The following is a 115,343-nucleotide window of genomic DNA, read 5'->3' as shown; positions in this document are numbered from 1 at the left end:
TCGATCGCGACCTCACAACGATTCGGACACGGTACCTTGCCGCCCGGTCAGGGCTTCTTCTTGTGACCGGGGGCGTTCCCGCTGTTGCCGGGCGCCGTCGGCTCCGGCGCAACCTCGGGCTCCGGCTCGGGGACGGGCGGATCGATGACCGGCGGTGCCGGGTCCGCTTCGGCCTCGGGCGGGGCATCGGCTTCTTCGACCGGCTCGATCGTCGGGGAGGGCGTCGGGGTCGGCGCCGGGGTGGAGGTCGTGGGGACCGGCGTGGGAAGGCGCTGCTCCGAGACCGGCGCGGGCTCGTCGGCCAGCACGTCGGGCCGCTGCGACATCGCGAAGATCGTGGTCACGACGACCAGCAGCGACAGCGCGAGCGCCCCGCACAGCGCGCCGAGGCCGAAGGTCTGGACGCGGCGCGACCGCGACAGCTCGCGCACGGTGTGCACGGCGGCGGCACGGCGGGTGGACGGCGCGAGGGGCTCCGACCCGCTCGACGGCGTCGACTCCATCACGCTCCTCGGCGGCGAACACGTGCGGGGGACACGCACGCGAGAGTTTACGGGACCGGCCCGCTGCGGGCACCCGGTTCGCGAGACCCTGGCCCGATGTCGGCGCAGGCGACCAAGATGGAAGGGTGGGTGACGTCCTCGAGCGATTCGGTCCTGCCACGCAGGACTGGTTCCGCGGCGCGTTCCACGCCCCCACCGAGGCGCAGAAGGGCGCCTGGCAGGCGATCTCTGCCGGCAAGCACGCGCTCGTGGTGGCGCCGACCGGCTCGGGCAAGACGCTGTCGGCCTTCCTCTGGGCGATCGATCGGGTGTTCCACGACAAGGCCGCGACGACGGCATCCACTCCCCCGTCGGGCAAGAGGAAGAGAGCGGATGCCGCACCTCAACCGGCCACGCGGATCCTCTACATCTCGCCGCTCAAGGCACTGGGTGTCGATGTCGAGCGCAACCTGAGGTCGCCCCTCGTGGGGATCGGGCAGTCGGCGCGGCGTCTGGGCCTGACGGTGCCCGACGTGACCGTGGGCGTGCGCTCGGGCGACACCCCGGCGGGCGACCGGCGCAAGCTGGTGCAGGCGCCGCCCGACATCCTCATCACGACCCCCGAGTCGCTCTACCTCATGCTCACGAGCCGCGCCGGCGAGACGCTGCGCGACGTGCACACCGTCATCGTCGACGAGGTGCACGCGGTCGCTGCGACCAAGCGCGGCGCGCACCTGGCCGTGAGCCTGGAGCGGCTCGACGCGCTGCGGCGCTCCTTCGCGCCCGACGCGCCGCCCGCTCAGCGCATCGGGCTGTCGGCGACGGTGCGTCCGATCGACGAGGTGGCGCGTTTCCTCGGCGGCGCCGAGCCGGTCGAGATCGTGGCGCCCAAGGCGAGCAAGGCGTTCGACATGAAGGTCGTCGTCCCCATCGGCGACATGCTCAATCCGCCCCCGCCGCCGAGTGCGTACATGTCACCCGACGGGGATGCCGCACCCGCCGCGGACGCGGACGACGAGACGGTCGACGAGGACTGGTTCGCCGACGGGTCCTCGGGCGCCCGGGCCTCGGGCGCGGGCGAGACCGAGATGACCGGATCCGTCTGGCCGCACGTCGAGGAGGCGATCGTCGACCGCATCCTGCAGCACCGGTCGACGATCGTGTTCTGCAACTCGCGGCGCCTGGCCGAACGACTCACGGGACGCCTCAACGAGATCTACTCGGAGCGGCTCGGACTGGACCTTCCTGACCCCGGCGTTCCCGCCGCCATGATGGCCCAGGCGGGCGCGACCGCCGGCGCGGATCCGGTGCTCGCGAAGGCGCACCACGGCTCGGTGTCGAAGGAGCAGCGCGCCCAGGTCGAAGAAGAGCTCAAGTCGGGCGTGCTGCGATGCGTCGTGGCGACCTCGAGCCTGGAGCTCGGCATCGACATGGGCGCCGTCGACCTCGTGATCCAGGTCGAGGCGCCGCCGAGTGCGGCATCCGGCCTGCAGCGCATCGGACGCGCGGGTCACCAGGTGGGCGAGGTCAGCCGCGCCGCGCTGTTCCCCAAGCACCGCAGCGACGTGCTGCACACCGCGATCGTGACCGAGCGGATGCTCGCGGGTCAGATCGAGGCCATCGCGATCCCGCAGAACCCGCTCGACATCCTCGCGCAGCACACCGTCGCCGCCGCGGCCGTCGGGCCGGTCGACGTCGAGGGCTGGTACGAGACCCTCAAGCGCAGCGCGCCGTTCCGCTCGCTCCCCCGCTCGGCGTACGAGGCGACGCTCGACCTCATCGCCGGCAAGTTCCCCTCCGATGAGTTCGCCGAACTGCGCCCACGCGTCGTGTGGGACCGCGACCTCGGTGTGCTCACCGGTCGCCCGGGCGCACAGCACATCGCGGTGACCAGTGGCGGGACGATCCCCGACCGCGGACTGTTCGGCGTGTTCGTGGCGGGCGAGTCGCAGAACGCGCGCGTCGGCGAGCTTGATGAAGAGATGGTCTACGAGTCTCGCGTCAACGACGTGTTCACGCTGGGGACGACCAGCTGGCGGATCGTCGAGATCACCCACGACCGCGTCAACGTCGTGCCCGCCTTCGGTCAGCCCGGCAAGGTGCCGTTCTGGCACGGCGACGGGATCGGCCGCCCCGCCGAGCTGGGCGAGGCGCTCGGCAGGTTCTCGCGCGAGGTCGCCACGGCGAAGCCCGACAAGGCCGAGGCGCGGCTGCGCGAGGCCGGGCTCGACGACTTCGCGCAGGACAACCTGCTCGCCTACCTGGCCGAGCAGCGCGAGGCCACCGGCACGCTCCCGACCGACCGTCAGCTGACCGTCGAACGCGGCCGCGACGAGGTCGGCGACTGGCGCGTGATCCTGCACTCGCCGTACGGCATGCAGGTGCACGCCCCGTGGGCGCTGGCCGTCAACGCGCGCATCCGCGAGCGGCTCGGCGTCGAGGGATCCGCGGTCGCGAGCGACGACGGCATCATCGCGAGGATCCCGGATGCGACCGCCGAGCCTCCGGGGGCGGACCTGTTCGTCTTCGACCCCGACGAGCTCGACCAGATCGTCACCGAAGAGGTCGGCGGCTCGGCGCTGTTCGCATCGCGGTTCCGCGAGTGCGCGGCGCGGGCGCTGCTCATGCCGCGCCGCAACCCCGGCAAGCGCACGCCGCTGTGGCAGCAGCGGCAGCGCTCGGCGCAGCTGCTGGAGGTCGCCCGGCGGTACCCGACGTTCCCGATCATCCTCGAGACGCTGCGCGAAGTGCTGCAGGACGTCTACGACGTCCCCTCGCTCCTGCGGCTCATGCGCGGCATCGGCGAGCGCCGCATCCGCCTCGTCGAGACGGAGCCCGCGCAGCCGTCGCCCTTCGCGCGCGACCTGCTGTTCGGCTACGTCGGCGCCTTCATGTACGAGGGCGACTCTCCCCTGGCCGAGCGCCGTGCCGCCGCCCTGTCGGTCGACCCCGCGCTCCTGTCAGAGCTGCTCGGCAAGGTCGAGATGCGCGAGCTGCTCGATCCCGACGTGATCGCCCAGTTCGAGCGCGAGGCGCAGCGCCTCGACCCCGAGCGCCGCGCGCGCGGCGTGGAGGGTGTGGCCGACCTGCTGCGCCAGCTCGGCCCGCTCGACGCCGCCGAGGTGGCAGCACGCCTGGAGCCGTCGGGTGATGCCGACGCGGCACCGCTCGCCGAGGCATCCGCTCATCTCGACGCCCTCATCACGGCGCGTCGTGCGATCCCGGTGACGATCGCCGGCGCGAACCGCGTGGCCGCCATCGAAGACGCGGGACGCCTGCGCGATGCGCTCGGGGTGGCGCTGCCGGTCGGCATCCCGACGGCGTTCCTCGAACCGGTGGCCGACCCCCTCGGCGACCTCGTCGCCCGCTACGCCCGCACACACGGTCCTTTCCGGGCGGATACCGCGGCCGACCGCTTCGGCGTCGGCGTCGCGGTCGCGCGGCTGACCCTGCAGCGTCTCGAATCGCAGGGTCGCGTCGCCTCGGGATACTTCCTGCCCGAGGCGTCGACCGGCTCAGGAACCACGAGCGCCACCGCTTCCGACGACGCGGAATGGTGCGACAGCGAGGTGCTGCGTCGCCTGCGGATGCGCTCGCTCGCGGCGATCCGCGGCACCGTCGAGCCGGTCTCTCAGCACGCGTACGGGCGGTTCCTGCCGGTGTGGCAGCACGTGACCCGCCCGCTGGAGGGAGTCGACGGCGTGGCCGCGGTCGTCGAGCAGCTCGCCGGCGTCCCGATCCCCGCGAGCGCCTGGGAGTCGCTGATCCTCCCGGCCCGGGTGTCGGACTACAGCCCGGCGATGCTCGACGAGCTGACGTCGACCGGCGAGGTCGTGTGGTCGGGTCACGGGAGCCTCCCCGGACGAGACGGGTGGGTCGCCCTCCATCCCGCCGACGCCGTCCCGCTGACCCTCGCCCTGCCCGACGACGCCGACGAGGTCGCACCAGGCTCGCTCGATGCCCAGCTGCTCGCGGCGCTAGAGGGCGGCGGTGCGTACTTCGCCGCGCAGCTGCGGCAGGCGACGGGGGCCGAGAACGAGCAGTCCGTGACCGAAGCGCTCTGGCGGCTGGCCTGGTCGGGCCGCGTCACGAACGACACGTTCGCGCCCGTCCGGTCGCTCGTGTCGGGCGGATCGCAGGCGCACCGTGTCACCCGGCGCACCCCCCGCGCCCGGCTCTACCGCGGCGCCCCGGGCAGCATGAGCGTGGCGGTGCGGGCGGTGTCGGCATCCCTCCCCGCGCGAGCGCCCTCGGCCGGAGGCCGCTGGTCGCTGCTGGCCGCACCCGAACCCGACGCCGCGCTGCGCGCCACGGCCAGCGCGAGCCTGCTGCTCGACCGCTACGGCGTCGTCACGCGCGGGGCCGTCCAGTCCGAAGGGGTCCCCGGCGGTTTCGCGCAGACGTACCGCGTGCTCGCCGGGTTCGAGGAGGCGGGGCACTGTCGCCGCGGGTACGTGATCGAGAAGCTCGGCGCAGCGCAGTTCGCGGCCTCGGCCACCGTCGACCGCCTGCGCGAGTTCGCGGGACTCACCGATCCCCCGCCGCTGCGGGCGGTGACGCTGGCCGCCACCGATCCGGCCAACCCGTACGGCGCGGCCCTCGCGTGGCCCGCCCTCGAAGGGGTCGGGCACCGGCCAGGACGCAAGGCGGGTGCGCTCGTCGTGCTGGTGGACGGCGCCCTGGCCCTGTACCTGGAGCGAGGAGGCAAGTCCGCGCTCGCCTTCACCGGCGACGAGGCGACGCTCGAAGCCGCCACGCGCGACCTGGCGGGAACGGCCCGTGCCCGGCGCCTCGACACCCTCACGATCGAGCAGGTCAACGGCGCGTTCGTCTACGGGACCTTCCCCACGCCCCCTCCAGGCGCCGCCGGCGCGTCGCCCGGAGCCTCCGGGCGCGTGGGCCCAGTCGGGCGCGCGCTGCGCGAGGCCGGATTCGTCGAGTCCCCTCGGGGGCTCACCCTCCGCCGGCTGACCGCGGGCGACGCCGTGCGCGGAGCCGCCCGTGCCTGAGGGCGACACCGTCTTCCAGGCCGCGCGGCGACTCGACCGCGCACTCGCGGGCGCGACCGTCACGCGGTTCGAGCTGCGGGTTCCGCAGGCGGCGACGGCGGACCTGCGCGGCGAAATCGTGCACGGCGTCGTGAGCCGCGGCAAGCACCTGCTGCATCGCATCGGCGACTGGACGCTGCACTCGCACCTCAAGATGGAGGGCGAGTGGCACGTGTACCGCCGTGGCGAGCGCTGGCACGCTCCGGGATTCCGAGCGCGTGCGGTGATCGGCGCGACGGCGCCCGACGGCACGGAGTGGGAGACTGTCGGCTTCGACCTCGCCGACATCAAGCTCGTGCCGACGGCGGCCGAGGACGAGCTCGTCGGCTACCTCGGCCCTGATCCGCTCTCGGACGCGTGGGACGCGGGCGAGGCGGCGCGACGGCTGCACGCCGACACCCGTGCCGTGCATGTCGCGCTGCAGGACCAGCGGAGCATCGCCGGCTTCGGCAACGAGTACGTGAACGAGATCCTGTTCGTGCGCGGCATCCTCCCCACGACGCCGGCGAACGAAGTGGATGCCGCCGCCGTCGTCGATCTCGGCGCCCGCATGATCCGCGCCAACCGCGACCGCGTCGATCGCACCTTCACCGGCGACGCGCGCCGCGGGCGCACGACGTGGGTCTACGGTCGCGACGGTCGACCGTGCCGTCGCTGCGGAACCCTCATCAGGCGCTCCGCGCTCGGCGCCGACCCGACGCGCGAACGCAACGTGTTCTGGTGCCCGACCTGCCAGCACTGACGCCCGCAGGTCACGATGGTGCAACGGACGGTTTGTCGTCCGACGGCGAGGCAGGAGGCATCCAGGATGCGACTTCTCGTCGAAACATCGCGGATTCCTCGGCTTCACACTGACCCGGACGATCTGTCGCACCGCGCGCACCCGTCGGCTCGGATCGTCCTGTTTCGTCGTGCGGCGGATTGCACCGGGGCACGCCCCGATATTGAATACCCCCACACCCGATAGGCCGCGCACCGTCGCACGGCCCGCGACACGAAGGACCTCACGAGTGACGACGTCCACAGGCACGGCGCCCGCCTCGGCGGCGATCCCGGCAGACCAGGTTCCCCCCGGCGGCGACGCGGCGCGCGGGGCGGTGCTGCTCTCGGGCATCACCAAGCACTACGGCGACCAGCTCGCCGTCGACGACCTGTCGCTGACCATCCAGCCCGGCGAGTTCATCTCGCTGCTCGGCCCGTCGGGCTGCGGCAAGACGACCACGCTCCGCATGATCGCCGGGTTCGAGCAGCCGGATGCCGGTGACATCCGCATCTCGGGCCAGTCGGTGCTCGGCGAGCCGCCGTACCGGCGCAACGTCAACACGGTCTTCCAGGCGTATGCGCTTTTCCCGCACATGACGGTGGCCGAGAACGTGGCGTACGGGCTGCAGCAGCGCAAGACGCCGAAGGCCGAGATCCGCACGCGCGTGTCAGAGGCCCTCGACCTCGTCCAGATGCGCCAGTTCGCCGACCGCAAGCCGACCCAGCTCTCGGGCGGACAGCAGCAGCGCATCGCGCTGTCGCGCGCGCTGGTCAACCGCCCCGCGGTGCTGCTGCTGGACGAGCCGCTCGGCGCGCTGGACCGGCAGCTGCGAGAAGAGATGCAACTGGAGCTGAAGCTCCTGCAGTCACGCCTGGGCATCACGTTCGTGTTCGTCACGCACGACCAGGGCGAGGCGCTCTCGATGAGCGACCGCATCGCCATCATGCGCCACGGCCGCATCGAGCAGATCGCCGACGCCGACACCGTGTACGCGCGCCCCGCATCCGCCTACGTCGCGGCGTTCGTGGGCCAGCAGAACTTCTTCACCGGCCCCGTCGCCGAGAGCGGCGCGGCCGTCGAGGCACCCGAGGGCCTGGTGCGGGGTGCGACGGCCGAGCTCACCGGCGTCGCGCGCGGCCAGGCGGCGGTGCGTCCCGAGTTCGTGCGCATCACCGCCGAGTCCACCGCCGATCCTGCCGGCGCGGCATCCCCCGTCAATTCCGTCCGCGGCACCCTCCTGGGCGTCGCACACCTCGGCGAGACCATGCAGTACCTCGTGCAGGTCAGTGACGACAAGAGCCTCATCGCGCGCCGCCCCACCCCCGAAGCGCCCTCGCTGTCGGTCGGCGACGCGGTGGTGTGCTCGTGGGATGCCGCGAACGTGCTGCTCTTCCCCGCCGACGACGCGGCGGCCGACGGCGGCTATGTCGCCCCGCCTGCCGTCTGAAACCGCCCTCGCACCCGCGAACCCCAGTGTCCGAGAACCAGGAGTCCTGAGATGCCCGAGTCCCCGATCCGCATCCTCGCCAGCGCCGAGGCCCTGCCCACCATCCGCCGCGAGCTGAGCCGCCGCGGCTTCCTCGGCATCGCCGCGGCCGCCGGCGCCGCGGCGATCCTCACCGCCTGCTCGCCGGGCGGAGGCACGTCGGCTGCGCCGCAGGCGACCGGCGGCGCACTGGAGGACAAGCTGTCGATCTACACGTGGGGCGACTACGACAGCCCCGACGTCATCGACGCCTTCACGAAGGAGCAGGGCCCGACCGTCGAGCTCACCTCGTTCAACTCCAACGAAGAGATGATCGCCAAGCTGACCGCGGCCAAGGGCACCGGCGGCTACGACATCGTGGTGCCGACCGGGGTCTACATCCAGCAGATGGTGCAGAACGGGCTGCTGCAGAAGCTCAACCTCGATCTGATCCCCAACTTCAAGAATCTCGACCCGGCGTTCGTCGGCCGGGCCTGGGACCCCGACAACGAGTACTCCATCTGCAAGGACTGGGGCACGACGGGCTACGTCTACGACAAGACCGTCATCACGCGCGAGCTGTCGACCTGGGCGGACTTCCTCGATGCCGCGCAGAACGAGGCCAGCGGCAAGACGTCGATGCTCGACGACGCGAGCGAGCTCACCGGCGCGTACTTCTGGGCCAACGGCATCCCGTGGACCACGACCGACGAGGCCGACCTCGACGCCGCCGAGGACTTCCTCGTGAACACGCTCGCGCCGCACATCGAGGCGTTCGACTCGTACCCCGGCGGCGGTGCGATCCAGCAGGCGTCGCACGTGCTGATGCAGGCGTACAACGGCGACGTGCGCCTCGCGCTGATGGAGAGCAGCGAGCCCGACCGCTGGCAGTGGGTGCTCGCCGGCCCGAAGACCGAGATCTGGATGGACAACTGGTCGATCCCCACGGGCGCCCCCCACCCGGAGGCCGCGCACGCGTTCATCGACTACGTGCTCGACCCTGAGGTCTCGCTGCAGGAGCTCGACTACATCGGCTACCACACGGGCGTCGCCGACATCGAGCAGGCCGCCGCGGACGCCGGCCTGGAGATGCTCGACATGGTGTTCTTCACGCCGGAGCAGCTGGCGACGATGGAGGAGGGCGAGGTCAACGACGCGCTCGCGCGCGCCGTCGACATCTACAACAAGGTGAAGGCGGCGGCGGGTGCGTAAGAAGGCGGGCATCGCCCTCGCGTTCCCCGCCTGGGCCTGGCTGCTGTTCTTCTTCGTCATCCCGGTCGGCTACGTCGTCTGGTTCAGCTTCGGGTACAAGCCGGGCATCTTCGGCACGCACGCCAATGACGTGCTGTCGTTCGACCGCTACCTCGAGGTGCTCACGCCGACGTTCTTCGCGACGTTCCAGAACACGCTGTGGATCGGCATCGCCGGCACGCTCGCGTGCCTGGCGATCGGCGCGCCGGTGGCGTACTGGATGGCGGTCAAGGCACCGCTGTCCAAGCGCGGGCTGCTCGTGGCGCTCGTGATGGTGCCGTTCTGGACGAACTTCCTGGTCCGCACGATCGGCTGGCAGATCATCCTCGCCCCCAACGGCTGGCTCTCGGGGGTCATGCAGGCGCTGGGGCTCGGGCCGCTGGAGATCCTGTACACGCGCCCCGCGGTGCTGCTCGGCGTGATCTACAACTACCTGCCGCTCATGATCCTGCCGCTGTTCGTCGCGTTCGACCGTGTCGGCCCCGCGTTGCGCGAGGCGTCCAAGGACCTCGGCGCCGGCCGGTGGACCACTTTCCTGCGGGTCACGCTCCCGATCTCGCGTCCCGGCGTGCTGGCCGGCGTGCTGCTCGTGTTCATCCCTCTCATGGGCGACTACATCACCGCCACGATCCTCGGCGGTGCGAAGGGCAACATGATCGGCCAGATGGTCGCGACGCAGTTCCAGACCGCGCAGAACTGGGCGCTGGGCTCGGCGATGGCCATCATGCTGATCCTCATCGTGCTGCTCACGACCGCCGTCGGGATCGGGCTGATGTGGCTCATCGGGCTTCCGATGCGCCTGCGCAACCGCGTGGTGCTCGAGCCCGTCCCGACGCCCGCCGCACCCGTGGCCGTCGCATCCGCCGGAGGTGCCGCATGACCGCCACCGACACGCGCACGATCCTGTCGGCGAAGAGCGCGGTGACCCCGCGCGCCAAGCGCAATCGCGGCGACCTCGGGTTCACGATCTGGGGCATCGCGGTGCTGGTGTTCCTGTTCCTGCCGATCGCCGTCGTGGTCGTGTACTCGTTCAACGTCGGGCGCCTGCTGACGTCGTTCACGCAGTTCGGCTTCGACTCGTTCGCCGCGATCGTCACCAACGAAGTCGTCCGCAACGCGGTGCTGATCTCGGTGCAGACCGGCTTCCTCGCGGCCGTGCTCGCCTCGGTTCTCGGTACGCTCGCCGGCATCGCGATGGCCCGCCACCCCGGCAAGTGGGTGTGGTGGTTCCTGGTGCTGCTGCTGCTCGTGTCGGTGACGCCCGAGATCGTCGACGCCGTCGCGCTGCTGCCGTGGCTCGTGACCCTCGGCCAGGACTGGGGCATCGCCTTCTTCAACAACGGCATCTTCCGGCTCGTGATCGGCCACTCGCTGTTCTCGATCGCCGTCGTGTCGTACCTGGTGCGCGCCCGCCTCATCGGACTCGACGCGCAGCTCGAAGAGGCCTCGGCCGACTTGTACGCACCGCCGCTGACGACGTTCCGCCGCGTGACGCTGCCGCTCGCGATGCCGGCGGTGCTCGCCGGATTCCTGCTGTCGTTCACGCTCAGCCTCGACAACACGGTCATCGCGGCGTTCGTCTCGGTGGCGGGCTCGACGCCCTGGCCGGTGTACATCCTGGGCGCGGTGCGCACGGGCCTGCGCCCCGAGATCGCCGCCGTGTCGACGATCATGCTGCTGCTCACCCTCATCGCCCTCGCCGTCGTGGCCATCGTGCTCAAGCGCGCCGGCGATTCCGCCGCCGACATCGCCCGCACCATGGCGGGCGGTTGATCGGGATGCCGGACCGCTAGGCCGACCGTCCGCTCGCCCGTCCGCACCCCCGCCATCTGATCCCGCGAGGGGTCATCCGACCGACGAGGGGCCGGTGCTCATGCATCCCCTCGTCCCTCAGCCGGCCCCTCGCGGACTGGGCCGGAACCACGACACGAAGGAGTCCCATGCCGTACGCCGACCTCGTCTTCACGGGCGGTCCTGTCTTCACCGCGAACACCGTGCGCTCGCGCAGCGATGCGGTGGCCGTCGCCGCCGGGCGCATCGTCGCTGTCGGCGGCGACGAGGTGCACGACCTCATCGGCCCGTCGACCGAGGTCGTCGACCTCGGGGGCAGGATGCTGCTCCCGGGGTTCCAGGACGCGCACGTCCACCCGGTGTGGGGCGGGCTCGACATGCTCCGCTGCGATCTGTCGGCGCTCGACTCCGCCGACGCCTACACCGACGCCATCGGCCGCTACGCGCTGGAGCATCCGGAGGACGCGTGGATCCTCGGCGGCGGCTGGGGCATGTCGGCGTTCCCGGGCGGCACGCCGACGGCATCCCTCCTCGACACGGTCACCGGCGACCGGCCCGCGTTCCTACCCAACCGCGACGGCCACGGCGCGTGGGTGAACTCGGCGGCGCTGCGCCTCGCCGGCATCGACCGCGACACCCCCGATCCGGCCGACGGACGCATCGAGCGCGACGAGGCGGGCAACCCGTCGGGCACACTGCACGAGGGCGCGATGACGCTCGTCAACCGCCTGCTTCCGGCGGAGCCGGCCGAGCGCATGGTCGACGCCCTGCTCACCGGTCAGCGCTACCTGCACTCGTTCGGCGTGACCGGCTGGCAGGACGCGATCGTCGGTTCCTACGGGGATGCCGGAGACCCAGGCCCCGCGTACCTCGCGGCGGCGGCCGACGGGCGCCTCACCGGCCGCGTGGTGGGCGCCCTGTGGTGGGACCGCACAGCCGGGCTGGAGCAGATCCCGTTCCTGCTCGAACGCCGCGAGCAGTACCGCGGCGGCCGTTTCGCCGCGACCAGCATCAAGGTGATGCAGGACGGCGTGGCCGAGAACTTCACCGGTTCGATGCTCGAGCCCTATCTCGACGGCCACGGGCATCCGACCGACAACTCGGGGATCTCGTTCGTCGCGCCCGACATCCTCAACGAGGCCGTGCCACTGCTGGATGCCGCCGGGTTCCAGGTGCACTTCCACGCCATCGGCGACCGCGCCGTGCGCGAGTGCCTGGATGCCGTCGAGCACGCGATCGCCCGCAACGGCCGGGGCGACAACCGCCACCACATCGCGCACATCCAGGTGGTGCACCCCGAAGACATCGCGCGCTTCCGCGAGCTCGGGGTGGCGGCGAACATGCAGTCGCTGTGGGCCACGTACGAGCCGCAGATGGTGGAGCTCACGCTGCCGTTCTTCGGCCCGGAACGTTCGGCGTGGCAGTACCCGTTCGGCGACCTGCTGCGCGCGGGCGCGGTGCTCGCCGCGGGCAGCGACTGGTCGGTCTCGACGCCGGATCCGATGGCCGCGATCCACACCGCCGTCAACCGCAAGGCCGCACCGGGGTACGAAGAGGGCGACTACGACCCCTTCTACCCCGAGCAGGCGATCGACCTGGCGACCTCGCTCACGGCCTACACCGCCGGGTCGGCGTGGGTGAACCACCTGGACGACGTGACCGGCACCGTCGAGGTCGGCAAGTACGCCGACCTCGTGGTGCTCGACCGCGACCCGTTCGCGGGCTCCGCCGACCAGATCGGCGCCACCCGCGTGCTGCAGACCTTCGTCGAGGGCGAGCGGGTGTACGCGGCACCTGACGCCTGAGCCCGCCGACGTTCCCGCGCGCACCGGTGCTCAGACCCGCGCCAGTTCCTGCAGCACGCCGACGTGCTCGGGCGTCCAGCCGAGCTCGCGCGCCTCGGCGCCGTCGGCCGCCTGGTCGAGCAGCAGCGCATCGGCGAACGCGGCGCCGAGGCGAGCGCGGGTTGCGTCGACGGACTCGGCCGCGACGGTCGCTCCCGTGGCCTCGGCGACCTCGCGCACGCGGACGGGCGCGCCGTCGCTCGCGATCAGCCGGCCGACCGGGACAGGGTTCGTCACCGCCAGCAGGTACAGGCGGGCGAGGTCGTCGACGTGAACCCACGTCCAGCGCTGCGAACCGTCGCCGACGAGGGTGAGCGCGCCGTCTGCCGTGCGCGGAGCATCGACGATCACCGACACGAGCCCCTTCCCCTGCCCGTACACGACCCCCGGCACGACGATCGTGGCGGCCACTCCCGAGGCGAGCAGACGCTCCTCGATCGGGACCCGCCACGCCACGAGGCCGGCCGGATCCGGCGTGTCTGAACTGTGGATGCCGGCGCCTGCGCCGTACTCCCAGATTCCGCTGGTCAGCACGAACCGCCGGTCCGTCCCGCGGTAGGCGCGCTCGGCGGCGTCGACCACTGCGACATTCAGGCGTTCGGCATCGCCCGACGCCGCGGTGTGGATCGCGGCATCCGTCCCCTCGAGCAGACTCGTCAGCCAGTCCGCGTCGTGCAGGTCGCCGACGACGGGCGTGGCGCCCTTCGCCGCGACGGTCGCCGCGGCCTCATCGCTGCGCACCGGCGCGAGCACGTCGTGGCCGGCGTCGAGGAGGGTGTCGAGGACGGCGGAGCCGATGTAGCCGGTCGCACCGGTCAGTAGGATCTTCATGCCGTTCACGGTAGGGCCGACCCCGTCGGTTACTTCAACGGAACTTCCCCGGAGGTGACCCCGTATGACGACCGTCGAGTGGGATGTGACCAGCCCCTCCTGCCCGAGCCGGGTGATCCTCTCGCGCATCGGGGAGCGCTGGACGATGTTCATCGTGCTCGCGCTGTCCGAGCGCACGATGCGGTTCTCCGAGCTCAAGGATCGTCTCGGCCGGGTCTCTCCGAAGGTGCTCACCGAGACGCTGCGCGCTCTCGAGGCCGACGGGCTGGTCGCGCGCCGGTCGTTCCCCGACTCGCCGCCGCGGGTCGAGTACGCGCTCACCGATCTCGGAAGGTCGCTGCTCGGGCCGATCGCCGCGATGCGGGCCTGGGCGGAGCAGCACGTGCCCGAGGTTCTGGAGTCCCGCCGACGGGCTCAGGGCGACTGAAACAGCGACCTATGCTGTATCGGTGACCCGACTGCTCCTGCTCATCGACATCCAGCGCGACTACTTCCCCGGCGGCCGTCACCCGCTGGTCGGATCGGATGCCGCCGCCGACGCGGCCGCGCGCCTGCTGGGCGCCTTCCGTGCCACGGGTGAGCGCGTGGTCCACGTGCAGCACATCTGGGACGGACCGGATGCCGCCTTCTTCGAGTCCGAGACGCCCGGGGTCGAGTTCGACGCGCGTGTGGCACCCGACGGTCAGGAGCATGTGATCGTCAAGCACGAACCCAACGCGTTCCTCGACACCGGCCTGGAGTCGCTGCTGCGCGCCGCCGAGGTCGACGAGATCGTCGTCGCCGGCATGATGACGAGCATGTGCGTCGACGCGACCGTGCGCGCGGCGTCGGATCTCGGCTTCATCCTCGCCGTCGCACAGGACGCGTGCGCCGCCCCCGACCTGATGCTCGGCGACGTGACGGTTCCGGGCGCGCAGGTGCACACCGCGTTCCTCGCTGCCCTGGCCGGCACGTACGCGCGCGTGGCCCCCGTCGACGCGCTGATCGGCGAGCTCAGCGTCGTCTGAGCAGCGCGACCGCATCCCGACAATCCGTCCGGATGCCTCAGATATCTCCGACACCGGCCCTCCCCTCCGCCGCCGCCCTCGGGTGAGGATGGGAGAAACCAACGCATCGGAGTTGATCACCGTGGGCACGACCGTCTTCGAACGACAGCGGCCGCAGGCATCCGTCATCCGCCATTCGCTCGCCGACACCAGACATTCCGTCTTCTGGCGCGACGACCTTCCCGAGTCGCTGACCCCCGACCGGCCTCAGCTGGTGGGCACGCACCGGGCCGACCTCGTGATCGTCGGCGGTGGATACACCGGCCTGTGGACCGCGCTGCTGGCGGGCGAGCGGATGCCGGGCGCGAAGATCGTCGTCGTCGAGGCGCAGCGCGTCGGCTGGGCGGCTTCGGGCCGCAACGGCGGATTCTGCGAGTCCAGCCTGACTCATGGCCACGAGAACGGCATGGCGCGCTGGCCGAACGAGATGCCGCTCATCGAGCGGCTCGGCCTCGAGAATCTCGATGCGATCCAGGAGTCCGAGTCGAGATACGGCATGGACTTCCAGTTCGAGCGCACCGGGCAGCTCGCACCCGCCGTAGAGCCGCACCAGGTGGAGTGGCTCAAGGAGTGGGCCGCCGAAGGCGAACAAGGCGTGGTCTACCTCGACGAGGACGAGGTGCGCGCCTCGGTGAACTCTCCCACGTACCTCGCGGGCGTGTGGGAGAAGGACGCGTGCGGCATGGTGCATCCCGCCCGCATGGCGGCAGAGCTCGCCCGCGTCTGCGAGGAGCGCGGTGTCGAGATCTTCGAGCGGTCTCACGTCACCGGGCTCGACACGTCGGGCCCCGGGGTCGTCGTGATCACGGAGCACGGCCGGGTCGAGGCATCCCGAGCCGCTCTCGGAACGAACGTCTTTCCGTCGCTGCTCAAGCGGAACCGCCTGATGACGGTGCCCGTGTACGACTACGTGCTCATGACCGAGCCGCTCTCGGACGAGCAGCTCACGTCGATCGGCTGGAACGACCGCCAGGGCATCGGCGATCTGGCGAACCAGTTCCACTACTACCGGATCACTCGCGACAACCGCATCCTGTTCGGCGGGTACGATGCCATCTACTACTACGGCCGGCGCGTGGAGCCGGGCCACGAGCACCGCCCCGAGACGTGGGAGAAGCTCGCCGGCCACTTCTTCACGACGTTCCCTCAGCTGGAGGGTCTGCGCTTCACCCACCAGTGGGCGGGTGCGATCGATTCGTCGACGCAGTTCACGGCCTTCTTCGGCACCGCACGCGAGCGCCGGGTCGCGTACGCTGCCGGGTTCACGGGTCTCGGCGTGGGGTCGACCCGCTTCGCCGGCGAGGTCATGCTCGACCTGCTCGACGGCGTCTCGAACGAGCGCACCGAGCTCGAGATGGTCCGCAAGCGCCCCATCCCCTTCCCGCCCGAACCGGCTGCGTCGCTCGCGGTGAACACGGTGCGCTGGTCGCTGGACCGCGCCGACCACAACTTCGGCAAGCGCAACCTGTTGCTGAAGACCCTCGACGCCCTCGGGCTGGGGTTCGACTCGTGATCCTGGCTCAGGATGCCGCGTCCCTCGCGATCCCGCTGGAGCCGCTGCCGTCCGGCCAGGTGCTGTCTGGTTCCCCGCTGGCGGGCTTCATCGAGCTGACCGAGACGACGGGCGTCTGGGAGCACACGCCCGGCACCTCGACGGACGTCGAGGCCGACGAGGTGTTCGTCGTCCTGTCTGGTTCGGCGACCCTGTCGTTCACCGACCCTCCGCTCGACCCGGTCGAGCTGCGCGCCGGTGCGGTGGTGCGGCTCACCGAGGGCATGCACACGGTGTGGACCGTGCGCGAGACGCTCCGGAAGGTCTACGTCGCCGGCTGATCGGGCCTGTTCGTCGGGAGAGAGACGAAGCCCCGGCGGCACGAGCAGCTCCGCGTCAAGGCGGCGCCGGTCGACGCTCTGCCGCCCCGCGCGACCGGATGGTAGCGTCGCGCCGTGCGCCTCCGATCCGAGCCTGCGACCGACCGCCCCTGGCGTCGCCGCGGCGCCGTCGCATCCGCCTGGATCCGCGTACGGCGGGCGGTTCGGCCTCCCGTCGTCGTGACGCCGTCGGGCCCCGACGTGCGCAAACTGCACGACGTCGAGATCCCGATGCGAGACGGGACGATCCTGCGTGCGAACGTTTACCTTCCCCGCGACGGCGGACCGCTCCCCGCGCTCCTGTGCGCCCACCCGTACGGGAAGGACGCACTGCCGCAGCGACGTGGACGCGGATACCGAATCAACCCGCAGTTCCGGATCCTGCGCCAGACGGGCACCGTCCGCATCTCGGACGAGACGAGCTGGGAGGCGCCGGATCCGTCGCAGTGGGTGCCGCGCGGCTACGCGGTCGTGAACCTCGACGTGCGAGGCGCCGGCCACTCCGACGGCGTCGGATCGCTGCTGAGCGACGCCGAGGCGCAGGATGTCTTCGACGCCATCGAGTGGATCGCCCAGCAGGATTGGTGCAGCGGCCCCGTGGCGATGCTCGGTGTGTCCTACCTCGCGATCTCGCAGTACAAGACCGCCGCGCTGCACCCGCCGCATCTGCGGGCGATCGTGCCGTGGGAGGGCTTCACGGACGCCTACCGCGACTTCTTCTACCCGGGCGGAGTCCGGGAGGTCGGCTTCTCGCGGCTGTGGACGACCGTCATGCGCCGGTCGACGCGGATGTCGCCCGACCTCGGCCGGGAGGCGGTGGCACGGCGTGACGACGACGCCTGGTGGCGATCGCTCGCTCCGGACCTCGAACGCATCCAGACGCCGATGCTGGTGTGCGGCAGCTTCTCGGATGCGAACCTGCACACCCGCGGCAGCTTCCGGGCCTTCGCCGAGGCGTCCTCCCACGAACGCCACCTGTACACCCACCGCACGGGCAAGTGGGCGGCGTTCTACAGCGACGGCGCCATGGCCGTGCAGCAGACGTTCCTCGACGCGCACCTCAAGTGCGTCCCCGCCGAATTGCCTCGGGTGCGACTCGAGGTGCGCGACCGCGGCGATCGCATCCACGAGGTGCGTGGCGAGGACGCGTGGCCTCCGCCGGGACGATCGCTGACGCTGCACCTGCAGGCGGACGGGCGGATGTCGCCCGCCCCGGCCGAGGCCGCGGCATCCCTCGCGTTCCCCTCTCGTCGCCGCGCTGCGCGGTTCTCCTGGACGTTCGACGAGGACGTCGAGGTGACCGGAGATGCCCGCGTGCGACTGCGGGTCAGCGCCGCATCGGAGGGGCCGCTGTCGCTGTTCGCCGGCCTGTCGAAGTGGACCGACGGCGAGTTCGTGCCGTTCGAGGGGTCGTACGGGTTCGGCCGCGACCTGGTCACGACCGGCTTCCAGCGCATGACCGCGAGCCGCGAACCGCGGGAGGTCGAGATCGCCTTCGCCCCGTCGGCGACCTTCTTCCGTGCCGGAGACGAGCTTCGGCTGCACGTCGCGGGCCGCCAGCTGTCACCGCGCAACCCGCTGTGGGGTGCATTCCCCGCGCTGTACCGCTCCAGCCGTCGCGTCATGATCCGGCTTCATTCCGGCCCCGAGCAGCCGCAGGTACTCGAACTGCCGATCGCCGCCGGCGGGCGGTGAACCCCGCCGCCGGTGCGACGATGGAGGCATGCGTGCTGTCGTCTACGACGCCTTCGGTGTCGCTCCGGAGGTTCGTGACGTGCCCCTGCCGACTGCTCCCCACGGGGGCGTCGTCGTCGAGGTGCGCGCGACCGGGCTGTGCCGCAGCGACTGGCACGGGTGGGCTGGGCACGACGACGACATCGCGCTCCCCCACGTGCCCGGACACGAGCTCGCCGGCGTCATCGCCGAGGTGGGCGCGGGAGTCGAGAACTGGCGGATCGGGGACCGCGTCACCGTGCCGTTCGTCTGCGGCTGCGGCCGCTGCGAATGGTGCATTCAGGGCGACGCGCAGGTGTGCCCCGAGCAGACGCAGCCCGGCTTCACGCACGACGGGTCGTTCGCGGAGTTCGTCGCGCTGCACGCTGCCGACGCGAACCTCGTGGCCATTCCCGAGTCGGTGAGCTTCGAAGCGGCGGCCGCTCTCGGCTGTCGGTTCGCCACCGCCTATCGCGGACTCGTCGGCCGCGCCCATCTCGCGGCGGACGAATGGGCCACGATCGTCGGCGCCGGCGGCGTCGGGCTGAGCGCCGTCGTGATCGCCAAGGCCCTCGGCGCCCGGGTGATCGTCGTCGATCGCCACCAGGCGGCGCTGGATGCGGCATCCCTTCTCGGCGCCGACCACACCGTTCTCGCCGACGGCCGCGATGTGCCCGCGCTCGTCCACGAGCTGAGCCTCGGCGGAACCCACGTGTCGGTGGATGCCGTCGGCAGCGAGCAGACCTGCACCGACGCGATCCACAGCCTGCGGCGGCGGGGACGCCACGTGCAGATCGGCCTGCTCCCGCCGGTCACGGGTCACCCGCGGGTGCCGATGTCGCGCGTGATCGGATGGGAGCTCGACCTGCTCGGCAGCCACGGCATGGCCGCCGTGGACTATCCCGGGATGCTGGCACTGATCGCGTCGGGCGCCCTGCACCCCGAGGCGCTCATCGAGCGCGTCGTGGGACTCTCGGAAGCGGCAGAGCTGCTGCCCGCGTTCGACCGGGCGACCCCGGCCGGCATGACGATGATCGACCCGAGGCGCGCGTGAGTCCTGCCGCAGCTCACCGCTTCAACAGGTCAACCGCCGTTTCGCAGGAGATCTGGCTCCGCAGCCTCCTGAATGAGTGCGGTTGACCTGTTGAAGGGCGCACGTCAGCGCCCGGCGGACCTCCGCACGAGCAGGGCGAGATGCAGGGCCGTCTGGGTCTCGCCGTCGTCGAGGTCGGAGCCGAGGAGCTCCTCGATGAGGGCGATGCGCTGGTAGAACACCGAGCGCGACAAGTGCGAAGCGGATGCCGCCGCCGTGCGGTTGCCGGGGTGCGCGAGCATCGCCTCCAGAACGTCGAGCAGGTCTCCTGACCGCTGCAGGTCGTGCGAGATCAGGGGTGCGAGCATGCGCTCACCGTGCTCGAGCACCCGATGGTCGTCGCGCAGCGCGGTCACGAGCTGCACGAGCGGCCGGTTCTCGGAGCGCCTCAGGTACGGGCCCCGACCCGAACGGCGGCGCCGGCCCCCGGCGAGGTCGACAGCCTCGTGCACCGATGCGAGCGCCTCCTCGATCCCCGACGCGGCACGGCCGACCGACACGACGACGCGCTCCACGTCGGCCGGTTCCACGAGACCGCGCACCAACGTCAGCACCGCCGCGTCGTCGAAGACCGCATCCGGCGGCAGCGAGACCAGCATCGTCGCGCCCACGCCCCCCGCCGGGGCCGAACCCGCAAGGGCACGTCCGCGCAAGGCACGGGTCGCGGCATCCGCTCGCTCCGTCGCGACGGCCGCGCCGGCGATCACCAGCCCGTACAGCCGCGCCCCGCGCAACGGCAGCCCGGCAGCCTCGAGACGTGCGGCCGCTCCTCCGACGCCCGCGAACCGGCCGGCCAGCAGTCCGTCGACCAGACGACGGCGGCCGATGCGCGCCCATTCGTCGGCGTCGCCGTCGGCCAGCCGGCCCACGGCGAGCGCGATCGCGCCCTGCTCGAGCACGGCGGTGCGCCCGGCGGCGTGTTCGGGCCCGGGAAGCGCGATGAGGTTGCCCCAGCGGATGCCTCGGGCTTCGACCGGGACGATGAGCCAGTCGTCGGCGTCCGGTGCGGCACCCCGTTCACGACGGGCGGCGAGGCGACGATGTGCGGTGCGGGACTGGAGCTCCCACTCCGTGAAGAGGTCCTCCTCGAGCGCGAGCGGCACCTCGGCGGCGACGACCTCGTAGCCGAGGTTCTCCAGGACGATCGGAGCGCCGAGCGTCTGCGCGAGCTGATGCACGATGAAGTCGGCGGGCGAGCCGCGCAGCACGAGGGCGGTGAAGCGTTCGCGCACCTCGTCACGGGCGCGCAGCGCGTCGGTCTGACCGGTGATGATGCGGCTGTGCACGGCCTCGGTCAGGGCTACGAACTTCACCTCGCGGTGCAGGACGACCAGGGCGAGCCCACGCTCCCGCGCCGCGTCGACGACCACGGCGGGGACGTAGTGGTAGTGCGTGCCCAGCTCCAACACGAGACCTGAGAGACCGGCATCCACGAGTTCGTCCACGAAGCGGCGGAGGTCCGCCGGCTCGGCCGGCCAGGAAGAGCCCGTCGACAGCAGCAGCTCGCCCCCGTCGAGCAGACGAGCGACACCCGCGCTGTCGGACACGTGGACCCAGCGCACGCGCGCGTCGAGGGCTTCGTCACCGACGAGCACCTCGGGGACCCCGTTGGCAACAGGGTCGAGCGCGATCACCTCGCGCACGGTCGGGAGGGTGTCGTTTGCGGATCGTTCGGCCGGACGATCCGTATGGATCGCTCGATCTTCGCGACGGTCGGGCACCGTGGCCGCCTCTTCTTCTCTGACAGGCTGGGACGCGTCAAGCCTAAGGGATCGTCACACGATCTGTCCGACGCCGAAGGAACTGCCCGATGACCACCGTCGAAACCACTGCCGCGCCCTCTCCCGAGACCGCCCCCGTCCGGGTGATCCCGCACTGGATCGACGGCGCCGAGCACCCGTCGACGAGCGGCCGCACGGCTCCGGTCTACAACCCCGCGACCGGGCAGGTGACCGCGCAGGTGGCGCTGGCGGACCAGGCCGAGCTCGACGCGGCGATCGCGTCGGCGCGTGCCGGTTTCGAGACCTGGAGCGGCTTCTCGATCGCGAAGCGGCAGGCGGTGATGTTCGCGTTCCGGGAGCTGCTGAACGCGCGCAAGCGCGAGCTGGCCGGGATCATCACGTCCGAGCATGGGAAGGTCGTCTCGGACGCGATGGGCGAGATCCTCCGCGGCCAGGAGGTCGTCGAGCTGGCGACAGGGTTCCCGCACCTCATCAAGGGCGCGTACTCCGAGAACGTGTCCACCGGCATCGACGTGTACTCCACCAAGCAGCCCCTGGGTGTGGTGGGCATCATCTCGCCGTTCAACTTCCCGGCGATGGTGCCGATGTGGTTCTTCCCGATCGCGATCGCGACCGGAAACGCGGTCGTGCTGAAGCCGTCGGAGAAGGACCCGTCAGCGGCTCTGTGGCTGGCTGCGCTGTGGAAGGAGGCCGGGCTTCCCGACGGCGTGTTCACGGTGCTGCAGGGCGACAAGCTCGCCGTCGACGGGCTGCTCGAAAGCCCCGTCGTGCAGTCCATCAGCTTCGTCGGCTCGACGCCGATCGCGCAGTACATCTACGAGACGGCCTCGAAGCACGGCAAGCGGGTGCAGGCGCTCGGCGGCGCGAAGAACCACATGCTGGTGCTCCCCGACGCCGACCTCGACCTGGTCGCCGACCAGGCCGTCAACGCCGGGTACGGCGCCGCCGGGGAACGCTGCATGGCGATCTCGGTGGTCCTCGCGGTCGAGCCCGTCGCGGACGAGCTGATCGGCAAGATCCAGGACCGCATCGCGAAGCTGCGGATCGGCAACGGTGCCGGCGTGGACGGCGTCGAACCCGACATGGGACCGCTGATCACCGGCATCCACCGCGCGAAGGTGTCCGAGTACGTCGACATCGCCGAGCAGGATGGCGCGAAGATCGTCGTCGACGGCCGGTTCCAGGTCGACGGCGCCGAGGACGGGTTCTTCTTCGGCCCCACCCTGATCGACGACATCCCCACCACCTCCCGCGCGTACACCGAGGAGATCTTCGGGCCCGTGCTGTCCGTCGTGCGTGTGCAGTCCTACGACGAAGGCCTGGACCTCATCAACTCGGGGCAGTTCGGCAACGGCACCGCGATCTTCACCAATGACGGCGGTGCTGCCCGCCGGTTCCAGAACGAGGTCCACGTCGGCATGATCGGCATCAACGTGCCCATCCCCGTCCCCGTCGCCTACCACTCGTTCGGCGGCTGGAAGAAGTCCCTGTTCGGCGACGCGAAGGCCTACGGCGTGCACGGCTTCGACTTCTTCACCCGCGAGAAGGCCATCACCAGCCGCTGGCTCGACCCCGCCAGCCACGGCGGCATCAACCTCGGCTTCCCCCAGAACAACTGACCGGGTAAAGGAAACCCCGATGACTGACACCCTTCTTGCCGACCTCGAGGCCGACGCGCGCGTGCGCGCGGACGACCGCGGCCACGTGTTCCACTCGTGGAGCGCGCAGGCGCTCATCGATCCGCTGCCCGTGGCGGGCGGCGAGGGCTCGACGTTCTGGGACTACGCGGGCAACGCCTACCTCGACTTCAGCTCGCAGCTGGTGAACCTGAACCTCGGGCACCAGCATCCCGATCTCGTCCGCGCGATCCAGGAGCAGGCGGGCCGTCTCGCGACGATCCAGCCCTCGATGGCCAACGATGTGCGCGGCGAACTCGCACGCCGCATCGCCGAGGTCGCCGGCGACGGGTTCGAGAAGGTGTTCTTCACCAACGGCGGAGCCGACGCCAACGAGAACGCGGTGCGCATGGCGCGCCTGTTCACCGGCCGCCGCAAGATCATGTCGATGTACCGCAGCTACCACGGCAACACGTCGACGGCGATCAGCCTGACCGGCGACCCGCGCCGCTGGCCGAATGAGCCCGCGGACGGCTCGATCGTGCACTTCCACGGCCCGTACCCGTACCGCTCGTCGTTCCACTCCGACAGCCCTGAGCAGGAGACCGAGCGCGCGCTGCAGCACCTCGAGCAGACGATCGTGCTGGAAGGCGCCTCGACGATCGCCGGCATCCTCATCGAGACGATCGTGGGCACCAACGGCGTGCTCGTCCCGCCGCCCGGCTACCTCGCCGGCGTGCGGGAGCTGTGCGACAAGTACGGCATCGTCTACATCGCCGACGAGGTGATGGTGGGCTTCGGGCGTGTGGGCGAGTGGTTCGCGTTCCAGGCGTTCGAGGTGCGGCCCGACCTCATCACCTTCGCGAAGGGTGTCAACTCGGGCTACGTGCCGCTCGGCGGGGTCGTCATCTCGGACCGCATCGCCGCCCACTTCGACACCCTGTCGTTCCCCGGCGGACTCACCTATTCGGGTCACCCGCTGGCGTGCGCGGCGGGCGTCGCGACGTTCGAGGTCTTCGAGCGCGACGGCATCCTCGAGCGCGTGCGCGACCTCGGCTCGCGGATCGTCGAGCCGCGCCTGCGCGAGATCGCCGCGCGCCACCCGTCCGTCGGCGAGGTGCGTGGCCTCGGACTGTTCTGGGCGATCGAACTGGTGCGCGACCGCGAGACGCGCGAGCAGCTCGTCCCGTTCAACGCGAGCGGAGCGGATGCCGCGCCCGTCGCCGCGGTGGCGGCGGCGTGCAAGCGCGACGGCGTGTGGCCGTTCACGCACTTCAACCGCGTGCACGTCGCGCCCCCGCTCGTCATCAGCGAGGACGACCTCGTCCGCGGCCTCGACGTGATCGACCGCGCGCTGTCGGCCGCCGACGAGTACGTCGCGCGCTGACGGCATCCCCTCCGCGAAGGCCCCGCATCTGCACGGATCCGGGGCCTTCGTCGTGCGTGGCCGAATCGATCCGATGCGCGGGAATAGATGAGCCTCACCTCAGGTTGTTCATGTATCCAGCACCATGTGGTGCCGCAGGAGGGGACTGTGGGTAAGAACTACATCGACATCGAGAACGACCAGGGCGAGACGCTGCGCTATCGCAAGCACGTCAATGGTCGTGGCCTCATCGCGCATGGAGCGAAGGTGCACCCGAGCGCCATCGTCGAAGCGGGGGCGTATGTCGAACCGGGCGTGCAGATCGCGGCCGGCGCGCACGTCGGCCGCGGCGTGTGGGTCGAGACGGATGCCGTCATCGGACCCAACGCCGTCATCGAGCCGCACGCGCACATCGGTCCGCGCGCGGCGATCGGCCCGAAGGCCAAGATCGGCGTGCGCACGCAGGTCGGGCACGATGCCCGCGTCGCGGGCGGCTCTCTGATCGGCGACGACGTGACGATCGCCGACAACGAGCGCGTCGCGACCGACAGGCGCGGGCTCCGTCTGGCCGCCTGACGCATCGCTCGACCGCCCCCTGAGCGTGGGGGTGGATGCCGCTAGCCTGGCGCGATGGCACGCACGGGGTCACGGCTCACCACAGTCGTGGTGACGGCCGCGATCCTCGCGATCGCTGCGGTCGCCGCGTGGGCGGCCGCAGACGTCGGGCGCGACGACACCCACGCCGCGGAGCCGGGCGGCAGGGCGACAGCCACGGCCGCCGGCATCCCTTCGCGTCCGGACGACGCCGTCGCGCTCACCGTGACATACGTGTTCGACGGCGACACGATCGAGGTCGCCGAGCCATCGGCGGGCGGGCGCATCCGGGTGCGGCTCATCGGCATCGACACGCCCGAAGGCACGCCGGCACCGGAATGCTGGGCCGACGAGGCCCGTGCGCACCTGGCCGAGCTGCTGCCGGAGGGTGCGACCGTGTGGTCTGCGCCCGATGCCGAGCCGAACGACCGGTACGGGCGGGCACTGCGGTACCTGTGGACCGACGACGGCCGCTTCGTGAATTACGAGCTCGTCGCCGCCGGTGATGCCGAGACGCTGCGCATCGCGCCCAACACCGCGCACGCCGATCTCTTCGCGGCCGCGCAGGTCGAGGCCGAGGCAGTCCGGGCAGGCCAGTGGGGCGCGTGCTGAGGGCTCAGGCGAACGGGAAGAGCACGAACGCGATGAGCGGCAGCATCCCCTGGATGAGCGCCGGCCGCACGTACTTCAGGCCCGTCGTCACCAGCACCAGTGCCGCGGCCACCATCGAGCCGAGCGCGAACAGCACGAGCGCGATGCCGCCTCCGGCGTAGAACAGCACGATGCCGATCACCACGCCGATCGCCAGGAACAGGTTGTAGAAGCCCTGGTTGTACGCCATCGGCTTCGTGATCTCGGCGGCGGCCTGGTCGGCGACGCCGAACCGCTTCCAGATCTTGGGCTGCGTCCACTGCACGCTCTCCATCACGAAGATGTACACGTGCAGCAGCGCCGCCAACGCCGCGAAGACCGTCGCGAGAATCCCCACCATGAGCGAACGATAGCGCCCCGGCTACGCTGAACGGTATGGCGAAGGGCGGGTCGGGCAAAGGGCGAGGGCGGGATGCCGCGTCCCGGCGCCCCGGCGGGCGCCCGGCGCCGTCGGGCAGGAGCAAGAGCGCACAGCCCCGCAAGCCCAAGCCCGCGCAGCCCCGGCCGCCGCAGCCGATTCCGTTCGAGCAGCCGATGCCGGCGACCTTCGCTCTCGGTGCGATCCCCGGGGCCACGCCCGGACGCTGGATCGACACGTGGAACGAGCGGATGCCGCACACCCGGCTCGACTTCGTGCCTCTGGCCGTCGCCGACCAGCGCCGCGCGCTCGTCGACGGCGAGGTCGACGCCGCCATCGTGCGGCTGCCGATCGACAAGGACGGCTTGCACGTCATCCCTCTGTACGACGAGGTGCCGGTCGTGGTGACATCGAAGGACTCGCACCTCCTCGCGGTCGACGAGCTCGACACCGCGGACCTGGTCGATGAGGTGCTGGTGGTTCCGCGCGACGACGTGCTCGGCATCCAGGTTCCCGGCACCGTGGAACCGCGCTTCGCTCCCCCGGCCGACACCGCGGAGGCGATCGCCACGGTCGCCGCCGGCGTGGGGATCGTCGTGGTGCCGATGTCGCTCGCGCGTCTTCATCACCGCAAGGACGTCGGCTATCGCCCGCTCCGCGGCGGGCCCACCTCGACCGTCGCCCTCGCGTGGGCCGCCGACCGCACGAACCCTGCCGTCGACGCATTCGTGGGCATCGTCCGAGGACGCACCGCGAACTCGTCCCGCGGCTGAACCCGGCGGGCGGATACGAGGGGTGCCGCCAGGTCCCCTGCGACACCCCTCGAGGAACCGGCACCGAAGACCCGCATCCCCAGGTGCGGCCCCAGACGTCTTCTGCTCGTGCGCCCGACCCCCCGGTAGGGCGGCACTGAGCGGTTCCGAAGAGCAGGAGCGCGCGGCATCCGCCCTGATACATCCGGTTCCGGGAATCCTCCGCGATTCTCAGAAGCCCGCGCCGTGCACCTGGAACGGCGCGACGATGCCCGTCCTCGTCGACGCCTCCGCGAGCGCGACGGAGGGCGGGATGCCGTCGGCCAGCCCCTCGTGCATCGCCGCGAGCAGCTCGCACGCGTCATCGTCGGCGACGACCACCGGCGCGGCGACGACGCAGCGGGCGCCGGCGTGCAGCCACACGCGCGTCATGCCGATGGCCTCCTCGCCCCAGCGCACCGACGAGCGGCCGACCTCACAGGCCGAGAGGATCACCGTGTCGGGCACGTTCTCGATGAGGTCGATGTCGTAGCCGAACAAGGTCCCGTCAGCGAGCTCCAGGCCCGAGAACAGCGGATGCTCATGCGAGTGGCGACCGTGTGCGGCGACGTGCAGCAGATCCGCCTGCTCGGCAGCTGCGGTCACCGCAGCCACGGACGCCCGCTCGTCGTTCAGGATCACTGCGTCGCGCCAGGCGGATGCCGCCTGCGCGACCTCTTCGTCCGCTCGGGCCACGCGAGGGCCTGCGGCGAACGCGGCGCGCTGCAGCGGAGTGCGATCACGTGAGGCAAGCCATTGCGACGCGGAGGTGGCGACCGCGAACGCGCGCCCCTGCAGCGCCGGGAGCAGAGCCCACGGCACGCCGTCGAGGATCCCCGGGACGGTCAGCACCAGCCGGCGGTCCTCGATCACGTCGCGGACCGGGTCCATCAGCGCCGCCGACAGCACGGCGACGCGCTCGTGCAGCGAACGCTGCACGAGCGCGGCCATCGGCCCCGTCCGCACCGCGGCGCTCACATCGACGTCCGCGCGCAGCGCCGCGACGGCGGCGCGCACCTGGGGCCACGCATCGATGCGCACCACGCGGGCGCGATCGCGGGTCGCGGCGACCGCCACCGCACCGGCACCGTCGAACACGAACGACACCGACGCGGTGTCGTCGTCGATCCTGTCCTGCAGCTCCTCCAGCGAGGCCCGCTCGCGCTTGCCCGCGGCGCCCGCCCCCGACCATTGCCGCTGCCGCAGGCGCTGCCCCAGTTCGCGGGCTCGGTCCGACTCGAACCAGTCCGTGCCGTTCAACCGCAGCGCCCGCAGCTCGGCGAGGTCTGCGGCGAAGTCCGGATCGGGCGGCGGTCGCAGAGGCACCACCTGCTGGCTCAGGAACCGCGCCCGTTCCGACCACTCGAAGACCGCCACCGGGTCCATCGACCGCGCCGCCGAGCGCAGCCCGGCGAAGATGAGCCCGTCGCCGTAGAGAGCCAGCGATGACGCGAAGTCGAGGCTTCCGAACGACGACTGCCAATCGCTGAGGGCATCCAGTCCCGCGCCGGCACGCGCGCGCGCCACGCCCTCGCGGCCGCGCGCGAGGGCCCGGGCGACCTGCACCTGTCTGGTGAGCAGGGTCAGCTGGATCGGGGCGTTGGAGCGCACCCGCACAGCCCGGGCGCCGGCACGATCCGGTGCGTCGCCGGACTCCGCTCGCCACAGCTCGACGGTGAGATCGGCCGCCTCGGCTTCGGCTTCGAGCCCGTACGTTCGCAGCTCAGCGATCACCCGCGCCGCTTCGGATGCGACGCTCGCGGCCTCGCGCACCGGACGACGCTCGTCGACCGCCCGCCCCGGCCGACGATCGGGCGGTCGAGCCGCCAGCAATGCCGCACGGACGCGGACACCGTCAGCCCGCACCGCCCACCATTCCGCGTGCACCCTGCGGAACCGTCGCGCAGCGGCCGCGGCGACCCTTTCGGCCTCGGCAGGGCGCCGGCTCGCGAGGAGCGTGCGCGCCAGCTGAAACTCGGCTTCCGCACGGGCCTGCGGCATCCGATGGGCGCCGAACGTCTGCGAGACCCGAAGGAGCGTGCCCTCTGCCTCATCGACCAGACCTGCGTCGCGCAGCACCTCGGCACGATCGAGATCGCAGATCGCCGCGTTCACCGCGGAAGCCGTGGCAAGCGCGTCACGCGCTGCGGCCATCGTCGCGAGTGCGGAGATCAGGTCGCCTTCGAGGAGTGAGACGTAGCCGGTGTTGTGGACGGCCATCGCCCGCTCGACGTCGTTCCCCGTGGCTTCGTAGTCCGGGACGGCACGTTCGAGGTCCGCACGCGCCGCGCCGAATCTGCCGGCCTGCGTGTGGGCGAGGCTGCGATTGAGCAGCATCGGCGCACGATGCTCGGCTTCGTCGCCGATTCCGTCGATGGCCTTGTCGAGCCAGCTCACGGCTTCGTCGAGCGATCCGCGTTCCAATGCCAGGAGCCCCAGTTGTCCGTGGAGCATCGCGGAAGTGTGCGCGGAGAGACCCGGGTAGGCAAGAGCCTCCTGGCAGATGAGCTCGGCCTTCGACGGGTCGCCCTGCCGGATCACCACCGCCGCCATCGAGCCCGCGATCCGCGCGCGCAGGTCCGTGTCGTCCGTGCGTGCGCCGGCTCGGGCCAGATCACGCCGCGCCGCGGCGTTCCTCCCCGCGTTCAGATGCGCCCGACCGCGGCGGTACAGCTCGGCGGCGGTGAGCGTCATCCTCACAGCATGGCGCGAACACGCACGGGTGTCGATTCCCCGCCAGGTCGCGCTGCCCACGGGCCCGCGCTCGATGAGCGCGGGCCTGTGGGCAGCGGTCACACGATGACGGAGGCGTCCTTCGCGTCGGCATCCGCGGAGACCGCGGCGGCCGCTGCCGACGCGGCCGTCACAGTGGGATTCGTCCCCGTCGTCGCGGCGCCGCCCGGTCGCGGTCCGACGAGCTTCGCGGCGATGCGACCGGCGACCAGGGGCGCGGCGAACGAGGTGCCGCTCCACACCGCGAAGCCTGAGCCGAAGTCGTCGATGTCGAGCGTGTTGCGGCGTCGACCGTACTCGTTGCTCGAGAGATCGGGCTGGATGCCGCCCTGGAAGCTCGTCGGGACGGTCGACAGCACCGACACCCCACGGACATAGGTCTTCACCCAGCTGCCGACGTTCGAGAACAGCGCGACCGACGTGAGGGACGGGTTGAGCGCTCCGACGGTCACCAGGGGCGCGATGTCCCCCTCGTCACCGATGCCGCAGTCGTCGCCGTCCCAGTGGTGCAGCGACGCCGGCGATGCGGGGCGGTCGGTCGCATCGTTCCCGGCCGAGCACACCACCACGGTGCCGGCCGCGCGCAGCCTGCGGAGCAGGTCGTAGAGCTCGCTGTCGACCGACTCCTGCTCCGGGGACTCGTGGTAGTAGCTGAAGGACAGGTTCACGACATCGATGCGGTGCTTGCCCTCCTCGACGATCGCGACGATGCGGCCGAGCGCGCCGATCAGGTCGCTCTCGCGGATCACGCCTTCGCCGTCGGCGACGCGGACCGGAAGGATCCGCGCCTCGGGACACACCTGCAGGACGATGCCGGCGATGAACGTCCCATGCCCGGCAGCACTGTCGACCACGCCATCGAGTGGCGACCCCGAAGAAGGGTGCGCATCCGGATCGGTCAACGGATCGACGACGCCGATCTCACCGCCGTAGACCGTCGCGACATCGGCGATCACCGCATCGTTCAGCCAGGGATGGTGACCGCACCCTGTGTCGAGGATGGCGACGACCGGGCGCTCGTCCAGCGGGTGCGACGGCACCGGAAGGTCGGGTCCCACGAACGCGACCGGCTGCCGTCCGCCGTATCCCGGGTACGCGTACCCCTCCATGCCCGCGGGGTTCCCCTTGAACGGGTTGCCCTTGAACGGGTTCCCTTTGAAGGGATTGCCTTTGAAAGGGTTGCCCTTGAACGGGTTCGAGCCGAGTTCGTCGATGGTGAGCAGATGGTTCAGCCCGAAGCCCCTGACTCCGGTCTTCTTCGCCTCGACGAGCAGACGCCAGGCGTCCGGCGGCACTTGAGGCGCGTCAGGGCGGGCATCAGGTGCGACCTCGATCCGGACCCGGCGCGTCTGGGCGACGCCCTCTCGCCGCCGTGCTGGTGCGGGTGCCGCAGAACGCGAGGCGCCCCGGCTCGCGGATCGCTCCGGGCCACGCTCGGGGTCTTCGAGATCCTCGCCTGCCAGCGTCCACCCCAGCTTCGTCGCGACACCCTGCAGTTCCTCGAGCGCCGCCGCGCGGGGGTCCGCCGAACCCAGGCCGCGCTGGGTCGAGGACTTCGCACCCTCCACCCTGGCCCACGGCGACATCAGCAGCACATCGGGCTCGTAGACGGTGGCGAAGGCCTCGCCCGCGGGAACGAGCCCCGGGTCGAGGATCGCCCCCCGGATCTCGCGGGCCTCACGCTGCCTCCAGGTCAGACGCGGACGAGACGGGCTGTTCGATGAGTCAGGCATGGTTCCCCTTCGTGAATGACTCGGCACTTCGCATGCGGGAGCAGATGCCTCCCAAAAGGCATCCGTCGATCTCAGACCTCGAACTGCGGGGTCTGGAAGTCGCGCAGCGCGCCGTCGGCGTCGCGCACGACCAGACGAAGTCGCGCCACCCCTGGCGTCACCTCGTCGAAAGCGAACCGTCCGTGTTCGCCGGGGTCTGCCGCCCATTCGCGGTCGGCCTGGATCAGCCGGATCGCGAGAGCTGCGGCATCCACCCATCCGTCCACGCGACGACCACCGCCCTCGGTGGCGGTCACGTGCACGAGCACGCTCGTCGTGCCGTCGCTGAACTGCAGCGTCGCGGTGTCGGCTTCGCCGCGCACGGCGGCCAGCGTCCCCTCGACGAGCGTCAGCAGGGCGTACTCGCGTGACAGATCCTCGACCGCGACGGCGGCGACCATGCGGTCGACGAGGTCCGCGGGCATCGGATCGACGTCCTCCCACATGCGGCGCATGCGTGCGAAGAGCGCGGCGTCGGCCGCGAAGTCCTCAGTCTCCATCGTGATCACCTCTCCATCCGTCGCCCTCGAGTACGGCGCGGAGCTTTGCGAGGCAGCGCTGGCGTGTCGGTCCGATGGACCCAACGGGCATCGCGAGGTCCTCGGCGATGCGGGCGTAGTCGGGACGGTCCTCGAACGCGACGATCCGCAGCAGGCGCTGGCATCGGTCGTTGAGCGTCGCGACCGCGTCCCACAGACGACGGGTCTCGTCGTCGTGCGCCGCGGTCTGCTCGGCGGATTCGTGGACCGGAAGGTGCGGTTCGAGCGACTCGGCCTCCGTCGCATCGGCGCGCCGATGCTGCTTGCCGACCCGCCAGGCCTCGCGGCGCGCGCACATCGTGAGCCACCCCGACACCGCGAGCGGGTCGTTGATGGTCTCGTGACGGCGCACGAGGGTCAGCCACGTCGTCTGCACGACGTCCTGCGCGAGCGCATGATCGAGCCCGTACGCCCTCACGACGTGCCACAGCGGCGGGGTCATGAGACGGACGAGCTCATCCATCGCGCGGCTGTCGCCCTCGCGCCAGCGCACGAACAGCGCAGCCGCGCGCTCCCAGCGCGCCGGCTCCACGGAGTCGACGGAGGCTTCGGCGCCCGGCTGCGTCATAGCGCCAATTCTGTCCACACCATGCCCGAGCGCGATAGAGGGACTTTGATACATCCCGGCTCGAGGATTTCGGTGGATGCCGCAACCCTCCCCGCGCGGCGGCCCGGCCACCTAGAATCCAGGGATGACGTCCGCCGCATTCCTCTATGTGTGCGTGCGCCCGCAGGTGGGCGCAGCCGCCGCGGAGTACGAGTCGTTCCGCACGGCGATGCACCTCGACGAGGGGGCGCTCGACCGGCACGATCTCGTGCGCGAGAGCCTGCCCGACGACGCGTTCGAGCGTTACGCCGGCTTCGTGATCGGCGGCAGTCCCTTCAACGTCGCAGACCCCGAATCCACCAAGACCGAGGCGCAGCGTCGCCTCGAAGCGGACCTCGCCCGCATCGCCGAGCGTGCCGCACCGGGCGACGGGCCGGCCGCCCTGTTCACCTGCTACGGCATCGGCATCGCGACGGGCACCCTCGGCGGCACCGTCAGCCGCGCGTTCCCCGAAGACACCGGGCCCGTCGGCATCGATCTGACGCCCGATGCCGCGTCCGACCCGCTGTTCGGGGGACTCGCGAACCGGTTCACGGCGCTCACCGCGCACAAGGAGGGCACCGAGGCCCTCCCTCCCGGCGCGGTGCTGCTGGCCACGAACACCGCCTGCCGCGTCCAGGCCTACCGCGTCGGCGATCGGCTGTACGCGACGCAGTTCCACCCGGAGCCGACCGCGAAGGCCTTCACGGAGCGGATGGCCGTGTACCGCGACGACGGCTACTTCGAGTCCAGCGACTACGACGCCATCGCGGGGCGCGTGCTGGCGGCATCCATCACGGAACCCGCCCGGCTGCTGCGCGCCTTCGCGACGCGCTTCACGCGCGCCTGATTCACTGACCGGCGTTGCGGACCTCCGCCGACATGCGCAGCGCGGTGCCCACCACGGCCGCTCCGAGGATCACCACGGCGACCACGATCGCCGTGATCCCGATCGCCGTGCTGGACGGCTCACCGGTGAGGCGAGCGACGGCGAGCCACGTGAGTCCCCAGGCCAGCGCGAGGGCAGGTGCGATGCGCCAGCCGCTGGCAGCCTCGATGCCGAGCCCGATGACGGCGACGGCGACCAGCACCACGACGCCCCACAGGTCCGCTGCCGCCTCCCAGTCCGGCGAGCCGATCGTGGTGAGCCATGCGGTGACGTTCGCGACGGTGGCGAGCGTCACCCAGCCGAGGTGCAGCCCGGTGACCCCGTCGACGAGCAGGCGGTCGGCCCATCCGTCGGCGGGCTCGACGACCGTGCGGTGGAAGGTGACGCCGAGCATCGCCAGCAGCACGATGATCGCCAGGACCGTGAGCGCGAGCGACCCGAACTGGGCGACGACCAGCCACAGGCCGTTCAGCACCATCGTGCCCGCGATGAGCCAGCCGAGCACGCGCTGCCGTTCGCTCGCCCGCTGGCGGGGCAGCGCCTGCCAGACGGTGTAGGCGAGCAGCCCGACGTAGATCGCCGTCCAGATCATGAACGCCGGCCGTGCGGGAGCGAGATAAGAGCTGTCGGCGTCGAGCGCGCCGCCCTGCAGGTCCTGCACCGAGGTGCCGCCGAAGAGGCCGGTGCCGACCATCGCGGCGACGATCATGAAGCAGAAAGCCGCGATCACCAGGATCTGTCGTGTGAGGTCCTTTGCGGTCATGCCGATCACGGTATTCGGCCCACCACCGGGCAGCGACCATGTTGACAGGGCCTCCGGCGCCCGATATGCCTATGTGCCCGCGGGCGGATCGATCAGCAGCGATACCCGCTCGGCGAGGTACGCGTCGAGCGGCATCAGGCCGCCGGCGGCGCTCCAGCGGATGCTCGGGATGCCGTCCTGCAGCGCGAGCGGCGCGTCCGGCGCGTCGGGCTGAAGCACGCGCCACCCGAGGTGCACCGTCTCGCCCTCGGCGAACCCGCCGCGGCGCGCCGCCGCCGCCAGCTCGGAGCGCTGCCGCTGCGATTCGGCGGTGTACCCGCGCCGCGCCTCCTGTCGCGCCCGCACGATCTCACCGGTCGCGAGGACCGCGTCATCGGTGAGGAGCAGAGCACCGAGGTGCCACGCCGACCCGCGGCGTTCGATGCGCGGGGCGCGGGCGAGCCCGAGGATCCGCCGCGGCGCGACGAGCTCGCCGAGCGCCTCACGGGGGGCGCCGGCCTCGGCGAGGCGGGCGCGGGCGTCGTCGAGCAGCTCGGGAACGCTCACGCCATGTCGTCCTGGAGGGTCTTCGATGCGGTGACCTTCTCGCCGCGGATGGACATGCCGATGAGCGGGAACAGCAGCACCGACAGCATGCCGCCTGCCACCAGCACGGTCTGCTGCGTCGTCGTGAGGATGCCCTCGTCGACGCCGATCGCCGTGACGGCCACGATGATCGGCAGGCCCGTCGCACCGAGCAGCGCGAGCGAGAACCGGTCGCGTCGTGACGACCCCTCGGGGGCGGCGAGCATCGACGGCAGACCGCGCACCAGCAGCAGCACCACGAGGACCACCGGGACCAGCAGGAACAGGACCGGCTGCTCGATGAGCGACTTCAGGTCGAACGTGATCCCGGTGTAGATGAAGAAGATCGGCACCAGGAACCCGAAGGCGACGCCCTCGATCTTGCTCTCGACGGCCCCGCGATCGGCTTCGGACGCGTCGCGCATGATGAGCCGCCAGATGATCCCGGCCGTGAACGCGCCGAGCAGCATGTCGAGGTCGAGCACGATGCTGAGCACGACGAGCGCGCAGAGGATGAGGAACACGACACGGACCGCGAACTGCCCCGAGGTGTGCAGGGTCGAGCTGACGAATTCGTGCATCGCCCCCTGCGGCAGCCGGTAGGCGAGCCAGATCGCGAGCCCGGCGACGACCGCGAACACTGCGAGGACGATCGTCGACAGCCCCGGCTGCCGGCCGCCGAGGAAGACCGAGATCGCGATCAGCGGACCGAACTCGCCCACCGCGCCCACCGCGGCGACAGCCTGGCCGAACGGGCTGCGCAGCTCGCCGGCATCCCGCAGGATGGGCAGCAGGGTGCCCAGCGCCGTGGAGCACAGCGCCACGCCGATCACGATCGCCGCCTCACCCGGTGCGAGCAGGAAGCCGGCCGCGATGCCGACGACGAGGCTGATGAGCCACCCGAGCGACGCGCGCTTGCCCAGCCGGCCGCGGAACGACGAGAACTGGATCTCGGTGCCCGCGACGAAGAACAGCATCGCCAGGCCGAACTCCGACAGCGTGTCGACGAACGCGTGGGGGACGGCCCATCCCAGCACGGCCGGTCCGACGAGGATGCCGAGCACGAGCTCGAACACCACCACCGGGATGCGCACCCAGCGGCCGAGTCCGCGCGCCAGCAGAGGCGCGAGCACGGCCAGCAGCGGGATGATCAGCAGAGTGAGCGGGTGCACGTCTTCCACGCGAACAGACTAGCGACGCCCGTCCTTGCCGCGCCCCGCGCTCGCGGTGCGGGTCAGGCCTCGAGCTGACGCGGCGGCGGGGTCAGCTCGGCGCGGTTGCGGTAGTGGCCGACGAGGGCCAGGACCACCCCGCCGACGAGCCAGCACCCGAGGACGGTCCACTGCATCGCGGTGGGGGCGTCGGGGAAGTACATCACCGACCGCAGCAGATTGGCCGATGCGCCCGGCACGAAGAACTGACCGACCTCTCCCCACGGCTCGGGAAGGAACTGCGGCGGCGTCGCGGCTCCGGCGATCGGGTTGGCGATGAACATGGTGATGACGGCACCGACGCCGATGCCGGGAGGGCCCATCAGTGCCGCGAGCCCGACGATCAGGGCAGACGTCGCCGTCACTCCGAGTCCCAGCACGGCGGCGTTCAGCAGCCAGTCCCCGGCCAGGATGCCGAACCACGTCTGCATCACGAGCGCGATGAGGGCGCCCGCGGCGATGCCGAACACGAGCAGCCCGACGAGCCGCCGCACGACGCCCTGCACGAGCAGGGTCAGCAGGATGCCGCCGAGCATGCCACCGAGCACCATCGGGAAGACGGATGCCGCCAGCCCTGCACCTGTCCTGTCGCCGTCGGCGAGCGGAACGAGGTCGGTGACCGTGACGGTCGGGATCTCGGGCGCCGCACCCTCGGTGGCCGCCTGCGGAAGCTGCGGCATCTGCCCGGTCTTCAGCGCGCCGACGATCGCCGTGAGCTGATCGGTGAGTGCCGTCTTGGCCGCCGTATCGATCTGCGACTGCAGCTGCGTGGCGACCCCGCGCAGCGCCTGCGCGGCGACGGGGCTCGCGGCGGTCGCGATCAGCACCTCGGGCTCGTCGCCCAGGAGGATCGCACCGTACAGCTCGCGCGACTGGATCCGCTGTACGGCGTCGTCGCGGTCGTCGACGGCCGACAGGTCGAACGGCGCCGGATCCTGCTCGGCAAGCTTGTCTTCCACGGCGCCGACGGCAGCCTCGGAGCCATCGATCCCGACGGGCAGGTTCTGAGCCTGCGACGTGGCGGCGGGCCACACGAACGCCATCACGACGATGGCGACGAGGACCGAGCCGATCAGACCGAACAGGGCGGCGACACCCCATCTGGTCGGGTGGATGCCGGAGTCCGGCGTGTCATCGCGACGCATGCTCATCGCACCTGCTCCTAAAAAGAATCGGCGTTCTGTTTACTCGGCGTCGAGCATAACAGAACCGCTATTCTTTTTTCATGCCTCGCGTGTCGAAGGAGTATCGAGAGGCCCGCCGTGACGAGATCGCGCGGGCCGCCGTCCGAGTGCTCGAGCGAAAAGGCGTGCGCGAGACGTCCATCGCCGACATCGTCGTCGAGTCCGGCCTGTCCACGGGGGCGATCTACTCGCACTTCACCAACAAGGCCGAACTCGCGCGCTACATCGTCGGGAGGTTCCTGTTCCCGCGCATCGACGAGCTCGAAGCCGGCGCGGCGCGGGGCGTGGCCCTGCCACCGGTCGAGGTGCTCCGGCGGATGCTGACGACGATCTCCGACACCGGGCTGTCGCCGGCGCTCGTCGTGCAGTTCTGGGGCGAGTCACTCGGCGATCCCGAGATGGGCGCGCAGCTGACCGAGACCGCCGGCCATCTGATGCGCGCCCTCGGCGCGGCGCTCACCCCGTGGGCACGCGCGCAGGCAGCCTCCGCCGACCAGGTCGCGGCACTCGCCGGGAGCACCGCACGCACCGTCGCCTCACTGGCGCAGGGCTACATCGCGAACACCGCGGTGTTCGGCCCCCGGACCGTCGACGAGTACCTCGCGAACATCGTCCACGCGCTGGAGCGCTGACGCGCGGCAGCGGGCGCACTCGCAGCGCGCTAGATGTACCCGGCTGGGACGTTGGTGACGTTCTTGTGGGGTGAGGAGACCTCCTGGCTTAGTGGAGCTGTCTAGTTCTTCGCTGCCAGGAGGTCTCGTGTCTCACGCTAATGCCCGGCTCAATGTCCGGGGCAGAGTTCTGCTCGTCGAGCGGGTGCTGATGCAGCATCGCCCAGTCGCTCACGTCGCCAAAGAGCTCGGAGTGTCGCGTCAATGCGCGCACCGCTGGGTCAACCGGTTCCGGGCTGAGGGTGTCGCCGGTCTCAGCGACCGCTCCTCGCGTCCGCATTCCATGCCGCGACGAACACCACTGGAGGTAGAACTGCGGGTGGTCGCGGTGCGCCGTCAGCTGCGGCAAGGCCCCGACCGCCTCGCCATGGTGACCGGTGTCCCCGCACGCACTGTCACCGCGATCTTGCGCCGACATCACGTGCCACGTCTGGTCGAGTGCGACCCGCTGACCGGGGCCGTCATCCGGGCGTCGAAGACCACCGCCGTCCGCTACGAACGCGCCCGAGCGGGCGAGCTGGTCCACATGGACGTGAAGAAGCTGGGCCGCATCCCCGACGGCGGCGGTTGGCGGGCGCACGGCAGATCAGCCGGCGACACCGCCGCGCACAAGAAAGCGCGGATCGGGTTCGACTACGTCCACTCGCTCGTCGACGATCACTCCCGACTGGCGTACTCCGAGATCCACCCGGACGAGAAGGGCGCCACCTGCGCCGCGTTCCTCGCACGGGCCGCCGCCTACTTCCGCGACCACGGCATCGCTCGCATCGAGCGGGTGATGACCGACAACCACTTCAGCTACCGGCTCTCCACCGACGTCCGCGATGTGCTCACCTCGCTGGGCGCCAAACATGTCCTCATCCGCCCGCACTGTCCGTGGCAGAACGGCAAGGTCGAACGACTCAACCGCACCCTGCAGACCGAATGGGCCTACCGGCAGGTCTTCACCTCGAACGACCAACGCGCGGCCGCCCTTGCGCCCTGGATCGAGCAGTACAACACTCAGCGATACCACTCAGCCATCGGCGGCACCCCGCTCAGCAGGGTGTCACCAACCTGACTGCCGGGTACAGCTAGACCGCGCGCACCTCGGGGTCGTCGTGGCCGGGGGCGGCGGCATCCGCATCCCCAGATGTCGTGATCTCGCGGACCGTCACCGCCGACGTCGGTGTGGCCGGGGCGGCGCCGCCAGCACGAATCTGACGGTGCAGACGCTCCATGCGGGCATCGAGTTCGGCTGCGGTGTCGGCGGCGTCCTTGAGGCTCTCCAGCAGCTCATCAGGCACGCGAGTGGCGTACTTGTAGTAGATCTTGTGCTCCAGGCTCGCCCAGAAGTCCATCGCGATGGTGCGGAACTGCACCTCGACGGGCACCTCGATGCGTCCCGTGGAGAGGAACACCGGCACCTCGAGGATCGCGTGCAGGCTCTTGTAGCCGTTGCTCTTCGGCGCCGCGATGTAGTCCTTCACCTGCAGGACGCGCACGTCGTCCTGCGCGGTCAGCAGGTCGAACAGCCGGTAGACGTCGGCCGTGAAGCTGCAGGTGACGCGGATTCCGGCGATGTCGGTGATGTTGCGGCGGATGGAGTCGAAGTCGCCGTCGATGCCCTTGCGCTGGACCTTTTCGACGAGGCTGTCCGGCGACTTGACGCGGCTCGACACGTGCTCGATCGGGTTGTAGTCGTGCGTGAGCAGGAACTCGTCGCGCAGGATGCCGATCTTCGTCTCGACCTCCTGCAGCCCGAAGCGGTACTCCATCATGAACCGCTGCAGCTCGTCGCGGAGCTCTCGCAGTTCGGCGGCCGAGACGGTGATCTCCCCCTCATCGGCCGTCGTCGCGGGCACCAGCGGAGCAGGAGTCGCCATGCTCTCCACCGTAGGGAGGGCGCCTACGAGAGTCCTGTGAAGTGTGGATGCGGTCCGGTCAGAGCTCGTCGAGGACGCGCGCGGCTCGCTCCGACTCCTGCGCGGCCGCTCGGGCCCGGGAGGCGGCATCCTTCCGCTCCGCCTCGACGGCGTCGAGCTTCTCTTCGACCGATGCGGCGTCGGCCTCGACGGCGGCGAGATCGCGGCGCAGGTCGTCGATGCGCTCACGCAGGTGATCCAGTCGCTCCTGCGTCTTGGCACGCCGGGCATCGACGCGTGCGAGCTCGCGCTCGGCCTCGTTCGCGAGGCGCTCCGCCTCGCGCGCCGCCTTCTCCGCGGCCTTGCGCGCGCGGCGGTCAGCCAGGTCGTCGCGCGGCGCGGGCTCGATCGCGCCCGGCAGCGTCCCGCCGACCGCGTCCGCCAGCGTGGCGGGGTCGATGTCGCCCGCTTCGAGCGTCGAGACGAGGCGCGCCGTGAGCACCGCGGCGGCGGCTGCGGCATCCATCACTGCGGCGTTGATAGTCTTCTCGGCGTCCTCGCGGGCGGCGGGGCTGAGGGTCACCCCCGCATCGGAGGCGAGCCCGACCGCCTGCTTCGCGAGCGCCGCGACCAGCTGGCGGCGCTGAGCGCCCAGGCGCGACAGCTCGGCCGCGTCGAGATCCTCCTGCGCCTCGCGCAGCGCCGACGACAGCTCCACCGCGTCGGCCAGCTGCCCGTCGCGCGCGAGCAGATTGACCGCCCACGCCGCGACGGTCGGCTTGCGCAGCGCCTTCACCCGCTTCGCGAGCGCCGGATCGGATGCCGCCGCCCGCGCATTGCGCGCCGCCGTGAACTCCGCGGGCGCCAGGGCGTACAGCTCGACCGCGATCTCGTCGAGTTCGGCGTCGGCCTCCATACCCGCATTCTCTCCTGATCCGTGTCTCAGGCTCAGCAGAATCGCGAGCGGCGGGACTCACTTCCGCGGAGTCCCGGGGGTCAGCGGGCCGGGACGACGCGACCCTCCGGTGCGGGTGATACGCCGCGCACGCGCCGATGCGGCGTAGAGCACCAGCATCAGCGCCATGGTGACGAGGTAGAACGCGTGCAGCACCCAGATCGGCCCGAACGGCAGGCTCACGACGTACACCGTGTACACGAGGTTGCCGACGTTGCCCATGACCAGGGCGCTCCCGCTGTACGAGCGGAGGTCATGAGACCGGACCGCCTTCACGAGCATCGGCAGATTGGCCGCGGCGAACAGCACGGTCGAGACCGTCCCGGCGAGCATCGCAGCATCCATACACAGAAGATGCGCGGGACCGGCCCCGCGATACATCCCCGACGCCCGGAGCGCGTCAGGCCGAGAGGACCTCCGCCGCCTGTCGCGCGGCGCCGAGCGCCACGTACTCCCCCGGTTCGGGCACCTCGACGGGCAGACCCAGCACGAGGGGTGCGACCCGGCGCACGGCTTCGGACTGGGCGCCGCCGCCGATGAGGAGCGCCCGTTCGAGCGGGACGCCCAGCCCGCGCAGCGCCTCCAGCCCGGCGGCGAGACCCGAGAGCATGCCTTCGACGGCGGCGCGCGCGAGGTTCTCGCGGGTCGTCGAGGCGAGCGTCATGCCCGTCAGCGACGCCGTCGCATCGGGGAGGTTCGGGGTGCGCTCGCCCTCGAAGTACGGCACCAGCGCGAGTCCGCCCGCGCCGGGTTCGGCGGCGAGCGCGAGGCGCGACAGCTCGGTGTGATCGACCCCGAGCACCCGCGCGATCGCGTCGAGCACGCGCGCGGCGTTGAGGGTCGCGACGAGCGGCAGGAACCTGCCGGTGCAGTCCGCGAAGCCCGCGACCGTGCCCGAGGCGTCGATGGTGCGCTGCTCGCTCACCGCGAAGACGGTGCCGGACGTGCCGATCGAGACGACGACGTCGCCCGGTCCGGCGCCGAGCCCGAGGGCCGCACCGGCATTGTCGCCCGCGCCGCCGCCGACACGTCGGCCGTCGGCGTCGGCGACCCACTCCTCGGGCCCGAGCACGCGCGGCAGCACGGCGTCGTGGCCGAGGGCGGCGGTCAGCAGCTCACGGTCGTACGAGCCGTCGGCGGGGTTCCAGTAGCCGGTGCCCGAGGCATCCGATCGGTCCGTGATGAGCTCGTCGAGCACGGGACCCCGCGGCGACTCGCCCGCCGGGCCGAAGCCGCGCAGGCGCCACGTGAGCCAGTCGTGCGGCAGCGCGACGGCGGCCACGCGAGCGGCGTTGCCGGGCTCGGCATCGCGCAGCCAGCGCAGCTTGGTGATGGTGAAGGATGCCACCGGCACGAGCCCCGTGCGCCGCGCGAGCTCCTCGGCGCCGAACTCTGCGATCAGGTCGGCGGCCGCCCCCGCCGAGCGGGTGTCGTTCCACAGCAGCGCATCGCGCACGACCCGGCCGTCGGCGTCCAGCGCCACCATGCCGTGCTGCTGCCCGCCGATCGCCCAGGCCCGTACGTCGTTCAGGCCTCCGGCATCCGCGATCGCCGACTGCAGCGCGGTCCACCACGCCTCGGGATCGACGACCGTGCCGTCAGGGTGCGAGGCACGCCCCTGCCGGACGATACGGCCGCTCGCGGCATCCACGATCACGACCTTGCACGACTGCGTCGACGAGTCGACGCCCATGACGAGGCTCACTGGTTCTCCTGGCTCAGAGTGTGACTTGCCCCATATGTACGACACGCCCGGCGTGTCGCGTACATATGGGGCAAGTCAACGGGGGTTGGTGTCGGCGCGGACGGCTCAGCGTGCGCCGAGCAGGTGCTCGGTGGCCAGCTGCTGCAGGCGGACGAAGCCGAAGCCCTTGCCGCCGAGGTACGCGTCGGCGTCGAAGTCCTCGAACGCCGAGCGGTCGGCGCGGAGGTCCTCGATCGTCTCGCCCTCGTTCAGCGTGGGCACCGACAGCTCGGGAACGCGGGCGGCGGCGAGCGCCTCCTGCACCTCGGGGTCGGCGCGGAAGGCCCCGGCGCGCTCCTTGAGCAGCAGGTACGTGCGCATGTTGGCGGCGGCGGAGTCCCACACGCCGGTCTCGTCCTCGGTGCGCGAGGGCTTGTAGTCGAAGTGGCGCGGGCCGTCGTACGCCGGCACGCCGCCGGGGCCGCCGTTCTCGAGCAGGTCGACGAGCGCGAACGCGTTGTGCAGGTCGCCGTGGCCGAACACGAGGTCCTGGTCGTACTTGATGCCGCGCTGGCCGTTGAGGTCGATGTGGAAGAGCTTGCCGTGGTACAGCGCCTGAGCGATGCCCGCCGCGAAGTTGAGGCCCGCCATCTGCTCGTGCCCGACCTCGGGGTTCAGGCCCACCAGCTCGGGGCGCTCGAGCGAGTCGATGAACGCGATCGCGTGGCCGAGCGTCGGCAGCAGGATGTCGCCGCGGGGCTCGTTGGGCTTGGGCTCGATCGCGAAGCGGATGTCGTAGCCCTTGTCGACGACGTAGTCGCCGAGCAGGTTGACGGCCTCGCGGTAGCGCTCGAGCGCCGCACGGATGTCCTTGGCCGAGTCGTACTCGGCGCCCTCGCGGCCACCCCACATGACGAACGTCTTGGCGCCGAGCTCGGCACCGAGGTCGAGCTGGCGGAGGACCTTGCGCAGGGCGAAACGGCGCACGTCGCGATCGTTGGACGTGAAGCCGCCGTCCTTGAAGACGGGGGCCGAGAACAGGTTGGTGGTGACCATCGGCACGATGAGGCCGGTGTCGGCCAGCGCGCCCTTGAGGCGATCGATCTGCTTCTGGCGCTCGGCGTCGGTCGAGCCGAAGGCGAACAGGTCGTCGTCGTGGAAGGTCAGACCGTAGGCGCCGAGCTCGGCGAGCTTCTCGACGGCGTGCACGACGTCGAGGGCGGGACGGGTCGGGCCGCCGAAGGGATCGGTGCCGTTGTAGCCGATCGTCCAGAGTCCGAACGAGAACTTGTCGGCGCGGGTGGGGGTGGGCATGACGCTCCTTTGCGGCGGGCAGCCGCGGTCGTGCGGCGGGTGGTAAATGTTGCTGACGACAACCTATACCAGATGGGATGCCGCGTCCAGCCGCGGTGCGTGCATCGCTTCCCCCGACTCACCCGACGCCGGGCGCCGCGGTCGAAGCGCGCACGGCGAGCCGCGGCACGATCGAGCGGGTACCGCCCTCTCCCCCCGCAGCGGGCCCGTCGATCGCGTCGATCAGCAGCTCGACCGCAGCGTCGCCGAGCTCGCGCAGATCGACGCCGACGCTCGTCAGCGGCGGGGTGACAAGTCCGGTGACGTACGTGTCGTCGAACCCGACGAGGCTGACGTCGCCGGGAACGCGCACGCCGGTCTCGGTCCACTGCGCCAGCAGCCCCAGCGCGATGAGGTCGTTGTAGGCGACGACCGCGGTCGCGCCCGTGGCGAGCACCTCCCGCGCGACCGCGCGGCCGCCGTCCGAGGTGGGGACGCAGCCCGCGAGCTGCACGACCTCCAGTCCGGGGAGGGATCGGGCCGCCCCGGCCATCGCCGCCGACCGCCGCGCCTGCGACCACGAGCGCTCGGGTCCGCCGACGTAGGCCAGGCGGCGGTGCCCGAGACCGTAGAGGTGGTCGACGGCGGCGCGCGCCGCCGCCTCCTCGTCGATGGTGACGGACGGCGTGGCCGCCGCGGCCCCCGTGAGCCGGCGGTTGACGAGCACGCAGGGCGTGGCATCCGCGATCTCTGCGAGTCGTTCGTCGGGCAGACGCGACGACGCGAGGATCAGCCCGTCCGTCTGGGACCGCAGGGCGCGCACCTCTTCGTCCTCGATGTCGGCGCGCTCGGTGGTGTCGACGACCACGAGACCGTAGCCGCGGGCGCGGCACATCACCTGCGCACCCTTGGTCATCGAGGCGAAGTACGGGTTCTCGATGTCGGGCACGATGAGCGCGATGATGCCGGTGCGCCCCTGGCGCAGGCTGCGCGCGGCGCGGTTGGGGCGGTACCCGAGTTCGTCGACGGCCGCGAGCACGCGCACACGCGTGTCTTCCGAGACCCGGTGCGGCTCACGGAGCGTCCGCGACACGGTCGCGATCGACACCCCCGAGCGCGCTGCCACATCATGCACGGTCACCATCGTGGACCCCCATCTCCCCTGGTGAATACTAGGGTAATAACGTTTACATCGGTCAACGACGACACGGAGAGCCCGGCATGACGGCATCCCCCATCCGATCGGTGGAGGTGCTCATCGCGAGCCCCTCCCGCAACTTCGTCACGCTGCGCATCACGACCGAGGACGGCGTGACCGGGCTCGGCGACGCGACCCTCAACGGCCGCGAGCTCGCGGTCGCCTCGTATCTGCGCGACCACGTCGCCCCGCTGCTCATCGGCACCGATGCGCAGCGTATCGAAGACACGTGGCAGTTCCTGTACCGGTCGGCGTACTGGCGCCGTGGCCCCGTCACGATGACCGCGATCGCCGCGGTGGACGTCGCCCTGTGGGACATCAAGGGCAAGCTCGCCGGAATGCCCGTCTACCAGCTGCTGGGCGGTGCCGCGCGCGAGAGCGCCCTGGTGTACGCGCACGCGTCCGGGGCGGACCTCGACGACCTCGGCGACTCGGTGCGCGCACGCCTCGCAGAAGGGTACCGGGCTATCCGCCTGCAGATCGCGATCCCCGGCATGGAAGGCGGCTACGGCATCTCGTCCGGGCGCGCCAACGGCGGCCGGTACATGTACGAGCCTGCCCAGCGCGCGGGACTCACGGTCGAACACGGCTGGGACACGCGCCGCTACCTCTCGCATCTGCCGAGCGTGTTCGAGTGGGCGCGCGCCGAGTTCGGGCCCGAGGTGATGCTGCTGCACGACGCGCATCACCGGCTCACGCCGATCGAGGCGGCGCGACTGGGCAAGAGCCTCGAGCCGTTTGACCTGTTCTGGCTCGAAGACGTCACCCCTGTCGACAACCCCGAGGCGCTGCGCCTCGTCCGCCGGCACACGACCACTCCGCTTGCGATCGGAGAGGTGCTCAACAGCGTGTGGGACTTCCGCCCGCTGATCCAGGAGCAGCTCATCGACTACGTGCGGGCGTCCGTCACGCACACGGGCGGGATCACGCACCTCAAGCGCATCTTCGAGTTCGCGGCGCTGTACCAGGTGCGTTCGGGCAGCCACGGACCGACCGACATCTCCCCCGTCGGCATGGCGGCCGCGCTGCATCTCGACCTCGCGATCCACAACTTCGGCATCCAGGAACACATGGCGCACGCGCCGCTCGCCGGCGAGGTGTTCCGCACGTCCTACCGCTTCGAGGCGGGAGCGATGCACCCCGGTGACGCCCCGGGCCTCGGCGTCGAGTACGACGACGACGCCGCCGCCCGCTTCGCCTACGAGCCCGCCTACCTCCCCGTCGCACGCCTGCTCGACGGCACGATCCACGATTGGTGAACCCCATGACCTTCGAGCACCCGATGTGGCTGCCTGACCGCGCCCTGTCGTTCCTGACGGGGCTGCCCGTGCACGTCGCCGCCGGTGACGAGCCGCTGCTCGACACCGTGCGCCGTGAGGCCGAGCGGGCCGGTGCGGTCCTCGTGGACGACCCGATTCCTGCCGGTGGCCTGACCGTCGTCCCCGCCGACGCGGCCGCCGGACTGGGGCCCGAGGGGTTCGAGCTCTCGTCCGCCGGGGAGCGTACGACGGTCTCGTACGGCGGGGCCCACGGCGCGCTGTACGGGTGGTTCCAGGTGCTCCGCGACCTCGCGCGGGGCGTGCGGCACGACGCGCCTGCCCGGTTCGAACCGGCGCAGCGACTGCGCGTGCTCGACCACTGGGACAACATCGCCGTGCACCCCGTGATGGGCCAGGTCGAGCGCGGGTACTCCGGCGGCTCGATCTTCTACGCCGACGGCGCACTGCGCGACGACCTGTCGCGCGTGGAGCGGTACGCCCGCCTGCTCGCGTCGATCGGCATCAACGCGGTGACGGTCAACAACGTCAATGTGGGCCGCCGCGAGGCACGGCTGCTGTCCGACGATCTCGGCACGGTCGAGCGGCTCGCGGCGGTGTTCCGGCCATGGGGCATCCGGGTGCATCTCTCGATCGACTTCGCCGCGCCGCTGAACCTCGGCGACCTCGACACGTCTGATCCGCTCGACGGCCGGGTCGCGCAGTGGTGGGCGGATGCCACGACCCGCGTGTGCACCCGCATCCCCGACTTCGGCGGGTACCTCGTGAAGGCCGACTCCGAGGGTCAGCCCGGACCGCACGCGTACGGACGCGACCACGCCGACGGCGCGAACATGCTCGCGCGGGCGCTCGCGCCACACGGCGCCGTGGTGCGCTGGCGCGCCTTCGTCTACAACCACCGGCAGGACTGGCGCGATCGGTCGACCGATCGCGCCCGCGCCGCGTACGACACGTTCGTGCCGCTGGACGGGCGGTTCGACGACAACGTCGTACTGCAGGTCAAGTACGGCCCGCTCGACTTCCAGACCCGCGAGCCGTTGTCGCCCGTCATCCCCGCGATGGCACAGACGAACGTGGCGCTGGAGCTGCAGGTCACGCAGGAGTACACCGGCCAGCAGCGCCACGCCGTCTACCTCGCGCCGCAGTGGAGCGAGATCCTCGGCTTCCGCCCGTTCGGCGAAGACCGCCCGGCGCTGGCCGAGCTGGTGCGGGGCGGCATCGCGGCGGTGGCGAACGTCGGCGACGACGGGTTCTGGACGGGGCATCCGCTGGCGCAGGCGAACCTGTACGGCTACGGACGCCTGGCGTGGGATCCGACGCTCGACCCGTCGGCCCTGCTCGACGAGTGGATCGCGCTGACCTTCGGCGACGACGCCGCCGTGGCCGCCGGCATCCACGCGATCCTCGACGACTCATGGCGCACCTACGAGTCGTACACCGCACCGCTCGGCGTGGGGTTCATGGTGACGCCGGGCTCGCATTACGGCCCCGCGGTCGACGGGTACGAGTATTCGCCGTGGGGCACGTACCACTTCGCCGACCGCGACGGGATCGGCGTGGACCGCACCGTCGCGACCGGGACGGGCTACGCCGGGCAGTACCCCGAGCCGTGGGCGTCCCGGTTCGAGTCGGTCGACACGGTCCCCGACGAGGTGCTGCTGTTCTTCCACCATGTGCCGTACACGCACCGTCTGCACAGCGGGCGCACGGTGATCCAGCACATCTACGACACCCACTTCGCGGGGGCCGCGCGAGCGGCCGGGATGGCCGCGGAATGGGACGCCTTGCGCGGGCGCGTCGACGACGACGTGTGGATGCCGGCGGCCGAGCGGTTCGCCGAACAGGTGCGCTCGGCGACCGAGTGGCGCGATCAGGTCAACACGTACTTCTGGCGCACGTCGGGCATCGCCGACGAGCGCGGCCGCACGATCTACTGAGCGCTCACGAACCGGGCGCGCAGGTCGCGGTCCAGGGGACGGGCATTCACCACGGCGACGGCGGCGAAGAACACCGCCGTCAGGGCGAGCACCCAGTCCGAGGTGAACGCGACGAGAGCCGCGGCGAGCACGAGGTACGACAGGGCGCCGAGGCTCACGAGCGGTCGTGCCGCCACGTAGTACAGCGCGAGGCGCGCGACATCGCGTGCGCGGAACGAGAAGAACGACGCGATGACGAGGGCGTGCGACGCCCACACCGCCAGCACGACCAGGAGGACGACCGCCACGACGACGAAGAACGTCTGGATCCCGGCGGAGCCCGCGAACGCGACCGTCGTGCCCAGCACCGTCGCGGCGACGAGCGCGGGCACCCACACCCAGAGCACGTCGACGACGTTGCGCGCGTATGAGCGCCAGAATCGGGGCCACACCGAGAGCTCGTCGGAGCGCGCCGCGATCGCCGACATCGCCGCCGAGAACGCCGGGCCGAGCGGCACGAGGCACAGCGCGTACAGCGGCAGGTTGCTCGCGTCCCGCTCCAGCAGAAGGATGCCGACGAGTCCCGGCGAGGCCGCCAGCAGGAAGCACAGTTCCACCAGCACGAACCAGTAGATCGCGCCGGTCACCCGCCCCAGGGCTCCCGTGCGGCGGGGCGTCGACTCGTTCATCGTGTCCATCCTGCCCTCACACCTCGATCACCACGACACCGGCGACCGCCAGCCGCAGCGGGTCGCCGGACGTGAGCTCCCGGCCGGTGAGGACGTCCGTCCCCGCGAAGGGCGACGGCACCTCCACGTCGCTCGCACCGTGGTTCAGCACGAACTCGTACCTGCGACCGTCGACGACGCGGGCGGTGTGCTCGAGATCGGGCACATCTGCGAATGGGCCGAGCAGGTCGTGCTCGGCCAGGACGCGGCGCACGACCCAGTCGACGCCGGCCTGATCGAGCACGGTGCCGACGTACCAGGCGGAGCCCTCGCCGAACGCGTGGCGCGTCACGGCCGCCGTTCCGGCGTAGAACTCGCGGCCGTAGACGCCGACGGTGGTCGCGCCCTGCGGGATCACGAGGTCGAAGACGTGCCGCGCGTCGACGTGCACCGGATCCTCGCCCGGCATGCCGAGCGCGATCGTGTTCGCCACGGTGGGCGGCAGCGAGTCGGTCTCGTCGACGCGGATGCCGCACAGCGCGCCGAGCGGCCCGGGCACGTCGGCGAGGAAGGCATTGTCGTCCTCGTCCACCAGCCCCGACATGACCGTGGTCACCACGGTGCCGCCGCGGCGGGCGACGTCTTCGAGCCGCTCGGCGATCGAGCCCTTCACCATGTGCAGCAGTGGCGCGATCACGACGTCATAGTCCGCGAGGTCCGCGGTCGCGGGCACCACATCGACGAGGGCACCCGCCTGCCACAGAGCCTCGTGGTACGCCACGAGCTGCTGCTCGTAGCCGACCGCGCGACTGTGACCGTCGGTCATCTCCAGCGCCCACCATGAGTCCCAGTCGAACAGCAGCGCGACGCGCGCCGGCGTCCGGCCGCCCAGCAGCCGATCGCCCACCCGCTCCAGCTCGGCGCCGAGCGCCGCGACCTCGCCGAACGCACGGGTGTCGGTGCGGCCCGCGTGGTTGAGCACGGCGCCGTGGTACTTCTCGGACGCGCCCCGGCTCTGACGCAACTGGAAGAACAGCACGGAGTCCGCGCCATGCGCGACGGCCTGCCACGACCACAGCCGCATCACGCCGGGCCGCTTGACGGGGTTGAAATCGCGGGTTGCGGTCATGGTCGGCGTCTGCTCCATGAGCCAGAAGGGCTGACCGTCCTTGAGCCCCCGCATGAGGCCGTGCGAGAGCGCCATGCGCGAGACCGGCGAGCCGTCCGTCGGATAGTTGTCCCACGAGGCGAAGTCGAGGTGCGGCGCCCACCGGTGGTAGTCGAGGTGGCGGTAGATGCCCATCATGTTCGTCGTCACCGGAAGCGTCGAGAACTGCCGGATCGCCTGCTTCTCGTCCCGGAAGGACCGCAGCAGGTTGTCGCTGTTGAACCGCAGGTAGTCGAGCGTGATGCCTTGGAACGCGGTGTGGTTCGGTCCGCGCCAGTGCTCAGACAGCATGTTCGGCGGCACGACCTGATCCCAGTCCGTGAACCGGTGCGACCAGAAGTCCGCATTCCAGGCGTCGTTCAGGCGGTCGAGCGTGGCGTAGCGCTCGCGCAGCCACACCCGGAACTCGCCCGCGCACAGGTCGCAGTAGCACTGTCCGCCGTACTCGTTGTTGACATGCCATGCGACGACGGCGGGATGATCGCCGAATCGCTCGGCGATGCGTCCCGCGACCGCGGCCGACATCCGCCGGTACGTCGGCGACGACGCGCACGCGTTGTGCCGCCCGCCGTACATGTGCCGCCGGCCCTCGAAGTCGGTGCGGCACACGTCCGGATGCCGGTGGGCGAGCCACGGCGGGACCGCCCCCGTGCCGGTCGCGAGGCACACCTTGCGGCCCTCCGCGTGCGCACGGTCGATGATCCGTTCCAGCGTCGAGAGGTCGTAGGTGTCCTCGTCGGGCTGGGTGAGCGCCCACGAGAACACCCCCACGGTGACGAGGTCGATGTGCGCGAGGTCGAACGCGCGGTAGTCCGCCTCCCACACCTCCTCGCCCCACTGCTCGGGGTTGTAGTCGCCGCCGTAAGGGATCTTGGACAGTGCGGGAAGGGTCACGATGCGAAGAGTCTCCAGAGAGGTGGATGCCACGACCACGGCGCTCCGGGGAGCCCGCGGTCGCGGCATCCGATCAGTCCAGCAGGTCAGCCGTTGGCCTCGACGTAGCGCTTCTGCGCCTCGTTGACGATGTCGATGTACTGCGTCATGTTCATGCCCTCGAGCTCGGACACATACGTGTCCCACTCGTCCATCGAGCGCTGGCCGAGGATGAAGGCCGCCGTGTTCTGCCACACATGGTCCTTCAGCGCCGACTGGTACAGCGACACCTGCTCGCGTTCGACCTCGTTCAGCGGAGCGGGCGGCGGGAGGTCGAGCACCTTCTTGGTCGACATCGCCTCGACGAAGTCGAGCGCCTCTTCGGGCAGCATCGAGCGGTCGAGGTCGACCGACGAGCCGTGGACCAGTGTCCAGACGCCGTTCGAGAACCCGTAGTCCGTCTGGAGGTTCTTCGGCGCACCCGCGTTGAGGCCCATTGCGGTGATCCCCGGATCGAGCACCCGCTTGCCGTCGGCGTCCTTGGTGTAGGTCTCTCCTTCGACGCCCCACTTCGCGAACTCGAGTCCCTCGTCGGAGTAGTAGAGCCAGTCGAGGAACTGCAGCAGTGCCTTGAAGTGCTCGGACTCCTGCACCTCGGACGACAGCATGAAGCCGCTCACCAGACGCTGACCGGCCTGGAAATTGTCGCCGGCGGGGCCGGCGGGCACGCGGATCATCGCGAGGTCGCCGTCGGTGCCGAGGTCCTTGAGCGTCTGGCGGTAGCCGATGATCTCCTGGTTGTTCGTCCCGACCGACAGAGCCTGGCCCGACGCCACCTTCTGCTTGGCCTGATCGTCGTCCTGGGTGACGGCCTCGGGGTCGAGCAGCCCGTCCTCGACCAGCCCGGCGTAGAACTCCACGAGGTCCTTGTACTCGTCGGTCGCGCCGGTGTAGACGAACTCGTCGCCGTTCCACGTCAGGCCCTGGCCGAAACCCCACCCGGCCTGGGTGCCGAAGTTCGGCGATACGAACCCGAGTGTGCCTTCGAGCGGGCCGTTGGCCGACCAGCGATCGGTCATGGGGTACACGTCGGGGTACGCCTTCTTCACGGCACGCAGATCGTCGGCGAACTCGTCGAAGGTCGCGGGCTCCAAGCTCAGCCCGAGCTCCTCCCAGACGTCGGACCGGACGGCGAACGTATACTCCGGCCGCGGCTCCTCGCGGAAGCCGGGGAACAGGTAGTACTTGCCGTCCTCCTGACGCAGCTGGTCGAGGTCGGGCTCGAGCTGCCACTTCTCGACCTTGTCCATGTAGTTGGGCATGTACTGCACGAAGTCGCTCGCCGCGAGGATCGCGCCGCCGGCGACGAAGGGCACCTCCTGGCCGGGATAGGTGACCGAGATGATCTCAGGGGCGTCGCCCGCGCCGATCACGAGCGACTTGCGCTGGTCCCACTCGTTCAGCGGTGCCGAGGTGATGTCGAACGTGACCTTCTGGTTCTTCTCCAGCTCGGTGAGGAACAGCCAGTCCTTGTTGTACGGATAGTTCGGGTGGTCGCGGTAGAACAGGCCGAACTCGAGCGGTTCGGTCGCCGTGAACGTGTCGCCGACGCCGTAGTCCTCCATCGCGCCGACGTCCTTGCCGGTGAAGTCGAACTCCGCCGCGGCCTTGTCGTCGCCGTCGGCGCCGGTGCCGCCGGAGTCGCAACCGCTGAGGACGAGCGCGCCCGCGGCGAGCACGGCGCCCGCGAGCAGCACGCTCCGTCGCATGTGCTGTGTCATGGGATTTCCTTTCGTGGGGGGGGTTACTGCTTCACCGAGCCGAGCATCACGCCCGACACGAAGTACTTCTGGATGAACGGGTAGAGGCAGACGATCGGCAGCACCGTCAGGAGCATCGTGACGGCCTTGACGTTCGCCGCGACCTGCGTCGCGTCGCCGCTGGCGGCCCCCGCCCCGAGCGACTCGGTGCTCGACGCGGCGGCGAGCAGATTGCGCAGGTAGACGGTGACGGGATACAGCTCGGCCTTGTCCATGTACAGGAAGGCGGCGAACCACGAGTTCCAGAACGACACCGCGTAGAAGAGCACCATCGTGGCGATGACCGCCTTGCTCAGCGGCAGCACGATCTTCCACAGGATGCCGTAGGTCGTCAGGCCGTCGATCGCGGCGGCCTCTTCGAGATCTTCGGGGAAGCCCTCGAAGAACGACTTCATGACGAGCAGGTTGAAGACGCTGATCGCATTGGGGATCACGATGGCCCACAGCGTGTTCTTGAAGCCGAGCTCGTTGATCAGGATGTAGTTCGGGATCAGCCCACCGTTGAAGAACATCGTGAACACCGCGATGCCGATGAAGAACGCGCGCCCCTTCAGGTGCTTCTTCGACAGCGCGTAGGCGAACGAGGTCGTGAGCACCATGGCGATCGCGGTGGCGACGACCGTGTAGAGCACCGTGTTGCCGTAGTTCCGCCAGAACATCGGGTCACCCATGACATAGCCGAAAGTCGTGACGTTGAAGCCCTTGGGGATGAGGTTCACCTGCCCCGAGTTGATGTACGCCTCGGAGCTGAACGCCTGCGCGACCACGTTGAGGAACGGGTAGAGGGTCAGGAAGCACAGCGCGACGATGAGCACGCCGTTGACGATGCGGAACACCGTGTAGCTGCGCGAATCCTTGATGCCGGACTGCTTGGCCGGGCGGAAGATCCGGTCGGACATGCGCCGCGGGGCGGTGCGGAGGCTTTCGGTCACCACAGGCTCGTCCCCACGGTTCGACGCGAGATCGCGTTGGCGGTCAGGATCAGCGCCAGCCCGATGAGCGACTCGAACAGGCCGATGGCCGTGGCGTACGAGAAGTTGCTCGAGATGATGCCGACCCGGTACAGGTACGTCGAGATGACGTCGGCGGTCGGGTACAGCAGCGGGTTGTACAGCAGCAGGATCTTCTCGAAGCCGACGGCCATGAACGTGCCGATGTTCAGGATGAGCAGCACGATCATCGTGGGCCGGATGCCGGGCAGCGTCACATGCCAGATCTGCTGCCAGCGGTTGGCTCCGTCGATGCGCGCCGCCTCGTACAGCTGCGGGTCGATCGTGGTGAGCGCGGCGAGGTAGAGGATCGTCCCCCATCCGACGGTCTGCCAGATCTCGGAGCCCACGTAGATCGTCGGGAACCACTGAGGCAGCTGCATGAACGGGATGGCTTCGCCGCCGAAGAACTCGATCGTCTGGTTGATGGAGCCCTTCAGCGCGGTGAGCTGCAGCACCATGCCGGCGACGATGACGATCGACATGAAGTGCGGCAGGTAAGAGATCGACTGGGCCACCCGCTTGAACCGGTGCGAACGCAGTTCGTTGAACATGAGCGCCAGCACGATCGGCAGCGGGAACACGATGAGAAGCGTGAGGCCGCCGAGGATCAGCGTGTTCCAGAAGGCACGCCAGAACGTCGGGTCGTTGATGAACAGCTCGACGTAGCGCAGACCGACCCACTCGTCGCCGAACATCGAGCCGCCGGGCCGGAAGCGGCGGAAGGCGATCACGTTGCCCGCCATCGGGATGTAACGGAAGATCAGCAGGAAGACGACGGGCAGGACGAGCAGGGTGTAGAGCCGCCAGTCCTTCTTGAGCGCTTTGCGCCAGGTGGTGCGCGCCGACGCCCTGCGACGGCGCTGCGTGGGCCGGCGCCGCGACGGCTGCGGGGACTCATCGACCTCTGAGCGCAGTTCCACCGCCTCTGCGACGACGACGTTGCTGTTGACCGACATGCGCTCCCTCGCGACTGTCCGGAGGCGACTCGTCCGCCTCGAGCGTTGCGAAAGTTTCGTCTTCCGCTTCGATACACGATGACGGTAGTGTGGCTCCGCACTCGATGTCAACGTTTTCATTCGACATTTCGTCGGCGACGACAACGTTTTCATCACGACCCGCGAAGGAGCAGTCGCCCGATGGCCAGATTCGACCTCTCCGAGCCCGAGCTCGCTTCCTATCGGCCCGAAGTCGCCGAGCCCGACGACTTCGACGCCTTCTGGGGCGAGACGCTCGCGAGCTCACGGGCCGTGGATGCCGCCATCCGGCGCGTTCCCGTCGACTCGGGCCTCACCCTCGTCGATGTCGACGACGTGGTGTTCCCCGGCTACGCCGGCGACCCCATCAGCGCGTGGCTCGTGCTCCCCCGCGGCGCCGACGGCCCGCTTCCCGCGGTCGTCGAGTTCGTCGGCTACGGTCGCGGCCGCGGCCTGCCGTTCGAACGCCTGCACTGGCCCGCGGCCGGATTCGCACAGCTCATCGTCGATACGCGCGGCCAGGGCGCGACCTGGGGCACGGGCGGAAGCACGCCTGACCCGCACGGAGCCGGGCCCGCGGCATCCGGATACCTCACCCGCGGCATCGAAGACCCGGCCGCGCACTATTACCGACGCGTCTTCGCCGACGCGGCGCGAGCGGTCGACGCCGTGCGCACGATGCCCGAGATCGACCCGGCGCGCGTCGCGGTGACGGGCAACAGCCAGGGCGGGGCGATCGCGATCGCCGCGGCGGGGCTCTCGGACGGTCTCGTCGGGGCGCTGCCCACGGCCCCGATCCTCTCGCACGTGCGCCGCACGGTGGGATTGACCGACGCGGATCCGCACGCGGAGATCGCCCGGTACCTTTCGGTGCACCGCGGCGCCGACGAGCAGGTGTTCCGCACGCTGTCGTATCTCGACGGCGTCAACTTCGCCCGTCGCGCCACGGCGCCCGCACTCTTCGGCGCAGGGCTCATGGACACGATCGCGCCGCCGTCGGGCGTCTACGCCGCCGCGAACCATTGGCGCGGCGGAGCCGACGTGATCGCGTACGCGTGGAACGGGCACGAGGGCGGCGAGGGCGTGCATTGGCAGCGTCAGCTCGCGTGGCTGCGCGCGAGACTGGATGCCGCAGGCCCCGCGGCCGGCGGGAGAAACTTTCGGACTACGATCACACCATGACCGCCTCGCAGCGCGTGACACTCGCCGAGATCGCGGCCGAGGCGGGCGTGTCGCTGGCCACCATGTCGAAGGTGCTCAACGGCCGCACGGACGTCGCTCCCGCCACCCGCGCCCGGCTCGAAGAGCACCTGGCCCGGCACGGCTACACCCGACGGACGGCCGCCCAGCGCAGCGAGTTCGTCGAGCTCGTCTTCCACGAGCTCGAGGCCAGCTGGTCGATGGAGGTCATCGAGGGCGTCGAAGACGTCGCGCACTCCGCCGGCCTCTCGGTCGTGCTCACCGTGAGCGGCGACCGCCACGCGCCGGGCCCCGAGTGGATCGACGGCGTACTGCGCCGGCGGCCCGCGGGGGTGATCCTCGTCTTCAGCGACATCGCCTCCGAATACCGCGAGAAGCTGCGCTCGCGCGGCATCCCGTTCGTGATCATCGACCCCGCCGGGGATCCGTCGCCCGACGTGCCTTCGGTGGGATCGGCCAACTGGTCGGGCGGGCTCATGGCGACCCGTCACCTCATCGAGCTCGGGCATCGCCGCATCGCCGCGATCACCGGGCCCGAGGACATGATGTGCTCACTGGCGCGCGTCGACGGCTACCGGTCCGCGATGAACGCCGCGGGTGTCCCCATCGACCCCGAGCTGATCCGCTTCGGCGACTTCCATCCCGACGGCGGAGAGACCGCCGCCCGCGAGCTGCTCGCTCTGGCCGACCCGCCCACGGCGTTCTTCGCCGGCAGCGATCTGCAGGCGCTCGGCGTGATCGCCGCGGGCTCTGCCGCCGGGTTGCGCGTACCCGACGACCTGTCGGTGGTCGGATACGACGACATCGCGCTGTCGCGCTGGGTCAGCCCCCAGCTGACCACCGTCCATCAGCCGCTGCGCCGCATGGGCGAAGAGGCCACGCGCCTCGCGCTGCGGCTGGCCGACGGCGTCACGCCCGATACGCTCCGCATGGACCTCGCGACGCACCTCGTCGTGCGCGGCAGCACGGCCGCGCCGTCCGGCCGAGCGCGCCCTCTAGGGTGAGGGTATGAACGAGTCCGTGGGCAGCCGTCAAGCGAACCTGTCCCGGATCCTGCGGCTCGCCCACCTCGACGGCCCGCTCTCGCGTGCCACGCTGACGAGCGCGACGGGGCTCAACCGCTCGACGGTAGCCGATCTGGTCGGCGATCTGACCGCGCTCGGACTGGTCGAGGAGCGCGCACCGGACCCGAGCCGCCGCGTGGGCCGCCCCTCCCCCCTCGTCTCAGCCGATCCTCGCGTCGTCGCGGTCGCCGCCAACCCCGAGGTGGACGCGCTCACCCTCGCGGTCGTGGGCCTCGACCGCAGTGTGCGACGCCGCGAGCGCCTCGAGATGACGACGCTGCTCACCCCCGAGCACACCGCGCAGCTCATCAGCGAGCGCATCGCGGCGTGGCGCGAGGACGACCTCGCCGGCGCCACGATCGCAGGGATCGGCATCGCCGTGCCCGGACTGGTGCGCGCCTCGGACGGACTCGTGCGAGACGCCCCGCACCTCGGCTGGACCGACATCGCGCTGCGCGAGCTGGTCGAGACGGCGACCGGCCTGCCCACGACCGTCGGCAACGACGCCGCCCTCGGCCTCGTCGCGGAGCATCTGTTCGGCGCGGCACGCGGCGTCGACGACGTCGTCTACCTCAACGGCGGCGCGAGCGGCATCGGCGGCGGGCTGGTCGTGCAGGGGATGCCGGTGGGCGGCGCATCAGGGTACTCGGGCGAGTTCGGCCAGAACCGCCCCGGCATCGCCGCCGTCGACGACCGCCGCGCCCAGGACGGGGTGCTCGAGGACGAGGTGAGCCGCGCCCGCCTCCTCGACGCGCTCGGTCAGGGCAATCTCGACGAGCCCGAGCTCGCACGCCTGCTGCGCGGGGCGGACGCCCCGGAGGTGCTCGATGAGATCGCCCGGCAGCGCCGCATCCTCGCCACGGCCCTGGCGAACGCCGTCAACGTGCTCAACCCCGCCGTGGTGGTGCTCGGCGGGTTCCTCGCGATGCTCGCGGCCGACGACACGGACGGGCTCGCCGCGGCGGTCGCCGCGCAGACGATGCCGGCGAACGGCGAGGACTTCGAGATCCGGCCGGCTGCGCTCGCCGAGGATCGCCTCCTCTTCGGGGCGGCCGAGGCGGCGTTCAGCGAGCTGCTGCACGACCCCGCGGGATTCGGCGCGGACTGACCCCACGCGCACCCGTCACGTGAGTCGGGCCGTCGTCTCGCGCGGGATGAGCTTCGTCGCGAGCGTGACGTGGGTGGCCGGCGGCGCCTCGCCGCGCATCAGCGTCAGCAGCAGGCGTGCGGCCTCCGCCCCGAGCTGCTGCATCGGCTGGCGGACGGTCGACAGCGCCGGGGCGGCCTTCGAGGCTTCGGGGACGTCGTCGAACCCGATGACCGACAGGTCCCGCGGAACGCGCAGCCCCAGCTCCTCGGCGACGCGGATGATCTCCAGGGCGGAGATGTCGTTGGCGGCGAAGATGGCCGTGGGCCGGTCGGTGCGCCGCAGCATGTCGAGGGCGGCGACGCGCACGGCGTCCTGCCGATAGCTCCCCGAGCCCACCAGCGCCGGATCGACCAGGATGCCGGCATCCGTCAGCGCGCGGCGGTAGCCGGCGTCGCGGGCGATCGACGATCTGAGATCCCGGCGACCGGCGATGAACCCGATGCGGGAATGCCCGAGCTCGATGAGGTGACGCGTCGCCTGCAGTGCGCCGCCGTAGCTGTCGCATTCGACCGTCGGCAGATCGGCCGGGCCGGTGTGAGGATCGATGGCGACGACGGGCACCTCGGCGCCGACGTTCACCACGGTGGGCGTCACCATGATCGCCCCGTCTATGAGCGTGCCGCTCAGCCTCGACAGCGACCGCCGCTCCCAGCCCTCGGCGGTGCCGTGCGATCCGGAGTACGAGAGCAGGTCGTAGCGGGTGTCGCGCAGCGCCTCGCCGACGCCCTTCAGGATCTCTGCGCTGAACGGCTCGAAATCGGCGACGAGCACGCCGATCACCCCGGTGGTGCGCGAGCGCATGCTGCTGGCGATGAGGCTCGACTCGTATCCCAGTTCGGCGACGACGGCCAGTACGCGATCGACGGTCTCACTGGCCACGCCGTAGCGCCCGTTGACGGCTTTCGACACGGTCGCGACCGATACGCCGGCCGCCTTGGCGACGTCGGTGATGGTGGGTCGACGGGACATGTTTCGAAAGCATAACGCCATCGAAACCGTTATTGAAAACGTTTGACAAGATATTTGTTGCGGCCGCAGACTTTTTTCGCTCGGTCGCACGCCGAGCGATGCGCGACCCGATCGCGCGGACTACCGGCACCCCGAAGCGGCGGTGCTCTCCTCGAAGAAGAGAACGGGAATCACATGAAAGCCAACAGGATCCTCGCGGGTTCGGCTGCACTGGTCGTCGGCGCCCTCGCGCTCGTCGGCTGCAGTGCGGGCGGCTCCGACGGGAGCAGTGACGGCAACGTCGAGATGACGCTGTGGCAGAACTCCACGACCGGCCCCGGCCAGCAGTTCTGGAAGGACGCGATCGCCGCGTTCGAAGACGAGAACCCCGGCGTCACGATCAAGATGCAGTCCATCCAGAACGAGGACATGGACGGCAAGCTGCAGACCTCGCTGAACGCGGGCGACCCGCCGGACATCTTCCTCCAGCGCGGCGGCGGCAAGATGACCGCAATGGTCCAGGCCGGCCAGCTGATGGACCTCACCGGCAAGATCGAGGGCGACGCGAAGGAGAACATCTCCGAGGGCTCGTTCAAGGCCGAGACCTACCAGGACAAGGTGTGGGCCATGCCGCTGTCGGTGCTGCCCGGCGGCATCTTCTACAGCCAGGACCTCTACACCGCGGCGGGCATCACTGAGAACCCGACCACGATCGATGAGCTCGTCGCCGCGAACGACAAGCTCAAGGCCACCGGCGTCGCCCCGCTCGCGCTCGGCGCGAAGGATGCCTGGCCCGCCGCGCACTGGTTCTACTGGTTCGCGCTGCGCGAGTGCGCGCCCAAGACGGTGGAAGAGACGGGCGACTCGAAGGACTTCAGCGACCCGTGCTGGCTGAAGGCCGCGCAGGACCTCGAGGACTTCGCCGCGACCGAGCCGTTCAACGAGGGCTTCCTCACGACGTCCGCCCAGCAGGGCGCCGGCAGCTCGGCGGGTCTCGTGGCGAACCACCAGGCCGGTGGCGAGCTGATGGGCGCGTGGGACCCGGGTGTGATCGCATCCCTCACCCCCGACGAGAAGCCGCTTCCGGACCTGGCGTGGTACCCCTTCCCCGAGGTGTCGGGCGGCAAGGGTGAGCCCGGTTCGATGATGGGTGGCGTCGACGGCTACTCGTGCTCGGCGAAGGCTCCGAAGGAGTGCGTCGACTTCCTCAACTTCATCGCGTCGGACGAGCAGCAGACGGCCTACTACAAGGCCTTCAACTCGCCGCCCGTCAACCAGGCCGCGCAGGCCGAGGTCACCGAGCCGTACCTGCAGCAGATCCTCGAGGCCTACAACGCGGCGCCGTTCGTGTCGCAGTGGCTCGACACGGTGCTCGGCCAGAACGTCGGCAACGCTCTGAACGTGGCCGTGGTCGACATGCTCTCGGGGCAGAGCTCGCCCGAAGAGATGATCGCGGCAGCCAACTCGGCCGGCGCGAAGGGATAAGGAACTCTCCGCATGCACAACAGCGCGACACCGAGTACGGACGATCGCCCGGAGACGGATCTCGCGCAGCGGACCGGGGGCGGCGGCGACACGCCGCCGCCCCCGGCATCGCCGCGCCGCCGACGCCGCGGGATCGGATGGTCGGGCCGGCTGGAGATCGCGGTGCTGGTCGGGCCCGCACTGATCTTCTTCGTCGGGTTCGTCATCTTCCCGGTGATCATGGCGGCCTACTACGGCTTCTTCAACTGGCACGGGTACGGACCGGCCGTCGACTTCATCGGCCTCAAGAACTACGTCACGATCCTGACCGACCCCGACTTCCAGGAAGCGCTGGGGCACAACGCCTTCATCGTCGTGATGTCGCTCCTGCTGCAGGGCCCCGTCGCGCTGCTGCTGGCGCTCCTGCTGAACCGCAAGATGCGCGGGCAGTCCCTCATCCGCGTCCTCATCTTCGTGCCGTACGTGATCGCCGAGGTCGTCGTCGGCACCGGCTTCAGCCTCATGCTCGCGACCAACGGCGCACTCAACGGCCTGCTCGAGAACCTGGGTCTGGAGCAGCTGACCCGCGACTGGCTGGCCGACCCCAGCATCGCCATCTGGACGCTCATGGCGATCCTGACGTGGAAGTACGTCGGCTTCGCCGTCATCCTCTTCCTCGCCGGTCTGCAGGGCATCCCCGAAGAGCTCTACGAGGCCGCGGCGATCGACGGCGCCGGCTACTGGCAGATCCAGTGGCGCATCACGATCCCCCTGCTCGGCCCGACGCTGCGCATCTGGGCGTTCCTGTCGATCATCGGAGCGCTCCAGCTGTTCGATCTCGTGTACATCATCTGGGGTCAGTACGTGGCGCCGGTGGCCGGAACGTCGACGATGGCGACCTACATGGTGGCCAACGGGCGCAACGCCGGCAACTTCGGCTACGGCAACGCCGTCGCCGTCGTCATCTTCCTCATCTCCCTCATCGTGGCGCTCGTCTACCAGCGCTTCGTGCTGCGTCGCGACACGGCGGGGGCACTCACCGAAAGGAGCGACGGATGACCGCCACCTCTGTCGCCATCTCGGCGGTCGGCACCTCGAAGCCGGCGGGCCGATCCCGCGGGCGCGCGCGAGCCGGCACGCCCGCCGTGTACTTCGTCGCGCTCGTCGTCATCGCGCTGATGCTCGGCCCGGTGATCTACATCATCCTGGGCGGGTTCCGCACCAACTCGCAGATCACCACGAACCCCGCGGGCCTCCCCGACCCGTGGGTGTTCACGAACTACTTCGACGTGCTCACCGAGGGCACGTTCTGGACGCTCGTGCTGAACTCCACGATCGTCGCGGTCGCCACGACGATCGGTGTCATCGCGCTGGGCCTGATGGCCAGCTACGTGCTCGCCCGTTACCACTTCCGCGGGCGCGGTGCGCTGTATGCGCTGTTCGCGGCGGGGCTGATGTTCCCGATCACGGTGGCGATCACGCCGCTGTACATCGTGGTGCGCGACATCGGTCTCATCAACTCCCTGGCCGGCGTCATCCTGCCTCAGATCGCCTTCGCCCTGCCGACCACGATCATCATCCTGGTGCCGTTCCTGCGCGCCATCCCCGACGAGATCCAGGAGGCGGCGTTCATCGACGGATGCAGCCGCCTGGGCTTCTTCTGGCGCATGGTGATCCCGCTCGCGGTGCCCGGCGTCATCACCGTCGGCATCCTCGCGTTCATCGCGAGCTGGAACAGCTACCTGCTGCCCCTGTACCTGCTGAACGACAACGCCAACTTCACGCTGCCCCTCGGTGTGCAGGCCTTCTCGTCGCAGTACTCGGTCGACACGGCGAAGGTCCTCGCCTTCACGTCGCTGTCGATGATCCCGGCGCTGGCGTTCTTCAGCCTGTTCGAGCGACGCATCGTCGGCGGTCTCACCGGGGCGGTCAAGGGATGAGCGGCGTGAACCTGCCCGCCGTCTCGGAGCGGGTGCAGTCGCTGCACGCGCAGATGACGCTGGATGAGAAGCTCGCGCAGCTCGTCGGCTACTGGGTCGACCAGGGCGACGAGGTCGTCGCACCCATGGCGGGCGAGATGGTCACCTCCACGAGTTACGACGACGCCACCGCGCACGGCATCGGCCACCTCACCCGCGTCTACGGCACGCGGCCGGTGGATCCGGTCGAGCGGGCCCAGTGGCTGTGGAGCGAGCAGCGCCGTCTGCGCGAGCAGTCCCGGCTGGGCATCGGAGCCATCGTGCACGAGGAGTGCCTCACCGGCCTGGCGGCCTGGAAGGCCGCGACCCTTCCCACGCCGCTGGCGTGGGGCGCCGCCTTCGACCCCCAGCTGACCGAGCAGGTCGGTGCCGCGATCGGCCGTTCCATGCAGGCCCTCGGCATCCACCAGGGTCTCGCCCCGGTGCTCGACGTCGTGACCGATCCCCGGTGGGGCCGTGTCGACGAGTGCATCGCCGAGGATCCGTACGTCGTCGGGACGATCGGGACCTCGTACGTGCGCGGGCTGCAGTCGGCGGGGGTGCACGCCACGCTGAAGCATTTCGCCGGGTACTCGGCCTCGCAGGCCGGCCGCAACCACGCGCCGGTGCACATGGGGCGCCGGCGGCTGCAGGATCTCGTGCTGCCGCCGTTCGAGATGGCCGTGCGCGACGGTGGCGTTCGGTCGGTGATGAACTCGTACGCCGAGATCGACGGCGTGCCGGTGGCATCCAATCCCGAGCTGCTCACCGAGCTGCTGCGTGAGGAGTGGGGCTTCGACGGCACCGTCGTGGCCGACTACTTCGCGGTCGCCTTCCTGCACGCGCTGCACGGCGTCGCGTCCGACCTCGGCGAGGCGGCGGCTCTCGCGCTGCGCGCGGGGATCGACGTGGAGCTGCCCACCGGCGACGCGTTCGTCGCTCCCCTGCGCGAGCGGCTCGCCTCCCATCCGGAGGAGCTCGCCGACGTCGACCGGGCGGTGCTGCGCGTCCTCTCGCAGAAGGAGGAGCTCGGCCTGCTCGACGAGGACCTCTCGTCGCCCCCGACGAGCATCGACCTCGACACGGCCGAGCTCCGCGAGCTCGCGCGGCGCGCGGCGGAGGAGTCGCTCGTCCTGCTCAGCAACGACGGGATGCTGCCCCTCCAGGCGCCCGCCCGCATCGCGGTCCTCGGTCCGAACGCCGACGCGGCAGAGGCGCTCATGGGCTGCTACTCGTTCGCCAATCACGTGCTCGCACACCACCCCGGCGTGCCGCTCGGATTCGACATCCCGACCATCGCGGAGTCTCTGCGGAGCGCGTTCCCGCAGGCGACGATCACGGTCGAGCGCGGATGCGACGTCGAGGACCCCGACACGGCGGGCATCGAAGCGGCCGTCGCCGCCGCCGCCGCGTCCGAGGTCGCCGTACTGGTCGTCGGCGACCGCGCGGGCCTCTTCGGCCGCGGCACGGTCGGCGAGGGGAACGACGTCGACGACCTCGAGCTGCCCGGCGTGCAGCGCCGGCTCGTCGAGGCCGTCGTCGCCACCGGGACGCCGACCGTGGTGGTCGTCGTCTCAGGCCGCCCGTACGCGATCGGCTGGATGCTGGACGGCCCTTCCGCCGCCGGCGCCGTGGTGCAGGCGTTCTTCCCCGGAGAAGAGGGCGGCTCCGCGATCGCACGGGTCATCGCCGGCGCATCCGCCCCGTCGGGACGCCTTCCGGTCTCGCTGCCGCGCTCGGCGGGTGCCCAGCCGTACACGTACCTGCACCCGGTGCTCGGCGGTCCGACCGAGATCACCAGCGCCGACAACAGCCCGGTGCGTCCGTTCGGCTTCGGCCTCACCTACACGACCTTCGAGCACGCCGAGCTGACGGTGTCGGACGCCGGGACCGACGGCACGATCACGGCCGCGGTGCGCGTCTCGAACACGGGCGACCGGACCGGCACCGACGTGGTGCAGCTCTACGCACGCGACCTCGTCGCCTCGGTGACGCGGCCCGTGGCGCAGCTGGTCGCCTACCAGCGCGTGACCGTCGAGCCCGGAGAGTCGGTGACCGTCACGTTTCAGGTGCCATCGTCGCGGCTCGCCTTCACCGGCCGCGACGGCCGCCGCATCGTCGAGCCCGGCGCCGTGGAGCTCTGGGTGGGCCCGTCGTGCGCGCAGCGCGACACCGAGGCCCGGATCGAGCTGACCGGTGCCGTGCACGCGCTGACGGTCGACAGCCCGCGGATGGCGACCGCGACGGTCGCGCACCTCGTGAGCGAGCCCCGCTGAGACAGCGAAGAGCCCCGGGAACGGATACCGCTCCCGGGGCTCTTCTCGTGCGCCGGCCGGGGCCGATGGTCAGGCCAGGTCGAGCTCCACCGTGGCGAACGCGTGCGGCGGCAGCGTGACCGACAGCACCCCGGCCTCCAGCGAGGTCTCCAGCGCAACGGGGGCCACGGCATCCGGCGTCTCGGGGGTGTTGTGCGCGGCGGCATCCTCCCCCGTCAGCACACGCGCGCGACGCACCGACGCGCCGCGTCCGCGCAGGTCGATCCGCACCTCGAGCGGCTCGTCGACCGAGAGGTTCGACAGCGACACCAGCGCGGCGTCATCGCGCGTCGAGGCCGACACCGACAGGCCGGGCACGTCGCCCCCGACGACCGGGGCCGACTGGACGTGGGCGGCCAGCGCCGTGGCGTCGTGGTGACCGCGGTTCATCTCGAAGACGTGATACGTCGGGGTGAGCACCATGGCGCCGGAGTCGTCGGTGAGGATCATCGCCTGCAGCACGTTGAGGGTCTGCGCGATGTTCGCCATCTTGAGGCGCCCCGCGTGCCGGTGGAACGCGTCGAAGTGGACCGAGGCGACGAGGGCGTCGCGGACGGTGTTCTGCTGGAAGAGGAACCCGGGGTTCGTGCCGGGCTCGACGTTCCACCACGTGCCCCACTCGTCGAGGATGAGCCCGACCTTGCGGTCGGGGTCGTACGAGTCCATCACGGCCTCGTGGCGGCGGATCACGCGCTCGACGTCCAGAGCCTTGCGCATCGTCCCGTAGAACTCCTCCTCGCTGAACGAGGTGGCCGACTCCGTGTTGATGCCCCCGCCGGCGTGCGAGTAGTAGTGGAACGACACGCCCTGGAACACCGGCGTCGGGTTCGACCCGCAGGTGAGGCATCCCAGCGACTCCATGAGCGCGCGCGTCCACGCGACGTCGTCGTCCGACGCGCCGGCCGCGATCCGGTACAGCTCGTTGCCGCCGTGGTTGCGGCAGTACGTGCCGTAGCGGCGCGCCTCGAGCGCGTACTGCTGGGCAGTCATGTTGCCGCCGCATCCCCACGCCTCGTTGCCGATGCCCCAGAACGGCACCCTCCACGGCTCGTCGCGGCCGTTCTCGCGGCGCAGGCGTGCCATCGGCGAATCCCCGTCGCGCGTGAGGTACTCGACCCATTCGCTCATCTCGCGCACCGTGCCGCTGCCGACGTTGCCGTTGACGTAGGCGTCGGCGTCGAGCAGGTCGCACAGGTCCATGAACTCGTGCGTGCCGAAGTGGTTGTTCTCGACGACGTCGCCCCAGTGCGTGTTCACCATGGTCGGGCGGCTCTCGCGCGGGCCGATGCCGTCGCGCCAGTGGTAGTCGTCGGCGAAGCACCCGCCCGGCCAGCGCAGGTTGGGGATGCCCAGGGCCCGCAGCGCCTCGACGACGTCGGAGCGGATGCCGCGGACGTTCGGGATGGGCGAGTCCTCGCCCACCCAGAAACCGCCGTAGATGCAGCGTCCGAGGTGCTCGGCGAAGTGCCCGTACAGGTGGCGGCTGATGACGTCGCCGGGGACGTCGAGGTCGATGACGGCGCGGGCCGCCGTGGTTGCTTCGTGCGCCGTCACAGGCTTCTCCAGTTCGCTGCGGGGGTGAGGGGGACGAGGGCGGGACGCTCCACGCTGGTGCGGAGCGGTTCGCGGACGCCGGAGGCCGCAGACGCGGTGAGCGCCGTCATGATCTCCAGCACGTGCAGGGCCATGGCGCCGCTCGCGCGGCCGTCGGCTGCGTCGGACGTCGCGCGGACGAGGTCGACAAGCCCGATGCCGCGGCCGGCGTCGACATAGCCCGCCCAGGGCTCGAGGGTCTGCCACTCGCCGCCTCGCTCATGCAGGCGCACGTCCCCGGCGAACCCGTTGGGGTCGGGCACGATGAGCGAGCCGTCGACGCCGTGCACCTCGATCGGCTCGGCGGTCGAGCGCACGCCGTCGAAGCTCATCGTCACGGTCGAGATCGCGCCCGACCCGTGGTGGAGGATGCCGGTCAGGTGCGTGTCGACCTCGACCGGGATCCGCTCGCCGGCGCGAGGCCCCGAGCCGATCACACGTTCGTCGCGCGAACGGGAGCCGGCGCCCGAGACCGCGGTGACGGGGCCGAGCAGCTGCACGAGCGAGGTCACGTAGTACGGCCCCATGTCCAGCAGCGGACCGCCGCCTTCGCGGTAGTAGAAGTCCGGCTGCGGGTGCCACGACTCGTGGCCCGCCGAGACCCACATCGCCGCGGCCGACACCGGCTGCCCGATGCGTCCGTCGTCGATCGCCGCACGCGCGGTCTGCACGCCGGTGCCGAGCACGGTGTCGGGGGCTCCGCCGACGCGCACGCCGGCGGCGGTGGCGGCATCCATCACGCGCTCGGCGTCGGCGAAGGTCGCCGCCAGCGGCTTCTCGCCGTACACGTCCTTGCCGTGGGCGATCGCCGCGAGCGCGACGTCGGCGTGGGCGGCGGGGATCGTGAGGTTCAGGACCGTGCGGATGCCGTCGTCGGCGAGCAGCTCGTCGGTCGAGAGCGCCCGGCACCCGGGCAGCTTCTCGGCGGCCGCCCGCGCACGGTCGGCGTCGAGGTCGGCGACCGCGGCGATGCGGATGCCGGACGCGTCGGCGAGCGTGGCGAGGTACTGGCCCGAGATGACGCCGAGGCCGACGATGCCGACGGCGGTCGGCTCCGCCCCGCTCATCGGGCTGCCCACAGCAGACCGCGCTGGATGATCGTGCGGACGTTGTCGTCCTGCAGCACGTCGAGGCTGTGGCCGGGAGTCGAGACGAAGATGCGGCCGGCGCCCCACTCGCGCGTCCACACCGCCGGCGACACGATGGGCCGGTGCCACGGGTGGTACGGCTGCACCGGGTGGGTCGTGGTCGCGAGCACGTCGATGAGGTCGTCGTGCAGCACCCAGTACTGCTCGGTCGTGAGCGTGAAGTCGTCCAGGCCCGCCATGATCTCGTGGCCGCGGCCGAGGTCGGTGAGCTCGACCGTGTACGGCAGGTAGTTGTCGCTCTGGTCGCCGTGCACCTCGTCGGGGTGCTTGGACGGGTGCGTGGCGAACTGGCCGCCCACGAGCTGCAGGTAGTCCGAGCTCGAGCGGAACGAGTCGGCGATGCCGCCGTGCCAGCCCGCGAGCCCGGTGCCCGCGGCGACCGCGTCGCGCAGGCCCTTGACGGCCTCGTTCGAGGCCTGCGACATGGTGACGGACTGCAGCACGAGGTCGGTCGCGGCCATGCGGTCGGCGTCGGCGTAGACCTGGGGGTCGTCCTCGATCGTCACGTCGAAGCCGTTCTCGCGCAGGAAGGGGATGTACAGGTCGGTGGCCTCTCTGGGGTGATGGCCGTCCCATCCGCCGCGGACGACGAGGGCGGTGCGGGTCATGCGGGGTTCCCTTCGGTTTCGCCGGCGACGGTCGCCACCGGGGTGAGGATGCTGTCGTGCTCGGCGCTCTGCTCGACGGCGGCGAGCACGCGCTGCACCTGGGCGGCGTCGGCGAAGGTCGGCGAGACCGGGACCTCTCCCGCCACGGCGCGCACGAAGTCGACGGCCTGGTGCGTGAACAGGTGCTCGTAGCCCAGGCCGTGGCCGGCGGGCCACCACGCACCGGCGTAGGGGTGGCGTGCCTCGGTGACCTGCACGCGGCGGAAGCCCTGTGCGACGTCGGCCGCGGCGTCGTACACCTCGAGCTCGTTCATGCGCTCGAAGTCGAACGCGATCGCCCCGCGGTCGCCCGAGATCTCGATGCGGTTGGCGTTGCGTCGCCCCGTCGCCATGCGGGTGGCCTCGAACACGCCGAGCGCGCCGCCGTCGAAGCGGGCCGTGAACGCGGCCGCGTCGTCGACGGTGACCGGCAGCCGGTCGGTGGGGTCGGCCGCGACGCCGCCCAGGCCCTCGACCGCGCCACGGCGCGGCCTGCTCGTGACGAACGTGCGCATCGCCGCCGACACCGCCTCGATGTTCTGGCCGGCGAGCCACTGCGCGGTGTCGATCGAGTGGGCGCCGATGTCGCCGAGCGCGCCGGAGCCCGCACGGTCGCGGTCCATGCGCCACGTGTGCGGGGCGTCGGGGTCGCTCAGCCAGTCCTGCAGGTACTGGGCGCGGACGTGGCGGATCTCGCCCACGCGCCCGTCGGCGATGAGCTCCCGGGCGAGGGCGAGCGCCGGCGTGCGGCGGTAGCTGAAGCCGCACATCGCGATGCCGGCGGCACGGGTCGCGGCATCCACCATCGCGTCAGCCTCGGCGACCGTGTTGGCCAGCGGCTTCTCGCACAGCACGTGCTTGCCGGCGGCGAGGGCGGCCAGCGCGATCTCGGCGTGCGTGTCGCCGGGCGTGCAGATGTCGATCACGTCGATGTCGTCGCGCTCGACGGCTTCGCGCCAGTCGGCGGAGTGCTCGGGCCACTCCAGCCGGGCGGCGACCTCGGCCGTCGCCTCGGGGCGGCGGCCGATCAGCAGCGCCGGCACGGGCCGGTAGGGGAGGTCGAAGAAGCGCGGTGCGGTGCGCCAGGCCTGCGTGTGCATCCGGCCCATGAAGCCGGTGCCGATCAGCGCGATCCGCAGCGGCGATGTCGTCGTCGTCATCGTGGGAGTGCCCTTTCCAGGCACCGACGATGCCACCGCGGTCGGACCCTGGCGAGAATCTTGCGCAAAACCCTCGGCGTGCGCGAGGGTGGTCGGGTGCCCGATCGCGTGACCCTCGCCGACCTCGCCGCGCACGCCGGCGTGAGCGTCGGCACGGTGTCGCGCGCGCTGTCGGGTCGCGGCGACCTCGCTCCCGCCACGCGCCGCCGCGTGCTCACCGCGGCGCGTGCGCTCGGGTACGCGCGCGACCCTGCGGCCGGGGGCCGGCCACCCGGCTCGGCACGGCTCGTCGACCTCGTGCTGGGCGGGTACCACAACGCGTACTCCGACGAGGTGACGGCGGGCGCCCGGAGTGCCGCGGCCGCGGCCGGGTACGACCTCGTCCTCACCGAGGAGCGCGACACCCCCGACGACGACTGGCCCATGCGCGTGCGGCGGCGCGGCTCGGCGGGCGTCATGCTCGGCCTGATCTCGCCCACGGCGTCCCAGCTGGCAGCGCTGACGGATGCCGACATCCCCGTCGTGCTGATGGATCCACAGGCCGAGACGTCGCGCGGGCTCACGAGCGTGCGCACGACCGATCGCGCCGGCGCACGCACGGCCGCGCTGCATCTGGCCGATCGCGGCGCGACCCGGTTCGCGATCGTCGTGGGCTCACCGCCGTACCGGTACGGCCGTGCACGGCACGAGGGTTTCGTCGAAGGTCTGCGCGAGGTGCGACCGGGCTCCGAGCCGGTCGTGCTCGAGGCCGACTGGGGCGCCGTCGCTGCACGTGAGGCCGCGGTGCCCGTGCTGCGCCGCCTCCATCCGGGTGAGCGGCTCGGCGTGTTCGCGTGCTCGGACGAGATGGCGGCGGGCGTCTACGCCGCGGCCTCGGCGACCGGCCGCAGCATCCCGCACGACGTGCTCATCGTGGGCTTCGACGATCTGCGCAGCGCCCGCTGGCTCACCCCGCCGCTCACGACCGTGCGGCAGCCGATCCGCGAGATGGCGGCCGCCGGTGTCACCGCGCTCACCGACGCCGCCGCCGGCGCGACGCTCAGTCCCGCCCCGATCTTCCTCCCCACGCGCCTCATCCCCCGCGGCTCCACCTGAGCCCGTTCCCCGCCGTCCGGCGATGCCGCAGCCGCGCCGCCGGACGGACCGGCGGGACCGGCATCCACTCAGCACAGAACGACCTACCGGAGCGGCGAATCGCACGGGTAGCGTGAGGGCACGTCCGACGGAAGGCACCGCATGTCGCTCTCGACCGAACGAACCGCCCGCCCTGCGCGGAGCGAATCCGAGCTGCAGCAGATGGCGAAGGACCACCTGTGGATGCACTTCGCCCGTCAGTCCGTCATGACGGACGGCCCCGGTGTGCCCATCATCGTCAAGGGCGAGGGCCACCACATCTGGGACTCGCAGGGGCGCAAGTACATCGACGGCCTCGCGGGGCTCTTCGTCGTCGCCGCAGGCCACGGTCGCCGGCGGCTCGCCGAGGCCGCCGGCAGGCAGGCCGAAGAATTGGCGTTCTTCCCGCTCTGGTCGTACGCGCATCCCGCGGCGATCGAGCTCGCCGACCGCATCGCCTCGTACGCGCCGGGCGATCTCAACCGGGTGTTCTTCTCGACGGGCGGCGGCGAGGCCGTCGAGACCGCGTTCAAGCTCGCGAAGTACTACTGGAAGATCCAGGGGCGGCCGTCCAAGCACAAGGTGATCTCGCGCTCGGTGGCCTACCACGGCACCCCGCAGGGGGCGCTCGCGATCACCGGCATCCCCGCCATGAAGGAGATGTTCGAGCCGGTGACACCCGGCGGCTTCCGCGTTCCCAACACCAACTTCTACCGCGCCGCCGACATGGGCGCGCCGACGGGCAGCCTCGAGGAGTTCGGCGCGTGGGCCGCCGACCGCATCGAAGAGATGATCCTGTTCGAGGGCCCCGAGACCGTGGCCGCAGTGTTCCTCGAGCCGGTGCAGAACTCGGGCGGCTGCTTCCCGCCGCCGCCCGGCTACTTCCAGCGCGTGCGCCAGATCTGCGACAAGTACGACGTGCTGCTCGTGTCGGACGAGGTGATCTGCGCGTTCGGCCGCATCGGCCACATGTTCGCGTGCGACGCGTACGGCTACCAGCCCGACATGATCACGTTCGCGAAGGCGGTCACCAGCGGCTATGCGCCGCTGGGCGGCACCGTCGTCAGCGACCGCATCTACGAGCCCTTCGCGCACGGCGACCGGTCCTTCCCCCACGGCTACACCTTCGGCGGGCACCCGGTGTCGGCTGCCGTCGCACTGGAGAACCTCGACATCTTCGAAGAGGAGGGGCTCGCCGAGCGGGTGCGCGAGAATTCGCCGGTGTTCCGCTCGACGCTCGAGAAGCTGACCGACCTGCCGATCGTCGGCGACGTCCGCGGCGACGGCTACTTCTTCGGCATCGAGCTCGTGAAGGACAAGACGACCAGAGAGACCTTCGACGACGACGAGTCCGAGCGTCTGCTCCGCGGCTTCCTGTCGAAGGCGCTGTTCGAGGCGGGGCTGTACTGCCGCGCCGACGACCGCGGCGATCCTGTCATCCAGCTCGCCCCACCGCTCACGATCGGCCCCGCCGAGTTCGACGAGATCGAGCAGATCCTGCGCGGCGTGCTGACGGAGGCCTGGACCCGGCTCTGATCGGCGGATGCCGCCAGCAGCGGCTCAGCGCGGCGCGAACGCCGCCTGGAACAGCCGTCGGGCGCGGACCGACGCGGCCGGCCGGGCTGCGGCATCCGTCCGCGCGAGCTCGGTCGCGAGCATCCCGGTCGCCATCGTGACGTCGTCGATCTCGACGTGGGCGCCGATACGGCCCGCGGCGTGATCACGCTCCACCAGACGCTCGACGACCGCGTGGAACCGCTCGCCCAGGGTCGCCACGCGGGGATCGGTCAGGTCGGCCGTCACGAGCTGGATGAACGCCGTCGACACCACGGCCTGGTCGACCACGCGGTCGAGCAGATCCTGGATCGTGCGGTCGGGCGCGGCGGTGTACTCCTCGAGGTCGCGCACGTTGTCTTCGAAGACGGCCACGGCGAGCGCGGTGCGGTCGGGGAAGTGGCGGTAGAGGCTGCCCTGCCCGACGCCGGCGCGCTTGGCCACGGCGCTGAACGGGGCGGCGAGGCCCCCTTCGGCGTAGACCTCGCGGGCAGCGGCGATGAGGGCGCGGCGGTTGTCGGCGGCGGCGGCGGGGCCGCGGTTCTGGCGGGTTTCCGCACGGGGGGATGCGGTGCTGTGCACGGGTGTAGCCTAGTACCGGACATAGTTGTCCGGTAGGAGCCGCCCCGAAGGATCCTCGTCCCCCGGACCCGCAGCCCCGATGCACTGCCAGACGAAAGGGAAGACAGATGAGCACCACCCCCGCTCCGCTCACCGGAGCCTCCACCATCCAGACGTGGCTCGACGACCCGGCGGGCGGCGACGTCCTGCGCGGTCTCCTCGCCCAAGGCGGCCAGAGCGCCGAAGCCCTCGCGCCGATCGCCGGACTCCCGCTGCAGAACCTCGTCGCCATGAGCGGCGGCGCGTTCCCGCAGGAGGCCCTCGACGCCCTCGTCGCACAGGTGAACCCCGACTACGTCCCCGCGGCGACTGCCGAGACCCCCAAGGGTCAGTGGGCCGAGAAGATCACCGCCGGCCGCTTCACCGGCCAGACCGTCATCGTGACGGGTGCGGGTTCGGGCATCGGCCGTGCCACCGCCTCGCGCGTCGCGCGTGAGGGAGGCCGTGTGATCGCCGTAGACGTCAGCCAGGAGCGCCTCGACGAGTTCGTCGCCGCGCACGAGGGCGCCGACGTCGTGGCGCTGACCGCCGACATCACCGATGACGAGGGCGTCGCCCGCATCATCGAGGCCGCCGGCGACCGCATCGACGGCCTGGCCAACATCGCCGGGATCATGGACGACATGACCCCGGTCGGCGACGTCACCGACGCCGTGTGGGACCGCGTGTTCCGCGTGAACGTCACGGGGACCATGAAGCTCATGCGCGCCGTCATCCCCGCGATGCTCGCGCAGGGCGGCGGCTCGATCGTGAACACGTCGTCCGAGGCGTCGCTGCGCGGCTCGGCCGCCGGTGCCGCCTACACGGCGTCGAAGCACGCCGTCGTCGGCCTCACCAAGTCGAGCGCGTACATGTACGGCCCGAGCGGCATCCGCGTCAACGCCGTGGCCCCGGGCGCCGTCATCACCAACATCGAGGCGAAGTTCAACTCGCCGCTGGGCGCCGAGCGCGTGCAGGCCGGCATGGCGGTCATGGTGCCGCCGGTGACCGCCGACCGTCTCGCCGCGTCGATCACGTTCCTGCTGTCGGACGACGGCGTGAACGTCAACGGCCAGAACCTCGCGAGCGACGGCGGCTGGTCGGCCGCCTGACCCGCGCACACAGACCGCGACGCCCCGGCCGACCCGAGGGCCGGGGCGTCGCCATTCGTCCAGGTCGGGTGGATGCCGCGCCCGGCCGTCCCTGCGGGTTCGCAGCGAGTCGCGCCGCCGGCATCCAGCCCGCCGATTATGGCGAATCGCCACGAACGCCGCGCGCGCCGGAGGATTCCTGGCGAGTCGCCATCATCGCGCGCGACCACCGACGATGATGGATGCCGCCACCCGGCCCTTCCCGCGTCGCCGAGGTCAGAACGGCCAGAGGAGCGGCACGTAGTACACGGCCATCAGCAGGAAGAAGATCACGAGCGGCAGCCCGAGCTTCCAGTAGTCGCCGAACCGGTAGCCCGCCGGGTCCATGACCATGAGGTTCGCCGGCGTCGCGATGGGCGTCAGGAAGGACGCCGCGCCGGCGACGGTGAGCGCCATCATGAACGGCTGCACCGAGACGTCCATCGCCTGCGAGACCGAGATCGCGATCGGCGCCACGATGAGCACGGTCGCCATGTTGCTGATGAGCTGGCCCAGCAGCACGGTCAGGCCGCACAGGGCGAGCAGAGCGACCTGGGGGCCGGCGTCGCCGAGGGCTGACAGCATCCATCCCGCGATCATGTCGGCGGTGCCGGTCGAGATGAACGCGGTCGACAGCGGGATCATGCCGGCGATCAGCACGATCGTGGTCCACGAGATGGAGTGGAACGCCTGCGTGGCGGTGACGGTGCGCGTGAGCACGAGCGCGCACGCGGCCAGCAGCGCGGCGACCGCCGGCGGCACGAGCCCGGTCGCCAGCAGCACGACCATCGCGACGAGGATCACGGCGGCACGCTTGGCGCCGCGCCCGAGCGGCACCGACCGCCGCAGCAGCGAGGGGTCGTCGACGGCCAGCACCCCCGGCTCGCTGGCGCCGCGCGCGAGGTCGTCCCACGCGCCCTGCAGCAGCAGCGCGTCGCCGGCCTGCACGACGAACTCGGCGCCCTTGAGGTGCTCGTCGCCGCGACGGGCGGCGAGCACGACGAGATCGCCCTTCTTGGTGGACATGCCGGCACACAGGGTCTTGCCGATGAGCGGCGAGCGCGGCGCGACGACGACCTCGGTCACGCCGTTGACGGGCCCGAGGAGCGTGCCCGTGTCGACCGACAGCGAGTACTGGCTGCGCAGCAGGCGGGCGTGGCGCATGAGGTCTTTCGGCATGAGCGCCCCGCGCCGCTCGGGCAGCAGCCGGTCGCCCAGCAGCAGGATCGCCACGGTGCCGACGAGGATCGGGATGCCGACGAGCGCGAACTCGAAGAACCCGAACTCGCGTCCACCGGCACCGGCGGCGAACTCCGACACGATGATGTTCACGGGCGTGCCGGTCAGCAGCAGGAGCGATCCCGCCGAGGCGGCGAACGCCAGCGGCATCAGCAGCTTCGACGACGCGATCCCGGCGCGCGCCGCGACCACCACCACGAGCGGAAGCAGGGCGGCGACCGCGCCGTTGATGCTGATGAGCGCGGTGAGGCCGGCGACCAGCAGGGCGATCACGACGATGAGCGTGTTGCGCTTGGTGCCCGCCCGCCCGATCACCTTCTGCCCGGCCCAGGCCGTGATGCCGGTGGCGTCGAGCGCCTCGCTCACGACGAACAGCGCCGCGATGAACAGCGTCGTCGGATCGCCGAACCCCGCCAGCGCCTCGGGCAGCGTCAGCACGCCCGTGAAGAACAGGGCCAGCGCCACGCCGATCGCGACCACGCCGATCGGCACGCGGTTGCTCACGAACGCGATGACCGCGAGGACCAGGATGACGAGCGTTGCGGCGACGGGGTCCACGCGCCCAGCGTAGCCACCGCGCCCGCGCGGGGACGGCGGCGGCCGCGCACGTGCGCAGAATCGGATCCGCACGTGCGGACCTCCCGCGCGACGCGCCGGGTCGCCGGCACCGGTGCACGGCGTGTCGCGTCGTCCGTCCGCTTACGCGGATCCGCGTGAGCGGATCGTGGATGCCGCCACCTGCGGCCGCGGCCGCCACCTGCGCCCGTGGGCCGCCACCTGTGCCCGCGGACGCCACCTGTGCCCGCGCCGCCACCTGTGCCCGCGGACGCCACCTGTGCCCGCGCCGCCACCTGTGCCCGCGCCGCCACCTGCACCCGCACCGCGGATGCCGCGGCCATCAGCCGCGCAGCACGGCCAGCCCCGCGACGTCGTACGCGAGCTCGACGGCTTCGAAGATCGCGGCGTCGATCGTGCGGGGTGCGAAGGTGTCGCCGATCGTGACGGCGAGAGTATGCGCGAAGGGGCATAGACCGCACGAGGACCGTCCGGGCCGTCGGCCTGTGCCTGCGCGCCGTGGTGGTTGAGCTGCACGAAGACCTTCGCGCCGGCCTCGTGCACGGCATCCGTCATCCGCTTCGACGCGGCCACCCCCTCGGGACGGTACGCGTCCTCGAAGCCTCTGATCGACCCCGTCGGGTGCACGAAGTGGTTGCCCGCGACGAACAGCCCGCAGCCGCCGCGCGCCCGCCGCACGTAGTACGCCGTCTCGCGATCGGACTCGACGCGGTCGGAGTACTGCTTCGAGTGGGCCGTCTGCATGAGGCGGTTCGGCACCGTGACGGCACCGATGCGCAGCGGCTGCGCCAGCAGAGAGGGAGTGCTCGCGGTCATGCCCCGAGCCTATGTTTCCCCTCCGCGGCGCGTTCGGCTCAGCGTCGCGCGAGCGCCTGGTCGAGGTCGGCGAGCAGGTCGGCGATGGACTCGACGCCCACCGACAGGCGCACCACCTCCGGGGGCACGGCGAGCTCGGTGCCGCGCACCGAGGCGTGCGTCATCTCGTCGGGGTAGTTCATGAGCGACTCGACCCCGCCCAGCGACTCGGCGAGCTGGAACAGCCGCGTGGACTCCGCGAAGCGGCGTGCCGACGCGGCGTCGGCGAGCGCCACCGAGACGATTCCCCCGAAGCCGCTCATCTGCCGCGCCGCGAGCTCATGGCCGGGATGCGCCGGCAGCCCCGGGTAGTACACGTGCGCGACCGAACCGTGAGAGGACAGGAAGGATGCCACCTCCTGCGCGTTCTCGCTGTGCCGCTGCATACGCAGGGCCAGCGTCTTGATGCCGCGCGTCGTGAGCCACGCGTCGAGCGGGCCCGACACGGCGCCGACCGCGAACTGCAGGAACTTCGCCTCGCCGTACAGCGCGTCGTCGTTCAGCACGAGGGCTCCGCCCACGACGTCGGAGTGACCTCCCAGGTACTTGGTCGTGGAGTGCACGACGACGTCGGCGCCGAGCGCCAACGGCTGCTGCAGCGCGGGCGACGCGAAGGTGTTGTCGACCACGACGAGCGCGCCCGCATCGTGGCCGAGGCGTGCGAGACCGGCGATGTCGGTGATGCGCAGCAGGGGGTTGCTGGGGGTCTCGACCCACACGATGCGCGCGGGTCGCTCTTCGAGCGCTGCGCGCACGGCGTCGAGGTCGCTCATGTCGACCACTCGCACGCTGACGCCCCACGCGCCGAGCACGCGCGCGATGAGCCGGTACGTGCCGCCGTACACGTCGTTGCCGAGCAGCACCTCGTCGCCGGGCTTCAGCGCCGCGCGCAGCAGGGCATCCTCGGCGGCGAGGCCCGAGGCGAACGACAGGGCGTGGGCGCCTCCTTCGAGTGCGGCCAGCTGGGTCTCGAGCGCGGTGCGGGTCGGATTGCCGCTGCGTCCGTACTCGTACCCCTCGCGCAGTCCGCCGATGCCGTCCTGGGCATACGTGGTCGAGAAGTGGACGGGCGGGATCACCGCGCCGGTCGTGGAGTCGAACGCCTGCCCGGCATGCACAGCGCGGGTCTCGAAGCCGGAGTCGGCGGTGGGCTCGGTCATGCGGGTGCTCCTTCGTGGGTGGATGCCTCGGGGCCGGCGACGTCGAAACCGTGGTCGCGCAGCCAGTCGTCGTCGTAGAACCGGCTCAGGTACCCCCGGCCGTGGTCGGGCAGCAGCACGACGACGACGGCAGACGCGGGGAGGTCGCGCGCGGCGCGCAGCGCGGCGACGACGGCCATGCCGCTGGAGCCGCCGACGAGCAGCCCTTCCTCGCGGGCGAGCCGCCGCGTCATGGCGAACGACTCGGCATCGGGGATGCGGTGGATCTCGTCAGGGACCGAGGGGTCGTAGCTGTCGGGCAGGAAGTCCTCGCCCACGCCTTCGACGAGGTAGCCGTGCAGCGGGCCGCCCGAGTAGATCGAGCCCTCCGGGTCGGCGCCGACGACACGGACGACGCCGTCCGACACGTCGTGCAGGTACCTGCCGGTGCCGCTGATCGTCCCGCCGGTGCCGATGCCCGCGACGAAGTGCGTCACGCGCCCGTCGGTGTCGCGCCAGATCTCGGGACCGGTCGTCTCGTAATGGCTGCGGGGCCCGTTCGGATTCGCGAACTGGTTCGGCATGAACGCCCCAGGGATCTCGCGCACCAGCCGGTCGGCGACGCTGTAGTAGGACCGCGGGTCCTCCGGCGGCACGCTCGTGGGGGTCTCGACCACCTCGGCGCCGTAGGCCTTGAGCACGTCGACCTTGGCGCCGGCGAACTTGTCAGGCACGACGAACACCATCCGGTAGCCCCGCTGGATGGCGACCAGCGCGAGCCCGACGCCGGTGTTGCCGCTCGTCGGCTCGACGATGGTCCCACCCGGCCGCAGCAGGCCGTCGCGCTCGGCGGCGTCGATGATCCGGGCGGCGATGCGGTCCTTCGCAGATCCGCCGGGGTTGAAGTACTCGACCTTGGCGAGCACCGTGGCCGCGATGCCGTCGGTGACGCGGGTGAGCTGGACGAGGGGGGTGTTGCCGACGAGGTCGGCGACGCTCTGGGCGTAACGCACGTGAGGATCCTCAGGTGTCGCCGCGCGCACGCGCGCGGAGGTTGTCAGGGGTCGCGAAGGTCTGCGTGAAGCGGAGGCTTCAACAGCAGGGGCGACAACACCGACAGGTCAACACGTGCGTCAGTCTAGACAGAGACCGTGGCGAGGTACAGAGGCCGGTCGCAATCCGGCGTCACGCGGCGCCGCGCACGCCGTGGGCCACCGCGTCGGCCACGCACGGGGTGCAGGCGTTGCGGGCGCCCTGCAGCGTGCGCTCGAGCACGGCGATCGTGGTGCCGCCGCCGCGGCCCGAGAACGACGGCATCCGCAGGACGTCGGCCAGCAGCGTGCGCCGCACGCCGAAGAACCGCTCCAGGTCGTCCGCGGTGAGGAACGCCGGCAGGCTGCGGGTGAGTTCGCGGATGACGGCGGGCCCGGCATCCTCCCGCACCATCCATGCGCGCCGGCGCAGCTGCCGGCGGAACTCCGCCTCAGGCACGAACCAGCGCCGCCCGAACCGGTAGCCGGGAAGGTCGCCGTTCGCGAGCCGACGGGTGAGGGTGGCCGGCGTCAGCCCGGCGAGCCTGGCGGCCGCGGCCGCAGAGAGGAACGGCGAGCCGCCGGTGCCGCGGCGGGCGGGGGTGACATCGAAGCTCACACCAGGCAAGACGCCCACGGCGCCATTTCATGACGGACCCCCGCCGTTCTTCCGCCGCCCCCACTCTCCGTGACTTGGCGTATGTGCACGCGACACGCGGGCGTGTCTGTACGTATACGCCAAGTCACCGGAGGGGCACGGGATCACCGGAGGGAGGTGCACGAGACCACCCGGCCTCACCAGGTCGCGACGTACTCCGAACGGCGCACGAGCGCCGCCTGCTCGACGAGGGGCAGCGACCGGTCGACGGCCTGCACGACGCGGCGGGCCACCTCGGGCGAGCTCAGGCCGTAGTCGGTGAAGTCGCTGTTGGACGCGTAGACGCCGATCGGCAGCGTCAGGGCCTGGAAGAAGCCGAACAGCGGCCGCAGCTGGTGCTCGATGATCAGCGCGTGCCGCTCGCCTCCGCCCGTCGCCGCGAGGAGCACCGGCGTGCCGACGAGGTCGTACTGGCCCACGAAGTCGAACAGGTGCTTGAACAGCCCGGTGAACGACGCGCGGTAGACGGGGCTCGCGACGACCAGCAGGTCGGCGGACTCGATCGCGCGCAGCGCCCGCTCGACCTCGGGCGCGACGTCCTCGCGGCGCAGCGCGCCCGCGAACCCGGGGCCGAGGGCGGCGACCTCGACCAGCTCGGTCTCGGCGGCGACGCGTTCGGCGACAGCGGCGAGGATCGTCCGCACCAGCGCCGTCGTGCGGCTCGGCTCCTGCAGCGAGCCCGATACCCCGACTACCCGCAGCGGCCGCGGCGCGCCGGTGCCAGAGGTGGATGCCGCGCCGCGCGTCGCGGCGACGCCCGCGGCCGTGGCGGCGGCGAGCTCGACGGCGCTCACGACGCGTCCTCCGGGGGCGCGACCGGTCGCCCGATCGAGAGCATCAGGCGGTTCGCCCAGTTGAAGAACGCGGCACCGTGGACGACGTCCGCGATCTCGAGGTCGTCGAGGCCCACCGCACGCAGCCGCGCGACGTGGGTCTCGTCGAACGCGAGCGGCGTCGCGGTGAGGGCCGCCGCGGCCGCCACGATGGCGTTCCACCGCTCGCCGAGGTCGGCGTCGATGCCCTCGTCGAGCAGGCGGTCGACGAGTTCCGGCGTCTTCGAGAAGTGCGCGGCGAACCGCGCGTGCACGGACGCGCAGAAGACGCATCCGTTGACCCGCGATGCGGCGGCGGCAGCGAGCTCGCGCTCTGCCCGCGGCAGCCCCTCTGAGGTGTTGTAGAAGATGTCCTTGTCGACGAGCGTGCGCGCCCGCAGGATCTCGGGGTCGCGCACGAGCAGGCGGAAGTAGTCGCTCGAGGCGCGGGCCCGGTCGACCAGTCCTTCGTAGTGCCGCTCGGTGAGGTCGTCGACAGGGAGCGGCTCGAGCCACGGGAGCCAGCCCACGTCGGCGCGCGTGAACGCGTGCGGGTGCCGGGCGTCGTGGCTCAGGACGACGTCTTCGGTCGTGGTGCCGGTCATGCCGGGACCTCCTCGATCTTTGCGGACGTCTCGGCGGGCTCGACGGCCGGTGGGTGGGCGGTGACGGACGCGCCGAGCGCGCGCAGCCCCGCCGCCACGCGCTGCTGGAAGGCGAGGAACGACACCAGCTGAGACAGCGTCACGATGCCGTCGGCGCTCCACCCGGCCTCGACGAGGCGACGCTGGGCGGCGGCATCCGCCTCCCTCGGCCGGAAGGTGAGCAGGTGCGCGTGCGCGAGCGCCGCGGTGAGCCGCTCGCCGAGCGCGTCGCGGGCGGCGATGCCGGGCTCGTACCGGCGGCCGTCGGCGCTCTCTGCGACGAGGCCGTCTTCGCGGTACGCGCCGAACGGCCCCGCCGTGGCGGAGGTGGATGCCTCGGCCAGGACGATCTCGGTGCGGCGGGCATCCGCACGCGCGGCCGTGTCGGCGTAGTACGCGGCGGTGGCGTCGTCGGCGGTCGAGCGCGTCGCGAACGCGGCGACGAGCGCCCGCTCGTCGAGGGGGAACGCGGCGTCGTCGAGCGGGGAGAACAGCGCGTCGTAGCTCGCCTGCAGCTGGTCGCGCGTCACCGGACGCCGGCGCCGCAGGGCGTCGAGCGGGTCGCCGGCGCGAACGCCGACGAGCTCGTCGACGACATCGACGGCCTCGCTGAGCTGAGGGGTGGTCATGAGGTCTCCTTTCCGAGACGGCTGAGAGGTTCGAGGGGCCGGTCGCTCCAGCCGAGGCGCGGAGCGACCTCGGTCGCGAACAGCTCGATCGAGCGCAGCACGAAGTCGTGCGGCGCGTCGACGGAGTGCACCTGGAACGCCACCTCGGTCGCGCGCGACAGCGTCGAGTCCGCGGCGAGCGACGCGGCGACCTCGTCCGGGGTGCCGAGGTGGGTGTCGGTCGCGACGATCAGGTCGTCGAGCGCATCGTCCGGAAGGTGGTGTCCCGAGCGGCGCAGACCCTCGGCCGCACGGCGGAGTCCGACCTCGGCGAACCGCAGCGCGTCGGCGCGGTCGTCGGCGACGAAGACGGTCCGGGATGCGGTCACCCTCGGCGCCACGCCGTCGGGCAGCGCCTCGAGGTACCGGTCGATGATCGGGTGCTGCAGGTCCGCGAGGCTCGCCCCGAGGGCGTCGGCCGGACGCGGCTGGGTGCGCGAGAGCAGCAGGCCGTGTCCGTGGATGCCGGCACGCGTGCCGCCCGCCGGCGAGAAGGTCGCCTGCCACACGCGGTCCGCGAGCGCCGCGGCCGCCGGGTACAGCGTGTTGCCGCCGCCGATCTCGCGGCCGGCGAGCGCGTCGAGCAGCAGCGCGAGCTTCTCGTCGTACACCGCAGCCTTGGCGGCGACGTCTTGGCCGAACGGCACGAACGACGACGGCGTGCCGCCGCTGCCGAGGCCGAGGTCGACGCGGCCGCCCGACAGCAGGTCCGCGACGACGGCGTCCTCGGCGACCCGCACCGGGTCCTCCAGCGGCAGCGTCACGACTCCCGTGCCGAGGCGGATCTCGCTCGTGGCCGCCGCGACATGCGCGAGGAACACGAAGGGCGCCGGCAGCCCGCCCTCGGCGGCGCGGAAGTGATGCTGCGCGACCCACGCCCGGCCGATGCCGAACCGCTCGGCGTGGCGGATCTGGTCGGTCGCCAGACGGTAGCGCTCGGCAGCCGGCGCATCGTCGATCAGACGGGGCGAAGAGGCACTGTCGAGCAGCCGGGTGAAGAAGGCAAGAGACGGCGCGGTCATGCCGCGACCTCCGATCGTCCGGGCACGGCTGCCAGCAGCTCGCGCGTGTACTCGTGGGTGGGGGCCGAGAAGAGGTCCTCGGTGCTGCCCGTCTCGACGACGCGGCCGCGCCGCATCACCGACACCGTGTGGCTGATGCGGCGGACCACCGCGAGGTCGTGCGAGATGAACAGGTACGTGAGCCCGAGCTCCTGCTGCAGCGACTCGAGCAGCTCGAGGATGCGCGCCTGGACGGTCACGTCGAGCGCCGAGACCGCCTCGTCGAGCACGACGACCTCGGGGCGGATGGCGAGCGCCCGGGCGATGGCGACCCGCTGCCGCTGGCCGCCCGAGAGCTCGCGCGGCGAGCGCTGCAGCACGTCGGCGGGCAGCTTGACGCGGTCGATCAGCTCGGCGGCGCGCGCGGAGCGCTCGCCCCGTGTCCCCTCGCGGAAGTTGTGCAGCGGCTCGGCGACGATCTGCGCGACGCTCTGGCGCGGATCGAGCGACGAGAACGGGTTCTGGTACACGAGCTGGATGCGCCGACGCAGTTGCCGCAGCGCCTCGCCCCGCAGCCCGGCGATGTCGGCCAGCCGTCCGGTGTCGTCCGCGAGCTCGATGCGCCCCGCATCGGGCTGAAGGAAGCGTGTGACCAGGCGCGCCGTCGTGGTCTTGCCTGAGCCCGACTCCCCCACGAGCGCGTGCGTGGTTCCGCGGCGCACGTGGAACGACACGTCGTCGACCGCCCGGAAGGCCGTTCGTCCCCGCACCCCGAATTCCTTCACGAGCCCCTCGGCCACGATGGCGTGGGGGTTCTCGGCGGCGGCGGCCGCGGCATCCCGGATGAACAGCGGCGGCTCCGGCCGGCGGAAGTCCTCGGTCGCGAGGGCGGGCGCGTCGGCCAGCAGCTGTCGCGTGTAGGGATCCGATGGGGAGGAGAGGATGCCGGCACTCGGCCCCTGCTCGACGACGATGCCCTGGTTCAGCACGACGAGGCGCTGCGCGCGGTCGGCGGCCACGCCGAGGTCGTGGGTGACCAGCAGCACCGACGTGCCCTCTTCTCGGCGGAGGTCGTCGATGAGGTCGAGGATGCGGCGCTGCACGGTGGCGTCGAGCGCGCTCGTCGGCTCGTCGGCGATGATCAGCCGCGGCCGCAGCGCGATCGCCGTGGCGATCAGCACGCGCTGACGCATGCCGCCCGACAGCTCGTGCGGGTACTGCCGCGACCGCAGCGCAGGATCGTCGAGTCCCACCCGCTCGAGGAGTTCGAGGACGCGGCCGCGACGGGCGGTGGCGTCCCTGACGCCGTGGACCCGGAGGATCTCGCCGACCTGCACGCCGATGGGGCGCACCGGATCGAGCGACGACACCGGATCCTGCGGCACGAGCCCCACCTGAGCGCCGCGCACACTGCGCAGTCGCTGGGGGCTCCAGCCGGTGATGTCGACGCCGCCGAGACCGATCGATCCCCCATCCACCCGGCCACCCTCGGGCAGCAGGCCGATGAGCGCGTGCGCGGTCGTGGACTTGCCCGAGCCCGATTCGCCGACCAGGGCGACGACCTCGCCTTCGCCGACCGACACGTCGACGCCGTGGACGACCTCGCGGCGTCCGGTGCGGGTCTGATACGACACCCGCAGGTCGTGCACGTCGAGCACGCTCATCGCGTCCCCCTTCCGATCGACTGGCTGATGCGGTTGGCGCTCAGCACCACCACGAGCACCACGAGGCCGGGCAGCGTCGTCAGCCACCACGCCGTCGCGACGTAGTTGCGCCCCTCGGCGATGAGCAGACCCCATTCCGGGGTCGGCGGCGGTGCGCCGTAGCCGAGGAAGCCCAGGGTCGAGATCGCGAGGATGGCCGAGCCGAACTGCAGCGCCGCAAGGCCGACCACCGCCGAGAGCGAGTTCGGCAGCACGTGCCGGCGCAGCACCGCCGCGAACGAGCCGCCGCTGCCGAAGGCCGCCTCGACGTAGTCCGTGCGGCGCACGCGCACGACCTCGGACCGCGACAGCCGCGCGAAGGACGCGACGCTGACGACGCCGACCGCGATCGCCGCGTTCACCGTGCCGAAGCCCAGCAGGATGATCACCGACAGCATCAGCAGCAGTCCCGGGATCGACAGCAGCACGTCGACGAGGCGCATCAGCACGTCGTCGAGCCAGCCGCCGACGGAGCCCGCGACCACGCCGATCAGGGTGCCGGCGGCGAGACCGACCGTCACGGCGATGAGCGCGCCCGACAGCGAGTGGATGGCGCCGTGGACCACCCGCGCGTACAGGTCGCGGCCGATCGCATCGGTGCCGAACCAGTGCTCGGGGCTCGGTGGCAGGAGTTTCTGCGCGGGCACGCCGTCGATCGGGTCGTAGGACGTGAACAGCCACGGCACGACCGCCCACAGCACGGCGACGACGATCACCGCGACGGCGAGGACGAGCGTCCACGAGGGGCGCCGACCGCTGGCGAACAGCCGCGCCACGTTCGAGCGCCGCTCGGGCTGTCCGCCGGGGGCGCCCGCGTCCCGCGCGACCGGGTCGAGGACCGTTCCGGATGCTTCGTCCCGCGCGACCTCGGCGGTCGAGGTCGCAGGGTCGGCGGCATCCACCGGCTCGTCCTGGAGAACGGGTCCGTGCGTCTGTCGAAGGGTCATGCGGATGCCTCCTGGAGGACGGGGGCGGGCGACGTCCGCGGAGTGCCGGCACCCCGGCGCAGGCGCGGATCGAGCACGGGGTAGAGCAGGTCGACCACGAGGTTGACGACGACGAAGGTCAGCGCCGCCAGCACGACGATGCCCTGGAGCACCGGGATGTCCTGACTCGAGACGGCCTGCTCGGTGATGCGGCCGATGCCGGTGCGGCCGTACACCGTCTCGGTCACGACCGCACCGCCGATGAGCTCGCCGAACAGGACGCCGGCGATCGTCAGCGCGGGCAGCAGCGCGTTGCGGGCCACCGAGCGCCACAGCACCCACGGGGGCGAGGCACCTTTGGCGCGTACGACGGTGACGAACGGCTGCAGCTGCACGTCGTCGATGCTGCGCACCAGGATCTGCGCGAGAGGGGCCGAGATCGGCACCGCCAGTGTGATCACGGGGAGGATCAGGCCCACGGCGGGATCGGCCGCGACGATCGGCACCCAGCCCAGCCCGAACGAGAAGACCTGGATGAGGAGGATGCCGAGCCAGAAGACCGGCACGGCCACGAACACCCCGGGCAGTGCCTGAAGTCCTCGCCGCAGCCATCCGAACGGCGACAGCGTCGAGAGGAACGCGATCGCGAACGCGATCACCGCGGCCAGCAGGAAGCCGAGGCCGGCCAGCAGCGCCGTCGCCGGGAGCGCCTCGCCGATGAGCTGCAGGACGGGCGTGCCGTACTGCGTCGAGTAGCCGAAATCGCCGTGCGCGTAGCCGGTCAGGGTGGCCCAGTACTGCTCCCACCACGTCGAGTCGGCGCCGTAGGCGATGCGGATCTGCTCGATCTGCTCGGAGCTCAGCCCCAGCGACGGGTCCTGATACTTGATCAGGATCGCGTCGCCCGGCAGCAGCTGCAGCAGGATGAAGGTGGCCGTGAAGGCCGCGATCAGAACGATCGCGGCCTGCCCGGCGCGTCTCAGCGCGTAGCTCATCGATTCGGCCTCCGGCGCCTTACTGCTTCTTGTCGAGCCACACGTCGTAGAACAGCGGACGCGCGACCGACTCGAACTCGATGCCCTGCACGTACGGCGCGGCGCCGTACACCTGGGGCTCCTCGAACAGCGGGATGACGTAGGCCTGCTCGGCGAGGTAGTCCTGCACCGCCTGCGAGGCCGCGATGCGGGCATCCGGGTCGGCCGTCGAGGCGACGGCCTCGAGCAGCTCGTCGAGCTTCGCGTCGTCCGACAGCAGCGTGTTGCGGTTCTTCGTGTAGTACTGGCTCTTGATGACGTCGAGGTCCGCGCGGCCGACCATCGAGTGGTAGAGCGGGGTCTTGAGCGGGTCGGTGATGTCTTCCGCGTAGCTGCCGGCGTCGGCGGACTTCACGTTGAGCTCGACGCCGATCTTCTTGAGCTGCTGCGACACGAGCTCGAGCGTCTGCTTCGACAGGGGCTGAGCCTTGGCCTCGTAGACGTCGAGCGACAGTCGCTGCCCGTCCTTCTGGCGGATGCCGTCGGATCCCTCTTCCCAGCCGGCCTCGTCGAGCAGCTCCTCGGCCTTCTTCGGGTCGTACGCGTAGTACTCCGATTCGTCCTTGTAGCCGAGGGCGGTCGAGCTCAGCGCCGACGTGGCACGGGGGTAGTTCTCGGTGAAGACGGTGTCGACGACCTCCTGGCTGTCGACACCGGCGACGAGCGCCTGACGCACCTTGATGTCGCTGAGGATCGGGTTCGTGAACCGCAGGCTCAGCGCGTTGTTCACACCGCGGGTCTGCGGGGCGTACAGGTCGAAGCCGCCGGACTCGACGCGCGCCTCGTCGAAGGCCTGCACGTAGCGGATGTAGTCGGCCTGGCCCGACAGCAGCGAGCCGATGCGCACGCTGTCTTCGGGGGTGACGATGAGGTGGATCGTGTCGAGGTACGCGCGACCCTGGTGCTCCGAGCTCGGCGGCGCCCAGTCGTAGTCGTCGCGGGCCTGCAGCGTCAGCTCGGTGCCGAGCTTCTCGTCGGTGATCGTGAACGGACCGGTCCCGATGATGTCGGCTGCGTTGCCGGCGCCGAACTCCTCGAGCGTGCGATCGAGCGTGGCCGGTGAGAGCAGGCCCGAGTTGATGGTCGAGGTCGCCTGCAGGAAACCCGGGGCGGGCGCGCTGAAGCGGAACGTCACGGTGTCGGCGTCCACGACCTCGCTCGCCGCGTAGTTGTTGATCGCCTCGGACACGGTGAGACCGAGGTCGGGGTTGCCGAGCCCGTAGGTGTCGAAGTTCTTCGCCACCGCCGCGGCGTCCAGCGGCGTGCCGTCCGAGAAGGTGACGTCGTCGCGCAGGTCGAAGGTGTACTCGGTGGCATCGTCGTTCACGGTCCAGTCGGTCGCGACCCACGGCTCGATCTCGAGCGTCTCGGGGTTCTGCCACGTCAGGCGCGCCGTGATGTTGTTGACGAGTCCGCCGTTCGGGTAGAAGCCGGCCTGCGGCGGGTAGAGGTTCGTGTACGTCTGGTACTCGAGGTAGGTCAGCTCCCCGCCGGTGACCGGCTCGCCGGCCGCTCCCCCGTCGGAGGTGGCGGGCTGCTGCGAGGCGCAGGCCGTGAGGGATGCCGCGGCGACGAGCACCGCGACGGCACCGGCGACGATTCGCGATGCGGGACGGGACATGTTCACTCCTGGGGTTCGGGAAGGGCTGTGCAAGGTGTGTCGGCAACGCTAGGGAGCGGCATCCCGTCCCCGTTCTTCGTGACGTCACGGCCGTTCACCGGCCGCAAGCGGAGGTCACCGGGGTTCATGCGGCGTAACAGTCGCCCGGGTCCTCTCAACGAGCGGAGGTCACGACGTCGGGCGTGTGTGCGAGGCGCGGCGCGCCCAGTGACAGGCGCTCGCGCAGCGTGCTCCCCTGCCGTCCGATCAGCCCGCGCCGGCGCAGCTCGGGCACGGCGAGCGCCGTGAACGCCTCGAACTGGGCGGGCTGGAACGCCGACAGCACGTTGAACCCGTCCGCAGCGCCGGTGTCCCGCCAGTGCTCGAAGTGGTCGGCGATCACCGCGGGGCCGCCGACGACGAAGTTCGCCGGCACCGCGTGCGCGGCGATGAGGTGTCGCCATGTCACCGGATTCTCACCCCCGAGGTCGCGGCCGGTGCGCGCTCGCACGATGTCGAGGGTGCGGGCGGCCGCCTCGGCGAAGGCCGCCGCCGTCGCAGCAGGCACCGGGTCGTCGACCGAGGCCGCGCGCACCGCGTCGTCCGGCTCGACGCCCGCGACGTCGAGGAACGATGCGAGCGACCGGTTCGCCGGGAATCCCGGCCGGCCGGCATGCCCCGACACCCCGTCGTCCAGCGGCACGAGCAGCAGCAGCCGGTCGACGATCGCGCGGGCGGCGGCATCCGTCTCGGCCACGACCGGCAGCACCGGCACGATCACCTTGAGCTCTTCGGGATCACGACCGGATGCCGCGGCCAGCGCACGCAGCTCGGCTCGGGTGGCGGCGGCCACGGCGGGGTCACCGGCGGCGATCAGCGCGAGATCCGCCTCGGTGGCGGCGAGCGCGCGCGACCGTGGAGACGTGCCCGCGTGCACGATCGGCGGGTGCGTCTGCGGCGGGCGCGCGACGTTGAGCGGACCCTCGACGCGCACCTGCGTGCCCCGCAGTGCGGCGGTCCGGACCCGCTCGGCGTCGATCAGCACGCCGCTGCCGGGGTCGGCGATCCATGCGCCCTCGTCCCATGACTCCCACAGCAGCCGCAGCGCCCGCACGAACTCCTCGGCGCGGTCGTAGCGCGTCTCGTTGTCGGCGTGGGCGTCGCGCCCGTGATTCGCGGCGGCGCGCGGCTCGGCGCCCGTCACGAGGTTCACGCCGGCACGGCCGCCGGTGAGCAGATCCAGGGACGCCGTCGCCCGCGCCGTGGCGTACGGGTCGGCGTAGGTCGAGTTCACGGTGGCGATGAGCCCGATGCGCTCGGTGATCCCCGCGAGGAACAGCACCGCGCTCACCGGATCGATGCGCGCGAGCAGGTACGGGTCGCGGAACTCCAGGTCGGGCCCGGTGGCCAGCCAGTCGCCGAAGAACAGGTAGTCGAGGTTGGCGTCCTCCGCGAGCTCCGCGACGCGGCGCAGCACCGCGGCGTCCGTCCGCGGGTCGGCGTGCGCGCCGGGATGACGCCAGCCCGAGGGGTACGCGCCGAGGGTGCGCACCATGGCGCCGACGATGAGCGGCCCGGTGGCGGCATCCGTCGTCATACCGGCACCACATCCAGCGACGGTGCCGGGCCGACAGCAGCCAGCCGCCCGCGCGAGCGCGACCACTGGCTCCACGAACCCGGATACACCACGACGTCGATGCCGGCGAGCGCTCCCGCCAGCGCGGTGTGGGTCGCCGCGATGCCCGAGCCGCAGTACGCGGCGACCGCGACGCCCTCCGACACCCCGGCGGCGGCGAACTCCGCGCGGATCTCGTCCGCTGTGCGGAACCTGCCCGCGGTCAGATGCACGGTCGTCGGCAGGTTGACCGCGCCGGGGATGTGTCCGCCGACCGGATCATGCGGCTCGGAGTCGCCGCGATAGCGGTCGGGCGCCCGCACGTCCAGCAGCAGGCCGTGGTCGGGCCACTCCTCGACGCCGTCGATGTCGGCGACGCCCTCGGTGATCTCGTCGAGCACGACGTCGCCCGGCGGCCGGGGCAGCACGTCGCCGGTGTCGAGCGGCAGTCGCTCGGCCAGCCACCCGCGCAGCCCGCCGTCGAGCACACGCACGTCGGCGACGCCCGACCGCGTCAGCACCCACCACGCGCGCGCCGCGGCGACCGAGTGCACGTCGTCGTACGCGACGACGGTGTCGCCTTCGCGGATGCCCCACCGCCGTGCCGCGGCCTGCAGCTGGTCCCGTGAAGGGAGCGGATGCCGCCCCTCGCGCGGATCGCCGCGGCGCGCCAGTTCATGGTCGAGATCGACGTAGACGGCTCCGGGCAGATGCCCGTCGAGGTACGCCGGGCGCCCTTCGGGCTGATCGAGGCGCCAGCGCACGTCGAGGATCCGAGGGGGCGTGCCGCCGCGGATCAGATCGGCGAGCTCGGTCGGCGAGATGAGTGGGGAAGGCATGGGGTCATGTTCGTCCCGCCCGCCGCGCTCGCGAGCGGTGTGACGACACACACCGCGACCCGGCGTCATATGCCGCGATACGGCGTCACGCGGCGTCACATGCGTTCACCCACATCGAGTGACGCGGACCGCCGTCCGGCGCTCGTACGATCCGGTGAGAACGTCAGGAGGAGTGGATGCCGCACACCCGGGAGCCCCGTCGGACGCAGCCGCGCCAGCCGCGCGCACGCCGAGCGCTGGCGGCCCTCGCCGTCGCCGCGACCCTCGCACTGCTCACCGGCTGCGGCAGCGGTGTCTTCCCGCTCCCGACGAACCTGCCGACGTCGCTCCCGACCTCACTGCCGACGGATCTGCCCACGGTGCGGCCGACCGACCTCTTCCCGACACGCAGTCCTTCGCCGACGGCGACCCCCACTCCCGAGCCGGCACCGACCCCGACGCGCACGGGGATCCTCCCGCTGCCCACGCCGACCGTCGCACCCGAGCCGGAGCCGACGGTCGAGCCGGCACCCGAGCCGGAGCCGACGGTGGCGCCCGAGCCGACGGTCGCACCCGAGCCGACCGTCGCCCCCGTGCCGACGCCCACCCCGACGGCGACGCCCACCCCGACGGCGACGCCCACACCGACACCGACCGCTACGCCGACTCCGAGCCCGACGGCCGCACCGACGCCGACGCCCACGGCGGACGCGTCCGATACGGAAGCCGCGTCCACGAGCTGGATCCCGTGGGTCGTGCTGCTGGTGGTATTGGTCGGCGGAGCCGTCACGTACTTGATCGTGCGCCGACCGCGGCGGGGCGGGCCGACGCCGCCCGCGTAGGCGTCTCACCCCGCGACGCGGCCGTCCGGTCAGCCGCGAAGGGCGAGAACGAACGGCAGGACGGCCGAGGCTCCGGCGCGACGAAGCTCTCGCGCGGCCACCGTGAGCGTCCAGCCGCTGTCGACGCGGTCATCGACGAGCAGCACCGGACCGGCCGGCACGTCGAGTCCGCCGGCTGAGAACCGGTTCCACACGCCCGCGACGCGGAAGGCGCTGTTGCCACCGGGCTGGCCGGTCGGTCCGCCGTCCACGAGGTCGAGGGGGCCGAGGTAGGGCAGACGGCCGATGTCGGCGATCCCCCGCGCGAGCGAGTCCACGAGCTGCGGCTTGCTGCGCGACGGCACCGCGACGACGGCGACCGGCCGGTTCTCCCATGTCCAGTCGGCGAGCACCCGCACGCACGCGGCGAGCACGTTCTGCGGCACCGGCTGGTCGTCGGCGCCGGCGGCGAACAGGTCGCGCATCGCACCGCCCCAGCCGAGGTCGGTGAGGCGAGCGAGGGCGCGGCCCTCGCTCGCCTGCTCGTCGGCGGGGATGCGCCCCTTGACGGCGACGCCGAGCCGGTCGGCGCCGGTGGGCCACTGCCGGCGCGGCTCGATCGGAACGCCGACGCGGTCGAGCGCGGCGGTGGCCGCGTCCTCCGCGGTAGCGGCGATCTCGGTGGGGAACCACGGGCCGGCGCAGTTGTCGCAGCGCCCGCAGGGCGCCGCGGTGTCATCGTCGAGCGACCGCTGCAAGAACTCCATGCGACAGCGGTCGGTCTCTTCGTACTCGATCATGTGCTGCTGCTCGGCCACCCGCTCGGCGGCGATGCGCCGGTAGCGCTCCTCGTCGTATGTCCACGGCCGGCCGGACGCGATCCATCCGCCGCGCACCCGATCGACGGCGCCGTCCACGTCGAGCACCTTGAGCAGCAGTTCCAGCGGCGTGCGCCGGATGTCGACGATCGCCTCCAGTGCGGGCGTCGACAGCGGGCCGCCAGCCTGCGACAGCGCCGACAGCACGCGCTCGGCGCGATCGCGGTCGGGCATCGACGCGGTGGCGAAGTAGTGCCAGATGTCGCGATCCTCGGCGCCGGGAAGAAGCAGCACGTCGGCGGATTCGGTGGCACGGCCGGCGCGGCCCACCTGCTGGTAGTACGAGACGGGAGACGAGGGCGCGCCCAGGTGCACGACGAAGCCGAGGTCGGGTTTGTCGAACCCCATTCCCAGTGCGCTGGTCGCGACGAGCGCCTTGACCCGGTTGTCCTTGAGCAGCGCCTCGGACTCCTCCCGCTCGTCCGTATCGGTCTGGCCGGTGTAGGCGCGCACGTCGTGCCCCCGCTCGCGCAGCAGGCGGGCGGTGTCGTTCGCCGCGGCGACCGTGAGCGCGTAGATGATGCCCGACCCCGGCAGGTCACCGAGATGACTGATCAGCCATGCGAGCCGGCTGGGCGAGTTCGGCAGGCGCAGCACGCCGAGCCGCAGCGACGCCCGCGCGAGCGGGCCCCGGATGGTGAGCACGCCGGGGCTGCCGGCATCCACTCCCTCGCCCGAGGCGCTGCCGGCGTCGAGCTGCTCGGCGACGTCGGCGACCACGCGGCTGTTCGCGGTCGCGGTCGTGGCGAGCACCGGCACGCCGTCGGGCATGCGCGCGATGAGGTCGCGCAGCCGCCGGTAGTCGGGGCGGAAGTCGTGGCCCCAGTCGCTGATGCAGTGCGCCTCGTCGACCACGAGCAGTCCGATGCGGGCGACCAGCTGGGGCAGCTGCTCGTCGCGGAACGCCGGGTTGTTCAGCCGCTCGGGTGACACCAGCAGCACGTCGACCTCGTCGGCGTCGAGCTGGGCGAGCACGTCGTTCCATTCGTGCGCGTTGGTCGAGTCGATCTTGACCGCCCTCACCCCTGCGCGCGCGGCTGCGACGATCTGGTCGCGCATGAGGGCGAGCAGCGGCGACACGAGCACCGTCGGCCCGGCGCCGCGGCGGCGCAGCAGCAGCGTCGACACGAAGTAGACGGCGGACTTGCCCCACCCGGTGCGCTGCACGACGAGCGCGCGCCGACGATCGTCGACTAGCGCCTGGACGGCCTCGAACTGCCCGTCGTGGAAGTCGGCGTCGTCGCGCCCGACGAGCGCGCGCAGCACCTCGAGGGCTTCGGAGCGGGTGTCGGTCGTCGCGGTCACGCGTTCCACCCTGCCTCATGGTCCTGACATCCGCCGCCCCGCGCCCGCACCGGTGTGCACCGCTCCGTCGGCCCGCCGACATCGCCGGGCTGGGGAGGAGGGGTGCGCGTGCTACCGTGTCGGCGACGGAGGGAGGACCCGTGTTCGACGCCATCGGCATCACGCTGCGCGCCCTCTTCGAGCTGCTGGCCTCCGCGATGCGCCCCGCGTCCGAGCTCATCGCCGCCCTCGCCCGTCCGCTCACCGACGCGACGCCGCTCACGGCCGACACCGGGGCGCTCGTGCTCGCCGTCACGCTCGTCGCGGCCCTCGCGGTGCTCGCCGTCGCGATCGCGCTGTTCCGCACGCCGGCGCGCGCCGTGGCGGCGGGAGCTCATCCGCAGCGTGCGATCGCCGACGCGACGCGGTTGACCGCGTCCCACCCCGACGCGCCGGGCCACTCCCGCCCGCGCGCACCCGGTCTGACGGCTTCGGCCGCGTAGCCCACCGCATCTCCCGCCGGGCGGGAGTCCGTCGGTGCCCTCGTGGCCGCACGCCACGAAACCGCACCGGACGAACGGACACCCCTTTGGACCTCTACGCCTTCCCACCCATCGCCGCGATCCTCGACGGGGCGTATGCCCTGCTGATGCAGCTCATCGCCCTGCTCGAGCCCGTCGCCGGCACAGCCGCTGCTGCGGCATCCGTCATCCTCCTCACGCTGCTGGTGCGCGCTGCGCTCATCCCGGTCGGCATCTCGCAGGCCAAGGCCGAGCGGACCCGCAGCCGGCTCGCGCCGAAGCTGCGTGAACTGCAGAAGCGCCACAAGCGCGACCCCGAGCGCCTGCAGCGCGAGACCATGAAGCTGTATGCCGACGAGAAGGCGTCGCCGTTCGCCGGCTGCCTGCCCATGCTCGCGCAGGCGCCGGTCGTCGCGATCGTGTACGCCCTGTTCCTGCACCCCGCGATCGCCGGTCATGCCAACTCGCTGCTCACCGAGCAGCTGTGGGGCGTTCCGCTGGGCCTCAGTGCGATCGGCGCGGCGACCTCCGGCACAGCGACCCTCGTGACGGCCGGGGTGTTCGCGGGCGTGATCGCGGTGATCGTCGTGGTCGCCGAACTCACGCGGCGCGCCTTCCGCCCGCAGATCGACGGATCGGATGCGTCGCCGCTCGCCGGCGCCGGCATGGCGCGTGTCGCCGGGATCCTGCAGTTCACGACAGCCGTGTTCGCACTGTTCGTGCCGCTGGCCGCCGCGCTGTACCTCGCGACGACGGTCGCGTGGACCCTCGTGCAGCGGATCGTGCTGCGCCGCCGGCATCCGCTCGCGACCGCGTGAGGTGCGGCATCCACCCCTCTTGAAAGCGCCTGGTCAGGCCCATATCCTGGCGCCACGTGGTCGGGGAGGCCATCGCCCTGGGGAAGCACGAAGGTCATCTGACAGAAAGGGCAGTCATGATCCTCTCCCCACAGCCGACCGCGCCCGCGGCCGGCCGACGCTCGGACCGGCGGCGCATGCTGCTGGCCATACTGGCCGGCGGCGTGGTGCTCGGCGTCGGCACCGCCGTCACACTGGCCGTCTGGAACGACTCGGAGTTCGCCACCGGGACGTTCTCGTCAGGACAATTCGACCTGGAGGGCAGCATCGACGGTGACACGTTCGACAGCTCGCCCGACAGCCCCGGCAAGACGCTCACCTTCGAGCTCGACGCCGACACGCTGTCGCCGGGCGCCGTCGTCTACGCGCCGTTCGCCGTGCAACTGTCGGCGGACTCGGACTACGCCGCGGCGGTGACGCTCGCGCAGTCCATCGCGGGAACGATCGGCGAGAGCCTGACGTACTCGCTCTAGGATGTCGGGGGCACCTTCGGGGCGACGTGCTCGGCCGAGACCCCGCCGACCGGCACGGCGATCGTCCCAGACGGGGCCGCGACGGCCACCGGGACGGTCGACGCGTTCGACCTCACGGCCGCGGCGGCGCCGGTGAACCTGTGCTTCGTGGTGACTGCCGGCAGCGGCCTGCCCCAGGGCGTGGACGGCACCGTCACGTGGGAGTTCGCAGGGACCTCCGGCGACCCGCTGCCCTGAGTCGCCCGATGGAGACCAGACGCGACCGACGCCGGCGCGTCCGCTGGCGGCGCCTGCGGGTGCTGCTGGCGGCCGGGCTGGTGCTCGGCGCGGGGACGATCGCCACGCTCGCGGCGTGGACAGCGACCGAGAACGCCACCGGCAGCTTCGGGGCGAGCGTGTTCGCGACCGAGTCGCAGACCCAGGGGTCGCCGACCTACGCCGCGCATCCGACCTCGCCCGGCGCGACCCTCACGTTCAATGCGACGGCCATGTCGCCGAGCGTCTCGTTCTACGCGTGGGTCAACATCCGCACGACGGCCGCATCCACGGTCGGCGGCACGGTGGCGCTCACGGCGGCGACGCCGACCGGCGCACTCGGCACGGCGCTCCAATATCGCGCGGTGCGGTTGAGCGGGCCGAGCCCCGGTGCCGTGTGCGACGCCACGGCGTTCTCGGGCTCCCCTGCCTTCATCGCAGGGGCCGCCGGCACCTACCTCGCGGTGTCGCAGGTGCCGGGGACGCCGGTGGCCAGCAGCATCGGCGCGGCCGGCGCCCAGCTCGGCTTCTGTGTCGAGGTGCGGATCGCGCCGGGCTCGGCCAGCACCTTTCAAGGGCAGACGGCGACCGTGACGTGGACGTTCACGGCGACCTCGGCGAGCTGAGCTGACATGGCGCGGCGCGAGGGGGCACGGCGCGGGTGGACCGCGGTCGCCGACGGCGGTCTGACCGTCGCCGCCGTGCTCGGAGCCGCCTGCATCGTGCTGGCGATCGCGGCGGTGCTGTTCGACGTGCGCATCGTGCTGTTCCGCACCGGGTCGATGGAGCCCACGATCCCTGCGGGATCCGCGGCCCTCGTGCGCGGCATCCCAGCCGCGGACGTCGGCGTGGGCGACGTGGTGATGGTCGAGCGGGAGGGCGAGCTGCCGATCACGCACCGGGTGGTCGCCGTCGCGGCGGTGCCCGGGGCCCCCGACGCCCGCAGCATCACGATGCGCGGCGACGCCAACGCGACGGACGACCCGGCACCCTACGAGGTGACGCACGTGCGCCGCGTGCTCTTCTCGGTGGCGGGCGCGGCGCCGGTGCTCGCCGCCGCCGGCTCCCCCTGGGTGCTCGGCGGACTCACGCTGGCCGCCACCACGCTGATCGTGGTCGTGTTCTGGCCGCGCCGACGACGCGGGGTCGCGGCATCCACCGATCCTGCGGCCGGCGGCGACACCGGCGAGGGCGGCACCCGCCGGGCCCGCCGGGCGAGCGGCGTGGGCGCCGCGATCGTGCTCGTCGCCGGCGCCGCGGTCTTCGGCGCAGCGCCGCCTGCCCGTGCCGCCCCGGTCGACACCGAGACGATCGTGCAGGGCGAGGTGATCCGGCTCACCTCGATCGAGTCCCCGCAGATGCGCACGCTCGCCCCCGGGACGGGCGCGGTGTGGCAGGTGGGCGTGTCGGCGGATGCCGCAAGCCCAGGCATCATCACCGTCTCGCTGGCGGGCACCGCTGCGGCGCCCTCCCCGTTGCGCCTGGAGGTCAGCGGCTGCCCCGTGCGCTGGACCTCCGACCGGTGCCCGGAGTCGGCCGTGCTCGTGGCGGACTCCGCGGTGCCGACAGACGGGACCCCGCGTGTGCTGAGGACAATGCCGGACGACGCGCAGCTGTGGCTGCGGATCCTCGTCTCGATGCCGTCCGACGCCGGCCCCGTGGTACCCGAGGTGCACCTGACCGTGCGGGCGACCGGCGCCGGCGACGCGGTGTCGACCGGTCCGGGCGGCGGACTGGCCGCCACCGGGCTCGGCGCGCCGCTCGGTGCCGCCGCGGTGGGCGTCGTGCTGCTCGCGATCGGGGCCGGGGTGGCGCTGCGCGTCAGGAGGCGGACGTGATCCGGCGGCGACGGGGCGTGGCGGCGGCGCTCGCACTCGCCGGCATCCTGGGCGTCGCGGCGATGGAGCCCACGCCGACCGAGGCCGCCTGGGTGGGCGCGGAGGTCGGGACGAGCTCTTCGCTGCAGGCGGGCACGGTCGCACCGGTCACGCAGATGACGTGCACGGCGGGGCTTCTGCAGCCGGTCACGTTCTCTTGGACGGCGCCCGCAGGGGGACTGACCAGGACCAGTTACCGCTGGACGGTGACCGGCGGGCTCACGGGCTCGGGCACCCTCGCCGCCGGCGCGACGAGTGTGAGCCTCAACACCGGGATTCTCGGGCTCGGCGCGGGCACGTTCTCGCTCTTTGCCGTCGGCCCCGGCGGATGGGAGGCGGTCGCGAAGACCGGCTCACTTTCGTTCGCCACCGTTGTCCTGGACGTCCTGTCGACGTGCTCCGTGCCGTGACCTCGCGATGCCGGCACGGGCGCGTCACCCCTGCGCCGACCCCGCGATCTCGGCCGCCGGCATCCCGTCGCCCGAAGGCTGCGAGCGACGCAGCGCGGTTCCGAGCGCCAGGAAGAGCAGCACCATGCCCGCCGTGAGCAGGATGTGGCCCGCACCCGCGATGCCGGCGATCATCTTCGACGACTCCTGCCCGAGCACCGTCAGCGACCCGTGCCAGACGAGCATCGCTGAGGTCGCCACGACCCCGGCGTTGTACACCCAGAAGAACCATGTGAAGAGCTTGGACGCCGACAGCGTGAACACCTTCTCGAGCACGAGCACGATGAGCAGCACGACGAAGCCGAGGGTGAGCAGGTGCGTGTGGGCGACTCCGAGCTGGGTCGACCCGCCCTCGGGGAAGTCGTTGAGCTTCGTGAACTCGCGGTAGAACAGTCCGGATGCCACCCCGGCGATCATGTAGGCGAAGGCAGCGTAGTAGAGCTTGCGCATGGGAGTCCTCTCGATGGTGATTCCAGCCTCGCCGCGCTCCGGCCGCGGCGGATCCATCGAATGGTTGATCCCTGCGTCAGTCCCCGGTCGGGACGGCGTCTCGCCCCGCCGCGCGCCGCAGCCGCAGGGCGCCGACGAGACCGAGCAGCAGGAACAGCGAGGCCACGAGCAGCGCCCACCGGGTCGCGTCGGCGAATCCCGCAGCAAGAGCGTCGACGACGGCCGGGGTCTGGTCTCCGAGCCGGCTGTCGGTGCCCTGTGCGCGCAGCTGCGAGATCGTCGTCCCGGCGGACTGACGCGTCGCATCGGCGATCGTGTCGGCCGCCGAACCCGAGAAGCCCGCCGCGCCGAGCGATGCCGGCAGCGTGAGTGCGAGCGCGATGGACAGCGCCGCTCCCGCGAACGCGGTGCCGAGGGCGGAGCCCACCTGACGCACGGTGCTCTGGGTCGCCGACCCCTGGCCGGACTGGGTGACCGGGACGTCTCGCAGGACCGTGCCCGTCAGCTGGGCGGATGCCAGTCCCAGGCCCAGTCCGTAGACCACGAGCGGCAGCGCCAGCAGCCAGCCCGGGGTGGTCGCGGTGACGACCAGAGCGACGATCACGACGCCGACGACTTCGAGTGCGAGACCGATCAGCACCGTCCCTGGGGCGCCGAAGCGGGCCGCGACGTGCCGCGCGGCGGCACCGGAGGCGAACGCTCCGAGCGCCATGGCCGCCAGCACGAGGCCGGCGCCCATCGCGTTCATGCCGAGCGCGTTGACGAGGTAGAGCGGCAGCACGAAGATGATGGCGAACTCGCCGACCGCGACCGCGCCCGCCGTGACGTTGCCCCATGTGAACGTCGGCAGCCGGAACAGCGCCAGGTCGAGCAGGGCGGAGCGGCCGTTGCGCGCGCGGTGACGCTCCCACGCCACGAACAGCGTGAGGGCGACGACCGCGATGGCGAGCGTGATCGGGATCACCGAGATCGGGGCGTCCGCCGGCCAGGTCCAGCCGAGCAGCTGGAACTCGGACTTCGGTGCCCACCAGCCGAGCTCGGGGCCCTCGATCACCGAGAAGACGAGCGCGCCGAAGCCGATCGCCGAGAGCAGTGCGCCGTCGACATCGGCCCCGGGTCCTGGGGTCGCGCCCTTCGTCTCGGGCACGACGAGGAGTGCGGCGACAAGCACCAGCGCCCCGAGCGGCACGTTCACGAGGAAGACCCACTCCCACGAGGCATACTCGGTGAGGGCTCCGCCCGCGAGGGGTCCGATGGCGGCCGCGCCCGAGATCACGGCGCCCCAGACCCCGAACGCGGCCGCGCGGTAGCGGCCGCGGAACACCGCGTTGACGGTCGACAGCGTCGACGGCATGATCAGCGCCGCGCCGACGGCCTGCACGGCACGGGCGCCGATGAGGGGCCCCGACGCCTCTGCCACCGCCGCCAGCAGGCTCCCGGCGACGAACACGACGATTCCCGCGACGAACAGGCGCTTGCGTCCCCACCGGTCGGCCAGGCGGCCCGTCGACAGCAGCAGCGCCGCGAGGATCGCGGCGTACAGGCTGCTGACCCACTGCGCGTCGGTCAGGTCCATCCCGAGGTCCGAGATGATGTCGGGCAGCGCGACGCCGACGATGGTGCCGTCCAGCACGATCATGCCGAGCCCGACCGAGAGGACGGCGAGCGCCATCCAATCGCGGCGGGTGGGGGCCGCGACGGAGTCCGCGACGGTCATAGGATGCCTCTCTCCCGGGCGATGGCGACGGCCCGGGATCGGCTGTCGACGCCGAGCTTGCCGAAGATGTGCACGAGGTGGGTCTTCACCGTGGCCTCGGTGACGAACAGGGTCTTGGCGATCTCGGGATTGGAGGCGCCGGTGGCCAGCAGCCGCAGCACGTCGAGCTCGCGCTCCGTGAGTCGCACGCGGGGGGCGCGCAGCACCTGCACGACGCGCGCGCTGATCTCCGGGGTGAGCGCCAGCCGGCCCGCGGCCGCGTCGTGCACGGCGCGGACGATCGCCTCGGGCGGGGCATCCTTCAGCACGTAGCCCGACGCGCCGGCCTCGATCGCACCGAGGATCTCGGCGTCCCGGTCGAAGGTGGTGAGGATGACGACCGCGGGCGCGGGGTCGAGGGCGCGCAGCGCGGCGGTCGTCTGCACGCCGTCGGCGCCCTCGCCCAGGCGCAGGTCGCACAGCACGACGTCCGGAGCCAGATGGCGGGCGAGGGCCACGGCCTCTTCGCCGGTCGCCGCCTCACCGACCACCTCGACGCCGCTCGAACCCGTGAACAGCGAGCGCACGCCGGTGCGGATGATCGGGTGGTCGTCGACGATGAGGATCCGGATGCCGCTCACCGCTCACCGCCCGTCGCGATCGGCACGGACGCCGACAGGGCAGCCCCCTGCCCCGGAGCGCTCTCGACGTCGAGGGTCCCGCCCAGCTCGCGCAGGCGCTCCCGGATCGCCCGCAGCCCGTAGCCGCCCTCGGGCCCGGCGGGCCGGGACGCCCAGCCGGTCGCGTCGAAGCCGATCCCGTCGTCGACGACGTCGAGGCGCACGGCGTCGCCCCCGTCGGACATCGTGACCACGACCCGGCCCGCGCGGGCGTGCAGCCTGACGTTGGCGAGCGCGGACTGCGCCGTGCGCAGCAGGGCGACCTCGGTCGTCACCGGCAGCGGCGGGAAGTCCTCGTCGACCCGCAGCTCGGTGCGGATGCCCGTCTCGTCGTGCAGGCGCACGAGCATGCGGCGCAGCGCGTCGGCGAGCGCCGCGCCCTCCAGCTGTGCGGGCATGAGCGCGTCGACGATGCGGCGGGTGTCGGCCAGGCCCTCGCGCGCGAGTTCGCCGATCTGCGACAACGCGCGGGCGGCGGCATCCGGTCCCGCCGTCTCGGAGTCCGCGGCGGCGGTGGCGGATGCCGCGATCATGCCGATCGACGTGAGGCTCTGCGCGACGGTGTCGTGGATGTCCCGCGACAGCCGGGTGCGCTCGGCGACCGCCCCGGCATCGCGCTGGGCGAGGGCGAGCTCGTCCTGGAGCGCTGCGGTCTCTTGCTGCGCGGCCACCAGCGACGCGATGAGCCGCTGCCGCTCGCGCCCGTCGCGGACCAGTTCCAGATAGCCTCGCGAGATGCCGAGGGCGAACACGCCGCCGACCACCGGGCCGATGATGTTCGCGTAGCTCGTCGAGCCGGTGTGGGCGAGCGGAGCCGCGATGACCACGAGCAGCACGACGAGGCTGAACACGATGGCCCACCGCATCCGCATCACGAACCCCGCGAGCAGCCACAGCGGGAACGCGAGCCACACGAACTCGGGCGAGATCGCGACCGCTCCGACCCAGATGAGCGCCAGCCCGACGAGCCAGCCGGCGGCGAGTGCGCGATCGCGCGTGCGCTCGCTCAGCAGCAGCCCGCCGAAGTACCAGCCGGCGAACACGACCGACACCGCGACCACCCATGGCACGGGCGTCCCGTCGGCGACGGCGCGCAGCGCACCGATCACGATGAGCGCCGCCGTGATGACGGACTGGCCCACCCGGATCGAGCCGACCAGTCCCCGCCACGACCGTACGGTCGCCGGCGGAGCGGCCTCAGCCGACGCGCTCGTGGAGAACTGCGGCATCCCCCGACACCCCTTCCTCTCCAGCGCGATCGCCTCCCTCGTGCGATGCGGCGAGTCGCCCCGGCCACCACATCCGGTCGCCGATGAGCGAGAACAGCGCGGGCACCACGAGGGTGCGCACGACCAGCGTATCCACCAGCACCCCGACGCCGACGACGAGGCCGAGCTGCCCCAGGGTCACCAGCGGCAGCAGCCCCAGCGCCGCGAAGACGCCCGCGAGCACGAGCCCCGCGCTCGTGATGACGCCGCCCGTCGCAGCCACCGCGTTGACCATGCCGGGCCTCGTGCCCACGACCCCCGCCTCGGCGCGCGCCCGGTGCACGAGGAAGATCGTGTAGTCCACGCCGAGCGCCACCAAGAAGAGGAACGCCAGCAGGGGCACCTCCAGGTCCAGGGCTGTCCACCCGAACAGCACGCGTCCGAGCCAGGCGCCGGCGCCGATCGCCGCGGTCGCGCTGAGCGCGTTCACGAGCAGCAGCACGAGCGGCGCGACCACCGCGCGCAACAGCACGATCAGCACCACGAGGGTCACGAGCAGCACCAGCGGTGCGATCACCAGGAAGTCGCGCACGTTGGCGTCGCGGGCGTCCACCGCGGCACCCGCCGGCCCGCCGACGAGGGCGGACCCGGAGACGTCATGCGCGGCATCCCGCACATCGCGCACCAGCTGCAGGCTCTCGGGCGAACCGGGTTCGGCGTCGCCGACCACGAGCAGCTTCACGAGCGACGAGTCGTCGCTCTCGGCGACGAGGGTGGTGCGTTCCACGCCGGGGACGCCGTCGATCGCCGCCGTGACGGCATCCGCGTCCGCGGCATCGGCGATCACGACCACGGGCTCGGCCTCCCCCGCGGTGAAGTGGTCGCCCAGCACCTCGAGCCCGACCGCCGACTCGGACGGCACCCGGAAGCGTTCGGCCTGCGTCAGCCCGAGCTGCGTGCCGATGAGGCCCGTCGCCGCGGCGGCCAGCAGCAGGAGTCCCGCGACAACGGGGAGCACCGGACGCGCGACCACGCGGGCGCCCAGCGTACGCCACGCGCCGACCCGGGGCGCCGGGGCGCCGGGGCGCGGGACGAAGGGCCAGAACACGCGCCGGCCGCACACGGCGAGCGCCGGGGGCAGCACAAGCAGCACAGCGGCGAGCGCGATCAGCAGGCCGACGGCCGAGGCGATTCCCAGGCCGCGTGTGCCGGGCACGACGGCCAGCAGCAGCGTGAGGAGCGACAGCACCACGGTGGCGTTCGACGCCACGATCGCCGGCAGGCTCTTCCGCCAGGCGCCGGCGAGCGCGACGCGGTGATCGTCATCGCTCAGCAGCTGCTCGCGGTAGCGCGACACGAGCAGCAGCGCGTAGTTGGTTCCGGCGCCGAAGACGAGGACGCTCACGATGCCGGTGTCGAACTGGAGGTCGAGGGCCGTGCCCAGCGCCGCCGTCGCCTTGCTCGCGAGCTGGTCGGCCAGCGCGACGACGACGAGCGGCACGAGCCACAGCACGGGGGAACGGTAGGTGAGGATGAGGAGCGCCGCCACGATGCCGATCGTGACGAGCAGCAGTGTGAAGTCCGCCCCGTTGAACGCGGAGGCGACGTCGACGCCGAACGCCGCGCCCCCGGTCACCTGCACCGAGACCCCGTCGACCGGGTGGTCGGCGATCGCCGACCGCAGGCCGTCGACCGCGTGCTCCGTCGCGTCCTCGCCCGACCCCGGTTCGATCGTCGACTGGATGACGGCCGCCTCGCCGTCCTCGCTGGGGATCGGTCCCCGCGACGTGTCTCCGGTCTCGGCGTCGATGACGGGCACGAGCGCGGCGATGCCGTCGAGGTCCGCCGGCGTGAGGGCACCGCCGTCGTCGCGGCTCGCGACGACGAGCAGCGTCTGCTCGTCGGCATCCGCGAACTCGTCCGCGAGCGCGGCGACCTGTCCGCTCTCGGACTGCGGGGGTACGGGGTCGCTGCCGGCGGGCAGGGCAGCGCGACCGAAAGCGCCGAGGAGGGCGACGAGGGCGAGAAGACCGAGAGCGAGCGAGAGCCACGCGCCGCGGCGTGACGTCAGGGCGCGGGAGAGTGAGGCGATGAACCGGTGCACACGTCAACTCCACTCGCGCAGGCGGTTTCGGGCGTCGCGCGGGCGATCGAGTCCGGTGTCAACCGATCGGTGGATGCCGGATCAGTCGTCGCGGGCGTGCAGCAGCCCGCTCGCCGCGCCGAGTGCCGCGCCGACGAGCGTGTCGACGACGCGCTCGCTCGCGACGGCGACGGTGTCGACGGCGCCCGTCGCTGCGCCGGTGAGCAGCAGCACGAGCGGCGTGATGAACACCAGCGCGAGCGCGTAGTTGCGCACCACGAGCAGTTCGATGGTGAACTGCAGCGCGCCCAGCACGAGCGCGAGCCACAGCGGCGGCAGCGGAATCGGAGCCAGCAGCAGATACACGCCGGCGCCCACCACCGTGCCGACCATGCGGTGCAGGCCGCGCGTGAAGGCGGCACGACGGTCCGCCACGACGCCGATGACGGCGACGGCCGCGCCGACGATCCAGTACGCCCGGTCCGGATCGAGCACGAGGCCCAGACCGATCCCGACGACCGTCACCAGCGCGACGCGGGCGACCAGCATCCGCTCGCCCGCCGGCCACGCGGGCCCGGGAAGGATCTCGCGGAACGGTCGCGCGGCGACGCGCCACCGGCTCGGCAGCACCAGCGGCGTCAGCGAGACGACGGACGCGAACAGGATGCCGCACCCCACCGTCACGACGTAGACGACGGCGTCCGCGCCCGACGCGACGATGTGCGCCGACAGCCCGTAGACCAGGACGACGAACAGCGGACCGGGAGGTCCCATGCGGAACCCGAACATCCCCGCGGCCGCGACGACCGCGACCACGGCGAGACCCACGAGCGTGGCGACCTGTGACGGTCCGGCGAGCGCGCCGAGCAGCGCCGCCGCGGCGAGCGTGCCGGCGACGAACGGCACGACGCGGGCCCGCTCCACCACGGGCAGGTGCGTGCCGTAAAGCGCGACGAAGGCGCCGGTAGCGGCCTGGAAGCCGAGTTCAGGGCGCCCCAGCACCGACATCAGCGCGATCGGCACGGCCATCGCGATCGCCGCGCGCAGGCCGATCGGCCACCGGGGCGCCGGTGCGGGCGCCAGCCGGAACAGGCTGCCCACGGCGTGGCGGAGGTCGGCCGAGAACCGGCGGGCGGGGTCGTGCTGCGGCATCCGGTCTCCTCTCCCTTCCATCCTCCCCTGCCTGAGAGGGCGCGACGCGCGGCCCCGTCGCGTCGCCGCACTCCCGGCACGTTGGCACCGCGCGCTATTGTCACCCCATGACAGCCACGGCCGGCGCGGGTATGCCGCTGCGGGATTACCGCGTCCACCGCTACGTCAACGCGTTCTGCCCCCGGTGTCACGAGGAGGATCCCGACCGCCCGCTCGCCGACGTGCGCCGGCTCTCGGGATGGCTCGCCGTGAGAGGCGGGAAGGTGTGGCTGGAACGCGGATGCCCCGACCACGGGTTCGTGCGGACCCTGTACGACGAGGATGCCGACATCCTGTCGTACCTGGAGCAGTGGACCGCACCGACCAAGGTGCACACCCCGGACGTCGCCGGCAACTTCAAGCCGGTGCCCTCGGCGTATGAGGACGGGCTGCCGCAGATGCAGACGCAGCACACCTGCATCCTGCTCGAGGACCTCACCGACCACTGCAACCTGCGATGCCCCACGTGCTTCGCCGAGTCCGGCCCGGCTGCGACGGCCGTGGCGCCGCTCGCCGAGGTGCTGGCATCGGTGGACGCGCGGCTCGCCAAAGAGAACGACCGCATCGACGTGCTGATGCTGTCAGGCGGCGAGCCGACCCTGTACCCGTGGCTGGAGCAGCTGCTGGAGCACCTCGTCGCGCGTCCGATCGTGCGGATCCTCATCAACTCCAACGGCCTGCGGATCGCCCAGGACGACGCGTTCGTCGAGACGCTCAAGCGGCATCGCGAGCGGGTCGAGATCTACCTGCAGTACGACGGTGAGAGCGCCGAGGCGTCCCGCTTTCACCGCGGCGCCGACATCCGGCGGTTCAAGGAGCGGGCCCTGGAGCGGCTGAGCACTGCCGGCGTGTTCACCACCCTGACCATGACAGCCGCCCTGGGCGTCAACGACGGCGAGATCGGCGCCGTGATCCGGCAGGCGATGGCGACGCCCTACGTGGGCGGCGTGACGGTCCAGCCCGTCTTCGGGTCAGGACGCTCGTCGGGCATCGACCCCGACGAGCGGCTCACGCACACCGGGGTGCTGGCGCGGCTCGGTCCGCAGACCGACGACGAGGTGACGTGGCGCGACCTCACCGCACTCCCGTGCAGTCATCCGCACTGCTGCTCGGTCGGCTATCTGCTCAAGGACGACTCGGGCGAATGGAAGTCGCTGGTCGGGCTCATCGGTCACGAACGCCTCAAGGAGTTCCTCGACCTCAATCCCGACCTCCTCGCCAACCGCATCGCCGACTCGAACGTCAACAAAGCGATCCGCGACGTCGTCAAGAGCTCGCTGCTCGACCTGCTGAGCGAGCAGTCGTCGCTCTCGCACCCGTCGATGAGCGACATCTGGCGCGACATCTGCGTGAATTGCGACCTCGGCATCGGCACACTGGCCACGCTCGCGGCATCCCGGCTCCCCGGGCAGCACGAGCGGCTGCGCCGCATGCTGGCCGATCGCGTGCTGCGCATCACGGTCAAGCCGTTCATGGACATCAACACGATGATCGAGGAGCGCCTGACCCAGTGCTGCGTGCACGTGGCGACCGTCAACGAGACCACCGACGCGCACCAGTGCGCCCCGTTCTGTGCGGTGCAGGCCTGGGCGCCGCTCGCCCGCCGCAAGCTGTCGACCGCCACCGGCGGCCGCGAGCTGCTGCCGATGGCCGCGTCATGAGCGCCGCGGAGTTCGACGGCCTCAACCGTCGCGATCCGACGGTGCCCGATCCGGCGCCGCCGTTCGATCCGCTGCGGCTGTGCGTCTACACGACGGTCGCGCTGCTGGCGTGCGTGCTCGGCCCGATCGCGCTGCTCGGCTTCGCCCTGCTCGCGATCGCGGGGTATGCGCGCGCACGCCGTGCGGGGCTGCTGCGCTCGCGGTGCAAGCTCGGCGACACCCGGCTCGTGCTGCTGTACCTGTCGGTCATCGCGGTCGCCGCGGCCGTCGCCACGCCGTTCTGGGTCGCGTTCTGGGTGCGCTGGATCACGGGAGCGTAGTCCACGATGTTCCCGACGCTGCACGATCTGCTGGGCTGGGGGCCGCCGATCGACACGCACTCGGCGTTCGTCGCCCTGGGTCTCGCCGCCGCCGGGCTCGTGTTCCTCATCGAGAAGCGGCGCCGCGGTGTCACCGACGAGCGGATCCCCTACATCGTGCTCGGCGCGCTCGCCGGGGCAGCCGTCCTCTCACGCCTGGGCACGTGGGCGCAGCATCTCGATCCGTCCAAGAACCTGAGCTTCACCGAACAGCTGCTGCACGGCAACGCCTCGATGCTCAGCGCTCTCGTCGGCGCCTGGCTCGGCGTCCACGTCGCCAAGCGCATCGTGCGCTATCCGCTGCGCACCGGCGACCTGTTCGCGCCGGCCGTCGCACTCGCGATGGCGATCGGACGCATCGGATGCCTCCTCACCGAGCGGCCCGGCACCCCGACCGGCGCGGGCTGGGGCATCGTGCTCGACGCCGACGCCGCCGCCTACACCGCGTCGCCCGCCGGCGTGCCGCTGCACCCGAGCTTCGTGTACGAGATCGCGTTCCACCTCGCCGCATTCGCGATCCTGTGGTTCTGGCTGCGGCACCGCCCGATCGCCGCCGGCGAGACGCTGACGCTCTACGTCGCCGCGTACGGCGTCTTCCGCTTCGGCGTGGAGTTCGTGCGGGGCAACGACATCGCGTGGCTCGGCCTCACACGGCCTCAGCTGTTCCTCCTCGTGACGATCCCCCTGCTGCTCGCCCGCATCGTCTACAAGGCGCAGCGCGGCGCCCTGACCACGCGCATCGGAAGGACGGTCCCCCGTGAACAGCACACCTGAACCGCCGGCACCCGGCGACGAGCCCGAACCGGCGCCCGAACCGGCGCCCGAACCGCCGACGCCCGAGACCGCGCCGGGTTCCGATGGGCCGCCGTCGCCGCAGCAGCCCCCGTACGCTCCGCCCGGTGCGTACCCGGGAGCCGGGGCACCGGCATCCAGGTTCCCCGTCGGGGGTGCGCAGTCCCCCGCACCGGTCAAGCGCCCACCGGTGTGGGCGGGAGTGCTCACCGGGCTGGGGGCACAGGTCGTGGGGGTCGTCGCGATGATCATGCTGCTGTCGGTGATGTTCTCGGTCGCCTACGGCAGCTGGGGGGTCTTCGTCCTGCTCCTCCCGTTCATCGTCCTGCTCATCGGTCCGGCTCTCCTGATGCTCTCGTGGCACTGGCGGCGGTTCGCGACCGGCATGCTGATCGTCAGCGCCGCCGTGTGGCTCATCATCATCGGCCCCTGCCTCGGGCTCGCGCTGGTCGCCTGAGGCACCGGGGCAGAACCTCCGATTGGAGGTTTTTTCTTCGCGCACTGGGTATCATCGGCGTATGACCGCCTCGCCCGCCGATGCGCCCCGCCCACGGGGTCGCTATCCGAAGGGCATCGCGCGGCGCCAGGAGATCCTCGACAAGGCGATCGAGGTGTTCGCGCAGCGCGGCTCGCAGAAGACCAGCCTGCGGGCAATCGCCCAGGAGGTCGGCGTGACGCACGCGGCGCTCACGCACTACTTCGGCTCGCTCGAAGAGCTTCTCGTCGAGGTGTACCGCGAGTCGCAGCGCAAGCCGACCGTCGAGAAGCATGCTCCGCCGGCGGACTCGAGCCCCGCGGCGGCGATGCGGCTGGCCGCCGAAGAGAACCGGGCGATCCCGGGTCTCGTCCAGCTCTATTCGACGCTCGTGGCGATGGCTCTGGAAGACAATCATCCCGCCGCGCAGCAGTTCGCGACGGACCGCTTCGCCCGGCTGCGCAGCGACATGGGCCAGCAGGTGCGCGGGCTGCAGGCATCCGGTCATCTGCGCGCCGATCTCGATCCCACGCTGGTCGCCGCGCTGGTGATCGCCGCGTCCGATGGGCTGCAGACACAATGGCTGCTCGACGCGACGGTCGACCACGAAGCGGCGCTCGACATGCTCGACCGCCTGTTGCGCGGAGGCCCCACCGCCTGACCCGCGGGGCGCCCGGCATCCCCTCACTCACGCCTGACGGGTCGTCGAGATCACATGTTCTCGCCGAGAACACACGTCACCCGCGCGGACGACGTGTGTTCTCGGCGAGATCGTGTGTCGTCGACGATGGATGCCGGCCGCCCGGCACACGACAAGACCGCGGGTCGCCGGCACTCGGCCGACGGACCCGCGGTCCCGGAAGCGAAGCTCAGAGCGTCGCGGCGAAGGGGTCGAAGCTCTCGGGCAGCAGCGGCACGGGTGCCACGGTGCTCTCGACGACGACGGTCACGCCGGTCGCGGCGGACTCCTGCGCCGACAGCAGGATGTCGAGCACGTGGAACCCGAGCTCGCCCGACGCGACGTGCGGCCGGCCCTCGGCGATCGCCCGCACCATGTCGAGCGCGCCGAGGCCGCGTCCGACCTGGACGTCGGCGTGCTCGATCTCGATCCACTCCTGCTCGAACGACATGCCGTCACGGATGACCCCGAGCGGCTTCACGTACGCGATGCGTCCCGTGAACTGGTTCGGGTCGGGGATCACGATGGTGCCCTCGGTGCCGTGGATCTCGACGATGCCGTGACGCTCCAGTGCCGAGTCGAAGCTCAGCAGGCTCTGCGCCTGCTGTCCGCTCTCGAACGCCGTGACGATCTGGATTGTCGAGGGGACCTCGACCGGGAACGTGGTGCCGGCGTTCGGGCCGGTGTGGATCTGCCGCTCCTCGCGGGCCTTCGTGCCGACGGCCGCGACGCGGTCGACCGGGCCGAGCAGGCTCACGAGCGCCGAGAAGTAGTACGGCCCCATGTCGAGGAGCGGACCGGCGCCGTTGGCGAAGAGGAACGCCGGGCTCGGGTGCCACAGGTCGGGTCCCTGCGTCTGGAACGTCGTCAGCGCGAACAGGGGGCGGCCGATGCGGCCGTCCTCGATCGCGCGGCGCGCAGCCTGGAAGCCCGGACCGAGCAGCGTGTCGGGCGCGGAGCCGACGCGCAGGCCGGCCTCTGCGGCCTCACGCAGCAGTTCGGCAGCGCCCTCGCGGTCGAGCCCCAGCGGCTTCTCGGTCCACACGTGCTTGCCCGCCGCGATCGCCGCGCGCGAGACCTCGACGTGGACGGCCGGAATCGTCAGGTTGACGACGAGCTGCACGTCCGGGTGGGCGAGCACGTCCTCGGCGGAGCCGAACGCGGGGACGCCGTACTTCTCGGCCTGCGCCTGGGCGCGGTCGAGCAGCAGGTCGCCGACGATGAGCACCTCGACGTCCGGGAAGGACGACAGGTTGGCGAGGTACGTGTCGCTGATGACACCGACCCCGATGATGCCGACGCCGACCGCGCTCATCGGGCGAACCCGCCTTCGATGAGGAACGCGTAGCTGGCCGCGATGTCGGCGAAGACGTCATCGCCGGGGTTGTTGTCGTACTCGATGACGGCGTACTTGAGGGCGGATGCCGCACGCAGCGCGTCGGCGAGCGGAACCTCGCCCTCACCGGCGCGACGCTGGTCGAGCGTGTCGGAGCCGAACGACTCCGCACCCGGCGCGAACGGGTTGCTCGCGGGCGCGATGCCGTCCTTCACGTGAGCGGCGACGAGGCGGTCGCCGAGACGCGAGACGAGTCCGACGACGTCCTGGCCGCCGACGAGGGCCCAGTACAGGTCGAGCTCCAGGACCACGCGCTCGTCGGTGATCGAGACGAAGTGCTCGTACGCGGTCTTGCCGTCGAAGTCGGCGATGAACTCCTGCGCGTGGTTGTGGTAGCCGACCTCGAGGCCGAAGGTGGCGGCCGTGTCGGTGAGCCGGTTGAGGCGGTCGGCGATGTCGGTGACGCCCTCGAGCGTCGCCCAGCGCTCGGGCGCGACGAAGGGATCGATGACGGTCTTCATGCCGACCTTCGCGGCGGCCTCGAAGACGACCTCGGGCGCGGGAGTGGGGATCGAGCCGTCAGGGGTCCACAGCTCGTCCGAGAGCAGCGGCGCGTGCCCCGTGGGCGAGACGAGGCCCGACGCATCGAGCGCTGCGCGGATCTCGTCGGGACGGCGCACGAAGTCGAACGCCTCGACGTTGCGCAGTCCGATCGCAGCGAGCTTGTCGAGCGATCCCTTCATGTCTGCGGTGAACTCCGCAGCGAGTGTGTAGAGCTGAACCGACGCTTCTGGCAGGGCCACGTCGACCTTCCTTTCGTACGCGAAGAGGGGGCATGCTTGCTGCCGCCGGACTCAGAGTAGCAGAAACCTCCAGGCGGAGGTTATGCGCTTCGACAGACGGTGACACGGGGCGAGTGGATGCCGGGGGCCCGGCATCCACTCTCCACAGCCGCGACGCCATGGGGCCGATTGCGCACGGTCGGGCGACGAACAGGTAGGGTCTACCAAAACGGGCCAATGGAGGTGCCGTGCCAGCAGTGCTGATCGTCGCATTCGCGACCACGTTCGCGATCATGAGCGTCGCGGTGTTCGTCGCCACGCGTGCCCGCGTCGCCACCGTCGATGTGCGACTCCGATGGCCGGACGTCGCGATACGCGTGATCGTCGGGCTCTCCCTCGTCGCCCTCGCCGCGCTGGCGGTGGCGATCTGGTTCGCCTTCTCGGTCTGACCCCCCTGCGCTCAGGCACAGGCATCCACCGCTCTCAGACTTCGCAGAATCTCATCCGGCCCGCAGAGAACACGTGGAATTCTGCGAACTCCGCGCGAATCTGCGAAGTCTGTGCAACGAAGCTCAGGCCTCGCGCCCCTCCAGCGCGGCGCGCGCGGCCTCGACGGCGACCTCGGTGGCGGAGTACACGTGCTCGGTGCCGGGAAAGACGCCGCTGCGCACTTCGCGCGCATACGCGGCGACGCCCGCGACCATGTCGGGGCCGATGGCGCCGTAGCGCTTCACGAAGGCGGCGGTCTTTCCCTCGGTGATGCCGAGCAGGTCATGGACGACGAGCACCTGGCCGTCGGCGGGGCCGGCGCCGATCCCGATCACGGGGATCCGCAGGTGCGGCAGCACGACCGCGGCGACGTCGGCGGGGACCGCCTCGATGACGACCACGCTGGCGCCGGCGTCCTGCACGGCGAGGGCTTCGCGCACGATGCGCGCCGCCGAGTCGGCCGTACGACCCTGGGCGCGCAGCCCGCCGAGTGCGACGGCGGTCTGGGGCGTGAGACCGACGTGCGCGACGACCGGGATGCCGGCGTCGGCGATCGCACGGATGCGCGACAGCCGCGCCTCGCCGCCGCCCTCGAGCTTGACGGCGTCGGCGCCCGCTTCCTTCACGAAGCGGACGGCGGTGGCGATCGCCTGCTCGTCCGACACCTCGGTGGACCCGAACGGCAGATCCGCGACGACGAACGCGGTGTGCACGGCGCGACGCACCGCCCCCGCGAGCACGAGCATCTCGTCGACGGTGACCGCGACGGTCGAGTCATGACCGAGCACGACCTGCGCGCCCGAATCGCCGACGAGCACCATGTCGACCTCGGCCTGCTCGGCCGTGCGGCCGGTGGGATAGTCGTACGCGGTGACCATGACGATCGGCTCGCGCCGCGCCTTCATCTCGGCGAGCCGTTGCAGCGTGACCCTGGCGGGCATCACGCACCTCCTATGACGGTGTTGTCGATCAGCCGAGTGCGGCCGACGCGCGCCGCGACGGCGACGAGCACGGGGCCGTCGACCTCGGCGACCGGGGCGAACGTGTCGGGGTGGACGAACGCGACGTACTCGGGATGGATGCCGGCGGCGTCGAGCTCCTCGAGTGCCCGGGCGCGCAGCGCTCCGGCGTCGGCGACACCGTCGGCGGCGGCATCCCTCACCGCCTGCAGCGCACGCGGGATCGCGAGTGCACGGGCCCGCTCGTCCGGAGTCAGGCGCGTGTTGCGGCTCGATCGGGCGAGACCGTCGGAGTCACGCGACGTCGGGCAGACGACGAGCTCGACGGGGATGCCGAGGTCGGCCACGAACCGCCGGATCACCGCGACCTGCTGCGCGTCCTTGGCCCCGAAGTACGCGCGATCGGGCAGTGCGGCCAGCAGCAGCTTCGTGACGACCGTCGCCACGCCGTCGAAGTGCGCGCGACCGCGCTGCGCTCCCTCGAGCGTCTCGGCGATCGGACCGGCGACGCTCACGGTGGTCGCGAATCCGGCCGGATACATCTCGGCCGCCTCGGGCGCGAACACGACGTCGACGCCCTCGGCCTCGGCGAGGGCGAGGTCGGCGTCCTCGGTGCGCGGATAGGCGGCCAGATCGGCCTGCTCGTTGAACTGCGTCGGATTGACGAAGATCGACATCACGACAACCGCGTCGGTCGCGCGCGCGGAGCGCAGCAGCGTGGCGTGCCCTTCGTGCAGCGCGCCCATCGTGGGCACGAGACCGACGGCGCCGTCGCCTGGGCGCGACTGCAGCGCCGCGCGCAGCTCGGCGATGGTGCGGGCGACGATCATGCGGCCGGCTCCGCGCTTGCGCGGGCGAGCTCCCGGGTGGCACCCGCGAGGGCGTCGAACAGCGGCACGCGGTCCGGCAGCCGTTCGGCCACGGCGGCCCGCTGGCGCGCGACCGTCTCGTCGTCGCCCCGAGCGATCGGCCCGGTGAGCGCCGCAGCGCCGGAGGCCTGCCAGTTCGCCACGGTCGCGCGGACGAGCGGAACGAGCGAGTCGCGCGGGACGCCTGCTGTCTCGGCCAGGTCGGCCGCGAACGTCTCGAGCGTCACGAGGAAGTTCGACGCGATCGAGGCGGCGGCGTGGTACGCGGCGCGGTCGGCATCGTGGATCTCGAACGGCCGCAGCCCCAGCAGCTCCGCGAGCCGGCGGGCGGTCGTCAGTGCCTGAGCGCTCGTCGCGGCGATGGCCGCCGGCGCTCCCGCCAACTCCACGCCCCCCGCGGTCACTGTCATGAGCGGGTGCAGGCCGAACGCCTCGTGCGGCGCCAGCGGCGCGAGCGTCGTCGCGCCCGACACGTGGCCGACGACCGGACCGTGAGCGAGGGATGCCGCAGCCGTCGCGATCTCGGAGTCCGGAACCGCCAGCAGCACGATGTCGGCTCCGTGGCCGCTCGCGCCGCGGCGGAGGGGTCCGCGCACGTCGACGCCTTTCGCACGGAGCGAGAGTGTCAGTGCACGTCCCATCCGGCCGTCACCGACGATCGCGACCGTGCCCGGAGAGAAGTCCGGCATCATCGCCCTCCCGTCGTTGCACCAGGTTCAAAAATACCCTGGTGCAAGGGTGCGTTAACGCGGAATGGCCACCCAGGGTGTGGGTGGCCATTCCGTGAATGGGTGTCCGGCGGTGTCCTACTCTCCCACAGGGTCCCCCCTGCAGTACCATCGGCGCTGAGAGGCTTAGCTTCCGGGTTCGGAATGGGACCGGGCGTTTCCCTCTCGCTATGGCCGCCGAAACTCTTTCGATGTTTCAGGTTGTCACATAACAAAAGTCTGTGTTTTGTTGTGTTCCCGACCGTACATCGGGAACCACTCAGTGGACGCGAGCATTCTCACCCCGCAGTGGGGGAATGTTTAAAAGTCGTCGGCTTATTAGTACCAGTCAGCTGCACACGTTGCCGTGCTTCCACATCTGGCCTATCAACCCAGTAGTCTGGCTGGGAGCCTCTCACCCGAAGGTATGGAAGTCTCATCTTGAGGCCGGCTTCCCGCTTAGATGCTTTCAGCGGTTATCCATCCCGAACGTAGCTAACCAGCGGTGCACTTGGCAGTACAACTGGCACACCAGAGGTTCGTCCAACCCGGTCCTCTCGTACTAGGGTCAGATCCTCTCAAACTTCCTACGCGCGCAGCGGATAGGGACCGAACTGTCTCACGACGTTCTAAACCCAGCTCGCGTACCGCTTTAATGGGCGAACAGCCCAACCCTTGGGACCTACTCCAGCCCCAGGATGCGACGAGCCGACATCGAGGTGCCAAACCATGCCGTCGATATGGACTCTTGGGCAAGATCAGCCTGTTATCCCCGAGGTACCTTTTATCCGTTGAGCGACAGCGCTTCCACAAGCCACTGCCGGATCACTAGTCCCGACTTTCGTCCCTGCTCGACCTGTCAGTCTCACAGTCAAGCTCCCTTGTGCACTTACACTCGCCACCTGATTGCCAACCAGGTTGAGGGAACCTTTGGGCGCCTCCGTTACTTTTTGGGAGGCAACCGCCCCAGTTAAACTACCCACCAGGCACTGTCCCTGAACCGGATCACGGTTCGAAGTTAGACATCCAGAGTGACCAGAGTGGTATTTCAACAACGACTCCACGAATACTGGCGTATCCGCTTCACAGTCTCCCACCTATCCTACACAAGCCACACCGAACACCAATACCAAGCTGTAGTAAAGGTCACGGGGTCTTTCCGTCCTGCTGCGCGTAACGAGCATCTTTACTCGTAATGCAATTTCGCCGAGTTCGCGGTTGAGACAGTTGGGAAGTCGTTACGCCATTCGTGCAGGTCGGAACTTACCCGACAAGGAATTTCGCTACCTTAGGATGGTTATAGTTACCACCGCCGTTTACTGGGGCTTAAATTCTCAGCTTCGCCTTGCGGCTAACCGGTCCTCTTAACCTTCCAGCACCGGGCAGGCGTCAGTCCGTATACATCGTCTTGCGACTTGGCACGGACCTGTGTTTTTAGTAAACAGTCGCTACCCACTAGTCTCTGCGGCCACCACACCCTTTTTGAGGCAAGCTCATATAAGTGGATGGCCCCCCTTCTCCCGAAGTTACGGGGGCATTTTGCCGAGTTCCTTAACCACGATTCTCTCGATCTCCTCGGTATTCTCTACCTGACCACCTGAGTCGGTTTGGGGTACGGGCGGCTAGAACCTCGCGTCGATGCTTTTCTTGGCAGCATAGGATCACCCACTTTTCATCCGCATCGTGTCTCAGCCTGTATGAGTCGCGGATTTGCCTACGACTCGGCCTACGCACTTGCCCCGGGACAACCATCGCCCGGGATGGGCTACCTTCCTGCGTCACACCTGTTAACACGCTAACCGCACCAGCATGGGGTCGTACGCTAGGCCCCACGCCATCGCCCGAAGGCTCCGGTCATGGGGATTCAGATACTTAGCACTACTGGGTTAGTTTGGGCGGTTCTTCGCCGGTACGGGAATATCAACCCGTTGTCCATCGACTACGCCTGTCGGCCTCGCCTTAGGTCCCGACTTACCCAGGGAAGATTAGCTTGACCCTGGAACCCTTGGTCTTTCGGAGGACGTGTTTCTCACACGTCTTTCGCTACTCATGCCTGCATTCTCACTCGTGTGGCGTCCACGGCTGGGTCACCCCGCCGCTTCACTCGCCACACGACGCTCTCCTACCCATCAACACGGCTGGACCACGAAGGCCTACCAATAATGTCAATGCCACAACTTCGGTGGCGTGCTTGAGCCCCGTTACATTGTCGGCGCGGAATCACTTGACCAGTGAGCTATTACGCACTCTTTCAAGGG

102 protein-coding genes and 2 rRNA genes (1 of these 104 cut by a window edge) are annotated in these 115,343 nt (G+C 71.2%); 46 read left to right on the top strand and 58 right to left on the bottom strand.

Features of this window, described 5'->3' with window-relative positions; genetic code table 11:
• Positions 1 to 47 precede the first annotated feature (47 nt).
• Positions 48 to 503: a hypothetical protein gene (locus tag FB391_RS01270; protein ID WP_141892497.1), complete on the bottom strand. Its 456-nt coding sequence runs from the start codon at positions 501 to 503 to the stop codon at positions 48 to 50.
• Positions 504 to 628: 125 nt separating this feature from the next.
• Here FB391_RS01270 and FB391_RS01265 point away from each other — a divergent pair, with 125 nt between their 5' ends.
• From FB391_RS01265 to FB391_RS01235, 7 genes are all read left to right on the top strand, one after another.
• Positions 629 to 5,491, top strand: a complete 4,863-nt coding sequence (locus tag FB391_RS01265; RefSeq protein ID WP_141892496.1) for a DNA glycosylase AlkZ-like family protein — start codon at positions 629 to 631, stop codon at positions 5,489 to 5,491.
• Positions 5,484 to 6,272 (top strand): DNA-formamidopyrimidine glycosylase family protein, encoded by a 789-nt coding sequence (locus FB391_RS01260; protein WP_141892495.1) that lies wholly within the window; start codon positions 5,484 to 5,486, stop codon positions 6,270 to 6,272. Before FB391_RS01265 ends, FB391_RS01260 begins: the two co-directional genes overlap by 8 nt.
• A gap of 268 nt (positions 6,273 to 6,540) precedes the next feature.
• Positions 6,541 to 7,740, top strand: a complete 1,200-nt coding sequence (locus tag FB391_RS01255) for an ABC transporter ATP-binding protein (protein WP_141892494.1) — start codon at positions 6,541 to 6,543, stop codon at positions 7,738 to 7,740.
• Between the two features lie 51 nt (positions 7,741 to 7,791).
• Positions 7,792 to 8,970, top strand: coding sequence for a polyamine ABC transporter substrate-binding protein (locus FB391_RS01250; RefSeq protein ID WP_141892493.1), 1,179 nt, complete (start codon positions 7,792 to 7,794; stop codon positions 8,968 to 8,970).
• Positions 8,963 to 9,889: an ABC transporter permease gene (locus FB391_RS01245; protein WP_141892492.1), complete on the top strand. Its 927-nt coding sequence runs from the start codon at positions 8,963 to 8,965 to the stop codon at positions 9,887 to 9,889. Before FB391_RS01250 ends, FB391_RS01245 begins: the two co-directional genes overlap by 8 nt.
• Entirely contained in the window at positions 9,886 to 10,782 is an 897-nt protein-coding gene (locus FB391_RS01240) for an ABC transporter permease (RefSeq protein ID WP_141892491.1), read from the top strand. Before FB391_RS01245 ends, FB391_RS01240 begins: the two co-directional genes overlap by 4 nt.
• Positions 10,783 to 10,949: 167 nt before the next feature.
• Positions 10,950 to 12,605, top strand: a complete 1,656-nt coding sequence (locus tag FB391_RS01235) for an amidohydrolase (RefSeq protein WP_141892490.1) — start codon at positions 10,950 to 10,952, stop codon at positions 12,603 to 12,605.
• Positions 12,606 to 12,635: 30 nt separating this feature from the next.
• Here FB391_RS01235 and FB391_RS01230 read toward each other — a convergent pair whose 3' ends face one another.
• A complete protein-coding gene (locus tag FB391_RS01230; RefSeq protein WP_141892489.1) occupies positions 12,636 to 13,475 on the bottom strand; it encodes an NAD-dependent epimerase/dehydratase family protein in 840 nt (279 codons plus the stop codon).
• A 64-nt stretch (positions 13,476 to 13,539) separates the two neighbouring features.
• Between FB391_RS01230 and FB391_RS01225 the strand changes: the two genes are divergently transcribed.
• The 6 genes from FB391_RS01225 to FB391_RS01200 all read left to right on the top strand — a co-directional run bounded on the left by FB391_RS01225 (position 13,540) and on the right by FB391_RS01200 (position 19,160).
• Positions 13,540 to 13,902: a winged helix-turn-helix transcriptional regulator gene (locus FB391_RS01225; protein WP_141892488.1), complete on the top strand. Its 363-nt coding sequence runs from the start codon at positions 13,540 to 13,542 to the stop codon at positions 13,900 to 13,902.
• A 22-nt stretch (positions 13,903 to 13,924) separates the two neighbouring features.
• On the top strand, positions 13,925 to 14,482 hold the full coding sequence (locus tag FB391_RS01220; protein ID WP_141892487.1) for a cysteine hydrolase family protein: 558 nt from the start codon (positions 13,925 to 13,927) through the stop codon (positions 14,480 to 14,482).
• A gap of 121 nt (positions 14,483 to 14,603) precedes the next feature.
• Positions 14,604 to 16,034 (top strand): NAD(P)/FAD-dependent oxidoreductase, encoded by a 1,431-nt coding sequence (locus FB391_RS01215; RefSeq protein ID WP_141893595.1) that lies wholly within the window; start codon positions 14,604 to 14,606, stop codon positions 16,032 to 16,034.
• Positions 16,031 to 16,354, top strand: a complete 324-nt coding sequence (locus FB391_RS01210) for a cupin domain-containing protein (protein ID WP_141892486.1) — start codon at positions 16,031 to 16,033, stop codon at positions 16,352 to 16,354. The genes FB391_RS01215 and FB391_RS01210 overlap by 4 nt, the downstream gene beginning before the upstream one ends.
• A gap of 114 nt (positions 16,355 to 16,468) precedes the next feature.
• Positions 16,469 to 18,088 (top strand): CocE/NonD family hydrolase, encoded by a 1,620-nt coding sequence (locus tag FB391_RS01205; protein WP_141892485.1) that lies wholly within the window; start codon positions 16,469 to 16,471, stop codon positions 18,086 to 18,088.
• A 28-nt stretch (positions 18,089 to 18,116) separates the two neighbouring features.
• Positions 18,117 to 19,160 carry a zinc-dependent alcohol dehydrogenase family protein gene (locus FB391_RS01200; RefSeq protein ID WP_141892484.1) on the top strand — a complete coding sequence of 348 codons (1,044 nt, stop codon included), beginning with the start codon at positions 18,117 to 18,119 and terminating at the stop codon, positions 19,158 to 19,160.
• A 104-nt stretch (positions 19,161 to 19,264) separates the two neighbouring features.
• Here FB391_RS01200 and FB391_RS01195 read toward each other — a convergent pair whose 3' ends face one another.
• A complete protein-coding gene (locus tag FB391_RS01195; RefSeq protein ID WP_141892483.1) occupies positions 19,265 to 20,842 on the bottom strand; it encodes a PucR family transcriptional regulator in 1,578 nt (525 codons plus the stop codon).
• A gap of 167 nt (positions 20,843 to 21,009) precedes the next feature.
• Here FB391_RS01195 and FB391_RS01190 point away from each other — a divergent pair, with 167 nt between their 5' ends.
• The 4 genes from FB391_RS01190 (at position 21,010) to FB391_RS01175 (ending at position 25,129) form a co-directional block, all read left to right on the top strand.
• A complete protein-coding gene (locus tag FB391_RS01190; protein ID WP_141892482.1) occupies positions 21,010 to 22,560 on the top strand; it encodes a CoA-acylating methylmalonate-semialdehyde dehydrogenase in 1,551 nt (516 codons plus the stop codon).
• Between the two features lie 19 nt (positions 22,561 to 22,579).
• Positions 22,580 to 23,944, top strand: coding sequence for an aspartate aminotransferase family protein (locus tag FB391_RS01185; protein ID WP_141892481.1), 1,365 nt, complete (start codon positions 22,580 to 22,582; stop codon positions 23,942 to 23,944).
• A 147-nt stretch (positions 23,945 to 24,091) separates the two neighbouring features.
• Entirely contained in the window at positions 24,092 to 24,499 is a 408-nt protein-coding gene (locus tag FB391_RS01180) for a transferase (RefSeq protein ID WP_141892480.1), read from the top strand.
• Positions 24,500 to 24,553: 54 nt separating this feature from the next.
• A complete protein-coding gene (locus tag FB391_RS01175) occupies positions 24,554 to 25,129 on the top strand; it encodes a thermonuclease family protein (RefSeq protein WP_141892479.1) in 576 nt (191 codons plus the stop codon).
• A 4-nt stretch (positions 25,130 to 25,133) separates the two neighbouring features.
• Here FB391_RS01175 and FB391_RS01170 read toward each other — a convergent pair whose 3' ends face one another.
• Positions 25,134 to 25,508 (bottom strand): DUF1304 domain-containing protein, encoded by a 375-nt coding sequence (locus FB391_RS01170; protein WP_141892478.1) that lies wholly within the window; start codon positions 25,506 to 25,508, stop codon positions 25,134 to 25,136.
• Positions 25,509 to 25,543: 35 nt separating this feature from the next.
• Here FB391_RS01170 and FB391_RS01165 point away from each other — a divergent pair, with 35 nt between their 5' ends.
• On the top strand, positions 25,544 to 26,299 hold the full coding sequence (locus FB391_RS01165) for a LysR substrate-binding domain-containing protein (RefSeq protein WP_141892477.1): 756 nt from the start codon (positions 25,544 to 25,546) through the stop codon (positions 26,297 to 26,299).
• Between the two features lie 210 nt (positions 26,300 to 26,509).
• Here FB391_RS01165 and FB391_RS01160 read toward each other — a convergent pair whose 3' ends face one another.
• The 4 genes from FB391_RS01160 to FB391_RS01145 form a co-directional block, all read right to left on the bottom strand.
• Complete coding sequence (locus FB391_RS01160; protein WP_141892476.1) at positions 26,510 to 29,011, bottom strand: CHAT domain-containing protein; 2,502 nt, start codon at positions 29,009 to 29,011, stop codon at positions 26,510 to 26,512.
• Positions 29,012 to 29,109: 98 nt separating this feature from the next.
• A complete protein-coding gene (locus FB391_RS01155; RefSeq protein ID WP_141892475.1) occupies positions 29,110 to 30,783 on the bottom strand; it encodes a S8 family peptidase in 1,674 nt (557 codons plus the stop codon).
• A gap of 71 nt (positions 30,784 to 30,854) precedes the next feature.
• Complete coding sequence (locus FB391_RS01150; protein WP_185842881.1) at positions 30,855 to 31,322, bottom strand: hypothetical protein; 468 nt, start codon at positions 31,320 to 31,322, stop codon at positions 30,855 to 30,857.
• A complete protein-coding gene (locus FB391_RS01145) occupies positions 31,312 to 31,929 on the bottom strand; it encodes an RNA polymerase sigma factor (RefSeq protein ID WP_141892473.1) in 618 nt (205 codons plus the stop codon). The genes FB391_RS01150 and FB391_RS01145 overlap by 11 nt, the downstream gene beginning before the upstream one ends.
• A gap of 124 nt (positions 31,930 to 32,053) precedes the next feature.
• Between FB391_RS01145 and FB391_RS01140 the strand changes: the two genes are divergently transcribed.
• A complete protein-coding gene (locus FB391_RS01140) occupies positions 32,054 to 32,797 on the top strand; it encodes a glutamine amidotransferase-related protein (RefSeq protein WP_141892472.1) in 744 nt (247 codons plus the stop codon).
• Position 32,798: 1 nt separating this feature from the next.
• On the opposite strand, the gene FB391_RS01135 is transcribed toward FB391_RS01140, so the two are convergent.
• From FB391_RS01135 to FB391_RS01120, 4 genes are all read right to left on the bottom strand, one after another.
• Positions 32,799 to 33,599, bottom strand: coding sequence for a TspO/MBR family protein (locus tag FB391_RS01135; protein ID WP_141892471.1), 801 nt, complete (start codon positions 33,597 to 33,599; stop codon positions 32,799 to 32,801).
• Positions 33,600 to 33,668: 69 nt separating this feature from the next.
• Entirely contained in the window at positions 33,669 to 34,145 is a 477-nt protein-coding gene (locus tag FB391_RS01130; protein ID WP_141892470.1) for a glutaminase, read from the bottom strand.
• Complete coding sequence (locus FB391_RS01125; protein WP_141892469.1) at positions 34,142 to 35,344, bottom strand: cation:proton antiporter; 1,203 nt, start codon at positions 35,342 to 35,344, stop codon at positions 34,142 to 34,144. Before FB391_RS01125 ends, FB391_RS01130 begins: the two co-directional genes overlap by 4 nt.
• Before the next feature lie 53 nt (positions 35,345 to 35,397).
• Positions 35,398 to 36,525 (bottom strand): ABC transporter permease, encoded by a 1,128-nt coding sequence (locus tag FB391_RS01120; protein WP_141892468.1) that lies wholly within the window; start codon positions 36,523 to 36,525, stop codon positions 35,398 to 35,400.
• 74 nt (positions 36,526 to 36,599) lie between these two features.
• On the opposite strand from FB391_RS01120, the gene FB391_RS01115 reads away from it, so the two are divergent.
• Positions 36,600 to 37,190 carry a TetR/AcrR family transcriptional regulator gene (locus tag FB391_RS01115; RefSeq protein WP_141892467.1) on the top strand — a complete coding sequence of 197 codons (591 nt, stop codon included), beginning with the start codon at positions 36,600 to 36,602 and terminating at the stop codon, positions 37,188 to 37,190.
• A 127-nt stretch (positions 37,191 to 37,317) separates the two neighbouring features.
• A complete protein-coding gene (locus FB391_RS01110; protein ID WP_141892304.1) occupies positions 37,318 to 38,289 on the top strand; it encodes an IS481 family transposase in 972 nt (323 codons plus the stop codon).
• 13 nt (positions 38,290 to 38,302) lie between these two features.
• On the opposite strand, the gene FB391_RS01105 is transcribed toward FB391_RS01110, so the two are convergent.
• From FB391_RS01105 to FB391_RS01080, 6 genes are all read right to left on the bottom strand, one after another.
• Positions 38,303 to 39,094, bottom strand: coding sequence for a GTP pyrophosphokinase (locus tag FB391_RS01105; RefSeq protein WP_141892466.1), 792 nt, complete (start codon positions 39,092 to 39,094; stop codon positions 38,303 to 38,305).
• A gap of 58 nt (positions 39,095 to 39,152) precedes the next feature.
• Entirely contained in the window at positions 39,153 to 39,989 is an 837-nt protein-coding gene (locus tag FB391_RS01100; RefSeq protein ID WP_141892465.1) for a transposase, read from the bottom strand.
• A gap of 57 nt (positions 39,990 to 40,046) precedes the next feature.
• A complete protein-coding gene (locus FB391_RS01095; protein ID WP_246093308.1) occupies positions 40,047 to 40,373 on the bottom strand; it encodes a hypothetical protein in 327 nt (108 codons plus the stop codon).
• 55 nt (positions 40,374 to 40,428) lie between these two features.
• Positions 40,429 to 41,733: a xylulokinase gene (gene xylB / locus FB391_RS01090; protein WP_141892464.1), complete on the bottom strand. Its 1,305-nt coding sequence runs from the start codon at positions 41,731 to 41,733 to the stop codon at positions 40,429 to 40,431.
• 105 nt (positions 41,734 to 41,838) lie between these two features.
• On the bottom strand, positions 41,839 to 43,026 hold the full coding sequence (gene xylA, locus FB391_RS01085; RefSeq protein WP_141892463.1) for a xylose isomerase: 1,188 nt from the start codon (positions 43,024 to 43,026) through the stop codon (positions 41,839 to 41,841).
• Positions 43,027 to 43,144: 118 nt separating this feature from the next.
• Positions 43,145 to 44,149 (bottom strand): LacI family DNA-binding transcriptional regulator, encoded by a 1,005-nt coding sequence (locus FB391_RS01080; protein ID WP_425462929.1) that lies wholly within the window; start codon positions 44,147 to 44,149, stop codon positions 43,145 to 43,147.
• A 77-nt stretch (positions 44,150 to 44,226) separates the two neighbouring features.
• Here FB391_RS01080 and manD point away from each other — a divergent pair, with 77 nt between their 5' ends.
• Complete coding sequence (gene manD, locus FB391_RS01075; protein WP_141892461.1) at positions 44,227 to 45,462, top strand: D-mannonate dehydratase ManD; 1,236 nt, start codon at positions 44,227 to 44,229, stop codon at positions 45,460 to 45,462.
• 5 nt (positions 45,463 to 45,467) lie between these two features.
• Positions 45,468 to 47,417: an alpha-glucuronidase gene (locus FB391_RS01070; RefSeq protein ID WP_141892460.1), complete on the top strand. Its 1,950-nt coding sequence runs from the start codon at positions 45,468 to 45,470 to the stop codon at positions 47,415 to 47,417.
• On the opposite strand, the gene FB391_RS01065 is transcribed toward FB391_RS01070, so the two are convergent.
• From FB391_RS01065 to FB391_RS01045, 5 genes are all read right to left on the bottom strand, one after another.
• Positions 47,411 to 48,085, bottom strand: coding sequence for a DUF624 domain-containing protein (locus FB391_RS01065; RefSeq protein ID WP_185842879.1), 675 nt, complete (start codon positions 48,083 to 48,085; stop codon positions 47,411 to 47,413). The two genes, FB391_RS01070 and FB391_RS01065, sit on opposite strands and share 7 nt — an antisense overlap.
• Before the next feature lie 16 nt (positions 48,086 to 48,101).
• Positions 48,102 to 50,126, bottom strand: a complete 2,025-nt coding sequence (locus FB391_RS01060; protein ID WP_246093307.1) for a beta-galactosidase — start codon at positions 50,124 to 50,126, stop codon at positions 48,102 to 48,104.
• 86 nt (positions 50,127 to 50,212) lie between these two features.
• Positions 50,213 to 51,886 carry an ABC transporter substrate-binding protein gene (locus FB391_RS01055; protein ID WP_246093306.1) on the bottom strand — a complete coding sequence of 558 codons (1,674 nt, stop codon included), beginning with the start codon at positions 51,884 to 51,886 and terminating at the stop codon, positions 50,213 to 50,215.
• A gap of 23 nt (positions 51,887 to 51,909) precedes the next feature.
• Positions 51,910 to 52,824: a carbohydrate ABC transporter permease gene (locus FB391_RS01050; protein WP_141893593.1), complete on the bottom strand. Its 915-nt coding sequence runs from the start codon at positions 52,822 to 52,824 to the stop codon at positions 51,910 to 51,912.
• A 29-nt stretch (positions 52,825 to 52,853) separates the two neighbouring features.
• Positions 52,854 to 53,873, bottom strand: a complete 1,020-nt coding sequence (locus tag FB391_RS01045) for an ABC transporter permease (protein ID WP_141892457.1) — start codon at positions 53,871 to 53,873, stop codon at positions 52,854 to 52,856.
• A gap of 180 nt (positions 53,874 to 54,053) precedes the next feature.
• On the opposite strand from FB391_RS01045, the gene FB391_RS01040 reads away from it, so the two are divergent.
• The 3 genes from FB391_RS01040 to FB391_RS01030 are packed head-to-tail and all read left to right on the top strand — an operon-like array spanning position 54,054 to position 57,263.
• Entirely contained in the window at positions 54,054 to 55,073 is a 1,020-nt protein-coding gene (locus FB391_RS01040) for an acetylxylan esterase (protein ID WP_141892456.1), read from the top strand.
• Positions 55,070 to 56,095, top strand: coding sequence for a LacI family DNA-binding transcriptional regulator (locus tag FB391_RS01035; RefSeq protein WP_141892455.1), 1,026 nt, complete (start codon positions 55,070 to 55,072; stop codon positions 56,093 to 56,095). Before FB391_RS01040 ends, FB391_RS01035 begins: the two co-directional genes overlap by 4 nt.
• A 4-nt stretch (positions 56,096 to 56,099) precedes the next feature.
• Positions 56,100 to 57,263 carry an ROK family protein gene (locus FB391_RS01030; RefSeq protein WP_141892454.1) on the top strand — a complete coding sequence of 388 codons (1,164 nt, stop codon included), beginning with the start codon at positions 56,100 to 56,102 and terminating at the stop codon, positions 57,261 to 57,263.
• Between the two features lie 15 nt (positions 57,264 to 57,278).
• Here the strand turns inward: FB391_RS01030 and FB391_RS01025 are convergent, their stop codons facing one another.
• On the bottom strand, positions 57,279 to 58,274 hold the full coding sequence (locus FB391_RS01025; RefSeq protein ID WP_141892453.1) for a LacI family DNA-binding transcriptional regulator: 996 nt from the start codon (positions 58,272 to 58,274) through the stop codon (positions 57,279 to 57,281).
• Between the two features lie 174 nt (positions 58,275 to 58,448).
• Here FB391_RS01025 and FB391_RS01020 point away from each other — a divergent pair, with 174 nt between their 5' ends.
• Genes FB391_RS01020 through FB391_RS01005 form a run of 4 tightly spaced genes read left to right on the top strand, consistent with a single transcriptional unit; the run spans position 58,449 to position 63,951 of the window.
• Positions 58,449 to 59,738: an ABC transporter substrate-binding protein gene (locus tag FB391_RS01020; protein ID WP_141892452.1), complete on the top strand. Its 1,290-nt coding sequence runs from the start codon at positions 58,449 to 58,451 to the stop codon at positions 59,736 to 59,738.
• 12 nt (positions 59,739 to 59,750) lie between these two features.
• Positions 59,751 to 60,776: a carbohydrate ABC transporter permease gene (locus tag FB391_RS01015; protein WP_141892451.1), complete on the top strand. Its 1,026-nt coding sequence runs from the start codon at positions 59,751 to 59,753 to the stop codon at positions 60,774 to 60,776.
• A complete protein-coding gene (locus tag FB391_RS01010) occupies positions 60,773 to 61,657 on the top strand; it encodes a carbohydrate ABC transporter permease (RefSeq protein ID WP_141892450.1) in 885 nt (294 codons plus the stop codon). Before FB391_RS01015 ends, FB391_RS01010 begins: the two co-directional genes overlap by 4 nt.
• A complete protein-coding gene (locus tag FB391_RS01005) occupies positions 61,654 to 63,951 on the top strand; it encodes a beta-xylosidase/alpha-l-arabinosidase (protein WP_141892449.1) in 2,298 nt (765 codons plus the stop codon). Before FB391_RS01010 ends, FB391_RS01005 begins: the two co-directional genes overlap by 4 nt.
• 69 nt (positions 63,952 to 64,020) lie before the next feature.
• On the opposite strand, the gene FB391_RS01000 is transcribed toward FB391_RS01005, so the two are convergent.
• From FB391_RS01000 to FB391_RS00985, 4 genes are read right to left on the bottom strand one after another with little or no spacing between them, the layout of a single operon-like run.
• Complete coding sequence (locus FB391_RS01000; RefSeq protein WP_141892448.1) at positions 64,021 to 65,544, bottom strand: alpha-N-arabinofuranosidase; 1,524 nt, start codon at positions 65,542 to 65,544, stop codon at positions 64,021 to 64,023.
• Positions 65,541 to 66,650 (bottom strand): Gfo/Idh/MocA family protein, encoded by a 1,110-nt coding sequence (locus tag FB391_RS00995; protein ID WP_141892447.1) that lies wholly within the window; start codon positions 66,648 to 66,650, stop codon positions 65,541 to 65,543. The genes FB391_RS01000 and FB391_RS00995 overlap by 4 nt, the downstream gene beginning before the upstream one ends.
• Positions 66,647 to 67,339, bottom strand: coding sequence for a ThuA domain-containing protein (locus tag FB391_RS00990; RefSeq protein ID WP_141892446.1), 693 nt, complete (start codon positions 67,337 to 67,339; stop codon positions 66,647 to 66,649). The genes FB391_RS00995 and FB391_RS00990 overlap by 4 nt, the downstream gene beginning before the upstream one ends.
• Entirely contained in the window at positions 67,336 to 68,538 is a 1,203-nt protein-coding gene (locus FB391_RS00985) for a Gfo/Idh/MocA family protein (protein ID WP_141892445.1), read from the bottom strand. Before FB391_RS00985 ends, FB391_RS00990 begins: the two co-directional genes overlap by 4 nt.
• A 96-nt stretch (positions 68,539 to 68,634) precedes the next feature.
• Here FB391_RS00985 and FB391_RS00980 point away from each other — a divergent pair, with 96 nt between their 5' ends.
• Together FB391_RS00980 and FB391_RS00975 are read left to right on the top strand one after the other, a co-directional pair.
• Positions 68,635 to 69,633 (top strand): LacI family DNA-binding transcriptional regulator, encoded by a 999-nt coding sequence (locus FB391_RS00980; RefSeq protein WP_246093305.1) that lies wholly within the window; start codon positions 68,635 to 68,637, stop codon positions 69,631 to 69,633.
• A 141-nt stretch (positions 69,634 to 69,774) separates the two neighbouring features.
• Entirely contained in the window at positions 69,775 to 71,187 is a 1,413-nt protein-coding gene (locus FB391_RS00975; RefSeq protein ID WP_141892444.1) for an aspartate aminotransferase family protein, read from the top strand.
• Positions 71,188 to 71,211: 24 nt separating this feature from the next.
• Here the strand turns inward: FB391_RS00975 and FB391_RS00970 are convergent, their stop codons facing one another.
• Positions 71,212 to 71,787 (bottom strand): TetR/AcrR family transcriptional regulator, encoded by a 576-nt coding sequence (locus tag FB391_RS00970; RefSeq protein ID WP_141892443.1) that lies wholly within the window; start codon positions 71,785 to 71,787, stop codon positions 71,212 to 71,214.
• A 107-nt stretch (positions 71,788 to 71,894) separates the two neighbouring features.
• Between FB391_RS00970 and FB391_RS00965 the strand changes: the two genes are divergently transcribed.
• Entirely contained in the window at positions 71,895 to 72,917 is a 1,023-nt protein-coding gene (locus FB391_RS00965) for an SDR family NAD(P)-dependent oxidoreductase (protein ID WP_141892442.1), read from the top strand.
• Between the two features lie 255 nt (positions 72,918 to 73,172).
• Here FB391_RS00965 and FB391_RS00960 read toward each other — a convergent pair whose 3' ends face one another.
• The 15 genes from FB391_RS00960 to FB391_RS00890 form a co-directional block, all read right to left on the bottom strand.
• Entirely contained in the window at positions 73,173 to 74,732 is a 1,560-nt protein-coding gene (locus FB391_RS00960; RefSeq protein WP_141892441.1) for an SLC13 family permease, read from the bottom strand.
• A 141-nt stretch (positions 74,733 to 74,873) separates the two neighbouring features.
• Positions 74,874 to 75,566: an oxidoreductase gene (locus tag FB391_RS19830; protein ID WP_246093304.1), complete on the bottom strand. Its 693-nt coding sequence runs from the start codon at positions 75,564 to 75,566 to the stop codon at positions 74,874 to 74,876.
• A 38-nt stretch (positions 75,567 to 75,604) separates the two neighbouring features.
• Positions 75,605 to 76,765, bottom strand: coding sequence for a cystathionine gamma-synthase (locus tag FB391_RS00950; RefSeq protein ID WP_141892440.1), 1,161 nt, complete (start codon positions 76,763 to 76,765; stop codon positions 75,605 to 75,607).
• Positions 76,762 to 77,757 (bottom strand): pyridoxal-phosphate dependent enzyme, encoded by a 996-nt coding sequence (locus tag FB391_RS00945; protein WP_141892439.1) that lies wholly within the window; start codon positions 77,755 to 77,757, stop codon positions 76,762 to 76,764. The genes FB391_RS00950 and FB391_RS00945 overlap by 4 nt, the downstream gene beginning before the upstream one ends.
• A 172-nt stretch (positions 77,758 to 77,929) precedes the next feature.
• Positions 77,930 to 78,412, bottom strand: a complete 483-nt coding sequence (locus FB391_RS00940; RefSeq protein WP_141892438.1) for a helix-turn-helix domain-containing protein — start codon at positions 78,410 to 78,412, stop codon at positions 77,930 to 77,932.
• A gap of 158 nt (positions 78,413 to 78,570) precedes the next feature.
• Positions 78,571 to 79,227 carry an FMN reductase gene (gene msuE, locus FB391_RS00935; RefSeq protein ID WP_185842878.1) on the bottom strand — a complete coding sequence of 219 codons (657 nt, stop codon included), beginning with the start codon at positions 79,225 to 79,227 and terminating at the stop codon, positions 78,571 to 78,573.
• Positions 79,224 to 79,850, bottom strand: coding sequence for an alkylhydroperoxidase domain protein (locus FB391_RS00930; RefSeq protein ID WP_141892437.1), 627 nt, complete (start codon positions 79,848 to 79,850; stop codon positions 79,224 to 79,226). Before FB391_RS00930 ends, msuE begins: the two co-directional genes overlap by 4 nt.
• On the bottom strand, positions 79,847 to 80,518 hold the full coding sequence (locus FB391_RS00925) for a CMD domain protein (protein ID WP_141892436.1): 672 nt from the start codon (positions 80,516 to 80,518) through the stop codon (positions 79,847 to 79,849). The genes FB391_RS00930 and FB391_RS00925 overlap by 4 nt, the downstream gene beginning before the upstream one ends.
• Positions 80,515 to 81,579, bottom strand: coding sequence for a putative FMN-dependent luciferase-like monooxygenase (locus tag FB391_RS00920; RefSeq protein WP_141892435.1), 1,065 nt, complete (start codon positions 81,577 to 81,579; stop codon positions 80,515 to 80,517). Before FB391_RS00920 ends, FB391_RS00925 begins: the two co-directional genes overlap by 4 nt.
• Positions 81,576 to 83,222 carry a dipeptide ABC transporter ATP-binding protein gene (locus tag FB391_RS00915; protein ID WP_141892434.1) on the bottom strand — a complete coding sequence of 549 codons (1,647 nt, stop codon included), beginning with the start codon at positions 83,220 to 83,222 and terminating at the stop codon, positions 81,576 to 81,578. The genes FB391_RS00920 and FB391_RS00915 overlap by 4 nt, the downstream gene beginning before the upstream one ends.
• Positions 83,219 to 84,208: an ABC transporter permease gene (locus FB391_RS00910; RefSeq protein WP_141892433.1), complete on the bottom strand. Its 990-nt coding sequence runs from the start codon at positions 84,206 to 84,208 to the stop codon at positions 83,219 to 83,221. The genes FB391_RS00915 and FB391_RS00910 overlap by 4 nt, the downstream gene beginning before the upstream one ends.
• Positions 84,205 to 85,182 carry an ABC transporter permease gene (locus FB391_RS00905; protein ID WP_141892432.1) on the bottom strand — a complete coding sequence of 326 codons (978 nt, stop codon included), beginning with the start codon at positions 85,180 to 85,182 and terminating at the stop codon, positions 84,205 to 84,207. The genes FB391_RS00910 and FB391_RS00905 overlap by 4 nt, the downstream gene beginning before the upstream one ends.
• A 19-nt stretch (positions 85,183 to 85,201) precedes the next feature.
• Complete coding sequence (locus FB391_RS00900) at positions 85,202 to 86,842, bottom strand: TIGR04028 family ABC transporter substrate-binding protein (RefSeq protein WP_141892431.1); 1,641 nt, start codon at positions 86,840 to 86,842, stop codon at positions 85,202 to 85,204.
• Positions 86,843 to 86,996: 154 nt separating this feature from the next.
• Positions 86,997 to 88,418, bottom strand: coding sequence for an NtaA/DmoA family FMN-dependent monooxygenase (locus tag FB391_RS00895; protein ID WP_141892430.1), 1,422 nt, complete (start codon positions 88,416 to 88,418; stop codon positions 86,997 to 86,999).
• Positions 88,415 to 89,275 carry a sulfurtransferase gene (locus FB391_RS00890; RefSeq protein WP_141892429.1) on the bottom strand — a complete coding sequence of 287 codons (861 nt, stop codon included), beginning with the start codon at positions 89,273 to 89,275 and terminating at the stop codon, positions 88,415 to 88,417. Before FB391_RS00890 ends, FB391_RS00895 begins: the two co-directional genes overlap by 4 nt.
• Positions 89,276 to 89,451: 176 nt before the next feature.
• Between FB391_RS00890 and FB391_RS19560 the strand changes: the two genes are divergently transcribed.
• Complete coding sequence (locus FB391_RS19560; RefSeq protein WP_185842877.1) at positions 89,452 to 90,096, top strand: hypothetical protein; 645 nt, start codon at positions 89,452 to 89,454, stop codon at positions 90,094 to 90,096.
• A 29-nt stretch (positions 90,097 to 90,125) separates the two neighbouring features.
• Here FB391_RS19560 and FB391_RS00880 read toward each other — a convergent pair whose 3' ends face one another.
• Positions 90,126 to 92,258, bottom strand: coding sequence for a RecQ family ATP-dependent DNA helicase (locus tag FB391_RS00880; RefSeq protein WP_141892427.1), 2,133 nt, complete (start codon positions 92,256 to 92,258; stop codon positions 90,126 to 90,128).
• Between the two features lie 140 nt (positions 92,259 to 92,398).
• Here FB391_RS00880 and FB391_RS00875 point away from each other — a divergent pair, with 140 nt between their 5' ends.
• From FB391_RS00875 to FB391_RS00845, 6 genes are all read left to right on the top strand, one after another.
• Positions 92,399 to 92,740 (top strand): DUF6412 domain-containing protein, encoded by a 342-nt coding sequence (locus FB391_RS00875; protein ID WP_141892426.1) that lies wholly within the window; start codon positions 92,399 to 92,401, stop codon positions 92,738 to 92,740.
• Positions 92,741 to 92,826: 86 nt separating this feature from the next.
• Positions 92,827 to 93,576, top strand: a complete 750-nt coding sequence (locus FB391_RS00870) for a YidC/Oxa1 family membrane protein insertase (RefSeq protein ID WP_141892425.1) — start codon at positions 92,827 to 92,829, stop codon at positions 93,574 to 93,576.
• 116 nt (positions 93,577 to 93,692) lie between these two features.
• Positions 93,693 to 94,088 (top strand): SipW-dependent-type signal peptide-containing protein, encoded by a 396-nt coding sequence (locus FB391_RS00865; RefSeq protein WP_141892424.1) that lies wholly within the window; start codon positions 93,693 to 93,695, stop codon positions 94,086 to 94,088.
• Between the two features lie 245 nt (positions 94,089 to 94,333).
• Positions 94,334 to 94,969 (top strand): SipW-dependent-type signal peptide-containing protein, encoded by a 636-nt coding sequence (locus FB391_RS00860; protein ID WP_141892423.1) that lies wholly within the window; start codon positions 94,334 to 94,336, stop codon positions 94,967 to 94,969.
• A gap of 6 nt (positions 94,970 to 94,975) precedes the next feature.
• Positions 94,976 to 96,181, top strand: coding sequence for a S26 family signal peptidase (locus tag FB391_RS19555; protein ID WP_185842876.1), 1,206 nt, complete (start codon positions 94,976 to 94,978; stop codon positions 96,179 to 96,181).
• On the top strand, positions 96,178 to 96,630 hold the full coding sequence (locus FB391_RS00845) for a hypothetical protein (RefSeq protein ID WP_141892422.1): 453 nt from the start codon (positions 96,178 to 96,180) through the stop codon (positions 96,628 to 96,630). The genes FB391_RS19555 and FB391_RS00845 overlap by 4 nt, the downstream gene beginning before the upstream one ends.
• A 24-nt stretch (positions 96,631 to 96,654) precedes the next feature.
• Here FB391_RS00845 and FB391_RS00840 read toward each other — a convergent pair whose 3' ends face one another.
• From FB391_RS00840 to FB391_RS00815, 6 genes are all read right to left on the bottom strand, one after another.
• Positions 96,655 to 97,119 (bottom strand): DUF2871 domain-containing protein, encoded by a 465-nt coding sequence (locus FB391_RS00840; protein ID WP_141892421.1) that lies wholly within the window; start codon positions 97,117 to 97,119, stop codon positions 96,655 to 96,657.
• A 76-nt stretch (positions 97,120 to 97,195) separates the two neighbouring features.
• Positions 97,196 to 98,836 carry an MFS transporter gene (locus FB391_RS00835; RefSeq protein WP_141892420.1) on the bottom strand — a complete coding sequence of 547 codons (1,641 nt, stop codon included), beginning with the start codon at positions 98,834 to 98,836 and terminating at the stop codon, positions 97,196 to 97,198.
• On the bottom strand, positions 98,833 to 99,456 hold the full coding sequence (locus FB391_RS00830; RefSeq protein ID WP_141892419.1) for a response regulator: 624 nt from the start codon (positions 99,454 to 99,456) through the stop codon (positions 98,833 to 98,835). Before FB391_RS00830 ends, FB391_RS00835 begins: the two co-directional genes overlap by 4 nt.
• Complete coding sequence (locus FB391_RS00825) at positions 99,453 to 100,724, bottom strand: sensor histidine kinase (RefSeq protein WP_141892418.1); 1,272 nt, start codon at positions 100,722 to 100,724, stop codon at positions 99,453 to 99,455. Before FB391_RS00825 ends, FB391_RS00830 begins: the two co-directional genes overlap by 4 nt.
• Complete coding sequence (locus FB391_RS00820) at positions 100,693 to 102,807, bottom strand: MMPL family transporter (RefSeq protein WP_141892417.1); 2,115 nt, start codon at positions 102,805 to 102,807, stop codon at positions 100,693 to 100,695. The genes FB391_RS00825 and FB391_RS00820 overlap by 32 nt, the downstream gene beginning before the upstream one ends.
• Positions 102,808 to 102,888: 81 nt before the next feature.
• Positions 102,889 to 103,938, bottom strand: coding sequence for an FUSC family protein (locus FB391_RS00815; protein WP_141892416.1), 1,050 nt, complete (start codon positions 103,936 to 103,938; stop codon positions 102,889 to 102,891).
• A gap of 107 nt (positions 103,939 to 104,045) precedes the next feature.
• Between FB391_RS00815 and FB391_RS00810 the strand changes: the two genes are divergently transcribed.
• From FB391_RS00810 to FB391_RS00790, 5 genes are all read left to right on the top strand, one after another.
• Positions 104,046 to 105,638: a radical SAM protein gene (locus tag FB391_RS00810; protein WP_425462928.1), complete on the top strand. Its 1,593-nt coding sequence runs from the start codon at positions 104,046 to 104,048 to the stop codon at positions 105,636 to 105,638.
• On the top strand, positions 105,635 to 105,958 hold the full coding sequence (locus FB391_RS00805; protein ID WP_141892415.1) for a hypothetical protein: 324 nt from the start codon (positions 105,635 to 105,637) through the stop codon (positions 105,956 to 105,958). The genes FB391_RS00810 and FB391_RS00805 overlap by 4 nt, the downstream gene beginning before the upstream one ends.
• Positions 105,959 to 105,964: 6 nt before the next feature.
• Positions 105,965 to 106,771, top strand: a complete 807-nt coding sequence (locus tag FB391_RS00800; RefSeq protein WP_141892414.1) for a prolipoprotein diacylglyceryl transferase — start codon at positions 105,965 to 105,967, stop codon at positions 106,769 to 106,771.
• Entirely contained in the window at positions 106,755 to 107,246 is a 492-nt protein-coding gene (locus tag FB391_RS00795) for a hypothetical protein (RefSeq protein WP_141892413.1), read from the top strand. Before FB391_RS00800 ends, FB391_RS00795 begins: the two co-directional genes overlap by 17 nt.
• Before the next feature lie 61 nt (positions 107,247 to 107,307).
• Positions 107,308 to 107,925, top strand: coding sequence for a TetR/AcrR family transcriptional regulator (locus tag FB391_RS00790; RefSeq protein ID WP_141892412.1), 618 nt, complete (start codon positions 107,308 to 107,310; stop codon positions 107,923 to 107,925).
• 208 nt (positions 107,926 to 108,133) lie between these two features.
• On the opposite strand, the gene FB391_RS00785 is transcribed toward FB391_RS00790, so the two are convergent.
• Together FB391_RS00785 and FB391_RS00780 are read right to left on the bottom strand one after the other, a co-directional pair.
• Positions 108,134 to 109,258, bottom strand: a complete 1,125-nt coding sequence (locus tag FB391_RS00785; protein WP_141892411.1) for a Gfo/Idh/MocA family protein — start codon at positions 109,256 to 109,258, stop codon at positions 108,134 to 108,136.
• A complete protein-coding gene (locus FB391_RS00780; RefSeq protein ID WP_141892410.1) occupies positions 109,255 to 110,082 on the bottom strand; it encodes a sugar phosphate isomerase/epimerase family protein in 828 nt (275 codons plus the stop codon). Before FB391_RS00780 ends, FB391_RS00785 begins: the two co-directional genes overlap by 4 nt.
• Positions 110,083 to 110,309: 227 nt before the next feature.
• Between FB391_RS00780 and FB391_RS00775 the strand changes: the two genes are divergently transcribed.
• Positions 110,310 to 110,510, top strand: coding sequence for a hypothetical protein (locus FB391_RS00775; protein ID WP_141892409.1), 201 nt, complete (start codon positions 110,310 to 110,312; stop codon positions 110,508 to 110,510).
• A gap of 123 nt (positions 110,511 to 110,633) precedes the next feature.
• On the opposite strand, the gene panB is transcribed toward FB391_RS00775, so the two are convergent.
• From panB to FB391_RS00750, 5 genes are all read right to left on the bottom strand, one after another.
• On the bottom strand, positions 110,634 to 111,491 hold the full coding sequence (gene panB, locus FB391_RS00770; RefSeq protein ID WP_141892408.1) for a 3-methyl-2-oxobutanoate hydroxymethyltransferase: 858 nt from the start codon (positions 111,489 to 111,491) through the stop codon (positions 110,634 to 110,636).
• A complete protein-coding gene (gene panC, locus FB391_RS00765) occupies positions 111,491 to 112,339 on the bottom strand; it encodes a pantoate--beta-alanine ligase (RefSeq protein WP_141892407.1) in 849 nt (282 codons plus the stop codon). The genes panB and panC overlap by 1 nt, the downstream gene beginning before the upstream one ends.
• On the bottom strand, positions 112,336 to 112,974 hold the full coding sequence (locus FB391_RS00760) for a DUF2520 domain-containing protein (protein WP_342778163.1): 639 nt from the start codon (positions 112,972 to 112,974) through the stop codon (positions 112,336 to 112,338). Before FB391_RS00760 ends, panC begins: the two co-directional genes overlap by 4 nt.
• 197 nt (positions 112,975 to 113,171) lie before the next feature.
• A 5S ribosomal RNA gene (gene rrf, locus FB391_RS00755) occupies positions 113,172 to 113,288 on the bottom strand.
• A 116-nt stretch (positions 113,289 to 113,404) separates the two neighbouring features.
• A 23S ribosomal RNA gene (locus tag FB391_RS00750) occupies positions 113,405 to 115,343 on the bottom strand; it runs 1,166 nt beyond the window's last position.

Origin of the sequence: Microbacterium kyungheense (genome assembly GCF_006783905.1) — a bacterium.
Classification (GTDB): Bacteria; Actinomycetota; Actinomycetes; order Actinomycetales; family Microbacteriaceae; genus Microbacterium; species Microbacterium kyungheense.
The sequence above is the reverse complement of the archived record's forward strand: the minus strand, read 5'-3'. Positions and strand labels throughout refer to the sequence as shown.

Bases quoted from the DNA above. Each gene is read 5' to 3' on its own strand.
- FB391_RS01270 (WP_141892497.1), bottom strand. From the start codon at position 503: ATGGAGTCGACGCCGTCGAGCGGGTCGGAGCCCCTCGCGCCGTCCACC.
- FB391_RS01250 (WP_141892493.1), top strand. From the start codon at position 7,792: ATGCCCGAGTCCCCGATCCGCATCCTCGCCAGCGCCGAGGCCCTGCCC.
- FB391_RS01240 (WP_141892491.1), top strand. From the start codon at position 9,886: ATGACCGCCACCGACACGCGCACGATCCTGTCGGCGAAGAGCGCGGTG.
- FB391_RS01235 (WP_141892490.1), top strand. From the start codon at position 10,950: ATGCCGTACGCCGACCTCGTCTTCACGGGCGGTCCTGTCTTCACCGCG.
- FB391_RS01230 (WP_141892489.1), bottom strand. From the start codon at position 13,475: ATGAAGATCCTACTGACCGGTGCGACCGGCTACATCGGCTCCGCCGTC.
- FB391_RS01225 (WP_141892488.1), top strand. From the start codon at position 13,540: ATGACGACCGTCGAGTGGGATGTGACCAGCCCCTCCTGCCCGAGCCGG.
- FB391_RS01200 (WP_141892484.1), top strand. From the start codon at position 18,117: ATGCGTGCTGTCGTCTACGACGCCTTCGGTGTCGCTCCGGAGGTTCGT.
- FB391_RS01190 (WP_141892482.1), top strand. From the start codon at position 21,010: ATGACCACCGTCGAAACCACTGCCGCGCCCTCTCCCGAGACCGCCCCC.
- FB391_RS01185 (WP_141892481.1), top strand. From the start codon at position 22,580: ATGACTGACACCCTTCTTGCCGACCTCGAGGCCGACGCGCGCGTGCGC.
- FB391_RS01175 (WP_141892479.1), top strand. From the start codon at position 24,554: ATGGCACGCACGGGGTCACGGCTCACCACAGTCGTGGTGACGGCCGCG.
- FB391_RS01170 (WP_141892478.1), bottom strand. From the start codon at position 25,508: ATGGTGGGGATTCTCGCGACGGTCTTCGCGGCGTTGGCGGCGCTGCTG.
- FB391_RS01165 (WP_141892477.1), top strand. From the start codon at position 25,544: ATGGCGAAGGGCGGGTCGGGCAAAGGGCGAGGGCGGGATGCCGCGTCC.
- FB391_RS01160 (WP_141892476.1), bottom strand. From the start codon at position 29,011: ATGACGCTCACCGCCGCCGAGCTGTACCGCCGCGGTCGGGCGCATCTG.
- FB391_RS01155 (WP_141892475.1), bottom strand. From the start codon at position 30,783: ATGCCTGACTCATCGAACAGCCCGTCTCGTCCGCGTCTGACCTGGAGG.
- FB391_RS01150 (WP_185842881.1), bottom strand. From the start codon at position 31,322: ATGGAGACTGAGGACTTCGCGGCCGACGCCGCGCTCTTCGCACGCATG.
- FB391_RS01145 (WP_141892473.1), bottom strand. From the start codon at position 31,929: ATGACGCAGCCGGGCGCCGAAGCCTCCGTCGACTCCGTGGAGCCGGCG.
- FB391_RS01140 (WP_141892472.1), top strand. From the start codon at position 32,054: ATGACGTCCGCCGCATTCCTCTATGTGTGCGTGCGCCCGCAGGTGGGC.
- FB391_RS01135 (WP_141892471.1), bottom strand. From the start codon at position 33,599: ATGACCGCAAAGGACCTCACACGACAGATCCTGGTGATCGCGGCTTTC.
- FB391_RS01120 (WP_141892468.1), bottom strand. From the start codon at position 36,525: ATGAGCATGCGTCGCGATGACACGCCGGACTCCGGCATCCACCCGACC.
- FB391_RS01115 (WP_141892467.1), top strand. From the start codon at position 36,600: ATGCCTCGCGTGTCGAAGGAGTATCGAGAGGCCCGCCGTGACGAGATC.
- FB391_RS01105 (WP_141892466.1), bottom strand. From the start codon at position 39,094: ATGGCGACTCCTGCTCCGCTGGTGCCCGCGACGACGGCCGATGAGGGG.
- FB391_RS01100 (WP_141892465.1), bottom strand. From the start codon at position 39,989: ATGGAGGCCGACGCCGAACTCGACGAGATCGCGGTCGAGCTGTACGCC.
- FB391_RS01095 (WP_246093308.1), bottom strand. From the start codon at position 40,373: ATGGATGCTGCGATGCTCGCCGGGACGGTCTCGACCGTGCTGTTCGCC.
- xylA (WP_141892463.1), bottom strand. From the start codon at position 43,026: ATGCCCACCCCCACCCGCGCCGACAAGTTCTCGTTCGGACTCTGGACG.
- FB391_RS01080 (WP_425462929.1), bottom strand. From the start codon at position 44,149: ATGGTGACCGTGCATGATGTGGCAGCGCGCTCGGGGGTGTCGATCGCG.
- manD (WP_141892461.1), top strand. From the start codon at position 44,227: ATGACGGCATCCCCCATCCGATCGGTGGAGGTGCTCATCGCGAGCCCC.
- FB391_RS01070 (WP_141892460.1), top strand. From the start codon at position 45,468: ATGACCTTCGAGCACCCGATGTGGCTGCCTGACCGCGCCCTGTCGTTC.
- FB391_RS01065 (WP_185842879.1), bottom strand. From the start codon at position 48,085: ATGAACGAGTCGACGCCCCGCCGCACGGGAGCCCTGGGGCGGGTGACC.
- FB391_RS01055 (WP_246093306.1), bottom strand. From the start codon at position 51,886: ATGACACAGCACATGCGACGGAGCGTGCTGCTCGCGGGCGCCGTGCTC.
- FB391_RS01050 (WP_141893593.1), bottom strand. From the start codon at position 52,824: ATGTCCGACCGGATCTTCCGCCCGGCCAAGCAGTCCGGCATCAAGGAT.
- FB391_RS01045 (WP_141892457.1), bottom strand. From the start codon at position 53,873: ATGTCGGTCAACAGCAACGTCGTCGTCGCAGAGGCGGTGGAACTGCGC.
- FB391_RS01040 (WP_141892456.1), top strand. From the start codon at position 54,054: ATGGCCAGATTCGACCTCTCCGAGCCCGAGCTCGCTTCCTATCGGCCC.
- FB391_RS01035 (WP_141892455.1), top strand. From the start codon at position 55,070: ATGACCGCCTCGCAGCGCGTGACACTCGCCGAGATCGCGGCCGAGGCG.
- FB391_RS01030 (WP_141892454.1), top strand. From the start codon at position 56,100: ATGAACGAGTCCGTGGGCAGCCGTCAAGCGAACCTGTCCCGGATCCTG.
- FB391_RS01025 (WP_141892453.1), bottom strand. From the start codon at position 58,274: ATGTCCCGTCGACCCACCATCACCGACGTCGCCAAGGCGGCCGGCGTA.
- FB391_RS01020 (WP_141892452.1), top strand. From the start codon at position 58,449: ATGAAAGCCAACAGGATCCTCGCGGGTTCGGCTGCACTGGTCGTCGGC.
- FB391_RS01015 (WP_141892451.1), top strand. From the start codon at position 59,751: ATGCACAACAGCGCGACACCGAGTACGGACGATCGCCCGGAGACGGAT.
- FB391_RS01010 (WP_141892450.1), top strand. From the start codon at position 60,773: ATGACCGCCACCTCTGTCGCCATCTCGGCGGTCGGCACCTCGAAGCCG.
- FB391_RS01005 (WP_141892449.1), top strand. From the start codon at position 61,654: ATGAGCGGCGTGAACCTGCCCGCCGTCTCGGAGCGGGTGCAGTCGCTG.
- FB391_RS00995 (WP_141892447.1), bottom strand. From the start codon at position 66,650: ATGAGCGGGGCGGAGCCGACCGCCGTCGGCATCGTCGGCCTCGGCGTC.
- FB391_RS00990 (WP_141892446.1), bottom strand. From the start codon at position 67,339: ATGACCCGCACCGCCCTCGTCGTCCGCGGCGGATGGGACGGCCATCAC.
- FB391_RS00985 (WP_141892445.1), bottom strand. From the start codon at position 68,538: ATGACGACGACGACATCGCCGCTGCGGATCGCGCTGATCGGCACCGGC.
- FB391_RS00975 (WP_141892444.1), top strand. From the start codon at position 69,775: ATGTCGCTCTCGACCGAACGAACCGCCCGCCCTGCGCGGAGCGAATCC.
- FB391_RS00965 (WP_141892442.1), top strand. From the start codon at position 71,895: ATGAGCACCACCCCCGCTCCGCTCACCGGAGCCTCCACCATCCAGACG.
- FB391_RS19830 (WP_246093304.1), bottom strand. From the start codon at position 75,566: ATGACCGCGAGCACTCCCTCTCTGCTGGCGCAGCCGCTGCGCATCGGT.
- FB391_RS00950 (WP_141892440.1), bottom strand. From the start codon at position 76,765: ATGACCGAGCCCACCGCCGACTCCGGCTTCGAGACCCGCGCTGTGCAT.
- FB391_RS00930 (WP_141892437.1), bottom strand. From the start codon at position 79,850: ATGACCGGCACCACGACCGAAGACGTCGTCCTGAGCCACGACGCCCGG.
- FB391_RS00925 (WP_141892436.1), bottom strand. From the start codon at position 80,518: ATGACCACCCCTCAGCTCAGCGAGGCCGTCGATGTCGTCGACGAGCTC.
- FB391_RS00920 (WP_141892435.1), bottom strand. From the start codon at position 81,579: ATGACCGCGCCGTCTCTTGCCTTCTTCACCCGGCTGCTCGACAGTGCC.
- FB391_RS00915 (WP_141892434.1), bottom strand. From the start codon at position 83,222: ATGAGCGTGCTCGACGTGCACGACCTGCGGGTGTCGTATCAGACCCGC.
- FB391_RS00910 (WP_141892433.1), bottom strand. From the start codon at position 84,208: ATGACCCTTCGACAGACGCACGGACCCGTTCTCCAGGACGAGCCGGTG.
- FB391_RS00905 (WP_141892432.1), bottom strand. From the start codon at position 85,182: ATGAGCTACGCGCTGAGACGCGCCGGGCAGGCCGCGATCGTTCTGATC.
- FB391_RS00900 (WP_141892431.1), bottom strand. From the start codon at position 86,842: ATGTCCCGTCCCGCATCGCGAATCGTCGCCGGTGCCGTCGCGGTGCTC.
- FB391_RS00895 (WP_141892430.1), bottom strand. From the start codon at position 88,418: ATGACGACGGATGCCGCCACCGGGCCGCTCATCGTCGGCGCCATGGTG.
- FB391_RS00890 (WP_141892429.1), bottom strand. From the start codon at position 89,275: ATGCCTTCCCCACTCATCTCGCCGACCGAGCTCGCCGATCTGATCCGC.
- FB391_RS19560 (WP_185842877.1), top strand. From the start codon at position 89,452: ATGCCGCACACCCGGGAGCCCCGTCGGACGCAGCCGCGCCAGCCGCGC.
- FB391_RS00865 (WP_141892424.1), top strand. From the start codon at position 93,693: ATGATCCTCTCCCCACAGCCGACCGCGCCCGCGGCCGGCCGACGCTCG.
- FB391_RS00860 (WP_141892423.1), top strand. From the start codon at position 94,334: ATGGAGACCAGACGCGACCGACGCCGGCGCGTCCGCTGGCGGCGCCTG.
- FB391_RS19555 (WP_185842876.1), top strand. From the start codon at position 94,976: ATGGCGCGGCGCGAGGGGGCACGGCGCGGGTGGACCGCGGTCGCCGAC.
- FB391_RS00840 (WP_141892421.1), bottom strand. From the start codon at position 97,119: ATGCGCAAGCTCTACTACGCTGCCTTCGCCTACATGATCGCCGGGGTG.
- FB391_RS00835 (WP_141892420.1), bottom strand. From the start codon at position 98,836: ATGACCGTCGCGGACTCCGTCGCGGCCCCCACCCGCCGCGATTGGATG.
- FB391_RS00825 (WP_141892418.1), bottom strand. From the start codon at position 100,724: ATGCCGCAGTTCTCCACGAGCGCGTCGGCTGAGGCCGCTCCGCCGGCG.
- FB391_RS00815 (WP_141892416.1), bottom strand. From the start codon at position 103,938: ATGCCGCAGCACGACCCCGCCCGCCGGTTCTCGGCCGACCTCCGCCAC.
- FB391_RS00810 (WP_425462928.1), top strand. From the start codon at position 104,046: ATGACAGCCACGGCCGGCGCGGGTATGCCGCTGCGGGATTACCGCGTC.
- FB391_RS00805 (WP_141892415.1), top strand. From the start codon at position 105,635: ATGAGCGCCGCGGAGTTCGACGGCCTCAACCGTCGCGATCCGACGGTG.
- FB391_RS00800 (WP_141892414.1), top strand. From the start codon at position 105,965: ATGTTCCCGACGCTGCACGATCTGCTGGGCTGGGGGCCGCCGATCGAC.
- FB391_RS00790 (WP_141892412.1), top strand. From the start codon at position 107,308: ATGACCGCCTCGCCCGCCGATGCGCCCCGCCCACGGGGTCGCTATCCG.
- FB391_RS00785 (WP_141892411.1), bottom strand. From the start codon at position 109,258: ATGAGCGCGGTCGGCGTCGGCATCATCGGGGTCGGTGTCATCAGCGAC.
- panB (WP_141892408.1), bottom strand. From the start codon at position 111,491: ATGCCCGCCAGGGTCACGCTGCAACGGCTCGCCGAGATGAAGGCGCGG.
- panC (WP_141892407.1), bottom strand. From the start codon at position 112,339: ATGATCGTCGCCCGCACCATCGCCGAGCTGCGCGCGGCGCTGCAGTCG.